At 71.0% G+C, this 115343-nt stretch carries 84 protein-coding genes and 14 pseudogenes (1 of these 98 only partly in view); 57 read left to right on the top strand and 41 right to left on the bottom strand.

Annotation, left to right across the window (positions count from 1 at the left end):
* On the bottom strand, window positions 1–1268 hold the 5' portion of the coding sequence (locus ACZ45Z_RS13645) for a cytochrome P450 family protein (RefSeq protein WP_468361093.1). 235 nt of this gene lie to the left of the window's left edge; 1268 of the gene's 1503 nt are visible here — the first part of the coding sequence; the start codon lies at window positions 1266–1268; its stop codon lies off the left edge, out of view.
* Between the two features lie 123 nt (window positions 1269–1391).
* On the opposite strand from ACZ45Z_RS13645, the gene ACZ45Z_RS13640 reads away from it, so the two are divergent.
* Both ACZ45Z_RS13640 and ACZ45Z_RS13635 read left to right on the top strand, forming a co-directional pair.
* Window positions 1392–2135: an NAD-dependent epimerase/dehydratase family protein gene (locus tag ACZ45Z_RS13640; protein WP_468361090.1), complete on the top strand. Its 744-nt coding sequence runs from the start codon at window positions 1392–1394 to the stop codon at window positions 2133–2135.
* A 119-nt stretch (window positions 2136–2254) separates the two neighbouring features.
* Window positions 2255–3478 (top strand): acyl-CoA dehydrogenase family protein, encoded by a 1224-nt coding sequence (locus tag ACZ45Z_RS13635; protein WP_468361087.1) that lies wholly within the window; start codon window positions 2255–2257, stop codon window positions 3476–3478.
* Window positions 3479–3551: 73 nt separating this feature from the next.
* Here ACZ45Z_RS13635 and ACZ45Z_RS13630 read toward each other — a convergent pair whose 3' ends face one another.
* On the bottom strand, window positions 3552–4502 hold the full coding sequence (locus ACZ45Z_RS13630; protein ID WP_468361084.1) for an aromatase/cyclase: 951 nt from the start codon (window positions 4500–4502) through the stop codon (window positions 3552–3554).
* Between the two features lie 177 nt (window positions 4503–4679).
* Entirely contained in the window at window positions 4680–6278 is a 1599-nt protein-coding gene (locus ACZ45Z_RS13625) for an FAD-binding oxidoreductase (protein WP_468361081.1), read from the bottom strand.
* A 350-nt stretch (window positions 6279–6628) separates the two neighbouring features.
* Here ACZ45Z_RS13625 and ACZ45Z_RS13620 point away from each other — a divergent pair, with 350 nt between their 5' ends.
* The 3 genes from ACZ45Z_RS13620 to ACZ45Z_RS13610 all read left to right on the top strand — a co-directional run bounded on the left by ACZ45Z_RS13620 (window position 6629) and on the right by ACZ45Z_RS13610 (window position 9170).
* On the top strand, window positions 6629–7618 hold the full coding sequence (locus ACZ45Z_RS13620; protein ID WP_468361078.1) for an ATP-binding cassette domain-containing protein: 990 nt from the start codon (window positions 6629–6631) through the stop codon (window positions 7616–7618).
* A 2-nt stretch (window positions 7619–7620) separates the two neighbouring features.
* Window positions 7621–8394: an ABC transporter permease gene (locus ACZ45Z_RS13615; RefSeq protein ID WP_468361075.1), complete on the top strand. Its 774-nt coding sequence runs from the start codon at window positions 7621–7623 to the stop codon at window positions 8392–8394.
* Between the two features lie 77 nt (window positions 8395–8471).
* Entirely contained in the window at window positions 8472–9170 is a 699-nt protein-coding gene (locus ACZ45Z_RS13610; protein WP_468361072.1) for a mycothiol-dependent nitroreductase Rv2466c family protein, read from the top strand.
* Window positions 9171–9223: 53 nt separating this feature from the next.
* Here the strand turns inward: ACZ45Z_RS13610 and ACZ45Z_RS13605 are convergent, their stop codons facing one another.
* Window positions 9224–10009 carry an SDR family NAD(P)-dependent oxidoreductase gene (locus ACZ45Z_RS13605; RefSeq protein WP_468361069.1) on the bottom strand — a complete coding sequence of 262 codons (786 nt, stop codon included), beginning with the start codon at window positions 10007–10009 and terminating at the stop codon, window positions 9224–9226.
* Window positions 10010–10207: 198 nt separating this feature from the next.
* Between ACZ45Z_RS13605 and ACZ45Z_RS13600 the strand changes: the two genes are divergently transcribed.
* The 7 genes from ACZ45Z_RS13600 to ACZ45Z_RS13570 all read left to right on the top strand — a co-directional run bounded on the left by ACZ45Z_RS13600 (window position 10208) and on the right by ACZ45Z_RS13570 (window position 17737).
* Window positions 10208–11026: an NAD(P)H-binding protein gene (locus ACZ45Z_RS13600; RefSeq protein WP_468361066.1), complete on the top strand. Its 819-nt coding sequence runs from the start codon at window positions 10208–10210 to the stop codon at window positions 11024–11026.
* A gap of 102 nt (window positions 11027–11128) precedes the next feature.
* On the top strand, window positions 11129–12313 hold the full coding sequence (locus ACZ45Z_RS13595; RefSeq protein ID WP_468361063.1) for a class I SAM-dependent methyltransferase: 1185 nt from the start codon (window positions 11129–11131) through the stop codon (window positions 12311–12313).
* Between the two features lie 29 nt (window positions 12314–12342).
* Window positions 12343–13566: a nucleotide disphospho-sugar-binding domain-containing protein gene (locus ACZ45Z_RS13590; protein WP_468361060.1), complete on the top strand. Its 1224-nt coding sequence runs from the start codon at window positions 12343–12345 to the stop codon at window positions 13564–13566.
* 76 nt (window positions 13567–13642) lie between these two features.
* A complete protein-coding gene (locus tag ACZ45Z_RS13585; protein ID WP_468361057.1) occupies window positions 13643–14437 on the top strand; it encodes an SDR family NAD(P)-dependent oxidoreductase in 795 nt (264 codons plus the stop codon).
* Window positions 14438–14515: 78 nt separating this feature from the next.
* Window positions 14516–15829 (top strand): activator-dependent family glycosyltransferase, encoded by a 1314-nt coding sequence (locus ACZ45Z_RS13580; protein WP_468361055.1) that lies wholly within the window; start codon window positions 14516–14518, stop codon window positions 15827–15829.
* Window positions 15830–15912: 83 nt separating this feature from the next.
* The gene (locus tag ACZ45Z_RS13575) at window positions 15913–16320 is read left to right on the top strand and encodes a MarR family winged helix-turn-helix transcriptional regulator (protein WP_468361052.1); all 408 of its coding nucleotides are present in this window, start codon (window positions 15913–15915) and stop codon (window positions 16318–16320) included.
* A gap of 115 nt (window positions 16321–16435) precedes the next feature.
* A complete protein-coding gene (locus ACZ45Z_RS13570; protein ID WP_468361049.1) occupies window positions 16436–17737 on the top strand; it encodes an activator-dependent family glycosyltransferase in 1302 nt (433 codons plus the stop codon).
* A gap of 34 nt (window positions 17738–17771) precedes the next feature.
* On the opposite strand, the gene rfbD is transcribed toward ACZ45Z_RS13570, so the two are convergent.
* Both rfbD and rfbB read right to left on the bottom strand, forming a co-directional pair.
* Complete coding sequence (gene rfbD / locus ACZ45Z_RS13565) at window positions 17772–18623, bottom strand: dTDP-4-dehydrorhamnose reductase (protein ID WP_468361047.1); 852 nt, start codon at window positions 18621–18623, stop codon at window positions 17772–17774.
* Window positions 18620–19615: a dTDP-glucose 4,6-dehydratase gene (gene rfbB, locus ACZ45Z_RS13560; protein ID WP_468361044.1), complete on the bottom strand. Its 996-nt coding sequence runs from the start codon at window positions 19613–19615 to the stop codon at window positions 18620–18622. The genes rfbD and rfbB overlap by 4 nt, the downstream gene beginning before the upstream one ends.
* Before the next feature lie 142 nt (window positions 19616–19757).
* Here rfbB and ACZ45Z_RS13555 point away from each other — a divergent pair, with 142 nt between their 5' ends.
* Window positions 19758–20084 (top strand): muconolactone Delta-isomerase family protein, encoded by a 327-nt coding sequence (locus tag ACZ45Z_RS13555; protein WP_468361041.1) that lies wholly within the window; start codon window positions 19758–19760, stop codon window positions 20082–20084.
* On the opposite strand, the gene ACZ45Z_RS13550 is transcribed toward ACZ45Z_RS13555, so the two are convergent.
* The 6 genes from ACZ45Z_RS13550 to ACZ45Z_RS13525 form a co-directional block, all read right to left on the bottom strand.
* Complete coding sequence (locus ACZ45Z_RS13550; protein WP_468361038.1) at window positions 20074–21042, bottom strand: SRPBCC family protein; 969 nt, start codon at window positions 21040–21042, stop codon at window positions 20074–20076. The two genes, ACZ45Z_RS13555 and ACZ45Z_RS13550, sit on opposite strands and share 11 nt — an antisense overlap.
* Entirely contained in the window at window positions 21039–22328 is a 1290-nt protein-coding gene (locus ACZ45Z_RS13545) for an activator-dependent family glycosyltransferase (RefSeq protein WP_468361035.1), read from the bottom strand. The genes ACZ45Z_RS13550 and ACZ45Z_RS13545 overlap by 4 nt, the downstream gene beginning before the upstream one ends.
* Window positions 22325–23485: a cytochrome P450 family protein gene (locus ACZ45Z_RS13540; RefSeq protein ID WP_468361032.1), complete on the bottom strand. Its 1161-nt coding sequence runs from the start codon at window positions 23483–23485 to the stop codon at window positions 22325–22327. Before ACZ45Z_RS13540 ends, ACZ45Z_RS13545 begins: the two co-directional genes overlap by 4 nt.
* An 11-nt stretch (window positions 23486–23496) precedes the next feature.
* Entirely contained in the window at window positions 23497–24306 is an 810-nt protein-coding gene (locus ACZ45Z_RS13535; protein ID WP_468361029.1) for a phytanoyl-CoA dioxygenase family protein, read from the bottom strand.
* A gap of 107 nt (window positions 24307–24413) precedes the next feature.
* The gene (locus ACZ45Z_RS13530) at window positions 24414–25562 is read right to left on the bottom strand and encodes a nucleotide disphospho-sugar-binding domain-containing protein (protein ID WP_468361026.1); all 1149 of its coding nucleotides are present in this window, start codon (window positions 25560–25562) and stop codon (window positions 24414–24416) included.
* An 85-nt stretch (window positions 25563–25647) separates the two neighbouring features.
* Complete coding sequence (locus ACZ45Z_RS13525) at window positions 25648–26376, bottom strand: class I SAM-dependent methyltransferase (RefSeq protein ID WP_468361023.1); 729 nt, start codon at window positions 26374–26376, stop codon at window positions 25648–25650.
* Between the two features lie 164 nt (window positions 26377–26540).
* Between ACZ45Z_RS13525 and ACZ45Z_RS13520 the strand changes: the two genes are divergently transcribed.
* Entirely contained in the window at window positions 26541–27680 is a 1140-nt protein-coding gene (locus tag ACZ45Z_RS13520; protein ID WP_468361020.1) for an aromatic ring-hydroxylating oxygenase subunit alpha, read from the top strand.
* Window positions 27681–28348: 668 nt separating this feature from the next.
* Here ACZ45Z_RS13520 and ACZ45Z_RS13515 read toward each other — a convergent pair.
* Window positions 28349–28507: pseudogene (locus tag ACZ45Z_RS13515) on the bottom strand (DUF255 domain-containing protein); the annotation flags it as partial.
* Window positions 28508–28750: 243 nt separating this feature from the next.
* Here ACZ45Z_RS13515 and ACZ45Z_RS13510 point away from each other — a divergent pair.
* Both ACZ45Z_RS13510 and ACZ45Z_RS13505 read left to right on the top strand, forming a co-directional pair.
* The gene (locus ACZ45Z_RS13510) at window positions 28751–29491 is read left to right on the top strand and encodes a group II intron maturase-specific domain-containing protein (protein ID WP_468361018.1); all 741 of its coding nucleotides are present in this window, start codon (window positions 28751–28753) and stop codon (window positions 29489–29491) included.
* Between the two features lie 153 nt (window positions 29492–29644).
* Window positions 29645–30211, top strand: a complete 567-nt coding sequence (locus ACZ45Z_RS13505; RefSeq protein WP_468361015.1) for an IS3 family transposase — start codon at window positions 29645–29647, stop codon at window positions 30209–30211.
* Here ACZ45Z_RS13505 and ACZ45Z_RS13500 read toward each other — a convergent pair.
* From ACZ45Z_RS13500 to ACZ45Z_RS13490, 3 genes and pseudogenes are all read right to left on the bottom strand, one after another.
* Window positions 30189–30440 carry an IS3 family transposase gene (locus ACZ45Z_RS13500; protein WP_468361012.1) on the bottom strand — a complete coding sequence of 84 codons (252 nt, stop codon included), beginning with the start codon at window positions 30438–30440 and terminating at the stop codon, window positions 30189–30191. The two genes, ACZ45Z_RS13505 and ACZ45Z_RS13500, sit on opposite strands and share 23 nt — an antisense overlap.
* Window positions 30441–30496: 56 nt before the next feature.
* Window positions 30497–30622, bottom strand: a pseudogene (locus ACZ45Z_RS13495) (hypothetical protein); the annotation flags it as partial.
* A gap of 265 nt (window positions 30623–30887) precedes the next feature.
* Complete coding sequence (locus tag ACZ45Z_RS13490; protein WP_468361009.1) at window positions 30888–31178, bottom strand: transposase; 291 nt, start codon at window positions 31176–31178, stop codon at window positions 30888–30890.
* Window positions 31179–32194: 1016 nt separating this feature from the next.
* Here ACZ45Z_RS13490 and ACZ45Z_RS13485 point away from each other — a divergent pair.
* Both ACZ45Z_RS13485 and ACZ45Z_RS13480 read left to right on the top strand, forming a co-directional pair.
* A pseudogene (locus tag ACZ45Z_RS13485) lies at window positions 32195–32800 on the top strand (reverse transcriptase/maturase family protein); the annotation flags it as partial.
* Between the two features lie 13 nt (window positions 32801–32813).
* A complete protein-coding gene (locus ACZ45Z_RS13480; RefSeq protein ID WP_468361626.1) occupies window positions 32814–33293 on the top strand; it encodes a group II intron maturase-specific domain-containing protein in 480 nt (159 codons plus the stop codon).
* A gap of 1044 nt (window positions 33294–34337) precedes the next feature.
* On the opposite strand, the gene ACZ45Z_RS13475 is transcribed toward ACZ45Z_RS13480, so the two are convergent.
* Together ACZ45Z_RS13475 and ACZ45Z_RS13470 are read right to left on the bottom strand one after the other, a co-directional pair.
* Window positions 34338–35552: a hypothetical protein gene (locus ACZ45Z_RS13475; RefSeq protein ID WP_468361006.1), complete on the bottom strand. Its 1215-nt coding sequence runs from the start codon at window positions 35550–35552 to the stop codon at window positions 34338–34340.
* On the bottom strand, window positions 35549–37750 hold the full coding sequence (locus ACZ45Z_RS13470; protein WP_468361003.1) for a sensor histidine kinase: 2202 nt from the start codon (window positions 37748–37750) through the stop codon (window positions 35549–35551). Before ACZ45Z_RS13470 ends, ACZ45Z_RS13475 begins: the two co-directional genes overlap by 4 nt.
* A gap of 528 nt (window positions 37751–38278) precedes the next feature.
* Between ACZ45Z_RS13470 and ACZ45Z_RS13465 the strand changes: the two genes are divergently transcribed.
* Window positions 38279–40255, top strand: a complete 1977-nt coding sequence (locus tag ACZ45Z_RS13465) for a DNA cytosine methyltransferase (RefSeq protein WP_468361000.1) — start codon at window positions 38279–38281, stop codon at window positions 40253–40255.
* Here the strand turns inward: ACZ45Z_RS13465 and ACZ45Z_RS13460 are convergent.
* Window positions 40183–40683 carry a very short patch repair endonuclease gene (locus ACZ45Z_RS13460; protein WP_468361623.1) on the bottom strand — a complete coding sequence of 167 codons (501 nt, stop codon included), beginning with the start codon at window positions 40681–40683 and terminating at the stop codon, window positions 40183–40185. The genes ACZ45Z_RS13465 and ACZ45Z_RS13460 overlap by 73 nt on opposite strands.
* 84 nt (window positions 40684–40767) lie before the next feature.
* Here ACZ45Z_RS13460 and ACZ45Z_RS13455 point away from each other — a divergent pair, with 84 nt between their 5' ends.
* The gene (locus ACZ45Z_RS13455) at window positions 40768–40956 is read left to right on the top strand and encodes an AbrB/MazE/SpoVT family DNA-binding domain-containing protein (RefSeq protein WP_030025835.1); all 189 of its coding nucleotides are present in this window, start codon (window positions 40768–40770) and stop codon (window positions 40954–40956) included.
* A 31-nt stretch (window positions 40957–40987) separates the two neighbouring features.
* Here the strand turns inward: ACZ45Z_RS13455 and ACZ45Z_RS13450 are convergent, their stop codons facing one another.
* The 5 genes and pseudogenes from ACZ45Z_RS13450 to ACZ45Z_RS13430 all read right to left on the bottom strand — a co-directional run.
* Window positions 40988–43006 (bottom strand): AIPR family protein, encoded by a 2019-nt coding sequence (locus ACZ45Z_RS13450; RefSeq protein WP_468360996.1) that lies wholly within the window; start codon window positions 43004–43006, stop codon window positions 40988–40990.
* A complete protein-coding gene (locus ACZ45Z_RS13445) occupies window positions 42999–44006 on the bottom strand; it encodes a PD-(D/E)XK motif protein (RefSeq protein ID WP_468360993.1) in 1008 nt (335 codons plus the stop codon). The genes ACZ45Z_RS13450 and ACZ45Z_RS13445 overlap by 8 nt, the downstream gene beginning before the upstream one ends.
* Complete coding sequence (locus ACZ45Z_RS13440) at window positions 44003–46792, bottom strand: Z1 domain-containing protein (protein ID WP_468360990.1); 2790 nt, start codon at window positions 46790–46792, stop codon at window positions 44003–44005. Before ACZ45Z_RS13440 ends, ACZ45Z_RS13445 begins: the two co-directional genes overlap by 4 nt.
* A 50-nt stretch (window positions 46793–46842) precedes the next feature.
* Window positions 46843–48318: an ATP-binding protein gene (locus ACZ45Z_RS13435; protein ID WP_468360987.1), complete on the bottom strand. Its 1476-nt coding sequence runs from the start codon at window positions 48316–48318 to the stop codon at window positions 46843–46845.
* A 224-nt stretch (window positions 48319–48542) separates the two neighbouring features.
* Window positions 48543–48863, bottom strand: a pseudogene (locus ACZ45Z_RS13430) (NUDIX hydrolase); the annotation flags it as partial.
* A 69-nt stretch (window positions 48864–48932) separates the two neighbouring features.
* Between ACZ45Z_RS13430 and ACZ45Z_RS13425 the strand changes: the two are divergent.
* Window positions 48933–49857: pseudogene (locus tag ACZ45Z_RS13425) on the top strand (DUF5655 domain-containing protein).
* 98 nt (window positions 49858–49955) lie between these two features.
* On the opposite strand, the pseudogene ACZ45Z_RS13420 reads toward ACZ45Z_RS13425, so the two are convergent.
* A pseudogene (locus tag ACZ45Z_RS13420) lies at window positions 49956–50706 on the bottom strand (DNA-methyltransferase).
* A gap of 636 nt (window positions 50707–51342) precedes the next feature.
* Here ACZ45Z_RS13420 and ACZ45Z_RS13415 point away from each other — a divergent pair.
* The 13 genes and pseudogenes from ACZ45Z_RS13415 (at window position 51343) to ACZ45Z_RS13355 (ending at window position 62599) form a co-directional block, all read left to right on the top strand.
* A pseudogene (locus tag ACZ45Z_RS13415) lies at window positions 51343–52470 on the top strand (C40 family peptidase).
* Between the two features lie 72 nt (window positions 52471–52542).
* The gene (locus ACZ45Z_RS13410) at window positions 52543–52851 is read left to right on the top strand and encodes a DUF6112 family protein (RefSeq protein WP_468360984.1); all 309 of its coding nucleotides are present in this window, start codon (window positions 52543–52545) and stop codon (window positions 52849–52851) included.
* Window positions 52851–53537, top strand: a complete 687-nt coding sequence (locus ACZ45Z_RS13405) for a hypothetical protein (protein WP_468360981.1) — start codon at window positions 52851–52853, stop codon at window positions 53535–53537. Before ACZ45Z_RS13410 ends, ACZ45Z_RS13405 begins: the two co-directional genes overlap by 1 nt.
* Before the next feature lie 31 nt (window positions 53538–53568).
* Window positions 53569–54938, top strand: a pseudogene (locus ACZ45Z_RS13400) (SCO6881 family protein).
* An 89-nt stretch (window positions 54939–55027) separates the two neighbouring features.
* Window positions 55028–56498, top strand: a pseudogene (locus ACZ45Z_RS13395) (SCO6880 family protein).
* A 43-nt stretch (window positions 56499–56541) separates the two neighbouring features.
* Window positions 56542–56996: pseudogene (locus ACZ45Z_RS13390) on the top strand (DUF6238 family protein).
* 19 nt (window positions 56997–57015) lie between these two features.
* Window positions 57016–58462 (top strand): annotated as a pseudogene (locus tag ACZ45Z_RS13385) (ATP-binding protein).
* A 103-nt stretch (window positions 58463–58565) separates the two neighbouring features.
* A complete protein-coding gene (locus tag ACZ45Z_RS13380; protein ID WP_468360978.1) occupies window positions 58566–58757 on the top strand; it encodes a hypothetical protein in 192 nt (63 codons plus the stop codon).
* Complete coding sequence (locus ACZ45Z_RS13375; RefSeq protein WP_468360975.1) at window positions 58750–59418, top strand: hypothetical protein; 669 nt, start codon at window positions 58750–58752, stop codon at window positions 59416–59418. The genes ACZ45Z_RS13380 and ACZ45Z_RS13375 overlap by 8 nt, the downstream gene beginning before the upstream one ends.
* Window positions 59419–60093, top strand: coding sequence for a hypothetical protein (locus ACZ45Z_RS13370; protein ID WP_468360972.1), 675 nt, complete (start codon window positions 59419–59421; stop codon window positions 60091–60093).
* Window positions 60072–61292: pseudogene (locus tag ACZ45Z_RS13365) on the top strand (type IV secretory system conjugative DNA transfer family protein); the annotation flags it as partial. The gene ACZ45Z_RS13370 and the pseudogene ACZ45Z_RS13365, both read left to right, overlap by 22 nt.
* A gap of 334 nt (window positions 61293–61626) precedes the next feature.
* Window positions 61627–61899 (top strand): annotated as a pseudogene (locus ACZ45Z_RS13360) (DnaB-like helicase N-terminal domain-containing protein); the annotation flags it as partial.
* Between the two features lie 409 nt (window positions 61900–62308).
* Window positions 62309–62599 (top strand): hypothetical protein, encoded by a 291-nt coding sequence (locus tag ACZ45Z_RS13355; protein ID WP_468361620.1) that lies wholly within the window; start codon window positions 62309–62311, stop codon window positions 62597–62599.
* Between the two features lie 719 nt (window positions 62600–63318).
* On the opposite strand, the gene ACZ45Z_RS13350 is transcribed toward ACZ45Z_RS13355, so the two are convergent.
* Together ACZ45Z_RS13350 and ACZ45Z_RS13345 are read right to left on the bottom strand one after the other, a co-directional pair.
* A complete protein-coding gene (locus ACZ45Z_RS13350) occupies window positions 63319–63450 on the bottom strand; it encodes a hypothetical protein (protein WP_468360969.1) in 132 nt (43 codons plus the stop codon).
* A 61-nt stretch (window positions 63451–63511) separates the two neighbouring features.
* Window positions 63512–64024 (bottom strand): hypothetical protein, encoded by a 513-nt coding sequence (locus tag ACZ45Z_RS13345; RefSeq protein WP_468360966.1) that lies wholly within the window; start codon window positions 64022–64024, stop codon window positions 63512–63514.
* Between the two features lie 767 nt (window positions 64025–64791).
* Here ACZ45Z_RS13345 and ACZ45Z_RS13340 point away from each other — a divergent pair.
* Window positions 64792–64902, top strand: a pseudogene (locus ACZ45Z_RS13340) (DNA-binding protein); the annotation flags it as partial.
* A gap of 109 nt (window positions 64903–65011) precedes the next feature.
* On the opposite strand, the gene ACZ45Z_RS13335 reads toward ACZ45Z_RS13340, so the two are convergent.
* The 4 genes from ACZ45Z_RS13335 to ACZ45Z_RS13320 form a co-directional block, all read right to left on the bottom strand.
* Window positions 65012–65311, bottom strand: coding sequence for a hypothetical protein (locus tag ACZ45Z_RS13335; protein WP_468360963.1), 300 nt, complete (start codon window positions 65309–65311; stop codon window positions 65012–65014).
* 232 nt (window positions 65312–65543) lie between these two features.
* A complete protein-coding gene (locus tag ACZ45Z_RS13330) occupies window positions 65544–66233 on the bottom strand; it encodes a phosphatase PAP2 family protein (RefSeq protein ID WP_468360960.1) in 690 nt (229 codons plus the stop codon).
* Window positions 66234–66256: 23 nt separating this feature from the next.
* A complete protein-coding gene (locus ACZ45Z_RS13325; RefSeq protein WP_468360957.1) occupies window positions 66257–66862 on the bottom strand; it encodes a phosphatase PAP2 family protein in 606 nt (201 codons plus the stop codon).
* Between the two features lie 312 nt (window positions 66863–67174).
* Entirely contained in the window at window positions 67175–67969 is a 795-nt protein-coding gene (locus ACZ45Z_RS13320) for a response regulator transcription factor (RefSeq protein WP_468360954.1), read from the bottom strand.
* 248 nt (window positions 67970–68217) lie between these two features.
* Between ACZ45Z_RS13320 and ACZ45Z_RS13315 the strand changes: the two genes are divergently transcribed.
* The 4 genes from ACZ45Z_RS13315 (at window position 68218) to dgt (ending at window position 71590) form a co-directional block, all read left to right on the top strand.
* Window positions 68218–68772, top strand: coding sequence for a GH25 family lysozyme (locus tag ACZ45Z_RS13315; protein ID WP_468360951.1), 555 nt, complete (start codon window positions 68218–68220; stop codon window positions 68770–68772).
* Between the two features lie 56 nt (window positions 68773–68828).
* Window positions 68829–69659: an ammonia-dependent NAD(+) synthetase gene (gene nadE / locus ACZ45Z_RS13310; RefSeq protein WP_468360948.1), complete on the top strand. Its 831-nt coding sequence runs from the start codon at window positions 68829–68831 to the stop codon at window positions 69657–69659.
* 211 nt (window positions 69660–69870) lie between these two features.
* Window positions 69871–70224, top strand: coding sequence for a hypothetical protein (locus ACZ45Z_RS13305; protein ID WP_468360945.1), 354 nt, complete (start codon window positions 69871–69873; stop codon window positions 70222–70224).
* A gap of 40 nt (window positions 70225–70264) precedes the next feature.
* On the top strand, window positions 70265–71590 hold the full coding sequence (dgt, locus tag ACZ45Z_RS13300; RefSeq protein ID WP_468360942.1) for a dGTP triphosphohydrolase: 1326 nt from the start codon (window positions 70265–70267) through the stop codon (window positions 71588–71590).
* Window positions 71591–71659: 69 nt separating this feature from the next.
* Here the strand turns inward: dgt and ACZ45Z_RS13295 are convergent, their stop codons facing one another.
* The 7 genes from ACZ45Z_RS13295 to ACZ45Z_RS13265 form a co-directional block, all read right to left on the bottom strand.
* Window positions 71660–72493 (bottom strand): cytochrome c biogenesis CcdA family protein, encoded by an 834-nt coding sequence (locus tag ACZ45Z_RS13295; RefSeq protein WP_468360939.1) that lies wholly within the window; start codon window positions 72491–72493, stop codon window positions 71660–71662.
* Complete coding sequence (locus tag ACZ45Z_RS13290; RefSeq protein ID WP_468360936.1) at window positions 72490–73254, bottom strand: DsbA family protein; 765 nt, start codon at window positions 73252–73254, stop codon at window positions 72490–72492. The genes ACZ45Z_RS13295 and ACZ45Z_RS13290 overlap by 4 nt, the downstream gene beginning before the upstream one ends.
* 62 nt (window positions 73255–73316) lie before the next feature.
* Window positions 73317–73703 (bottom strand): hypothetical protein, encoded by a 387-nt coding sequence (locus ACZ45Z_RS13285; protein ID WP_468360933.1) that lies wholly within the window; start codon window positions 73701–73703, stop codon window positions 73317–73319.
* Window positions 73704–73804: 101 nt separating this feature from the next.
* On the bottom strand, window positions 73805–74332 hold the full coding sequence (locus tag ACZ45Z_RS13280) for an ATP-binding protein (RefSeq protein ID WP_468360930.1): 528 nt from the start codon (window positions 74330–74332) through the stop codon (window positions 73805–73807).
* Between the two features lie 275 nt (window positions 74333–74607).
* The gene (locus tag ACZ45Z_RS13275; RefSeq protein WP_468360927.1) at window positions 74608–75375 is read right to left on the bottom strand and encodes an enoyl-CoA hydratase/isomerase family protein; all 768 of its coding nucleotides are present in this window, start codon (window positions 75373–75375) and stop codon (window positions 74608–74610) included.
* A 90-nt stretch (window positions 75376–75465) separates the two neighbouring features.
* The gene (locus tag ACZ45Z_RS13270; protein WP_468360924.1) at window positions 75466–76701 is read right to left on the bottom strand and encodes a L,D-transpeptidase; all 1236 of its coding nucleotides are present in this window, start codon (window positions 76699–76701) and stop codon (window positions 75466–75468) included.
* A 241-nt stretch (window positions 76702–76942) separates the two neighbouring features.
* Window positions 76943–78184 carry a L,D-transpeptidase gene (locus ACZ45Z_RS13265; protein ID WP_468360921.1) on the bottom strand — a complete coding sequence of 414 codons (1242 nt, stop codon included), beginning with the start codon at window positions 78182–78184 and terminating at the stop codon, window positions 76943–76945.
* 235 nt (window positions 78185–78419) lie between these two features.
* On the opposite strand from ACZ45Z_RS13265, the gene glgX reads away from it, so the two are divergent.
* The 3 genes from glgX (at window position 78420) to ACZ45Z_RS13250 (ending at window position 85474) form a co-directional block, all read left to right on the top strand.
* The gene (gene glgX / locus ACZ45Z_RS13260; RefSeq protein WP_468360918.1) at window positions 78420–80759 is read left to right on the top strand and encodes a glycogen debranching protein GlgX; all 2340 of its coding nucleotides are present in this window, start codon (window positions 78420–78422) and stop codon (window positions 80757–80759) included.
* A gap of 522 nt (window positions 80760–81281) precedes the next feature.
* Window positions 81282–83552, top strand: a complete 2271-nt coding sequence (locus ACZ45Z_RS13255) for a M4 family metallopeptidase (protein ID WP_468360916.1) — start codon at window positions 81282–81284, stop codon at window positions 83550–83552.
* Between the two features lie 290 nt (window positions 83553–83842).
* Window positions 83843–85474 carry a M4 family metallopeptidase gene (locus tag ACZ45Z_RS13250; RefSeq protein ID WP_468360914.1) on the top strand — a complete coding sequence of 544 codons (1632 nt, stop codon included), beginning with the start codon at window positions 83843–83845 and terminating at the stop codon, window positions 85472–85474.
* 99 nt (window positions 85475–85573) lie between these two features.
* Here ACZ45Z_RS13250 and glgP read toward each other — a convergent pair whose 3' ends face one another.
* Window positions 85574–88246, bottom strand: a complete 2673-nt coding sequence (glgP, locus tag ACZ45Z_RS13245) for an alpha-glucan family phosphorylase (RefSeq protein ID WP_468360911.1) — start codon at window positions 88244–88246, stop codon at window positions 85574–85576.
* A 529-nt stretch (window positions 88247–88775) separates the two neighbouring features.
* Here glgP and ACZ45Z_RS13240 point away from each other — a divergent pair.
* The 4 genes from ACZ45Z_RS13240 (at window position 88776) to glgB (ending at window position 96982) form a co-directional block, all read left to right on the top strand.
* Window positions 88776–90779 carry an alpha-1,4-glucan--maltose-1-phosphate maltosyltransferase gene (locus ACZ45Z_RS13240; protein ID WP_468360908.1) on the top strand — a complete coding sequence of 668 codons (2004 nt, stop codon included), beginning with the start codon at window positions 88776–88778 and terminating at the stop codon, window positions 90777–90779.
* A complete protein-coding gene (gene treS, locus ACZ45Z_RS13235) occupies window positions 90776–92494 on the top strand; it encodes a maltose alpha-D-glucosyltransferase (RefSeq protein ID WP_468360905.1) in 1719 nt (572 codons plus the stop codon). The genes ACZ45Z_RS13240 and treS overlap by 4 nt, the downstream gene beginning before the upstream one ends.
* Window positions 92495–92833: 339 nt before the next feature.
* Window positions 92834–94345, top strand: a complete 1512-nt coding sequence (locus ACZ45Z_RS13230; protein ID WP_468360903.1) for a maltokinase N-terminal cap-like domain-containing protein — start codon at window positions 92834–92836, stop codon at window positions 94343–94345.
* A 147-nt stretch (window positions 94346–94492) separates the two neighbouring features.
* Complete coding sequence (gene glgB / locus ACZ45Z_RS13225; RefSeq protein ID WP_468360900.1) at window positions 94493–96982, top strand: 1,4-alpha-glucan branching enzyme; 2490 nt, start codon at window positions 94493–94495, stop codon at window positions 96980–96982.
* A gap of 387 nt (window positions 96983–97369) precedes the next feature.
* Here glgB and ACZ45Z_RS13220 read toward each other — a convergent pair whose 3' ends face one another.
* On the bottom strand, window positions 97370–98773 hold the full coding sequence (locus ACZ45Z_RS13220) for a cation:dicarboxylate symporter family transporter (protein WP_468360897.1): 1404 nt from the start codon (window positions 98771–98773) through the stop codon (window positions 97370–97372).
* A gap of 171 nt (window positions 98774–98944) precedes the next feature.
* On the opposite strand from ACZ45Z_RS13220, the gene ACZ45Z_RS13215 reads away from it, so the two are divergent.
* From ACZ45Z_RS13215 to ACZ45Z_RS13180, 8 genes are all read left to right on the top strand, one after another.
* Entirely contained in the window at window positions 98945–100606 is a 1662-nt protein-coding gene (locus tag ACZ45Z_RS13215; protein ID WP_468360894.1) for a sensor histidine kinase, read from the top strand.
* 73 nt (window positions 100607–100679) lie between these two features.
* Window positions 100680–101369 carry a response regulator gene (locus ACZ45Z_RS13210; protein ID WP_468360891.1) on the top strand — a complete coding sequence of 230 codons (690 nt, stop codon included), beginning with the start codon at window positions 100680–100682 and terminating at the stop codon, window positions 101367–101369.
* A gap of 63 nt (window positions 101370–101432) precedes the next feature.
* On the top strand, window positions 101433–102791 hold the full coding sequence (locus tag ACZ45Z_RS13205; RefSeq protein ID WP_468360888.1) for an extracellular solute-binding protein: 1359 nt from the start codon (window positions 101433–101435) through the stop codon (window positions 102789–102791).
* Window positions 102788–103699 carry a carbohydrate ABC transporter permease gene (locus ACZ45Z_RS13200; RefSeq protein ID WP_468360885.1) on the top strand — a complete coding sequence of 304 codons (912 nt, stop codon included), beginning with the start codon at window positions 102788–102790 and terminating at the stop codon, window positions 103697–103699. Before ACZ45Z_RS13205 ends, ACZ45Z_RS13200 begins: the two co-directional genes overlap by 4 nt.
* Window positions 103699–104535 carry a carbohydrate ABC transporter permease gene (locus ACZ45Z_RS13195; RefSeq protein WP_468360882.1) on the top strand — a complete coding sequence of 279 codons (837 nt, stop codon included), beginning with the start codon at window positions 103699–103701 and terminating at the stop codon, window positions 104533–104535. The genes ACZ45Z_RS13200 and ACZ45Z_RS13195 overlap by 1 nt, the downstream gene beginning before the upstream one ends.
* Window positions 104536–104682: 147 nt before the next feature.
* On the top strand, window positions 104683–105387 hold the full coding sequence (locus tag ACZ45Z_RS13190; RefSeq protein WP_468360879.1) for a helix-turn-helix domain-containing protein: 705 nt from the start codon (window positions 104683–104685) through the stop codon (window positions 105385–105387).
* Window positions 105388–105573: 186 nt separating this feature from the next.
* Complete coding sequence (locus ACZ45Z_RS13185) at window positions 105574–106374, top strand: ABC transporter ATP-binding protein (RefSeq protein WP_468360876.1); 801 nt, start codon at window positions 105574–105576, stop codon at window positions 106372–106374.
* Between the two features lie 83 nt (window positions 106375–106457).
* A complete protein-coding gene (locus ACZ45Z_RS13180; RefSeq protein ID WP_468360873.1) occupies window positions 106458–109010 on the top strand; it encodes an ABC transporter permease in 2553 nt (850 codons plus the stop codon).
* Between the two features lie 81 nt (window positions 109011–109091).
* Here ACZ45Z_RS13180 and ACZ45Z_RS13175 read toward each other — a convergent pair whose 3' ends face one another.
* Window positions 109092–110117, bottom strand: coding sequence for an ATP-dependent 6-phosphofructokinase (locus ACZ45Z_RS13175; protein ID WP_468360870.1), 1026 nt, complete (start codon window positions 110115–110117; stop codon window positions 109092–109094).
* Between the two features lie 230 nt (window positions 110118–110347).
* Between ACZ45Z_RS13175 and pta the strand changes: the two genes are divergently transcribed.
* The 3 genes from pta (at window position 110348) to pyk (ending at window position 115186) form a co-directional block, all read left to right on the top strand.
* Window positions 110348–112441: a phosphate acetyltransferase gene (pta, locus tag ACZ45Z_RS13170; RefSeq protein WP_468360867.1), complete on the top strand. Its 2094-nt coding sequence runs from the start codon at window positions 110348–110350 to the stop codon at window positions 112439–112441.
* A gap of 44 nt (window positions 112442–112485) precedes the next feature.
* Entirely contained in the window at window positions 112486–113697 is a 1212-nt protein-coding gene (locus ACZ45Z_RS13165) for an acetate kinase (RefSeq protein WP_468360864.1), read from the top strand.
* Window positions 113698–113758: 61 nt separating this feature from the next.
* Window positions 113759–115186 (top strand): pyruvate kinase, encoded by a 1428-nt coding sequence (pyk, locus tag ACZ45Z_RS13160; protein ID WP_468360861.1) that lies wholly within the window; start codon window positions 113759–113761, stop codon window positions 115184–115186.
* The last annotated feature ends 157 nt before the right edge of the window (window positions 115187–115343 follow it).

The following is a 115343-nucleotide window of genomic DNA, read 5'->3' as shown; positions in this document are numbered from 1 at the left end:
TCTGGGTCGCGGTGATGCCGGGGGTCGCGCCGGGCCGCCTCGGTGAGCAGGACGACCTCCTCGCCCTCCGCCACCCGGGTCCCCGCGAGTTCAAGCTCCTCGCGGGCGTACAGCCGGTGCAGGCGGACGGGGGGCGTGTGGCGCAGGGTCTCGGCGACGGCGGCCGGGGCGAGGCCGGGGTCCTCGCGCAGGGCCCGCCACTGGTCGGGATGGTCCAGGAGGAGGGCGACGGCGTTTCCGGTCAGGGTGGTGGCGACGTCGACGCCGACCAGGGCCAGCAGGGCGCACACCGTGAGGACGTCCTCGGGCGCGGGCGTGCCGTCGGGGGTGGGGGTGGCGGAGAGACGGCGGGGGAGGCCGGAGCGGGCGCGGCGGCCTGCTCCCACGTCACGGCGGGCGCCGTGGGGGCGGGACGTACGGGACGCCGTGCGGGGAGAGCCCGACGCGCCGGACGTACCCGCTGCCCCGGACGTACTCGACGTGACGGGCGTGCCCGGTGAGCCGGATGTACTCGCCGTGACGAGCGTACCCGGTGGGTTGGGCGTGCCCGGTGCGCCGTCCGCGCCCGACGCGCCGGGCGTCTCCAGCGTCTCCGCAAGGAGGGCCAGGAGTTCCGGGAGTGCGGCGCGGTACCGGCGGGCCGTGTCCAGGCGCGGGGGGCAGAGCGTGGCGTCCAGGGCGCCGGCGAGTTGTCCGCTGAGCTCCGTGAACCGGGCGGCCCGGTGGGCCGGTACGCCGAGCAGGACGCGCCCGGCGTCCACCGTGGCGGGCCGGATCAGGTCGTCCATCAGGTCGAACCGCTCCCCCACCGACGCCGCCCGGTTCCGGTAGGCCCGGACGGCCGCCGCGTGCCGGCGGCGCAGGGCCTGTTCGCCGAGCACGGGCGCGGCCCATCCGCGCAGTCGCTCGTACTCCTCCCGGTCGAGGGCGGACGGAAGCCCGGCCAGCGGCAGTGCCTCCCGCAGGGCCGGCACGTCCCACGGAGCGGGTTCCCCGTCCGGTCCCCCGAGCGGGGCGCTTGTGTCGGGGGCCCGGGGCGTGAGGCGTCGGTCGGCCAGCGCGGCGGCGACCACCGCGTGGTCGGCCGTCACCCAGGCCTCGGCGCTGCTCCAGTACAGAGGGCCCCGCTCGCGGACGCGCCGGCCCAGTTCGGCCCGGTCGTCTCCGGCCGCACGCAGCAGCAGCGCGTACGGGTCGCCCTTCGTGCCCAAAATCCACTGGACGCCGCGCAGGGTCAGCAGGACGCGTCCCAGCGCGCTGTCGGTCATGCTCGCCACCATGGGCCGGAACGCTAGGCAGGCCGCCTCGACCCCCTCTCGACTTTCCCTGTCTCCGGGCGTCGAGCCGGGCACGAGGGCAGCGTGGCACCGGCCCCCTAGGGTGACGCGGTCATGGACATCATCGGCAAGGGTTTCATCGCCCGGCATCTGCGGCCGTTGCACGAGGCGCACCCCGGGGTGACGGTGCTGGCGGCAGGCGTTCCGCGCCAGCACCTGCCGGATTCCGAGCACGAGCGGGAGGCGGCGCTCGTCCGGGAGACGATCGCGCGCTGCCGGAGCCGGGGCGAACTGCTGGTCTTCTTCTCCACGGCCAGCATGTACGGCGGTCCCGGCTGCCGTGGCCGCGAGGACGACCCGATCGTCCCGGCCACCCGCTACGGCCGCCACAAGTTCGCCCTGGAGTCCACGATCCGGGAGTCCGGCGCGGCCCATCTCGTGCTGCGCCTCGCCTACGTGCTGGGGCCGAACGGGCCCGGTTTCCGGCTGGTGCCCGCCCTGGTGTCGCAGGTGCGCGCGGGGCGGGTGCGGGTGCATCCGGGGGCCCGGCGCGATCTGCTGCACGTCGCGGACTTCGTCGGGCTCGTCGACCGCCTGCTGGCCTCCGGGGTGCGCGACGAGACGGTGAACGTGGCCTCCGGGGACTGCGTGGACGTCCTCGACGTCGTCGCCCACCTCAAGCAGCGGCTCGGTCTCGATGCCGTGGAGGAGGTGATGGGCGAGGGCGAGAGCGCCTTCTCGCACTGTCCGTCGGTGGAGAAGCTGCGGGCCCTGGTACCGGAGCCGGCCGGTTCGGTGTTCGGGCCGGGATATCACCGGTTCGCCCTGGACCGTTATCTCCGCGAGACGGACGCATGACTGGTGGTGGACCCGGGGGACAGTGGCTTTCCAACGGTCGTCGAACCACGGTCGACATCATCGGAGCCGTCCCGATCGCACCGAGCGACCGGAGTCGAGTGAAGGAAGCGGGGAACGCGATGGCGACGCACGACAGGGACCGCGCGGTCACGGCGGATCTGCGCGACCCGAGGACCGCCTCGGGCCGCGCGCTGCTCACGCTGCTGACCGAGCACCTTCCCCGGATGCGGGAGGGGGCCCGCCAGGCGGACCGGGAGGGCGCCTTCCCGGTCGAGGTGTTCGAGGGGCTCCGCGCGCGCGGGGTGTTCGGGGCCACTGTGCCGGAGGAACTCGGCGGGCTCGGTGTCTCCTCGCTGCACGACGTCTGTCTGGCCCTGACGACCGTGGCCGAGGCGGACGCCTCGACCGCGCTCGCCCTGCACATGCAGCTCAGCCGGGGTCTGACGCTCACCCACGAGTGGCGGCACGGCGACGAGCGGGCGCGGGAGCTGGCCGAGCGGCTGCTGCGGGGGATGGGCTCGGGCGAGGCGGTGGTGTGCACCACGGTGAAGGACGCGGGCGGGGGCCGGGTGGTCACCCAGCTGCGGCCGGCGCCGGACGGCGGCTGGGTGCTGTCGGGCCGCAAGACGCTGGCGAGCATGGCACCGATCGCCACGGACTTCGTGGTCTCGGCACGCGTGGAGGTGGCGGGGGTGACGCGGTCGGCGGCCGCCGTACTGCCCCGGCGGACCCCGGGTCTGACCGTCCTGGACAACTGGGACGGCCTCGGCATGCGGGCCTCCGGCAGCGTGGACATCCTCCTGGAGAACTGCCCGGTCCGTCTGGAGGACGTGTTCCTGCGCGGGCCGCTCGGGGAGCGTGATGACGCGGCCCTGGCCGGGCAGACCGTCAGTTCGATCACCATGCTGGGGATCTACGTGGGGGTGGCCCAGGCCGCGCGGGACCACGTGGTGGCCGAGCTGACCCGGCGCGGCGGCGCGCCCGCGGCGGGGGCGCGCACGCTGCTGGCGGAGATCGAGGCCCGGTTGCACGCGCTCAGGACGACGGCGGCGGGCACGCTGACGGTGGCGGACCATCTGGCGTACGAGTTCGACGGCGATCCGCTGGAGCGCGGCCGGCGCATGATGTTCGACTTCCAGCGGGCCAAGCTGACTGTCAACCGGCTGGCGCCGGAGATCGTGGCGGACTGCGTGACGGTGATCGGCGGCGCCTCCTACTCGGGGTCGCATCCGCTGTCGCGTCTCTACCGGGACGTCAGGGCGGGCGCGTTCATGCACCCCTTCACCTATCCCGACGCGGTGGACTGGCTCTCGGAGGCGGCTCTGGGCGGCCCCAAGGACTGAGCCGGACCGGAACCGACGGAAGGGGAGGGCCGGGATCTCCGGCCCTCCCCTTCCTGTGTGCCCCGCGGGCGACCTAGGAGCGGTCCCCCCAGGCGTGGGCGGCCGCGTGCTCCATGGTGGTGGTGCTGTTGCGGCTGAGGGCGTTCCGTACGAAGGCGCGGGCGTCGGCGACGGTGGCGTCGGGGCCAAGGACCGCTGGGACGGCCTCCTCGTTGAGGACCACGGTGTGGACAGAGGTGATCCGCGCCCCGTCCGCGTCCTCCTCGAAGAGCCACCGCCCGATGTGCGCCGTCATCAGCGCGGGGGTGCGCAGCTGCTTGTAGACGATCCGCTCGTCCGGGAAGCAGACCCGCACGGAGCGGGTGGTGTGCGTGGATCCGTCCGGCGCCCGGGTCTCCATCTCCAGCGTCTGGACGCCGGGGACGTCCTCCTCCAAGACGGTGGCGGCGACGTGGGGCAGCCGCTCGGGCCAGAGGCGCGCCTCGTTGACGAAGGCATAGGCGTCCTTGAGGCCGCCGGGGATCTCGACCGTGTCCTCGAAGGTGAAGGTGAGGCCGTCGGCGTCCCCGGCCCGTTCGGACGCCGTGCGCAAGGCGTCAAGTTCGGCTCCGCTGTTGCGGTCGATCGCCCGCTCGAGCCATTCCACGTGCTCGGGGTCGTCGCCGACGGCCCGGAAGTCGTGGAGGAGGCGCACCCGGGTGCGGGTGTCGTCGATCGCCTCGACGATCCACTCCCCGCCCATGGCGGCCACCGGGGGCTGGGAGACCTCCTGCCGGAAGGAGACGCGGAGGCGGTCGTGGTCCAGTTCGCGGCGCGAGGTCCAGGTCTTGACCTCGCCGTTGGCGGTGGCCCAGATCCGGATGCGCTCCTCCGTGCCACTCCGTTCGACGTGTTCGACGTGCACGGTGGGCGGGAAGGTCTCCGGCCAACGGCCGACGTCGACGATCAGGTCGAAGACGCGGCGCGCCGGGGCGGCCACCGTGATCGTGTGCTCGGTGTGGTGGGTGGTTCGGGGGTGTGACATGGTCCTCCGTCCAGCTCGGCTCTGGGTCAGCTCTCATGGGTCCGCTCAGCTTCCGCGCCCGCTCTGGTCAGGGACTCGACGGCTGCTCGGCACCGGACGGCCGGCGGCGTGCCGGAGGTCCGCGAGCCTCTCGACGGCCGCGGGCCGCTCGGCAGCGTCGGGCCGCGCCGGCGGCCGTCAGCCGGGCGGGCGGACGGACAGGGCGTGGCGGAACAGGTCCAGGGGGTCCCATCGTTCCTTGACCCGGCGCAGCCGCTCGTCCTGGCCGCGGTGGTAGAGGGTCCTCCAGGGCACGCCCGAGGTGTTCAGCCGGGGGTCGGCGAGGTCGGTGTCCGGATAGTTGACGTACGCGCCGCTGTTGGCCTCGTTCGGCACCGGGACGCCGCCGGTGTCGACGTGGAGTTCCCGGTAGAGGCCGCGGACCCAGGCGAGTTGGCGCTCCGTCTGCTCCTCCTCGCCCCAGAGGGCCTCGTGCACGGCGCTGAAGAGGCAGTCACGGTGGGGCATGGCGGTGGCCTCGGCGGGGACATCGTTGACCCGTCCGCCGAGGAAGGTGAGGTAGACGGCGGCGGTGGCGAACTCCGGTCCGCCACGGTTCAGATGGTCGTGGAGGACGCCGATCTGCCGGTCGTCCCAGGGCTTGCGCAGCAGTGTGGACTTGGACTTGAACCGGGCTCCGCCGGGCCACTGCACGCCTCCGAGGACCGACTTCAGCCAGGGCGTGGTGGCCGTGGACGAGGTGGGCGGGGCCCCGGCCGCCCCGGTCAGTTCGGCGGCGAGGACGTCCAGGAGTTCGGCGGCGCGGGGGCGGGAGGCGTCGAGCGCGGCGTCCACCGTGATCTGCCCGTTCGCCCGGTGGCCGAGGGTGAGTCCGCTCGACAGCTCCCCGTAGGACGAGTCGGAGCCGACGTGCCGGTGGTGCCAGTCGCCGTGGGCGCGCAGGAGGCGGGTGAAGGCCGCGCGGTCCAGATCCTGCCACTGCCAGCCGAGGGAGAGCGAGCGCACGGCGCCGGGCGGCCGGGGCAAAAGGTCGCCCGGGCCTCCGGTCGCGCCGGGCGTCCGGAACAGGTAGCGGGTGACGACGCCGAAGTTGCCTCCTCCGCCGCCGGTGTGGGCCCACCACAGCTCGCGCTCGGCCCCGGTGGAGTCTCGAGTGGCCGTCACGAGGCGGGCCCGGCCGGACCGGTCGGTGACCACCACCTCGACCCCGTGGAGGTGGTCGACCACCAGACCGTACCGGCGCGAGAGCGCGCCGTAGCCGCCGCCGGCCACATGGCCGCCCACGCCGACCGTCGGGCAGCCGCCGCCGGGCAAGGTGACGCCCCATCCGAGGTAGAGCGTGCGGTAGACGCGTCCGAGTGTGGCGCCCGCCTCGACGGCGAAGACCCGTCGGTCCCGGTCGTACGTGACGGCCGTCATCTCGGAGACGTCGATCAGGACCCGGACGGCGGGGTCGTCGACGAAGTTCTCGAAGCAGTGCCCGCCGCTGCGGACCGCGACGCGCTTGCGGGCTCGGGCCGCTTCCTCCACCGCCCGGACCGCCTGCCCGGCCGAGCCGACCAGGTGCACCACGTCCGGGGAGCCGGTGAAGCGACCGTTGTACCCGCGCGTGGTGAGTTCGACGTACCGGGGGTCGTCCGGCTCAAGCACCACCGGTCCCAGGGCCTGAGGGCCTGTCACCCCGGGGGTGGAGGCGGCGGCGGAGCCGCCGAGGAGTGCGGTGCCCCCGGAGAGCGCCGAGAGCTCCAGCAACCGCCTGCGTGTGAGTCGCGCCAATGGGGACACCGACCTTCCCGTCCGGCCCGTGGCCGATTGCCTTGTCGGCGGCCAGCCTGGGCGCCCTCGCTGGCAGGACGGTGGAGTCGCGCTGGTACGGGCGGCGACGGCCGGGCCGGAACGGGCGGTTTCGCAAGGCGGCTCGACGAACCGGTCGAAGGCGGTGCGAAGGACCGTTCGAGACCGTCAGGGAAACTGACAAAGACGTCATTTACGCTTCTAAGCTCGAAGAAGTCAAGAGCCCAGAACATCTGGCTTTCCCTCACCCTGCCCCGGAACCGAGCCGGCCGGTCCGGGCGCGGGCCGTGAATCCCCTGACTCGTCCCCATGAACCCCGTATGGGAGGACCCATGATCCACACCCGCGGGCTCACCCGCAGCTTCCGGGCCAAAGGAGAGACCGTCGAGGCCGTGCGCGGCCTGGACCTCGACATCGAAGCCGGCTCCGTGGTCGCCTTCCTCGGCCCGAACGGCGCTGGGAAGACCACCAGCCTGCGGATGCTGACCACCCTGCTCCCGCCGACCTCGGGCACCGCCGTCGTCGCCGGGCACGACGTGCTGACCGACGCCTCCGGCGTCCGCCACCGCATCGGCTACCTCGGCCAGGGCAACAGCGCCGGCAGCAACTTCCGGGTCAGCGACGAGCTGATCACCCAGGGACGCGCGTACGGCCTGAGCCGCGCGGAGTCCCGCGCCCGGGCGGAGCGCCTGCTGACCGCGCTCGAACTGGAGGGACTCACCAAGCGGACGGTGGGCACCCTCTCGGGCGGCCAGCGCCGCCGCCTGGACATCGCCATGGCCCTGGTCCACGAGCCGGAACTCCTATTCCTGGACGAGCCCACCACCGGACTCGATCCACACAGCCGGGCCAACATCTGGGAGCACGTGCTGCGGCTGCACAAGGAGTTGGGCACCACGATCGTCTTCACCACCCACTACCTGGAGGAGGCCGACCTCTGGGCCCGCCGGGTGATGGTGGTCGACCACGGCCGGGTGATCGCCGACGACTCCCCCGAGAAGCTCAAGGCCGACCTGGCGGGCGACCGCATCACGCTGGGGAGCGCCGACCGCGCCGACGCCGAGCGGGCCGTCGAGCTCGCCCGCGCCCTGCCCACCGTCCACGAGGTCACCGCCGACGGCACCAAGGTGCGGGTGCGCACCCCGCACGGCGACACCCAACTCCCGGTCCTGCTGCGGAACCTGGAGGCGGTCGGGGTGCGGGCGCTCACCGCCCGGCTCACCCGCCCCACCCTCGACGACGTCTTCCTCAGCCTGACCGGCCGCACCCTGCGGGAGAGCGCCGACGCCACCGCCCCGACCACCACGCACGACGGAGCCTGAACATGAAGGTGCTCAACGACACCCGCACCGCGTTCGCCCGCGAGCTGGGGCCCGAGCTGCGCCAGCCGGCCGGCCTGCTCTTCACCATGCTGCAGCCCTTCCTCTTCCTCGCCCTCTTCGCTCCCCTGCTCTCGGGCATGAGCCCCGCGGACGGGGACACGGGCACGGGCTCCCCCTGGCAGTGGTTCGTGCCGGGCATGCTCGTCCTGCTGGCGCTCTCCGCCACCGCCGGGGCCGGGGCCTCCCTACTCAACGAGATGTCCTCAGGGGCCTTCGAGCGCATGCTCGTGACCCCGCTCAACCGGGCCGCGATGCTCGTCGGGCGGGCGCTCAAGGAGGTCGTGATCCTGCTGGCACAGGCCCTGTTGATCCTCGCCCTGCTGCTGCCGACCGACTTCCGGCTCCGGCCGCTCGGCGCCCTGGCGGGCCTGGCGCTGCTGACCGTCTTCGGGATCGGGATCGGCGCGCTCTCCTTCACCCTGGCGCTCCACTCCCGCAAGCAGCAGACCCTGTTCTACGGGGTGCAGCAGATGATCTTCTTCCCCCTGCTGCTGCTCTCCGGCGTCCTGCTGCCCATCACCCAGTCCTCGGCCCCCACCTGGCTGTACCTCCTGAGCCGGATCAACCCCGCGACCTATGTGGTCGAGGCCGAACGGGCCCTGTTCGACGGCCGGTTCGCCGAGATGAGCGTGCTGTACGGGGTCCTCGCGGCGACGGCCATCGCGGTACTGGGGGTCTTCGCAGGCATCCGGGGCATGCGCAACGCCTCCGCGTGACGCGCCGGCCGCCGCACCCGCCCGCCGCCACCGCCACCGGCCGACGTCCGACTCCATACGCGAAGGAGCACCGCACCATGACCGCCGAAGCTCTCCGGGCCGCCCCGCGTCCCGAACCCCGCACCGTGGACGTCTGGTTCGACCCCGCCTGCCCCTACACGTGGCTGACCGCCCGCTGGCTGCGGGAGGCCGCCACAGTCCGTCCGCTGGAGCCGCGCTGGCACCTGATGAGCCTGACCCTCCTCAACGAGGACCGGGACGACGATCCCGAGGACGACCCCGAGGGGTACCTGATGGTGCCCGTGCGGATCGGCACCGCCGTCCGGCACCACCACGGGCAGGAGGCCTTGGGCCGCTTCCACGCCTCGCTGTGGGCCGATCTCGACTCCCCCGGCGGGGGCGGCGGGAACGCCAGGAAGTGGATCAACGATCCGGCCCTGGCGCTGACCCACGCGGGCCTGCCGACGGAGCTGGCGGCGGCCGGCACGTCCACCGCCTACGACGAGGAGCTGCGGGCCTCGCACGTGGAGGCCGTACGGCTCCTGGGCCCGCGGCCCGGGACGCCGGTGGTGGCGGTCGGGGATCCGGCGGAGCCGCACCGTCCCCCGCTGGCCTTCTTCGGGCCGGTCGTCTCCCGCATACCGAAGGGGGAGGAGGCGGGGCGGCTGTGGGACGGGACGCTGCTGGTGGCCGGGACCCCCGGGTTCCACGAACTCAAGGGAAGGCCCGCCGACCCGGACCCGGACGTGACCGGATCGGACGTCGATCCGGCGTGACCGGGCCCGCGTCGGCGGGCGTTCGGACGGGACGCGCGGGAGCCCTCCCGGGGTCAGTAGTTGCCGAGGCCGCCGCAGACGTTGAGGGCTTGGGCGGTGATGGGCGCGGCCGTGTCGGTGATCAGGTAGCCGACCAGGCCCGCCACCTCCTCGGGGGTGGTGTAGCGGCCGAGCGGGATCTTCGCCTGGAACCGTTCGAGGACCGCGTCGGTCGTGGTGTCCCACGCCGCCGCGTACCCCGCGCGGACCCGCTCCGCCATGGGCGTCTCGACGTACCCGGGGCAGACGGCGTTGACCGTGATGCCGGTCTTGGCCAGTTCCAGGCCCAGGGCCTTGGTGAAGCCGACGACGCCGTGCTTGGAGGCCGAGTAGGGGGCGCCGAGCACGACGCCCTGCTTCCCGCCCGTGGAGGCGATGTTGACGATCCGTCCCCGGCCGTTCTCCAGCATGCCGCCGGTGGTCAGCGCGGCCCGGGCCACCCGGAACACGCTGTGGAGGTTGGTGTCGACGACGTCGAGCCAGAGCTCGTCCGTCAGCACGGCGGTGGTACCGCCCCCGTTGCGTCCCGCGTTGTTGACGAGGACGTCGACCGGGCCGTACCGGTCGACGGCGGCGCGCACGAAGGCGTCCACCTGCTCGGTGGAGCGGACGTCGCAGGTCTGCCCGTCGGCGTCCACGCCCTCCTCGCGCAGGAGTTTAACGGTCGCGGCAACGGCGTCGGGGTCCCGCGCGCAGAGGAAGATCCGCAGGCCGTCCCTGCCCAGCGAGCGGGCCACGGCGAGGCCGATCCCGCTGGTCGCCCCGGTTATGACGGCGACCTGTCCTTCGGTTCCGGTCATGGTCCCTCCCGGATCGTGACATCGGATGTGCGTACGCGGCCCGAGGGTGGCAACGGGCGCTCGACGGGCGGTGGACCGGCGGCGTTCACCACGCTTCGAACCGTTCGAGAGAACGGCCCGGAAATGTCGGCGGGTCCGGGACCGGGCCTGCCGGACACGAGAACCAAACACGAGACGACTGACGAAGGAGAAGAGACCATGACCGTTTTGGTGACGGGTGCCACGGGGAACGTGGGCCGGCACGTGGTGGCGGGACTGCTGGAGGCGGGCTTGCGGGTCCGCGCGATGACCCGCTCGCCCGAGCGGGCCTCGCTGCCGGAAGAGGTGGAGACGGTTCGCGGCGACCTCGGCGATCCGGCGAGCCTCGACGCGGCCCTCGCGGGCGTCGACCGGGCGTACCTCTTCCCGCTGCCCGGGACCGCGGAGGAGTTCACCGCGCGGGCGGCGAAGGCGGGGGCGCGGCGGATCGTCGTGCTCTCGTCGGTGGCGGCCGAGTACGCCGACGGGGACTACAGCGGCGACCACCACACGGCGGTGGAGCGGGCGGTGGAGGCCTCCGGCCTGGAGTGGACCCATCTGAGGCCCGGTGAGTTCATGTCCAACCTCCTCGCCTGGTGGGCCCCCTCGATCAGGGCCGAGGACGTGGTCCGCGCCCCCTTCGGCGCGACCCGCAGCACCCCCGTGCACGAGGCCGACGTCGCCGACGTGGCGGTGACGGCCCTCCTGGAGGACGGACACGCGGGGAAGGCGTACTCGTTCGCCGGTCCGGAGTCCCTGGCCAAGGCCGAGCAGGTACGCGTCCTGAGCGAGGTCCTCGGCCGCGAGATTCGCTTCGAGGAGCTGACCGTGGACGCCGCCCGCACCCTGTGGCTGGGGCAGGGCATGCCCGCCGAGGCGGTCGACTGGCTGCTCCAGGACCCGGTGGACGTGCCGGTGGGCCCGACCGCCGAACGGGTCACCGGGCGGCCCGCCCGCACCTTCGCGCAGTGGGTGGCCGACCACCGGGCGGACTTCTGACGGGCCGCGCCGCAGCGGTGTTCAGCGGCGGTTGAGCGGGTTTCCAGGCGGTCCGCCGACGGTGGTCGGGACCCTCTTCGCGGACCGATGGGAAACGCCCTCATGGTGGATGTCGCACAGAACGCCCTGATCCGACGACTGGTGCGGGCCGGAGCAGGCTCCGACGACGAGATCGACGCCGTGCTGAAGGACGCCGGTCTGACCGACGTGGCACGCGTCCTCGTCGAGGAGGTGCTGTTCCGCTGCCCGGAGCCGGTCAACACCGCGCGCGTCGACGTGGCCCTGGACGTCACCCACGGCGGGGAGCGGCACGCCGTCGTCCTGCGCATGGTGCGCGACGAACCGATCCGCGTGGTCGGGGACGACTCCGCGCGGGTGCGCTCCCGGGTGACCTTCACGGCGCCGGGGCTCGTCCGCCGGCTCTTCGGGCCGGCGGACTCCCCGCGGACCGGGGACTTCCACAACTCCTTCGTGCCGACGCCCGAGGACCCGGAGCGGGTGCGGGAGCTGCTGAGGGAGATGAACACGGTGCTGCGCGCGGCGGCCCAGGCCACCGCCACCCTGATGGCCGGCTGCACGGGCCGCTGCCCCGACCTGGGCGAACTCTCGATCCGGTACGGCTCTGACAAGTGGGCCAGTTTCCACTGGTACACGGCCCACTACGAGCGCCACTTCGCCCCGTACCGGGACCGGTCGGTACGGGTCCTGGAGATCGGCATCGGTGGGTTCGACGATGACCTCGGTGGCGGCTCGCTGAAGATGTGGAAGCGCTTTTTCCCCCGGGGCACCGTCCTCGGCCTGGACATCTACGACAAGACGGCGCTGACCGAGCCCCGGCTCACGGCGCTGGTCGGCGACCAGAACGATCCCGAGTACCTGACCGAACTGGCCAGGGAACACGGCCCGTTCGACATCGTCATCGACGACGGCAGCCATGTGAACGAGCACGTGCGCACCTCGTTCCGCGCCCTCTTCCCGTACGTGCGTCCCGGCGGTCTCTATGTGATCGAGGACCTCCAGACCGCCTACTTCACCGACTTCGGCGGCAGTACGGGCGGGGTCGCGGGTCCTGACACCTCGCTCGGGCTCGTCAAAACGCTGATTGACGACCTGCACCACCGGGAGCACCGCGAGCCCGCCGTCACCCGTCCCACCCCGACGCAGAGCACCGTCACGGCGGTGCACGCTTACCACAACATCGTCTTCGTGGAGAAGGGGACGAACGGGGAGGACACGTTGCCCTCGTGGATGGACGCGGACGTGTGGACCGCCCTCGGCGCCAAGTGAACCGCCGGGGAGAACGAAGGGGATCGAGCATGCGCGTTCTGTTCACCGTGTCGACGTGGCCCACCCAGTACGCGGCGATGGTGCCGCTGGGATGGGCGCTCCAAGCGGCCGGTCACGAGGTCCGGGTGCTGTGCGCCCCCTCGCAGGCCGCTGCGGTGGGCCGGGCCGGTCTGGTGCCCGTACCGGTCCTCGGGGGGATGGAGGAGGTCCTCCGGCTGCGGCTGCAGTACCACGCGGAAGCGGTGGACGGGGTCTGGCCGTACCCGTGGCTCCCTCCGCACCCGCTGACGGGCGAACGGCTCGACCGGCTCGACGCGTTCGACACCGGGCACTTCGAGCGGGAGGTCGCGCCGGAGCTGGACGCGTCGGCGGCCCGGAGCTTCGACGCGGCCGTGTCGTACGCCAGGGAGTGGTGGCCGGAGCTGGTCCTGCACGACCCGGGAAGCCTGGAAGGACTGCTGGCGGCCAAGGTCCTGGACGCTCCGTCGGCGCTCTGTCTCTGGGGTCCTGCGAGCCCGCACGACCCCGAGCACATGCGGATCGTCCCCACCGATCACAGCGGATCGTTCGCCCGGTACGGCCTGGGGATGTTCAACCTGGCCATGATCGAGCGGGTCGTGGACCCCAACCCGCCGTCCCTGAAAGTGCCGGTCGGGGCCGAGCGGCTGCCGGTCCGCTACGTCCCGTACAACGGGGCCGGGCCCGCCCCGGCGTGGACCGCGCGACCGCCGGAGGGCCCCAGGGTGTGCGTCACCTGGTCCACCGCCCTGTCCACCGTCTCCGGGCCCGACTCCTATCTGCTCCCCCGGATCGTCGCGGCCCTCGACGGACTGGACTGCGAGGTCGTGCTCACCGCGACCGCCCGGGACGTGGCCGCGCTCGGCCCAGTGCCGTCCTCCGTCCGTGTCGTGGAGAACCTGCCACTGGCCGCCCTGCTGCCGGGCTCCGCCGCCGTCGTCCACCACGGGGGCAGCGGCAGCACCCTGACGTCCCTGTGGGCAGGGGTGCCGCAGTTCATCGCGACGTTCGCGTCGGAGCAGCAGGTGACCGGGGAGCGGGTGGCCGCCACCGGGGCCGCGCTCCACGTCCCCGGGCACCTCGCGGACGAGGCGGCGATCCGGGCCGGTGTGGAGCGGCTGGTCGAGGACGACGCCCATCGGGCTGCGGCCGGGCGTCTCCGCGAGGAGGTCGCGGAGACGCCGACGCCGGCAGCGCTCGCCGCCACGCTGGAGGCCCTGGCGACCGGCGCCTAAGGGGCGAACCCCAGCAGCGGATCCCGGTGCGCGAAGGTCGAGGCGCATACGAGGTCCGCTGCCGATCCTGCGGGGCATGACCACGCGAACCGAAGGAACCGACAGTGAGGTCCGGCCCGGGGCCGGAGCCGCACGCGGGATCGTCATCACCGGCGGCGGCACCGGCATCGGCCGGGCCACGGCCCGCGCGTTCGCCGCGCGCGGGGACCGGGTGCTCGTCGTCGGACGCACCGGAGCCACGCTCGACGCGACCGCCGAGGGACACCCCGACATCCAGGGCCTCGTCGCCGACGTCACCGAGCCGGACGCCCCCAACCGGATCGTCGAGACGGCCCTGAGCGTCCTCGGCCGGGTCGACGTCCTGGTGAACAACGCGGCCGCGATGGGATACCGCCCGCTGGCCGCGCTGGACCGGGACGAGGCCGAACGGCAGCTCCACACCAACCTTCTGGCCCCGGTCCTGCTCACCCGGGCCGCACTGGAACCCCTGGCGGAACGGTCCGGCACGGTGGTGAACATCGGCTCGTCCGGCGCCCTGGGCCTGCGCTCCTGGCCCGACAACGGCCTGTACGGGGCCGCCAAGGCCGGGCTCGACTTCCTCACCCGCACCTGGGCCGTCGAGCTGGCCCCGCGCGGCGTCCGGGTGGTCGGAGTCGCCCCCGGGGTGACCGACATCAGCGCCGGTCCGGGGCCGGACGGTGGCGACCCCGCGTACACGGACTTCCTGAAGGGGATCGCCGCCCGGACGCCGAGCGGCCGGGTCGGCCACCCCGAGGAGATGGCCTGGTGGATCGTGCAGCTCACCCTGCCGGAGGCCGCCTACGCCAACGGGGCGGTGGTACCGGTGGACGGCGGACTCTCCCTGACGTGACCCCGACCGCTCCACCGTCCCGCCCGGCGACCCCGCCCCCGCGTCGACAGAGTCCGTACGTCCGAGAGAGGAGCGCCGATGCGCGTCCTGTTCCAGCCGTTCGCCGCAGCCACCCACGTGGCCGCTCAGGTCCCGCTCGCCTGGGCGCTGCGCGCGGCCGGTCACGAGGTGCGGGTCGCGACCCAGCCGGACGTCGTCGAGGACGTCACCCGGGCCGGCCTGACGGCGGTGCCGGTCGGCGAGCCCTTGCACATCGCGGCCAAGATGAACCCCGACGACGCGGACGTGGTGGCGGAGTTGCGCGACGACGCCTGGCTGCGGGTCCTCGATCCGGGTGAGATCCGCCCCGAGCGGCTGACGCCCGAGCACCTGCACGGGGTCTTCGCCGCCTGGACGCCGCTGGTCCACCGCAACACGGTGCCGGACCGGATGATCGACGACCTGGTCGCCTTCGCCCGGGACTGGCGGCCGGACCTGGTGGTCTGGGACACCATGACCTACGCGGGCCCGGTCGCCGCCCGCGCCAGCGGCGCCGCGCACGCCCGGCTGATGTTCGGGCTCGATCTGATCGGTCTGCTGCGCGAGCGGTACCGGGCCGCCCTCGACCGGCTGCCGCCGGAGCTGCGGGACGACCCGTTGGAGGAGTGGCTGGGGCACGTCCTGGAGCGCCACGGTCTGGAGGGTCCCGGCCGCGGCTTCGACGAGGAGCTGGTGGTCGGCCAGTGGACCCTCGACCCGGTGCCCACCTCCCTCGCCCTGCCGGTCTCGCTCCCCCGGGTTCCGGTGAGCTACGTGCCGTACAACGGCCCGGCGAGCGTGCCCGGCTGGCTGGACGAGACCGCCGGGCGGCGCCGGATCTGCCTCACCCTCGGCGTCTCCTTCCGGGAGGTGGTCGGCGAGGACCAGGTGTCGGTCGGCGAGCTGCTGGAGGCCGTGGCCGATCTGGACGTGGAGGTGGTGGCCACGCTCAACGCCGAGCAGCTCGACGCCCTCGGCCCGCTGCCGCCGAACGTCCGGGCGGTCGACTTCATCCCGCTGAACGAGCTGCTGCCGAGCTGCGCGGCGATCATCCATCACGGCGGAGCGGGCACCTTCCTGACCGCCCTGGCCCACGGGGTGCCGCAGGTTGTCGTCCCGGCCCGGATGTGGTGCAACACCCCGCGCGCGGAGCAGGCCCGGGCGGCCGGAGTGGCCCTGACGTGTCCGCCCGAGCGGCTCACGGCCGGCCGGTTGCGCGCGATGGTGACGCGGGTGCTTGAGAACCCGTCGTTCGCGCGCGCGGCGGCTCGGGTGCGCACCGAGATGCTCGGGACGCCGACGCCCGCCGGGATCGTCCCAGTCCTCGAACGACTGGTGACCGCCCACCGATCCCCGCACCCAACCGGCGCATGACATACGGTCGGAGCGAGAAGATTGCGGCCTTTGACGGTTGAGGTGACATCGCCTTGAGGACACACATCCCTTATCTCTTAGCCGTGGCGAGCAACGTCGCTACGCGCCGGGTGGACGAGCGGCTGGCAGCGTACGACCTGACGGTACGTCAGTACGGTTTGCTCATCCAGCTCTCGCTCGAACCCGAGCTGACCATGGCGGAGCTGGCCCGCCAGCTGGGCATCGCCCGGCAGTCGGTGCACCAGCTGGTCAACGAACTCGTCGAGGCCGGTCATGTACGCCGACGCCCGGGCGCCGACGACCGCTCGCGCCGGCTGGAGATCACCGACACCGCGCACTATCTGCTGCCCCGGATCGACGGGCCGCTGGAGCAGGTGGAGGCAGAGCTGCTCGGCGATCTCGCCCCGGGCGAGGCCGAGACCCTACGCGGCCTCCTGCAGCGCGTCCTGGCACACGCCACCGATGATGAGGCCTGGCTGCCCACCCGCTGACGACGACCCGACGCGTGACGACGCCCGGCGCGCACCGATGCCCGCACATGCCGGACCCTGCGCGTGCCAACGGGAGTCGAGGCCGTGTCGAGGTACGGTCCCTAGCCTCGCCGCCATGCGTGTGCTGTTCGTAACCCTGGCCGCCTCACCCCACTTCTTCGTCCAGGTGCCGCTGGCCTGGGCCCTGCGCACCGCCGGACACGAGGTGCGCGTCGCCAGTCAGCCCGACCTCATGGACACCATCACCGCCGCCGGGCTGCCCGCGACCCCGGTGGGTCCCCGGCTCGCCCAGGACGAGTCCGTCGAGGAGCTGCGGCGGCGGCAGGAGAAAGCCGCCGAGCGCCTGACGGAGCCGCCGGACGCCCAGGAACTGATGCGGATGGCGGAGGACCGGCCCGAGCGGCTGACCCCCGACTTCCTGGACGGGCTGTTCACGGTGATGACCTCGGCCATCTTCCAGAACTTCTCGGCCGAGGAGACCGTGGACGACCTGGTGGCGCTGACCCGGCGGTGGCGCCCCGACCTGGTGGTCTGGGACACCCTGATGATGGGCGGGGCGGTCGCCGCCCGCGCCTCCGGGGCGGCCCACGCACGCCTCCTCTACGGACTCGACCTGGTGGGCACGATGCGGGAGCGGCACCTGGCCTCACTCGCCGCACGGCCCCCGGAGCTGCGGGAGGACCCGCTCGCCGAGTGGCTCGGCTGGACGGCGGCCCGGTACGGCGGCGGGTTCACGGAGGATCTGGTGACCGGCCAGTGGACCGTCGACCCCACCCCCGCCTCGCTGCGCCCGCCCACCGGCCTGCCGTGGGTGCCCGTCCGTCACGTCCCCTACAACGGGCGGTCCGTGGTGCCGGAGTGGCTGCGCGAGCCGCTGGCCGGGCGCCGGGTCTGTCTCACCCTCGGGCTGTCCTTCCGCGAGGTGATGGGCGGCGACCAGGCCTCCGTGCCGGCCCTCCTGGAGGCGCTCGGCGAGCTGGACGCCGAGGTGGTGGCGACCCTCGACGCCGGGCAGCTGGCCGCGGTCGGGCGAGTTCCCGAGAACGTGCGGGTGGTGGACTTCGTGCCGCTGGACGCGCTGCTCCCGTTCTGTTCCGCGATCGTGCACCAGGGCGGCTTCGGCACCGCGCAGAACGCGCTGGCGCACGGCGTCCCCTCTGTCGTCGTCCCGAACGACCTGTGGGACATCCAACCCCGGGCGGAGCTGATCGAGCGGGCGGGCGCCGGACTGCGCCCGCCCGGGGCCGGTCCGCTGCGCCCGGCGGAGCTGCGCGAGCTGGTGACACGGGTGCTCGACGAGCCCTCGTACGCGAAGAACGCGGCCCGGCTGCGGGACGAGATCCGGGCCGCGCCCTCGCCCTCCGAACTGGTCCCGGTCCTGGAGGAACTGACCAAACGTCACCGATCGCGCGGCTGAGCCGGATCAAGCGCGCCGGATCAGCCGCGCGGGATCAGCCGATCCGGCCCATGGCTTCGGCCAGGGCCTCGCGCCAGTGCCGGGGCGCCGGGATGCCCGCCTCCTGCCACCGGTCGTGGCCGAGCACCGTGCACCGGGGCCGGGGCGCGCGGCCACCGAAGGCCGCGGCGGGCACCGGCCGTACCCGGTCGGGATCGGCGCCCACCAGATGGAAGACCTCGCGGGCCAGCTCGTACCAGCTGGCCCGGCCCGCGTTAGTGGCGTGGAAGACGCCACTGGCTTCCGGGGCGTGCCCGAGGGCGAGGAGGGAGCGCGCCACGTCGGCCGCCCAGGTCGGCTGCCCCACCAGATCGGCCACCACGTCCACCGGTCCGTGGCCCCGCGCCCGCTCGGTCATGGTGCGGACGAAGCTGCGTCCGTGCTCCCCGTGGAGCCAGGCGGTGCGGACCACGGCGCCCCGGTCCGGCAGGAGGCCGAGGACGGCCCGTTCGCCCGCCCGTTTGCTCCGTCCGTAGACGTTGCGGGGGGCGGTGGGATGGTTCTCGGGGTACGGGGAGTCGGCGTCGCCGGGGAAGACGTAGTCGGTGGAGAGGTGCAGCAGCCGGGCGCCGTGGCGGGCGCAGAGGGCCGCGAGGTGGCGGGGGCCGTCGCCGTTGACGCGGAAGGCCCGGTCTGCGTCGGTCTCGGCGACCTCCACGGCCGTGTAGGCGGCGCAGTTGACCACGAGGCCGGGGCGGTGCCGCGCGAAGGCGGCGGCGAGCGCGTCAGGGTCGATGACATCCAGGGCCCGCCGGTCCAGGCCGACCGCGTCCGTACCCTCGGCCGCCAGCGCCGCCGTCACCTCGTGGCCGAGGAGCCCTCCGGCGCCGGTGACCAGCCATCTCATCGCGCGGTCCGGCCCGCCGCGTCCAGCGGTTCGCGCAGGCGACGCTTGAGCGGTTCCCACCAGTCGCGGTTCCGCCGGTACCAGGCGACGGTGGCCGCGAGGCCGTCGGCGAAGACGTGCTGGGGCCGGTAGCCGAGCTCGGCGCGGGCCTTGCCGTCGTCGAGGGCGTAGCGCAGGTCGTGGCCCTTGCGGTCGGGCACCCGCAGGACGCGGTCCCGTCCGGCCTCGCAGGCGCCGAGGAGCAGCCCGGTCAGTTCGCGGTTGGTGAGTTCGGTGCCGCCGCCGAGGTGGTAGACCTCCCCGGCCCGGCCCCGGGTGCGGACCAGGTCGACGCCGGCGCAGTGGTCCTCGACGTGCACCCACTCGCGTACGTGGGTGCCCTCGCCGTAGAGCGGTACGTGCTCGCCGTCCAGCAGGTTCGTGACGAAGAGCGGGATCAGCTTCTCGGGGAACTGGCGCGGCCCGTAATTGTTGGAGCAGCGGGTGATCCGTACATCGAGCCCGTGCGTACGGTGTTGGGCCAGGGCGAGTAGGTCGGAGGCGGCCTTGGATGCCGCGTAGGGGGAGTTGGGGCTCAGCGGGCACTCCTCGGTCCAGGCCCCTTCGGGGATGGAGCCGTAGACCTCGTCGGTCGAGACGTGGACGAAGGGGCCGACGCCGTGGCGCACGGCCGCGTCGAGCAGCGTCTGGGTGCCCAGCACATTGGTGCGGACGAAGGGGTCCGCGCCGGAGATGGAGCGGTCCACGTGCGATTCGGCGGCGAAGTGAACCACCTGGTCGGCCGCGGCCATCAGGCGGTCGACCAGGACGGGGTCGCAGATGTCCCCGTGCACGAAGCGCAGTCGGGGGTGGGAGGTGTCGAGGTTGTCGATGGTGCTCGCGTAGGTCAGGCGGTCCAGCACGGTGACGTGGACGGCCGGATCCTCGGACAGCAGGGTGCGGACGTAGGCCGAGCCGATGAAGCCGGCCGCTCCGGTGACCAGGAGATTCACGGGACCGAGCCTGTCCGGCGCGGGTCGAACATCCGACGACGGTCCCTGGTCGCGGCCCGCGACCGGCTCCATCGGTCGTCGACCGGTCGGTGACCGGGGCGGCCGAGACTCGGGCCTCGAGATCCCGAACGCTGGAGGAACCATGGCGCTGTTCGCTGTCCTCGCCACCCAGTCCCCCACCGGAATCCCCGCCGACGAGTTCCGGCGGCGGCTGCCGGAGGGGTTCGCGTACGTCAAGGAACTGGTCGACAAGGGAGTCGTCCTGCACAACTGGATCCGCGTCGGCGCCTCGGGCGGCCTGCTGATCTACGAGGTGGACTCGCACGAGGAGCTGAACTCCTTGCTGTACGGGAACCCTCTGAGCCCGCACCTCCGCTTCGAGATCATCCCGCTGGCGGGGGTCGGCGGCTTCGACCCGGTGGCCTTCGACAACCAGGGCCGCGAAGCGGCGGGAGGCGTCAGCCGGTGACGAGCGCGCGGGCGAGACTCCGGTAGAAGGCGGTGACCCCCGGCTCCTTCGGGGAGAGGTGACCGCGCTCCGCGAAGCGGGAGCTCACCACCCGCTGCACGGCCTCCATGCCGAGCCGGTCCTCCCGGTTGACCACCGCGGCGCTCTCCTCGTTCTGCTCGCGGAGCGCGCCGCGGTCCTGGCCGTCGAGGGCGGAGGGGTGCATGACCACCCCGCCGCGGACCTCGATGCGGTCGATGGCCAGCGGGATCATGCTGATCCAGACGACGGAGTCGCCGAAGGCCGCCAGGCTGCTGCACGGGAAGACGGCGCAGTTGTACATGGTGGCCCGCTGTTCGGCGGAGAGCGGCAGCTCGGTGGCCGCTAGGGGTTCGCGGAACGGGCTGAGGAGCCGGGTCACCCAGGGCGACTCGGTGCGCACCTCCATGGCACCGCCCGGCGGGGTGATGAGCGCCACGGTGGTGGGGTGGAGTCCCATGGCGTGGTAGTTCTCGTGGGCGTTCTGGACCGCGATCTTCCAGTTGCACTGCCACTCCTCGGTCCAGCCGGCGATCCGCGTCATCTCCGGCAGCCGGTAGGCGTCGAGTTCCTCGCCGGTCCGCCGCAGGTGGGGCGCCAGCGGCTCGGCGTCCGAGTCGGGATTGACGAAGACGAACCCCCGCCACTCCTCCACGGCGGGCGCCGGGTGGTGCAGGCCCAGGGCCGACCGCGCGCGCAGCGCCCCGTCCTCGCCTCGAGACACGGTGACGGGCCGGCCGCCCGGCGCGACCGTCAAGGACGCCCCGGGCAGGGCCAGTTCGTCGGTGTGGGCCACCAGCAGCCAGGTCCGTCCGAAGACCCGCTCCCGCTCCGCCTCCCACAACTCGGGAGAGGTGAAGGCCGCCGGGGACAGGCTCACCTCGGGGGCGTCCGCTTCCAGGTACTCCGCCAGCTCCGCCACGAGATCCGTGAGCGTCATGCTCCTCGCCGTTCCTTTCCGTGCCGGGCCGTGAACCGTTCGATCTCGGCGACGGCCTCGTTGGGTGTCGGCATCTCCTCGATCTCCTGCCGCAGGCGTCGCGCGTGCGCCGCGAACGACGGCTCCGCTAGGACGCGCGCGACCTTCTCGCGGAAGCGGTCGGCGGTGAACTCGCGCAGCGGGAGGGACAGGAGGTTGCCCTGCTTCTCGTAGTCGACGCCCATGGACTCGGTGACCCACTCCCAGCCGGTGAGCAGGACCTGGGGGACGCCGTGGAACTCGGCGGTGGCCTTGGTCTGGTACCCGCCGTGGTGCACCACGGCCGCGCACGTCGGCAGCAGGTCGTGCATGGGTACGTGGTCCACCACCCGCACGGTGTCCGGGAGCGGCGGCAGATGGGCGCGCTGCCGCGCCGAGAGCGCGGCGACGACCTCCACGTCGAGCTCGCCGAGCGCGCCCAGCATGCCGATGAGGACCGTGTCGAGGTCCCAGAGCCCGTACCCGCTGTCGATGCTCACCCCCAGGGTCAGGCAGACCCGGGGCCGCAGAGGCGACTCGCGGAGCCAACGGGGCACGACCGCACGGCCGTTGTACGGGATGTAGCGGGCCGGGACGGTCGGGATGCCCAGGTCCTCGCGGAGGCTCGCCGGCCGGGTGTCGACGGTCCACTGGCCGGTGAGCAGGGACTCGTCGAACCGGGCCCCGGCGCCGAGGCGTTCGAGGGTCCAGTCCAGCCACTCCGCCGTGGGGTCCTCGCGGTGCTCGGGCTCCTGCTCGGCGGCGAGCCGCAGGAAGGTGCGCCGGGTGCCCAGTTGCATGGCCAGCTCGGGCCCGGAGACCAGACGGGCGTGGGCCGCGCCCACGGCGAGGGCGGCGACCGGGCCCGCCAGGCAGAGCGTCTCCCAGATGACGAGGTCGGGCCGCCAGTGCCGGGCGAGGGCGACCAGCTCGTCGATCATCGTGTCCGAGTTCAGGCGGGAGTTGAGGGCGGGGACGATGACGCTCTCGTAGCCGAGCTGCTCCTCCCAGGTCTCCTCGCGGTCCGGCTCCCGGTCCTGGTCGGCGGTGCCGAAGTGGGCGATGGCGTCCTGGTGGAACGCACCCAGCGACTCGTACCACGGAGGGCTCTCGATCGGGACGGCGGTGATCCCGGACCGGGTGACGGTCTCCACCACACCGGGGACGCAGGCGGCGCGCACCTCGTGGCCGGCGGTGCGCAGCGCCCACGCCAGCGGGGCTAGCAGCTGGAAGTGGCTGCCCTCCAGCGAGGTGAACAGAACCTTCATCGCGCTCCTCCTGTTCCCGCCTCGAGGGCGGCCGCCGCCAGGGACGCGGTCGCCCTCGGGGGAGCCGTCGAGGTGGTCGTCGTGGCCGCCCTGCGGTCAGCCGTCGTCGGGGTGGTCGTCTCGGCGGCTCCGCGGCCGGCGGTCGCAGTGGCCGCCGTTGTCAGGGCCGTCGGGGCGGTCGTGGCCCTGACCAGGGCACGGGCCGGGCCCCTGGTCAGCGGGGCTCTGGCGCGGCGCACCACGGGCGCGACGGGGCGCAGTCGGGCGTACCGGTCCGCGAGCGCGGCGAGGACGGCCTCGGCGAGGGCGTGGTGGAACGGGGCGGGCACGCGGTGGGCGGGAGCCGTCACCGCTCCCGGACCGCCGTCGGGCAGGATCGCGAGCCGCTCGCCCGCGGCGATCCGTGCGCCCGCCACCTCCAAGTCGGTATGGGCCACCAGGGGCACGACCCACCCGGGCGGCTCGTCGCTCAGGGCGGCCACGGCCGTCCGCCCGGCCTCGCGGGCCGAGAGCGGGAACCGCGCCCGCAGCGCGGTCCGGACGACGAGGTCGGCGCCGGTACGGGCGGCGACGACGACCGTCGCCGGGCCCGGCGCGTCGGGGGGAGCACCGTCGAGGAGGGACCGCAGCTCGTCGAGGCCCGTCCGCAGCCGCCGGGTGGTGGCGAGCCGCTGCGGGCAGACCACCGCGTCCTGGGCGGCGGCGCAGGCCACGAGGGCCTCGGCGAACCGGTCGCGGTCCGTCTCCGGGATCGCGCACACCTCGGCGAGGGCGCCCGCCGCGAGCGGCTCGGCCACGTCGGTGACCAGGTCGAACTCGGGCCCCGCCGCGTCGAGCAGCCGCGCGCAGAGGGAGCCGAGACCGTCCGGCACCCGCACGTCCGTCACGGCGGCCTCCCCCGGAAGGGCGGGCACGTGCCCGATGCCCGGGTGGGCGAGCAGCGCGGCCGCCGTGGCCAGGTCGGCGGTGACCCAGGATCCGGGCCCGGAGCGCCACAGCGGCCCGGCGGCCCGGACCCGCTCGCGCAGGGGCCCCGGGTCCTCGTCGATGTCGCAGAGCAGCGCGGCGAACGGGTCGCCCTTGAGCCGGTGCAGCCACAGCGTCCCGTGCTCGCGCTGCAACCGCTCCCCCAGCCGCGCCAGTTCCCCCGGCTCCATGGGCTCCACGGTCACGGGGTGGCGCCGGGACCGGCGACGATCAGCGGGAACAGGTCCCCGTCGACAGGCGCGCCGGGCGTCAGGTGAGCCACAGGATGGTCCTGGACGCCCGGCCGGTATGTGGCGTCGGAGTCCATGTAGACGGAGGCGAACGCCAGCCGGCGTTCCCCGTCGGTGTTGACCCCGGCCAGGTGTACGGTGCGGAAGTCGTGGAAGACCACGTCACCAGCGCGCATCGGAACGGCCACCCGGGGGCTGAACGGGAAGTCGGGCCAGATCTCCTCCATCGGCCGGTAGTCCTGGAACCCGGCCAGGTGGACCTGTCGGTGTTCGAGGGGCCTCCGGTGCGAGCCGGGGACGTAGATCAGGCAGCCCCGGTCGGCGGGCACGTCCACCAGGGGGACCCACGCCGTCAGGGTCCGGGTCAGACCGGCGAGCGGGAGGCCGGGCTCGTCGTCGTGGACCACGGTGGGCAGATGAACGTCGGGGTCCTTCTTGAGCACGTCGGTGCCGTAAAGCCGCAACGGTCCGCCGGCGAGGTGCTCGGCCACCCGGGTGACCACGGGGTGCAGGGCCAGCCCGCGCAGGCCGGGGTGCTTGCGCCAGGCGGCCTCGACGTAGTGGACCTGGGTCTCGTCCTCGGAGGCGCCCCAGATCTCCGGGCCGTCCTTGGCGAGGAGTTCCTCGGCGGCGGCCCGGAAACCGGCGACCTCCTCGGCGGAGAGCACCGCCCGGAGGTGGACGAATCCCTGGTCGTGGAAGCGGCGGAGGGTCTCCTGGGTCGGCAGGCCGCTCTCCGTCAGGTCGGAGGTTGTCAGCATGTGATCGTCTTTCCTCGTCGTGTGGGAGGCAGTGCGGATGGCCGTGCGGGACGGCGTGGTCGTGTGGGAAGCCGTGCGGGACGGCGTGGGGGTCCGCGGGAGCGCGGTCATCCGAGGGACGCGACGATCCCGTCGACCGTCTCGGCCGGGGTGGGCATCGCGAGGATCTCGTCCCGGACCCGGTGGGCGTTGTCGCGGAGGCGCTCGTCCTTGAGGAGCGTCCGGCACTCGGCGGCGCCGAGCGTGCCCGGCTCGGCCACGATCCCGATGCCCCTGGCGGGCAGCAGGTCCGCGCCCGTCTGCTGGTAGGAGCCGCGCGGGATGACGCACTGCGGGAGTCCGGCGGCGGCGGCCGTCAGCATGGTCCCGCTGCCGCCGTGGTGGATGATCGCGGCGCAGGTGTCGAGGAGCAGGTCGAGCGGGGCCCAGTCGACCAGCCGGACGTTGGGCGGTACGTCGGCCAGCAGGGCCGGGTCGCCGCCGCCGAGCGTGACCATGAACTCGGCGTCCACACCCCGGGCCGCATCCATGAGCGGCCCCAGGATCGCGAGGCCGCCCCACTGGGCCTCGATGGTGCCGAGGGTGACGGCGATGCGCGGCAGACGGGGGGTCCCCGCGAGCCAGCCGGGGAGCACGGCCCCGCCGTTGAAGGGCAGCGGGCGTACCGGCCGGGCCTCGGGGGTCCTGCGGTCCTCGGGAAGGAGGGCGGTGAGGCTCGGTGGGAGGGCGGTCAGAGGGACCGTCTCCGGGGGTTCGCCGGTGACGCCGTGCCGGGCCCAGTGGGGTTCCATCCCGGCCCGGAGCAGGGAACGGAGCCGGGCGCCGCTGTCGTACGACCCGAGCCGGGGTTCGATCAGGGGCACGCCGAGCGCGGCGGCAAGCAGCCGGCCGGTGCCCTGGAGGGGCGGGGCGACCACCAGGTCGGGGGACCATTCCCGGGCCGCCGCCAGGGCACCGTCCACCATGACCCCGGAGACCCGGGCGAAGAGCGTGGCCAGTTCGGCGTCCTCGGGGTCCTCGGCGAACATGGGGTGGTCGGCCGTGCTGTCGGCCCCAGGCTCCTGGGGCACGTAGACGGGCAGGTAGTCGAGGCCCGGGGTAACGTCCACGACGTCGAACCCCGCCTCGGCGGCGGCCAGGCTGAGCCCGCCGGTGGCGTACCGGACCCGGTGGCCGGCCGCGCGAAAGGCCTGGGCGAGGGGGACGGTCGGGAAGAGGTGGCCGAGGCCCGGAGAAGTCACGAACAGTACGCGCATGCTGCCCCCAGGCAGGTGTCGTCGGGTGGATTGCGGGGGTTCTCGGGGACCGGTCCCCCGGGGCCGGGCCCGGCGGGCCCGGACTTCACGAGGTCCGGTCCTGCGGGGCGGTTCCGAGGAAGAGGCCCCGGCCCGAGTGCGGACCGGGGACGTACTCGACGGCGAGCCCGGCGGCCCGGAACGCCGCCTCGTAGGCCGTACGGGCGAAGAGGGAGATGCGGTGGGTCTCGGTGAAGTGCCGGGCGCCCGCGTGGGCGTCAGCCACCACGTAGTGCACGTCCATCCGGCACGCCTCCCCGTCGCGCGCGGAGTGCGAGACCCGGGCGACGGTACGGCCCGCCACAGTGGTGACGTCCGCCGAGACGTGCCCGTCGAGGTACGTCTCGGGGAACCACCAGGGGTCGACGGCCACCACTCCCCCCGGTGTCACGTGCCGGGCGAAGGCAGCCAGGGTGGCGTGGAGTTCGGCCTTGGTGGTCGCGTAGCCGAGGGACCCGAACATACAGGTGACCACGTCGAACCGGGCGTCCAGGTCGAAGGCCCGCATGTCGCCGACGTGCACGGGGACGTCCGGCAGCGCCCGGCGCGCGGCGCGGACCATGGGCTCGGACAGTTCGAGGCCCGCGACGGCGTCGAAGAGCCCGGCGAAGTGGCGCAGGTGCGCGCCGGTGCCGCAGGCCACGTCGAGGAGGGAGCGCGCGTCGGGCTGTAGCCGGCGCACGCGCCGGGTCAGCTCGTGCGCCTCGGCCCCGTAGTCCTTGCCGCGGCTCTCGTGGATCAGGTCGTGGATCTCGGTGAGGTCAGCGCCGTACATGGACGGATCGTCGGAAGGGGCGCTGGAGAAATCGCCCAGGACGGGTGGAGACGGCGGCGACGGCGTGTCGATTGGGTGGCGACCGATTCACCAGGACGCGCGGTCACCCTCGGCCGGACCGGAACGAGACCCGGGACGAGAGCCGGAACGAGCGGAGGGCCGACGTGGACGTCGGGGAGATCGTGGCGGAGCTGGAGCGGTATCTGGGGCCGGACGCGGAGGAGTTGAGCCTGCCACCCGCTGCGTTCACCTCGCCCGGGCTGTGGGAGGTGGAGCGGGAGCGGGTGTTCGGACGTTCCTGGGTGCTGGTGGCGCACGCCGACGAGCTGGCGGAGACCGGGGCCTATGTGTCCCTGTCGGTCGCGGGCGAGCCGGTGGTGGTGGTCCGCGGCGAGGACGGGGCGCTGCGCGGGATGTCGCCGGTCTGCCGGCACCGGCTGATGCCGGTGGTGGAAGAGGGTTCGGGCCGTACGGACGTGTTCACCTGTCCGTACCACCTGTGGCGGTACGGGCTCGACGGCCGGCTCGTCGGAGCCACCCACATGAAGCGGAACCCGGCGTTCGATCCGTCGGCGTGTCATCTGCCGCGGTTCGCGGTGGAGGAGTGGCACGGATTCGTCTTCGTCAACCTCGACGCCTCGGCTGAGCCCCTGGGTCCCCATCTGCGGCGGATCGACGAGGACCTGGCCAACTACCGTCTGCCGGAGCTGACCCAGGTCGCGGGGTGGACGGAGGAGTGGCGCTGCAACTGGAAGGTCGCCGTCGAGAACGCCCACGAGAACTACCACGTCATGGGCTTCCACTCGGAGACCCTGCAGCCGACCACGCCCGGCGGCGCGGAGACGAGTGTCCGGGCGGACTCGCCGTGGGCCGACAGCATGCGGGTGCGGTACTCAGCCCCGCTGGAGCCCGTCGCCCTGGACCTCACCGAGGAGGAACGGGCCCATCTGTACGGCTTCTTCGTCTTCCCCTCGGGCAGCCTCGCCGCCTCCGGCGACATGGTCATCTGGCTCAGTCTCATCCCCTCGGCGATCGACCGCACCACGGTCCGGGGCGGGGTCCTGATGCCTGCCGCCATGATCGAGGGACAGGACCGGGAGACCGTACGGAAGGAGGCGGAGGCCTACGCCGCAGTGATCAACGGCGAGGACCGCCGGGGCCTGGAGGCGGTCCAGCGAGGCGCCGGGTCCCGCTTCGCCGAGCGGGGCCACCTCTCCCCCAAGGAGCCCGGGGTCCTCCTCTTCTACCGGTCCCTGGCCCGCGCCCTACTAAGCGAGGACGCCGACTGGCCCGGTGACCTCTGAGCCTGGATTCACGGCGTGAATGCTGATCGGGCTTGTTGCTTGGTTGTCGGATGGTTTTTCGGGTTTCTGGCAGGTCTGGTTGCTGGATGGCCGGTCCGGTGGCGGGTTCCCCGAGGTCCTTCGAGTCGTGGGCGGGCAGTTGATCCAGTGGGTTAGGAGCGCAGGCGGTGGCCGACGGCTGTCCAGGGGCCTCCAGGGCTTCCAGCCAGGGCCACCGATGGGGAAAGCGTCAGTCCTTCTGGCCCTTGCGGGGACGCCTTGCCGGCGTGAAAACGTGATCTTGGCGCCCGCTCGCCGACTCGGGTAACTCGTTCGGGCTGTGAGCCCGTAGGTCAGTCTGGTGCAGGGACTGTTGCGGGGCCTTGCCCTGCCGCCGTAGAGCACGCCGGTCAGATTTCGCCTTCCCCCGTGGCCCCTTGCGCGGGCGCCCCTTGTACGACGGCACAATGGAAAGGGGAACCCTTCCATGGCGGACGCGGAAGCTGAAGAGAGCGAGCAGGGCCCGGAGCTCGTGGAGCGGGTCGCGGCGATCGGTATCGCCAAGGCGTCCGGGGAGCGGGACGAGGGAAGCGGCATCCTGATGTGGGTGAAGGCGCACGATAGCCCTTCGCGCCATACCTGTATCGGCTGCGGTGGTGGGGCTACCTGGCTTTATGCATTCAACACTGGCACAAGTGGCAGCTCGCGTAGCCCACGCTCAACAGGATGGGCACGTCCCGTCGTCTGTCCTCGGCGAACGCCTCCGGCGACGAGGGCAACCAGTCGACCGGGTTGTCGGCGTGCTGCCGGAGGTAGGGAGACTGGGACTGGGCGAGTCGGTTGGCCATGCCCCCACACACGACAGCGGCGGCGTGGCACCCGCCGCCAAACCGACCGGGCATGGCTGGGTCATGAAGATGAACCCCGGATGGGCCGCCCTTCGGCTCAGGGGTCGAGCAGCGCCTCGATCGCGCGGCGTTCGCCCATGTCCCGGTACGCCTCAGCGTCCGCCACCGAGGAGGTGAGGTTCTCCCGAGATGCGAGGGAAGATGACGCCAGGTCAGGTGGGACTCATGAGAGGACTTGTGACCATGGCGGCTCCCAGAACGTACCCGCTGGAGTTGCGTGAGCGTGCGGTGCGGATGTATCGCGACTCCGACCCCAAGCCGCAGATCGAGCAGCTGGCTATCGAGCTTGGTGTGCATCCTGAGGCCCTGCGCGGCTGGATCCGCCAGGCTGAGCCGGACGCCGGCGAGCGCGACGACCGGCTCAGCACCGCCGAGCGTGAGGAACTCGCCCTGCGCGAGGAGATCGCAGAGGTCTTGTCCCCGATGGGTCTGCGCCTGTCGCCGGAAAAGACCCTGATCATCCATATCGAGGAAGGGCTGGATTTCCTCGGGTGGCACGTCCAGCGCCACCGCAAGAGAGGAACCAGTCAGCACTACGTCTATACCTACCCCGCCAAGAAGGCCGTTCGGGCTGTAAAGTGGAAGGTCAAGGCGCTATGCCGAGAGGTTGAAGTGAACCAACCGTTGGATGACCTGCTGCGCCGATTGAATATGGCGCTGCGGGGCTGGCGCGCTTGCTTCCGGCCCGGGGTGTCCTCCGCGACCTTCGCCTATCTGAGCCACTATGTGTGGCAGACGGTATGGCGATGGATGCGACGCAAACACCGCCAGTCCACCTGGAAGGAACTCCGCAACCGCTATTGCAGCGGCGGATGGTGGCCCGTCAGCGAAAACAGAGAGCTGTTCGATCCCGAGAAGGTAAGCACAACCCGTTACCGCTATCGGGGATCCGTTATCCCGGCACCCTCGCCTTCCACCGTATGAGAATATCCAACACGTAGCCTCTTTCGGGACTTGTGGAGAGCCCGGTGCATTGAGAGGTGCCCGCCGTGTTCGGGAAGCGGTCCGGGGAAACGGGCCGGTCGAAAGGCCGGAACCGCGCCCCGGGCCGACTTTCACCGACCCGACCCGGCCCAGGTGACCGCTCTCCTCGACGAGCACCCGCATCTGGGGGGCGAGCCTGTTCTCCGGGAACTGCACATCCCCTCCTCCACCTACTACCGCTGGCGTCGTGCCGAGAAGGAGCCGTGCAGGCGGCGCCGGCAGGATGTCGAGCTGACCGAGCAAATCCGGCAGGTCCACGCGGACTTCGGCGGGATCTACGGCTCGCCACGCGTCCATGCCGTCCTCAAGCGTGAGGGTGTCGCCGTGGGCCGCAAGCGGGTCGAGCGGTTGATGCGCGAGGGCGATCTCGCGGGCACCAGCCCACGCCGCAAGGGTCGTAGCTTCACCCGCCGCGACCCGAAGGCCACCCTCGCCCCGGACCTTGTGGGCCGCGACTTCACCGCGCCCGCGCCGAACCGGCCGTGGATCACCGACCTGACAATGATCCCCACCGGCGAGGGCCCACTGTGGCTGTCGGCGATCCGGGATGCGCTCTCGCGGCGAGTGGTGGCCTGGGAGACTTCCGCCCGCGCGGACGCCGAGCTCGTGTCAATCCCCTCGAACTGTGGAGTACTTCCTATGCAGCCAGTCCCACGGTGAGGCCCGCCCCGTACTCGTTCTCGTAGTCGATCGGGCTCTTGAACCCGCACACGCTTTGTAGCCGGCGGGTGTTGTAGAAGTCGGCGATCCAGGTAGCGACCCTGATCCGGGCCTCGGTGCGGGTACGGAAAGTGTGACGGTGGACGTACTCGACCTTGAGGACGCTGTTGAACGCTCCCCCAGCCTTCGGCCGGGAGGTACCCCCACGCTGACGGCGTTGTCGAAGCATGAGCCGACCCGGCCCATGGCCCGCGTCACTCCCAGTCGACGGCAGGCACGGGCGAACTTCCGCGAGCCGTACTCGCTACCGCGGTCCGAATGGAAGATCACACCGCGGACGTTACCGCCGAGGGTGGCCGCTGCCATGTTCAGCGCGGCCACGACCAGGTCCGCGTCGTGGTGGGCGCCCATCGCGTAGCCGAGCAGGCGCCGGGAGAGCAGGTCGCACGGAAGATCTTCGGTGATCCGTAGGTACCCCCGGACTCGGTGAAGATCTCCTTGATCTCACCGATCAGCCGCTGGCGCCGCAGTTCACGTCCGGTGGGTGGGCGATCGCGCCACTTGTAAAACCATGACTCGCTCACGCCGAGGGCGCGGCACGAGACGGTGTGCGGGATACCGTGCTCGGTCCTGTTGTCGCTGATCACCCCGGCCACGGCGGCCGGGTCCGCCGCAGCTACTTCACCCACAGGACCATGCAGCGTTTGAGGACATCTCGCTCCATCCCCAGTTCCTTGTTCTCCTTCTTCAACGCCGCGTTCTCCGCGGTCAGCCGGGCGATCAACGCATCCTTGTCCTCCGGCATGGCCTTCTCGGCCCGCTCCGCCCGCGAGACCCAGCTCGCCAGCGTCGCCTCGTTGATCCCCAGGTCCTCCGCGACCTCAGGGACCGTCTTCCCGGTCTCCATCACGATGCGTACCGCCCCCTCACGAAACTCTGCCGGGAACCTGCGACGCTTCTCCGCCATGACAACCAACATCCCCTGCTGTCACGGACTCCACGCTACGAGGGGGTGCGCCACGAGGCGCCGTGTGATCGAGCGGAGGTGAAAGGACTCCGCCGCCTGCCCGTCGTAGCGGGCAGGAGAAGCTGACGACAGCCTGACCTGGAGGAACGCCGGGTAGGGCGGCAAGCAGTCGTGAAGAAGTCGGGCCGGTTCAGTATCGCCGGATGGGCCGGGCCCGGTGAGCGAGACGGGAAGGTGTACGCGAGGAACCGGTGTTGTTACGCCTCTCGATAGCGTGCCAGCTCACCCAATCCGGTGAATACGGGCTGGTTGGCGGCGCGTATCCGACGGCTCCCCGCCCCACCAGGGCGGTGACTGTCGGTGAACTTCCGGGCCGGTTTCCCCTGCTGGGTCCGGGAGGCCACGACGAAGGTCTACGGCGTAGTCGTGGCGAGGCCGCAGGGGCATAGCCGGGCACCTCACCCGTCGATCGATCAGCGGTGAACGTGGGAACCGTCCATGTCCGCTCCCAGTCCGGGCCGCCGCCGGCGGTGCGGGATGGGATAGGCGCGTTGCCGGCCGAAGGGCGTGGACGGGGCGGAGCCGCCGTAGTACTCCTAGGCCGGGAGAGCCGGTCACACGGGGAAGTACGGCAGCGTGTCAGACAAGGAGGGAACTGCAATGTCCCAAGACGCCCCGGTGAATACCGGGGCCGGGACGGCCACCGGCTGGCGGCCGGGTATCCCGGACCGGAAGATGCAGTTCAAGTTGCACCAGTGGGCGCGGGCTGATGCCACGCGCCGATTCGATGACCTGTACAACCTGGTCTGCGACCCGGGGTACCTGATCGACGCCTGCCACAGGGTCGCGGGTAACACCGGGGCGAAGACGGCCGGCATCGACGGGCCTACTGCGGCCGCGATCGAGACCGGTCAGGGAGTGCAGCCGTTCCTGATGGAGATCAGGGCGAGCTCAAGGCGCAGACGTATCGTCCCGCGCCGGTGCGGCGGGTCCAGATCCCCAAGTCCAACGGGAAGATGCGTGATCTCGGCATTCCGACCGTCAAGGACCGGGTCGTGCAAGCCGCGCTCAAGGCGGTCCTGGAACCCGTCTTCGAGGCCGACTTTCTGCCGGTCTCCTACGGGTTCCGGCCCAACCGCCGGCCTCATGACGCGATCGCAGAGATCGTTTACCTGGCTCAACGGGGCTACGAAGTGGTTCTGGAGGCCGACATCGAGGCGTGTTTCGACAACATCGATCACGTCGCGCTGATGGACCGGCTGCGAGCCCGGATCTCCGACAAACGCGTCCTGGATCTGGTGAAGGCGTTCTTGAAGTCCGGGGTCATGCACCACGGCATCGCCAAGGACTCCCTCACCGGCACTCCTCAGGGCGGGATTCTCTCCCCGCTGCTTGCCAACATCGCGCTCGGCGCGCTGGACGAGTACTTCCACGCCCAGTGGCAGAGTCTGATGAGCGGCAAGTACCAGCGGGAGAAGCGCCGCAAGACGGGCACGGGGAACTGACGCCTGATCCGCTACGCGGACGACTTCGTCGTCCTGGTCAGCGGTCCGTCCCAGCGGGCCGAGGTCCTGCGCGAGCAGGTCGCCGAGGTCCTGGACCCGCTCGGACTGCGGCTCTCCGCCGAGAAGACCCGTGTGGTCCACATCGACGACGGCTTCGACTTTCTCGGCCACCACATCCGCCGCCAGCGGAAACGTGGCACGAACAAGCGATACGTCTACACCCGGCCCTCGAAGAAGGCCGTGCAGGCCATCAAGGACCGGGTCTCGAAGCGGACCTACAGAAACACCCCAGAACCAGAGTCTGGCCCAGCTCCTGACCGGACTGAACCGGACCCTGAGAGGGTGGGCGTACTACTTCCACCACGGCTCGGCGAAGCGGACCTTCAACACGGTCGACCACCACACGTGGCGCCGTCTTGCGATCTGGCTCCGCCGTAAACGCAGCATCCCCGGCAGCCAGTTGAAGAGATTCTGTGATCAGGGGTGGCGGTTCGCCGACGGCGAGATCGCGTTCCTCGGCGCATCCAGCGTCATGATCGAACGCTATCGCTACCGCGGAGCACGTATCCCGACTCCGTGGACCATCGACTCGGCAGCCGGAACCGGCTGACCGCAGGGCAAGACACGTGGAGAGCCGGATGCGTGGAGTACGCACGTCCGGTTCGGGTCGGCGGCTCGGGGAAACGGAACGACGGCAACCTCGTCACCGCGCCCCGAGCCGACCGCACAACCTCAGGAACCGTTCGGCTGCTCGGCGCAAGCCGCGCAACGCCCGCAGGCGCGCCCACGCTCGGCTTGCCGCCGCGTTCGGCGCGCCCCTTGTGTGCTGGTGCGGAACGACACACCACGTGCACCTCGACCACCCCGCCGAAACGCTCACCACCGTGCGGGAAATGGTCGCCCGCATCCAAGCCACACCCTGAAATGCCATCGATCCAATGAAGCTTCCCCACGACGACACTTCTTGCCAACACCCCACGTGGGAGCTATCTGATTGTGCTCGTTCCTCGCTGCCCTACCTGTCCACCCGAATGTGACTTCCCGAAGCCTGAAGTGTCGACCCCAGTTTCGAGAAAGCGTTGATCGCGCGATTGCCCGGATCGCACAACTCTCGTGACCCAGCACGACTGCGGCTGTAGGGCTGACCAGGGTGCCATCCGCACGGCCGCTGCACGCCTGGCCACCACCCGGCCACCACGTCGAACGCATCGGGCCAAAGCAAGCCGCCAGGATGTGGCAAAAGGACAGGTCAAAGCCATGAAGGGTCGCAACGGCCACCATCGGTCAGTTCAGACCTACGCATTACGAGCCCGCTAGTGATCATGCCGGGCTGTACCGCGTGATCGTGTCAGATCCCGTTTTCCCAGATCAGAGCACATGTCACGGTCCCGCTGCTCGCATCCCATGCTGCACCGTCCAAAGGCATCCGCGCTCCCCTTGCGCTCCCCTCGTCGCCACCGGTGACGCTCCAGTCCCGGACAGCGACCCCAACTCCCAACCTGCAGCCGGGTTGTCACCATCGGACAATGCGAGCAGGGGCTCGGCGCCATCGCTTCATTCGCTCGTGACGTTGTCCGCCTCGTGAGCGCGCTGCGCAACCCGAGCACGCACGTTCGGAGAGGACGGCTGACGTGCTGATCAACCAGCCCGGGAATCAGGGCTTCTTGGCGTCCTTCGTCGTGGTACGAGGGTTCGGTACCGAGTTCTGGTCCGCAGCCTTCTCCTTTCCGTCCAGTCCAAGGGACTGCTTGATGTTCTCGAAGTCGACGTCCGGGGTGCCGATCCTGGCCACCGTGTGCCCGTGCGAGGTCAGCATGGCCTCGGCGAACGGGCTGTCCAGCGTGGCGACGCGGGTCCACGAGCGGACCTCTGCCAACGGAACAGACTGAACGATCTCGAAGTCGACCAGAAGGTCCGGGATATCGAGGTACTTGGGCAAAATCCGGTAACGGGCGCTGTTGCCGCGGAACATCTCCAGAGCCGCGTTCCGCTCCTTCCCCTTGCCGGGGGATCCGGCTTTGACCCAACGAGCCATCAAGGGTGCTTCGCTCAACGGAACCGCCTTGGCGAGACGCACGTACTCGGCCTTGGCCGCACGATTGCCACCGGAGGGCAAGTCCTCGTAGAGGTCGCACGCAGGCGTGAGGACGACCCACCAGCCGTCCTGGGAGTCCCGCAGAACGTCTGCGGCGGTCACGTGCTTCGTGACCGGCGGCATCAAGTACATCCGGGCGGTCGACGCGTGTCCCATCACACGGTCCTGGGAGGAACCGAGTGCTGCTCCGAGGGCCTCGACCGCGTTCTCCTTCAGCCAGGCTGCCAGGCGGTGCACGAGGGCGGGGGCGATCTGGCTGCGGTCGACAGCCTCGAGCCGGTTCCAGTTCGTGGCGATCTCGTCCCGCAGGAATCCGCGCACGTGCTCGTCTACGAGGGCGGTGATGTGCCGGGTGAGGGCCGGGACACCGGACTCAAGGCCGTCCCGTATTGCGGTGACGGCGTCGTCCAGCCGGTTCTTCGGAACCACCTGGATGAGCGGTGGCTGCGCCAAGTCGCTCACCTGCTCCGCCAGGCCGGTGCAGAAGACGACCGGCACCCAACGGGTCTTGGCGATCCGGTCGTACAGTTCACGGCCCTGCAGGTTCGGGTGCGCGGGGGAGCCACCACGTGTCGCGTCCCTGACGTCCAGCACGACCAGATCGAACGCCTGGGATTCCAAAAGGCGTTCGGCTTTGTCGAAATCGTTCTCGACGTGGATGTCGAGCCTTCCGAGATCCGAGAGCTCCTCGACAAGCATCTCGGACAGTTCCTCCGCGATGTCCACCTCGTCCTCGACGATCAAGACCCGGTACACCGCGCCCCCGTCCGTCACCCAACTCTCCTTCTCAGTCTTGCCCTGAACGTGGCTCCGGCGAGGGGCCCTGGCGTCACCAGGGACAGGTCGCCGTCGTAGAAGTCCTTCACGACGCTGCCGGCGATGCTGAGGCCCAGCCCGATGCCGTCCTCCTTGTCGCTGAAGTACGTGTCGAAGATCATCTCTTGGATCTCCTCACGTACTCCGGGGCCGCTGTCGCTCACGTCGATGTCGACCTCGTCCTCGGGCGTCCGCCTCGTCTCGATGAGGATGGTGCGCTCCTTCCCCTCGGGCAGGGTGGAGAGCCAGTAGATCGAGTTCCCTACGAGGTTGTGGACCACCTGCGAGATGTCACCGGGGTCAGCCGTCACTGTCACGTCCTCGCCGCTGACGGTGACGCTGATGCCGTTCTTCTCCAGCGTGCCCTCGTGGACCGCGACGGCCTCGTCGATCACCGCTTGGAGGGACAGGGCGCGGGGGCGGCCTCGCCGCCGGCCGCTCAGCGGCTCGACGCGGGTGAAGAGCCGGTCCAGAGCCTGTTCCTGCACGGTGAGGTCGACGTGCATCTTCGTGAGAGCGGAGGCGAGCTGTTCGTCCTCGTCGCGCTTGCGGCCTGCCAGCTTGTTCAGCCGGCGGAGGACGTAGGCGATCCGGGTCAGCGCCGTTCGACCGTCGTGCAGTACGACGTCGACCAGCGCTCCGAGAGTCGCGAGGCGGGAGAACTGCGAGAGGACCTCTTGGACCTTCTCGACGCTCTCGTCAATCGTTTCCTGAGCCTCCTCCAGTGCGCGGCTCAACTCGGTGTCGTCCGGGTACTTCGCGTTGACGACGTCCCGGACGGGCGAGAGGGTGAAGTTCTGGAACAGGCCGTGGCGGTCGCTTCCAGCACCGGAGGGGGCATCCACCGTGATCGGACCCGACTCGCGGCCCTCTCTCCTCGGGCGGCGCAGCCCGTAGCGCCAGGTCTCGAGGCGACTCACGGCCTGGGTCAGGACGCCCTTCAGGTCCTCGTACTCGGGCGAGTCGATGAGCCCTTCCCGGTGCGACCGGTCCCGAAGCCCGGGGTTACCGTCCGCCGATATGTACACGAAGCCCGCGACCTGGTTGTTGGAGAACCGCATGGTGGGGTTGTTCACGCGGCGGAGGTCGAAGCCCAGCCAGTCGAAGTCGACCTCTCCGAAGGGCTGCACCCGGAAGCCGTCCCGGTAGAGGGCGACACCGCTGTTGTCTTTGATCAACTTACGGACCTCGGTGATGTTGCGGGCCCCGAGGTCGATGTTGAGCATCTCCTTGAGGGAGGCCGAGTCGAGGTCCCAGGTACGGAGGTCGAGCTTCAGGGGACCGCACTTGGGTGCCTTCCCGTGCGACGGGAAGAGGTACTGGTTCAGGGTCTCCGACTGCCCGGACGTGAGGTTGGTCATGGTCAGGTCGGCGAGACCGTTTTCGTCGATGGTCCCTATGAGGCGGTAGTGCGGATGCGCCAGAGCTTCGCTGGCCCCGACGAAACCGGTGTGGTGGTCCAACGGCCCAGCCGGAAGCGAGAGGTAGATCGCGAACTCCGGCTGGTCAGGTACGTCCAGCTCCGCAGGAGGAGGAGGGGGAAGGAGTCGGGACAGGGACCGCTTCAGGCTCTCCACCGACTCGGCCCCCCAGTCCTGCCGAAGCCCTTCGAGCCGGACGAGGGTGCCATGAGAGCCCGTCCATGCGGACTGTTTCTCGCTTGCACGGAAAGCACTTGTCACCTCGTCGAAGAGGCGTCGCGCTTGGCCGTTGTCTGCGAACACCTCGGGAGCGCCAACGTTCCACTGGACCGGTACCTGGTCGAGGTAGGCGTTCTCGGCGGCGAAGTCGCTCCAGTCGAGCCGGATGTTCACCTCGGAGCCGCCAGCCTTGCGGCTCTTGATCGCGGTCACGGCGCCGAGGCGGGCTGCGGAGAAGCGCCCGATTCCCTTTGCGCCAAGAACCCGTCGCCCGAACTGCTCACTGCGCGGGGCACGGTGCCGGAACGGCGTGGCAATCTCCATCCAGGTGTCCCGGACGGTCTCGGGGGACATACCGTGCCCGTCGTCCCACACCTCGATGGAACCGTAGCCCTCCTCCAACGGCCCGTTGAACCTGATCACAACCAGGCTCGCATCGGCGTCGTAGGCGTTCTTGACCAGCTCGGTGAGCGCCACCCGCTCGTTGCTGATCAGCTCCTCACCGAGTGTGCTCATCAGGCGCGCACGGGGACGTAGGAACGTCTGTGTGTTCTCGGAGTCCACGCTCGCCCCTCTGACTGCTTCGCACCCGCACCCCCGCCCGAGGAGTACCAGCTGTGATCTTAACGGCGGGGAGGGCTCTGGAAACGCTGCTCAGGAGATTTGGGCAGCACGTGTGCCGGGACGGGGGTTCACGGTGGTTACGACACCCGACGAAGGGCGCACAGCCCTGTGATCGAACGTGTCTTCTGGTTCAGGGGTTCGTTGAGACAGGTGACGTTCGTGGACGTATCGCAACCGGAACGGGGGAGTCCCGAGGAGTAGCCCAGGAGGTGTCCTCTAACATGGGGTGGCTCAAGAGTAGAACACTGCTTCAAGCCACCAATGGGACACGGTGAGTGAACAGCAGTGTTCACCAGGCAGGTCACCCGCGTGACAGACGAGGCTTTGCGGCGGCGTGGACCGGCCGGAAGCCTTGCCTCCGCAGCGTCGTGCGTGATCTCCTGGAGGTCATTCAGGTCGTCAGGTACGGAGGAGTTGGTCGTGGCGAAGGAGAAGGGGGCAAAAAGCACGTATGGCGTGCCCCTGGAGCGGAGCGACTACCTCAAACTGGACAAGCACAGGCACCACTGTGAGCCGGACGATTTCAGGAAATGGGTCCTGTCCGGTTTCGGAAAAGATAAGCGCCTGGCTGTCGACCTCTTCTCGGGCGCCGGCGGGCTGAGCCTGGGCCTTGAACGGGCCGGATGGACCACCGCTGCGGCCGTGGACTTCGACGAGCGGGCTCGCGAGACGCATGCAGCGAACTTTCCGGGAATGAGTCTCTGCGTCGACCTCGGGGATGACAGTCAGCGAGGCGAATTCGTTCAGCGGATCCTCGACTCTGGCGCCGAGATCGACATCGTCGCGGGAGGTCCTCCCTGCCAGCCGTTCAGTCGTGCCGGACGCAGCAAGATCCGGCACTTGGTCGAGTACCACAACCGTGACCCGCACGATCTCCGTAAGGAACTCTGGCGCGCCTACGTCGATGTGGTGGAGCGGCTCCTTCCACGCGCCGTCCTCATGGAGAACGTCCCCGACATGGGGCTCGGCGATGACTTCAGCGTGATCCGCATCATCGAGGCAAAGCTGGAGAGTCTTGGGTACGTGACCCAGGTCCGTCTCGTCGATGCGTGGAACTATCGCGTGCCGCAGCACAGGAAGCGTCTGATCCTCCTCGCACGGAGAGACGGTGGCGGCTTCGCGTGGGGCAAGCCGAAGAAACAGACCACCCTTCGGGATGCCATCGGCGACCTTCCTGCACTCAATCCGGAGCCTTTGAAAGCGGTAGGTGCCCGAGTCGGCGACTACGACGAGCAGCAGGAGCCGAAGCCCTCTTCCTTCGCCAAGGAGATGCGCAGAAGGGCGGACAAGGGTGTAATTCACGACCACATGACGCGGCGGGTTCGTAACGACGACTTCAGGATCTTCACGGTCATGGATTCCAAAACCCTCTACTCCGAGCTTGAAGAGAAACTGGAAGAGGACGAGAAGGACTTCCAGAGGTACGACGCGGAGCAATTCACCGACAAGTACAAGAAGCTGGACTGGAAGGAATTGAGCCGCACCATCACCGCGCACATCGCCAAGGACGGTTACTGGTACATCCATCCTGAAGAGGCGCGGACGCTGACCGTGCGTGAAGCCGCGAGGATCCAGACCTTCCCGGACCGCTTTCGGTTCGCGGGTACGCGGAGCGACGCCTTCCGCCAGATTGGCAACGCGGTTCCCCCGCTGTTGGGCGAAGCCGCGGCCAGGGTTCTCCTGCCGCAAGATGTTCCCGCCGGGGACGAGGCCGCGGACAAGTGGCCGAAGGTACGTGAGGAACTGACCCACTGGGCCAAGGAGCAGCGTGCGGGCAAGCAGTGGTACCAGTTCCCCGGTGGCCGGAAGATGAAGCCGCTCGGGGCTCTCGTCATGGCGGTGCTCTCAGGAAGCAAGCTGCACCCGAAGCAGCTCTCCGACGTGATGGACGAGGTCGCTGGGCACAGGGAACTGACGCAGGACGTCTATCTCGCCCTCGTGAACGCGGCGCCGACAACAGCACTCCGCAAGCGTCTGGAGGACAGGCTCAGTCCGGTCGTCGACAAGCCCGAGGTCTGGGTGAACGCGGATTCGATTCTTGATCACAGCAAGGTGATGGGGCTCAAGCCGGCTGAGCTCGCGTTGTTCAGGCTGCTGGCCGGCGGCGACATAATGCTGGTCGGCCAGAGTGCGTTGCGGGTGGCTGCGAGGGTTCAGCAGAACGAATCGCACCTGACCAACCGACTGACCGAGGGCCGGCTCAACCTCATCAAGCTTCTCGGCGCTGGCCGTGACGCACCGGTGCGTATGGCCGCCATCAGGTTTATCGGCGAGAACCTGTGTCGTGACAAGCAGCCCGTCTGTGGAAGCTGCCCGCTGAGCGACTACTGCCCGACCCGTCCGCTGGAGGACGAGGGAGCCGAAGCCACCTTGGATGTTGCGGTAACCACAGGCTGACAGGGCCCTCCCGGGAGAACAGGGACGCTGGGGTGGGCGGCATCGGCGACGCGCTGGGCGGCCCGCCCGGCGTCAGCCCTGACCTCACACTCCCAGATGCGCACCACGGTCCATCCGGCGTCTGTCGCCGCTTGGGTGTTCCTAGCGTCCCTCTCCATATTGGCCGTGATCTTGGCCTCCCAGCGCGAGGCGTTCGGCCCGCGGAAGTGCCGTGTGCCGTGGGAGGGGCAGCCGTGCCAGAAGCAGCCGTCGACGAAGACCGCGACGGAGTGCCGGGGCAGTACGAAGTCGGCCGTGCAGCGAGGAGCGACCTTACGGTGCAGTCGAAAGCGGAGCCCGAGGGCGTGGACTGCGCTCCTGAGAGTCTTTTCCGGTTCGGTGTCCCGTATGCGGCGGCCTCGGAGCTGTGCACTCCAGGGCGTGCTCACCCATCCTTCGTGTGTGCTCACAAAGCCATGCTTTCACCTTGGGCGGCCGCGCCGTGGGGGTGCTCCGGATGGCAGACTGCCTAGATGATCCGAGAACCCGCAGAACTCGACGTCGACGAGGCAGGCCGTGTGGAGCTCCCCCTCGGGATCCTCGCCGAAGCAGGCATCAGCCCGGGTACCAAGCTGCTCGTGTTCAGTGACGGGGACGGGCGCATCGTGCTGAGGCGTGCAGAAGACGCGATCAACGACCTGTTGGGCGAGGGAACCCTGTAGCGGCAGCCCCGGCTGTCCGGGACTGCCGCTATCACGCAGTCCCGTGGTCGAGGCCGACGGGCACGGGGTGGAATCCATGCCGCAGGGCCTCTTCGTAGACCTCCATCACCTGCCTGGCCTGGGCCCCGGTGACCCGTCGCCCCTGGGACAGACGCTGCGCGACACGGTCGGCGAGCTGCCTGTCCACGGCGCGCAGGACCCGGCCTTCGCGGGCCCAGTCCGCGAGAGCCTGCCACTCCTCGCTGGGGATGTCCTCGACGGCGGCTTCGGCCTCGTCGGACTCGGTGCTCTCGGGGGAGGCGATCTCGAAGGGCTCGGCCGTGAGCTCGGCGGCCAGCGCGTCGGGGAGCGTCCACGGGATGCGGGACACCTCGTCCCAGCAGTCGGGCTTCTTCGCCCACTCCGACACGTGCCGGTCGCTGGAGATCACCGTCTCCATGATCAAGGGGCAGAGTTCGTCGAGGGCGTCCCTCAGGGCGTCCGTGGTGCCCTGCTCGCTCCAGATCCTGTCGAGGTCGATCCGCTTCTTGGCTGCCAGCGAGAGCCGGGCGACCGTGTAGGTCGTGATCAGCCGTTTGTGGCTGCCGGCCGAGTGTGTCCGGGCGATCCGGTCGGCAGCCTGGAAGAGGAGGGCGGTGGCTATGGCGCGCTTGCAGTACTGCACGTCCACGACGGGATCGGACTCCTCGATCCGCTCCATGAAGTGGGCGAAGTTCTTCTGGGCGCCGCGGCTCACCCAGTACGGGAGCTGCTCCCAGGAGTGCACGAAGGTGGCCAGGTCGGACTTGCTGAATCTCTGCCGCGTCGGCGTGATCAGCTTGAACTTGCGCTGGGCCGCGCGAGTCTCGTACTCGGCGGACTTGTCGGTGTACTGGCCCCGTGCCCGCTCGTAGAACCATCGCGTCTCCTGGCCGCTGCCGTCGGCAGCAGGAGCCCACAGGCTGCGGGAGACACGCTCGAAGGCGACGTGGAACTCGTGGTTCGAACTGAAGTCGACCAGTGTCACCTTGTTCTGGGTGTTGGAGTACTGCGAGATCTTCGGAACGATCTCGGACAGGTACGCAGGATCGACGATCGTGAGCTTCATCTGCACGTGGACCCCGTCCAGGTCCCGCTTGTCACGGGTCAGGACGTGGTGCAGCGAGGCGGTGGTCTGGCCGCCGTTGACGATCTGGAGGCCGGTCATGCTCCTGATGGCGACGGGGCTTCCGGCTTCGTCAGTCTCGAAGTCCACGTCCGAGGCGGTGGCGGTCACACCGTTGTTGTAGGCGAGGAACTTGCCCGGGGCGTTCAGCAGGGTGTCGCGGATGCCCTTGTTCACGGCACCGCGGGTCTGGAGGAAGGACCGGACGTTGAGTTCGAGCAGCCGGGTCCGGTGCTCCTTGTACAGGTCAGCCAGCTGCCGACCGGGAATCACGGCCAGGACGACCGAGTAGTTCGGCTCGTCACTGTGAGCCGCCAGGCAGGGAAGGGGGCGCTCGAAGACGACCTTGATGGGCTCGCCGATGCTCCCGGAGGTCTCGTGCCTGTGGAGCCGCGCGAGGTCCCAGAGCTCGTAGGTGACGGGGATTCCCTCGAACTCCGTGGGCTCTGGGGCACTCGTCGTGCTGACCCGGTTGCTGAGGAGGAAGAGGCGGATCTTCGGAACGTTCGACAACGCCTTCTCCACACCGACGCACATGTCGTGCACGTCGGTGTTGTCCTCCTGGTTGGGGCGGATGGCCCCGTGCTTGCCCAGGAACGCGAACAGCCTGCGGAAGAGCCTGTCGGACTCGGCCTTGGTCAGCTTGCTGCTCGACGGGGTCAGGTTGAAGTCCGTGGTGTAGAGGTCGAGGCTGGACCCGTCCTCGGGCAGGCCGTAGCCGTAGATCTCCAGTCCCCGGGAGGAGTGGTACGCGAGTGCCGCGTCGGTGACGACACCGGCTTCCTCGAGGATCTCGAGTACGTGCTGGGTGAACGTGTTCGGGATCGAGCCGCCCTCGGCGTCCGCCAGCGCCTGGATGTCGGTAACCAGCGCGCGGGAGTACTCGTGGAGGTCGTGCTCAGCCATGGGTTCCTCGGATCAGGTCGACCAGTGCTTCGGCGGTCACGCTGTGGGTGGCCAGGGCCGACACATCGATGGTGTAGGTGCAGTTGCCGACCCCGGGCGGCAGTTCGGCCTCGACGATCCGGGGGAAACCCTCCCCGACCGTCCAGAACTCGCTGCGCCGCAGGGTGTAGCGATCGTGGTCGTAGAGATCCCGTTGGTTCGGCAGGTAGCCGGCCTGGACCAGCAGGCTCTCGAAGCGCTGAGAGGCGGACGGTGAGGTCAGACGGGCCCGTATCTCGTCCACCAAGGCGTTCAGACTCCTGCCGAGCCCCCGCTGCCGGTCGTCGAGGACGAGGTGGGCCAGTGCGAGGGGCGTCGAGTCGGCCGTGTCCAGCTGCCGCTCGCTCGCGATCTGGACCGTCCGGGGGGAGCGGGCCGTGGTCGCCTTCACCTCGACCGCGGCACCGGGCAGCTGGAAGTCCTGGTTCGTCTGCCTCGGTCCGGTCCAAGAGCTGACGGCGGTGTGCTGGTCGAAAGCCGGCAGCACGTACTCGAGGAGGAAGTGGAGCTCGCCGAAGAGGCCGCACCGGGCCTGTCGGGACAGGCCCTCGCGCGACACGGAGCGCAGCAGCTGCTGCCACCGGACGTAGCGGCGAACCACGGCCTCCGCCGCCGTCTCGGTGGTCGGTGCGTCCCGCACCACCTCTGCGATGTCGGAGACGAGCGGGGTGAACACCTCCGTGAGTTCGTCGTCAGTGAGCATGACCTGGAGCTCGTAGTGGTTGCCGGACACCGACGACAGATTCAGCTGCAGGCCACGGGTGGCCGGCAGTTCGTGGATCTCCTGACGTACGGTGTCGGCGGTCCTGGCGTCCGTGCCGAGCAGCAGCATCCGCCGAAGGGCGGGGTGCGTCACCGACACCTGGATGTCGTGCGGGGAGTCGGGGTGGAGCCGCCGGGTGGACCTGCCCGGGGTCTGCTGGTGGGCCTCCAGCTCCTGCCACACACTCTCGTCGATCACTCTTCGTCCTCGAAGTCGTCGAACTCCATGTCCTGCTTGAACCAGATGTCGTTCACCACGTACTCGGTCTTCAACTGGTGGCGGGAGAACGGGAAGCTGATGGCAAATCCGACCAACGGAGCGGCCGGCCCGGGGTTCCCCGACGACTTGGCCACCTCGGCAGGGCTGAGGGGATACAGCAGAAGCAACGGCTGGTCAGGGCGGCGTTGGTGACGCAGAGGCCGACCGCGGGGGGTGTCCGGATCGAGCGGGTCGCCCTTCCTGTTGAGCTTCCCCTTCGCCGCCTTCTTCGTGTCCTTCAGCGCACGGTCGTACTGTTCCTTGGTCAGGTCACAGAGCTCGTCGGCGGGGCTGAGCACGCGCTTGATCGTGTAGCGGCCGGGGACGACCTCCGAGGACTTGGAGTGGCTGCGCGTAATGAGGCCGACGGAATGACCTGCGAACTCGGCCGCCGCTCCCTCGGGCAGTCGGCTGGCGAGGCGGATCGACCAGTTGCCCAGCTCGCCCTGCTTGGCGCACTGGCGTACGTACTCCGCGATGAAGGCCGGCCGCACCCGCTGGGCCTGCCGGTCGGTGAGGTAGGAGTCGAGGAAACCCTCGGTGACGTCTGAGGCTGCGACGCCACTCCAGGTGATGCTCCCGCTTCGCTCGTCCACCTTCCCGGCGGAGAGCGCATCGAGGCGCGCGACGAACGACTCGAGGAGCTCGTGGTTGTTGCGAACCACCTTCTCGGAGAGGTCGAAGATGGTCGTCTCGGGAAGCTCACCGGAGTAGCTGAGGCGGACGCGCGTGCCCTGCCTCATCTTGTTGGAGGCCGTGATGCCGAGGCCGAGCGACGAGGTCCTGACCTTGAGACCGTACTCGCTGGGGGTGAGTCCCACCGCAGCCATCTCCTCGACGTCGCGCCGGAGTTCGTCGGTGGCCGCGGTGATCTCCGCGTACTGGCGCTGCAGCGTACGTGTCGTGTACAGCCGGCACAGGTCCTCGTAGCGGGGACGGTAGCCGAACCAGCGACCCATCTGTAGCAGGGTGTCGTAGGTCTTGGAGGCACGCAGGTAGTAGCTGACCGACAGCCCTTCGAGGGTCAGACCGCGGGAGAGCTTCTCGCCGCCTACGGCGATGACCGACAGGCCGGTCTCCCGGCGCTCGTAGTACTGGAGGGCGTCCTTCGCCGCTCCGTTGACGGCCATGACGGTGATCTTCGCGAGGGCGGGGTGGAGATGGGGTTCCACGTCCTCCCAGTCAAGCCTGTCCCCGGTCATGTCCTCGGTGCAGGGGACGAAGTCGTCCTCCCAGAGCTGCCGCAGCTCTTCCTCGAGTTCTTCGCGGGCACTGCTGAACCGGTCCTTGAGAACGTCGAAGAGTAGACGCACGTGGGCGTCGATCTGGTCGCGGACCTGCTGCTGTACGGCGGTGAAGCGGGTCACGTGCACCAGCATGGAGTTGTGCACGGCGACCTGCCCGCGCGCTCGGCGTGCTGCGCAGGTCAGGACGAAGGACCGGAGGGCGCGCTGCAGAGATTCGGGCAGGAAGTCGGGAACCTGGTGGTAGGACTTGTGCTTGTCCGGCACCCAGAGGTCTGTGTCCTTGATATGCCTTATGAGCGGCAGTGGCTCGATGTCCTCCTCGTCGCCGTCGGTCTGCAGACCGAAGACCCGCTCGGGACCGAGGTAGTTGGACGGCGCCCGCAGGGTGCGGATGAAGCTCTCCGGGAAGAGGTCGGGGCCCAGCTCGTCGTGGTCCGTGTCGGGATTGATGTAGATGTTCGCGAAGGGGGTCGCGGTGTAGCCGACGTAGGACGCCTTCGTGAAGCTGTTGACCAACCGCCTGATGGCCTTGTTGATCGCCGACGGGTTGGTGTCGGGGTCCTTGGAGGTGTTCACCCCGGCGTTGTCGGCCTCGTCGTCGATTACGAACAAGGGGAGGTCGGGTACGACCATCCGGCTGGTCTCCGGGTCCTTTACGCCGTGGTTGTCGATCACCCAGTCCCGAAGGTTGTCGATGATCCGACGGTTCTTCTTGACCACGAGGACCACCGGGACGCTGCCCACCGGCACGTTCGCGGAGACCGCCGTCTTCCGGGCGAAGTCCCCTTTTTCGTGACTGGTGGTGAGCGACGCAGCCTTCAGACGCTTGCCGTGCGACATCGCGCCGACACCGATATGACGATGCGCGTCATCGTCCGAACGGAACTGATACTGGGTATCGAACCCGAGGAGCCCCTCGTCGATACGGAGCTGGGTCTGGCTGCGCAGGTCGTTGTGGATCCCGGCGAACACCACGATGAGCCGGTAGCCCGCGTCGGCTGCCTTCGCGGCGAGCCCGATGAACTGCCCTGTCTTGCCAGACTGGACCTGTCCGATCACGAGCCCGGTCCGGCGCCAGGCGCCTTCCCGCTGAGGGTCTTCCAGCTCACCGAGAACGTCGTCGGTGCTCTGGTCGAGTCGGCGCACGACCTGCGTCGGAAGCTTGGAGACGCTCAGGAGGTAGCGCCGGTAGCGGTCCCAGAAGTCCCACTTCCGGTCGGCCTTCGCATCGGCGAGCCAGGGCACGTGGCCCTCGTCGTTCTTCATCGCGGAGGAATCAGCCTGGAACACGGAGGCCCGGGCCTCGAGCACTTTCCGCACCTGGTCCCGCTCCACGGTGATGCCCTGAGCAGCGAGGATGCTGACCGCGGTGTTCACGGCGAAGTCGACTTCGGCCGGCGTTGCCTGACGGTCGCCAGGCAGGAGCAGCACCGCGGTCTGCTCGGCCTTCTCGAGACTGTCTTCGGGGGCGGTGCTCACAGCGACCTCCAGCGGCCGGGTCAGTTCGGGGTGGGGGACTATCAGGTGGGTCAGGAGTTCCAGAAACCTTGTTGCTCGTCGAAGGGAGACATGGAGCTGAGTACTCCCCGGGCGTCCTCAGGGGAGCGGCCCTGGCCCAAGAGCGCTTCGTACAATTGGCGGGCGATGTCGACGGTCTCCGGAGCGGCCGGCCCTGGACCGCCGAAGGGTTCGGGGTCGTCGACCGTGTCGGTCTCGTGGAGCATCCGGAGGGCCGTGACCGGGACCGTCTCCTCAAGGAGGCGGATCAACGAGTGGACGATGTCCGGGTGGCCGCCCTGGCCGTCCATCGCTGCCTTCACCAAGGGGTGTTTTCTGTTGATACGCAGAACAATCCGGCCGTCGTGACGCTTCACGTTCCAGGCGAACTTCAGGGGGTCACCGTGCGCCCGCGACACCACCTGACCACGCTGTCGTGCGGAACGGGAAGCCGCTTCGCGGGTGTACCTGGCGATCCTCTCCAGGTGACGACGCAAGGAGACGGGGGGAACCACGCTCGCCTTGCGCACGTCCACGCCCCAGTCGGCGTCGGCTTCCGCAGGGATGTCCACGGCGATCCGCGCGAGGTTGTACTTCTCCTCGCGCCGCAGGCCGCGGATCCCCAGCCAGTCACCGGCCAGGATCAAGCGGTCACGCCGGTAGACGTAGAACCCCTGCTGCCCCAGCCATCCCTTCTGCCCGGCAGCCGACTCGTAGTCAGCCTCCGAGAGCCGTTGTGCTGTCGGGAGGACGAAGGGCTCCACACGCACCGACTCCGATCCCAGCGGCAGAGGCTCCCAGGGGATCCGCTGTACCGACGGGTGCGTGGACAGGAACGGGTCCCACGGGGAGAGGTCGGAGCCGCGCACCCGGATCCGGCACCGGGCAGGACGCTGCAAGAAACGGGCGAAGACCATCGAGAGGTGGGATTCGGTGCGCTCCGCCTCCGCATAGAACTGGGCCTGCGTCTTTTCGTCGTCGCTGGTCACGGCGGTGTTGTGGTAGCCGGAGAGCTGCTCCCACAGGACGACGGTCCCATGCTGCATGCTTCCCGCGATTCGACGCAGGAGGGTGGTGGTCGTGTCGCCGGGGTCACGGAGGAGCCGCCACTCCTTGTAGTGCTCCACGACGCCGAGGTCCCATGTCCGAACGTGCCAAATTCCGTCCCTGGCCGTGGCTACGGTGAGCTTGCGGCACTGGGAGAAGGAGGCGGACTTCAGCCCTACACCGAAACGGCCGAGATCCGTGGCACTCCGCTCGGCGGACGGACCGCGGGCCGCCACCGTCATGGCGGTCACCAGGTCGGGCTCCGTCATCCCCCGGCCGTCGTCAGTCACGGCGATCCAGGAGCTGTGTCCGTCCCACGTGAAGTCGACGTCGATGTTCTTGGCCTCTGCCGAGACACTGTTGTCCACGAGGTCTGCGACTGCGGCGGGAAGCGAGTAGCCGAGCGAACTGAGCGACGCCACCATGCCAGCAGGGTCGGGAGCGGCGACGTCGAAGTCCATCTTCACGCTCCGTACCCGGTCAGTCCTGTGCGGTCAGTTCGTCTGTGTGCTCCGCAGAGCGGCATGTGGCAGGACTTCTCGAGACCCGTGCGGTGAGTGTGCTGCAACTCGTCCCACGCCAGCCGAAATCCCCCCGTTCGGAGCATGGTACCGAAAGGGGCTTGTCTGGCGTAGGTGATCTCTGTGGAGGGCTGTCCCCCACGTTCGCAGGGCACGCACGTAAAGGCCCTGGCCGTGGTGTCCACGAACTCCTCGCGAATGGCATCTGCCTCGCCCAGCGGACCCGAGCGTGCTTGCGGGGTTCGTGGTTTTCGGGTTCGCCGGTCTATTCACGGGAGGCGACGGTGAGGAAGCCGTTGGGTGCTTCGACTCCCAAGCGCGTAGATGATGTGGGCGGCCTTCAGGCTCCGCCTTCACGGTCAGGCCGGCCCTCTCGCAACTCGCACAGCGGTTTCGCTGATCGGTTCGCCAGGTTCGCTCTTGCCTGCGAGGAGGCCCCACCCACCGACAGCAACGAGAAGCCCCCGACAACGCATCACGTCCAGTTACTCACCGGAATACCCGCAGGTCGGTTTCGATTGCTCCTCCTGTAGTGATCACGGAGGGGGACGCTGGTGAGCGAACTGAAGCTGTTCCGGCTCGACGCCGCCGGCCGGGACGTCGAGCTGCGCGGTTCGACGGTGGCGCTGGAGGTCGAGCTGCAGCGCCGGATCGAGTCCGGCATGGAGGCCATGCTCGGCATCCGCTTCCTCGCGTCCGAGTACCCGACGGGGCCGTGGCACCGTGGCCGTATCGACTCGCTCGGCCTGGACGAGAACGGCACGCCTGCGCTGATCGAATACAAGAAGGGCCCCGATACCGGTGTCCTGTCGCAGGCTGTCCTACCTGTCGTGGTTGGACTCCGCCCGTCACGAGTTCGAGGCGCTGGTCAAGGAGAAGCTGGGGTCCGAGGCCGCCGAGTCGATCGACTGGCGGAACCCGCGGACGGTCTGCATCGCGGCCAGCTTCTCGCACCACGACCGGGTCGCGGTAAAGCGCCTACACGAGCGGGTCGACCTGGTGCGCTACCGCGTCTTCGACGGCGGGCTGCTGAGCCTGCTGCTGATCGAGGCCGCATCTGGGTCGCCCAGCCCCGCTCCGGCTCGGCGGCAAAGCCGGCAGAGGGAGGTCGCGGCCGGTGCCGGCGTCGGTTCGATCCAGGCGACCCCGGGTGCGGCTCCGGCGTGCTTGCAGGACCTGTACGCCGAGCTGGACGAGGCCCTCACCGCCTGGGGCGAGGTCGAGGTGGCTCAGCTTCGGCACTACATCGCCTACCGCCGGATGGTGAACGTCGCCTCCGTCATCTTCCGCCCGAAGCACGAGGCGATCCTGGTCTACCTCAGGGTCGACCCGGACACGGTCGAGCTGGAGGAGGGCTTCTCCCGCGACATGCGGGACATCGGCCACCTCGGGACGGGCGACCTGGAGGTGCGGATCGCGTCGGCGGCCGACCTGGAGAAGGCGGGCCCGCTGATCCGGCGGGCGTTCGAGGCGGCCTGACGTAACGGGAAGGGCGGCTGATACATCGGATTCTCGATGTACCAGCCGCCCTCTTGTGTCTGCGGTTCGTCGGCCTCGGTCTGGTTGGTCTCATGGTGTCACGCCTCCGGTCCGGCCAGGACGAAATCGTCCCGGGTTAGCTCCACCTGGAGCCTTCGCTCGGCGATGTCGGCGTAGTGCTCCGAGAGTTCGACGCCGACGAACTTGCGGCCCCTCGCGCAGGGCGGCGACGCCGGTTGTGCCGGAGCCGGTGAAGGGGTCGAGGACCGTTCCGCCCGGCGGGCAGATCCTCACCAGCTCCTGCATCACCTCCACGGGCTTCTGCGTGATGTGCACGCGTTCCTTCCGGGGCTGGCTCGCGGTGTAGAGGCCGGGCAGGTACACGGGGTTCCGGTCGGGGTCGACCGGGCCCTTGGTTCCCCAGACGATGTATTCGCAGGACTGCTTGAGTCGGCCCTTCTGCGGTCGGGAGACCAGCTTGTGCCACGAGGCGATGCCGCGCCAGGTCCAGCCGGCGGCCTGGAGCGCGTCGGTCGTGGTGGGCAGTTGCCTCCAGTCGGTGAAGACGAGCGCGGCGCCCGACTCGGCGGTGGCCCGGTAGGACTCGGTGAGCAGGAGGGTGAGCCAGAAGTCGTACGAGCGCTGGTCGCGGTTCTCGCCGGGGAAGTTGGCGAGGTCGTGCTCAGCGTCGCCCGAGGTGTACTTCGCGCGGGCACTGCGGCCGGTTCGTTCGCCGCTGGTTCGGCCACCGCTGTTGTAGGGCGGGTCCGTGATCACGGCATCGACGCTGTTGTCGGGGATGCTGGCGAGCGCGGTCAGCGCGTCGCCTCGGTGCAGGGTGTACGGCATGGTGCGGTTCTCTCTTTCCGCGAGGACGGTCGTGCGGGATTCCGCGTTCCCGGAATACCGCGCACGTCGGCTTGATTCGCTCCCGGAAGCCACAGAAGCAGCCGCCTGAGGAGAGCGATGGGCTGGAGAGTAACCACCATTCCCGGCCGCACCTAATGACGCTCTGTCGCCACATCACGGGCCCCGACTGCCAGACGAGGCGTCGTTTGGTGCGGCCGGAATTCGTCTCTACAGTCTCGCCGTGTTCGACGGACGGGGCCCTGCTCCCGCCCTGTTGAGCTGTGCTGATGCGTGTCACCTCGTCCAGGTGGCGGCACGGCAGCACTCACGAAACGACCTGATATTTCGGCGAGGGATTCTCCGTGTGGCGTGTGAGATTAAGAGCGCGGCTGACTGCCGCTCTCCAGTAACGGTCTTCCCATGGGTCGGGAGTTAGCCGCTCCCGACCCATGGAATCTCTATTCCCTGATCTCAGGTGTTGCAAATTCCCGACCGGTGCGGTGCCGGTGACCTTTTCGACGAGAACGCTGGTGCCGCGCTGCCTACGAGTAAGGAGCTGCTGATGCAGCATGCCCAGGCACGCCCTTCCCCGACGTCCGACTCCTGCGACCTCCGCTCGGCGGACGGCCCGCGGCCGTGAAGGCGGGCGCGGCAATAGTCGGGTCCGTGGCTCTGGGCCCACTGCTGCTGATTGCCCCGCTCGCGATGGCTCTGGCTGGCGCGAGCAGCGCCTAGGCCGCCTGTGCGAGCGGCGATGCACAGGCTGTGGATACTGCGGCGGTCGCCAAGCAGGTGGAGTCGATCCTCAAAGGCGGCGGCAAGGCCACGGTGTCGGTCCCGGGGCTGGACGATCCCGCAGAGCAGATCCCGAACGCCAAGACGATCCAGGCCACCGGCGTCGCCATGAAGGTGCCGGCGCGAGGACAGGTCGTGGCCCTCGCCACGGCCCTGCAGGAGTCGGGGCTGCGGAATCTGGACTACGGCGACCGGGATTCGCTCGGCCTGTTCCAGCAGCGCCCAAGCCAGGGCTGGGGAACGGCCCAGCAGGTCCGCGATCCCGTGCACGCCTCGACGAGGTTCTACGAGGCTCTACTCAAGGTCCCAGGCTGGCAGTCCATGACCGTCACGCAGGCGGCACAGGCGGTCCAGAAGAGCGGCTTTCCTGACGCCTACGCCAAGTGGGAGCCGCTGGGCACGGCTCTGCAGAAGGCCATCGCCACGTCGCTGTCGGAGGAGTCGAGTTCCGACGGAGGCGACGAGGGCGAGCAGACGGATGCGGCTCCCGGCGGGTGCGGCACCGGTGAGGGCGGGGCCAAGTTCGGTCCGATCCCAGCAGGCTCCGTCCCCAAGGACTACAAGATCCCGGCTGATGCGCCCAAGGCGGTCCGCACCGCCATCCGCTGGGGTCTCGGTCAGCTCGGCACTCCGTATCAGTGGGGTGGCACGTGTACCGATCCGCGCGGCCAGGACCCGATGGACCGCTGCGACTGCTCGTCCCTGATGCAGATGTCGTACAAGGCCGGGGGCGTCTCGATCTCCCGGACCACGTACACGCAGGTCAAGGAGGGCAAGGCGGTCAGCGTCGATGCCCTCAAGCCGGGCGATCTCCTCTTCACTCGCGGCACGGCCCAAGTCCCGGAACGGGTAGGGATGTTCATTGGCGACGGCCTGATTCTGCATGCTCCGCGTACCGGTGACGTGGTCAAGATCTCGACCCTCGCCGACTGGCGGCCGGACGTGCTCGCCGCCCGCCGGATCGTCTGACCGGTCCCCCTCTCCCCCTCTCACTCCTCCCCTTCCGGGCCTTCGCGCGCCCATATTCGTAATGGAGTTCCAATGAAGCTCATTCAGCACGCCCAGATGCCGGCGTACAACCCTGGCGTCACACCGAGCGAGGGCGGCCTGCCCGGCCTCGACGTCCTCAAGAAGGTCATGGGCAGCATCAACCTCTTCGGCATCATCGCCACGGTCGGCGCCGTCGCCATCTCCGCCATCGTCTGGGCCTGGGGCCACCACAGCGGAGGCCACCAGGCCGAGGCCAACGGCAAGAAGGGCACGGTCGTCGCCGCTGGCTGCGCCCTCCTGCTCGGCGCGGCCAACGGCGTCGTCGCGTTCTTCTCGGCGATGGGGACGCAGGGTCACTGATGTCGAAGAATCGTTTCCCTTCCGCCAGGGGGCGGAGGCACGGAGCCCCGTCCTCGGTTCTGCGCCGCGCCTCGATCGGCGGCATCGTCCTCGCTGTCCTGCTGGCCGTCGCCGGTCTGGTCGCGTACGTCACCCGTGCAGAGAGCCCGGCCACGCCGAAGGCCACCCCCGCGCCGGCGCCCTTTTCGACGTCGCCCTCCCCGGCCGCCACCACGCACGCCGGGGTGGCGGTGGTCGCGCCGCCCAGGACGACGGATCCGATCGAGTTCGCCAAGGCCGCCACCAAGGTCCTGTGGACGTACGACACCCGGTCGTTCTCGCAGACCGAGCACCTGGCCGGTCTCAAGCAGTGGATGACCAGCGAGAAGAAGTACGCGGACTGGAAGTCGGTCTCGGACCAGGTGCCCAGCCCGGTGTTGTGGTCGCGGATGCACGACAACGGGCAACACGCCGGTGCCACGGTCGGCGAGGGCCACTTCCCGCAGGCATTCAAGACCGCCCTGGCCCAGGACCCCGGCGCGATCACCGAGGCGTACGTCTACGCCGTCACGGTCACCGGCAAGCAGTCCATCGCCTGGAAGGGCTCCGGTGCCGGAGCCGAGTCCCGCTCGACGACCCTCGCCGTCCAGTGCCGACCGGACCGCGACTGCGCCCTCGTCGGCGTCCTGCCGAACGTCGCGCCGTGATCGCCCTCAACCTGTGTAAGGAGGTACCCTCATGGGGGCTTGCGACCTTCCTCTGATGAGTACGGTCTGCGACACCGTAGGCGGTGTCGTCGGCGCGACCGGCGAAGCCGACACGGACGGCATCGGCGCCTGGATCGCCAAGTCGATGGGCGAGATGGTCCAGGCCGCAGCTGACCTGGCCTCGAAGGCCGTCGACAAGACCACCGCCATCGATCTCAACGCCGAGTGGTTCAGGAGCAACTACGAGCTGATCCTGCCCATCGGCCTCATCCTCACCGTCGGCACGTTCTGCCTCCAGCTCACCCGCGCCGCCTGGCGCCGGGACGAACGCGCCCTCGCTCAGGCGGTATACGGAACAGTGGCCGGCGTCCTGTTCGCGTTTGCCGCGATCGCCTGCACCACCGTCGCGATCACTGTGGTCGACGCGCTCAGCGCCGGCCTGTTCAAGGCCACCAACAGCTCCGTGGACGACGCGGTACGCCGCATCATCAAGGTCAACGAGTTGGGGGCGATGTACGGCCTGGGCTGGGGCGTCCCCGCCATCGTCGCGCTCGGCTGCGCGGTGGGCGCCTTCCTCTACTGGGCGGTGATGGTCGCCCGCAAGGTCGGCATCCTGGTCCTGGTCACCCTGGCCGTGTTCGCCGGGGCCGGCGGCGGCTGGGAGGTCGCGCGGCGCTGGCGGCGTGGCTGGATCGAGGCGACCAGCACCAGATCGTCTCCAAGCTCCTGATGACGATCGTGTTCCTGCTGGGTGTCTCCGCCATGGGCAAGACGGACGCGAGCGACGGGCTGAGCGCCCTGTTGGACGCGATCGCGGGCATCGTCGTGATGGTCCTGGTGCTGCTCTGCCCCTACGCCACGTACAAGTTCGTGCACTGGGCGGCCGACGGCGGCGGCCACGACGATCTGCACCGCACCGGTGTCGCCGGCATGGCGGTCGCCGCGGGTGCGGCGAAGACCGCGGGGCAGCTCGCGGTCCAGGCCGGCACGGGAATGCGGGCTCCGCAGGGGCCGGCGAAGGTGCCAGGCCAGGGCTCCGGTGGCGTCGCCTCCGGGATCGATCCGACGGGCGGATCCGGTGGTGAGGCCAAGCCGAAGCAGACCCACTTCCGCTTCGGTGAGGATCCGAGTGCGACCGGCGACAAGGGCCGGGCGCTGATCCGCCGTCCTCCCACGGACGGCGACCGCGGAGTCCTGCTCATCCAGCGCCCCGGTGGGGGCCAGGCATCTGACTCGGCGCCAGCGGTCTCCGGACCTACGCCACAGGGCGCCTCGGTCTCGGCGCCGCAGGTCACGCACCTGGACCCGCCGGCACCGCGGCGCAGCGGTCCTCCTCCGCAGGGTGGCGCCACCCCGCAGCGGTGGATCTATCCCGGGCCAGCGGACCGCTCGGGCTCGTAGCCCGGAGCTGACGGGGTGGGCTGAGGCCCGCCCGGCTCACCCCGTCTTCCTCTTCTTCTTTCTCCTCATGTTCCAAGGACGGCTTCGCCATGCTCTCTGACGCTTCTCACCCCGACGGTCCGGCCACCGTCAAGTTCCCTCACCGCTCGCGGCGGGGCGTGCTGCTCGGCCTGTCGGCCCCTCATCTGATCGCCGTCGCGGTCTGCGGTCTGCTCCTGCTCGGGGTGCTGCTCACCTCCGGTGTGACCGGAGCGCTCCAGCTCGTACCGCTGTGGGCCGTCGTCCTCGCGGCGGTCTTCATCCGCCACCGCGGACGGGCGCTCGCCGACTGGGCGCCGATCGCGATCCGATACGCGCTCCGGCGCTTCCGGGGGCAGCTGGTCTGGCTCGCCCGGCCGTCCACCCGGCCACGGCGGAAGGGTCTGCTCCACCTGCCCGGCACGGCCGCGTCCCTGCGGGTGGTGTCCTCATCGGACGGCCGCCTCGGCGCGGTGCACGATCCGCACCACGGCACCCTCACGGCCGTGGTGAAGGTGTCCTCCCGCGCCTTCGCCCTGCTCGACCCGGCCGCGCAGGCGGGCAACGTCTCCGGCTGGGGCCGCACGCTGGCCGCGCTCTCGCGCAGCGGGCACATCGCCCGCGTCCAGGTACTGGAGCGCACTGTCCCCGACTCCGGCAACGCGCTCAACCGCTACTGGCAGGAGCACGGCAACACCCCAGGCCCCGCTCGCCGGTCCGATCTACGGCGACCTGCTGGCCGCCGCCGGCCCCGCCGCCGCCCCGCACGAGGCGTACGTCGCCCTCGCCCTCGACCTCAAGGCCGCCCGCCGCCTGATCAACCAGGCTGGCGGCGGACTCACCAGAGCCTTCGCCGTACTGGCCCAGCTCGCCTCCACCTTCGACCAGTCCGCCCGTACCTCCGGGCTCACACCGTATGGCTGGCTGCCCGCGCGCGAGATCGCCGCCGTGATCCGTACCGCCTACGACCCCAAGGCGTCGGCCGCCCTCGACCGGTGGTCCGACTCGGGCCGTCCGCAGGCCGACCCCGCTGCCGGCGGGCCGGTCGTCCTAGTCGAGAAGGCCGACCGTATCCAGACCGACTCGGCCCACCACGCCACGTTCTGGATCGAGAACTGGCCGCGCATCGAGACCAGCCCCGGGTTCCTCCACCAGCTCCTGTTCACCACCGGCGTGCGCCGCACCCTCTCGCTGACCTACGAGCCCAAGGAACTGGACGCCGCCCTGAAGGACGTCCAGCGCAAGAAAGCCACCGTGATCGCGGACGCCGCCGAGCCGGCACGCAAGGGCCAGGTCGACTCCGAGGAGGACTCGGTCGAGTACGCCAACATCAAGCAGCGCGAGCGCCAGCTCATCGCCGGACACGCCGACGTCGCCCTCACCGGCCTGCTCACCGTGAGCGCGGACACCCGCGAGGAGCTCAACGCCGCCTGCGCCGCCGTCGAGACCGCGGCCGTCGCCGCCCTCATCGACCCGCGCCTGCTGACCTGGCAGCAGGCCGAAGCCTTCACCAACGCCGCTCTGCCGCTCGCCCGCCCGTAGCGCAGCCCAGAACCACCGACCGCGCTCTACCGAAGGGCACCCCATGCCGACCGAGCCCCTGCCAGAACTGGCTTCGGACTTCGTCCCGTTCGCCACCGCCGCGCTCGACTTCCACCGGGCCATCAACATGCCCGTCGCCCCGCTCGCCGCCAGGCGCACCGAACTGGACTCCCTGCACGCCCACCTGGTCGCCCTGTACGGCTGCTGGATGCGCACGCCGCGCGGACCGCCCCGGTGGCCGGCGTCGAGGGCGATCACCTGAGGGCCTGCCGTGTCCGGCTGTGGCAGGCAGCCGAGCACCTCCACGCCGCCTATCACGCGGCCTCGCAGCGAGTCACCGGCCGCCTCCCCACGCGGGAGGCGTGCCGGGCCCGCCTTCCCGAGGGCGCACCCGACCTCACCGTGTGCCAGCGCCACCTGGCCACCGCCGCTCGTGTCCGCCGCTACCACACCCCGGCCGACCTGCGCGACCCGTTCACCGGCCTCACCCGCCACTGACCACCGGAGCACCACCGCCATGCCCAACCGAACCACCCGCGTGAGCGCCAGTCCGCTGTTCGTCCCCCGCAAGACCGACCGCCGCCCGGCCCGAAACCCGCCACACCGCGACCGGCATCGATCCCGAACTGCGCGCCACCTACCCGGCCGCCGGCCGACCGGGTCCCGCCTCCGCCCGCGGCGGCCGTCTCAAGCTCCCCGCCCACCGGATGACCACCGCCACCGCGTCCGGCGCCTACCCCTTCCTCGCCGAGGGCGGCCTGGGCGCCCAGGGCATCTACGTGGGCCGCGACGTGCACGCGGAGGCCGCCTTCACCTACGACCCGTTCGCGCTGTACGGGCGGCTCGACGGCTTCACGAACCCGAACATCCTGCTCGCCGGGATCATCGGCATGGGCAAGTCCGCCCTGGCCAAATCCCTCGCCGTACGCGCCGTGGCCTTCGGCTACCGCATCTACGTGCCCTGCGACCCCAAGGGCGAGTGGGCCGTTGTCGCCTTGGCGCTGGGCGGGCAGACCATCGCCCTGGGTCCCGACCTTCCCGGCCGGCTGAATCCGCTGGACGCCCCTGCCAGGCCGTACGGCGTCAGCGACGACGACTGGGCGGGCGAGGTCCGCAAGCGGCGCCTGCTTCTCCTCGGCTCGCTCGCGAAGACGGTCCTGCGGCGCGACCTGCACCCGATGGAGCACACCGCCCTGGACGTGGCACTCGCCCAGGCCGTCGTACGCGCCGAAGCGGCCGGTACCACCCCGCTGCTCGGTGACGTGGCGTACGTACTCAGCTCGCCCGAGCGACTCGACATCGCGCTCGGTGACCTGTCCGGACGCCTCGGACGGGCGGCCGAGGACCTGGCCCACGCACTGCGGCGTCTGGTGCACGGCGACCTGGCCGGCATGTTCGACGCACCGAGCACCGTCGCGTTCGATCCGGCCGCACCGATGCTCTCCATCGACCTTTTCCGGCTCGGCGGCGCCGGCGACGACACGGCGCTCGTCCTGGCGATGACCTGTGCCTCAGCGTGGATGGAGTCCGCGCTCGCCGACCCCACCGGCGGACGGCGCTGGGTGATCTACGACGAGGCATGGCGCGTGATGCGGCACGTCGCCCTGCTGGAGCGCATGCAGAGCCAGTGGAAGCTCAGCCGAGGGCTCGGCGTCGCCAACATGATGGTCATCCACCGCCTCAGCGACCTGCTCACCGCGGGCGACGCCGGCTCCCGGGGCCGCGCGCTCGCCGAGGGCCTGCTCACCGACTGCTCCACCCGGATCATCTACCGCCAGGAAGCCGACCAACTCGGCTCCGCAGCCGCCTTGCTGGGCCTCACCGGCGTCGAGACCCAGGCCGTCTCCGCCCTCACCAAGGGGCGCGGCCTGTGGAAGGTCGCGGGCCGGTCGTTCATTACTCAGCATCTGCTCCACCCGCACGAGCGCGAGCTGTTCGACACGGACGCCCGGATGCATACCTGAGCCGTCCGCTCCCGTTCACGCCCCGGGGGAGCCGGCCCGCGCCGCCCCGGCTCCCCCTCGCCCGTCGTCACATCACGCCCTCCGCACAGGAAGTCGCCCCGCCATGCACCTGAAGCGCACGATCCGTCGCGGCCTGCGCCGCCTCGTCCAGCTCTTCGCCGACGCCGCCCGCGCCCAAACCGCACACGGCCATGCCTCCGCAACCCTCAGCCCGTGCGATCCCGTGGACGCGACACGGCGAGGGACCGACCGGCGCCCTGACGCGCACGACGAGGGCGAGACCCGCCATGGTTGAGCTGGCATGGATCACGCTGGGCAAGCACCCGCAGCTCGGCCTCACCGCCGCCACCATCCACGACGACTTCGGCTCCGCGAACCGGCTGCTGCTCGATGCCGGATTCTCCACCGGGCATCCCGACTTCACCTATGTCCTCGGCGACAGCCGTCGGGACGAGGTCCGGGCGACGCTTCAGCAGCTCTACAGCGCTGTGGCCAGCCACTACGTCGCCATCGACGACGCCTCGCTCGACGGTCCCATGCCCACCAACCCGGCGCCGCCCCGTGGTTCAGAGCCCGCGCACCCTCCGACCCCGTCACCGCGCCGGCCGGACTCGCGGGCCGATCTCGCGGAGTTCGCCGAGGAACTGTCGGGCCGGCTCCCCGGCTCCTGGTCTGCCGCCGTCCATGAACACACTGCGGAGGAAGGCCAGATCCCGCTCAGCGAGCGGGTCTGGGATTACGGCCACGTGAGCTGGGCCCTCTCCGAATTCACCCCACATCGAAGCGCCGTACTCACCAGTGACTCTGGCATCGAGCTCCTGGTCACCGATCGCCCCCTGCGCAAGCACGAGTTCCTGGTCGCCGCGTTCGAGCCACGAGGTAGCGGGTTCGACACGACCACCAGGACACCTAACGGCATCGTCGTGAGTACCGACCCGGTGCGAGCGGCCTCCTGAGTGACAACCCGCCTGCTGCCTCGGTACCAGGAGGCCGTCCGCGAGACCCGGCTCAGCCAAGTCGCCAAGTCGGTGGCTGCCGGCCAGCGCGTTCTGGCCGAATGGGACGCGGTCTCGGACAGCCTGTGCGATGCCGATCACTGGCCGCTCGACGAGCGGTACGGCCTGCGCCAACAGGTACGGGACGCGGAAATGTGGGCGCAGTTCGCTCCCTTCCTCGAGCACGGTCCCACCCTGGTCGCGCACGCCGAGGAAAAGCTTCCTCTCCTTGATCCCGCGGAGCGTGCGGCCGGGCGCTGGCCGTACCGGCTTCGTGCCTTGCGCGAGGCACTGGACGGCGGCGCCCGGGTGCAGGCCGAGTTCCAAGTGATCGCCGAGGCGCTCCTGCCCGACCATCCTCGCTCCAAGGCGGTGTTCGCGGACGCCGTGGCCATGCGCAACGCCGGGGGCTGGCACTACTCCCTGACCTGGATGGACAACGCCGGCGTCCTCGTCGACATCGCGCGCGCCGACAAGGCGCCGCCCGCGCCACCGACCCGACCGCTCCGTGCGCAGCCGGTCCGGTCGACACGCGCCGAGGCTGCCCTTTCCTGGCCCCCACAGGCCGCTCGCCAGATCACCGCGGCGATCGAGAAGAACGCCGGTCCGCCGGCTCCCCGCTTCTTTTACTGCTGACCTCCAACAAGGCGGCCCGCGACGCCTACACCGCCACGCTCGCGGCCCGCGCCGAAGCCGGCACGGTGTGGACGCTCGGTCCGCAGCAGATCGCCCACGCGCCCCGAACGATGTGGTTGGACATCCTCGCGGACGCCCGCGATCTCGCCGGAGCCCGCCGTCTGGCCGGGCACTTCGTGACCGCCTCCGTGGACGAGTCGAACGCGGGCGACTTCTGGTCCACCGCCGCCGCGAACACGGTCACCGCGCTGTTCCTCGCCGCCGCCCGCGACCGGCGGCCGATCACCGACGTCCTGGCCTGGCTCGCCTCGCCGGCCGACCGCTCCCCCATCGACCTGCTCCAGGACGCCGGACTCGACGCGGTCGCCGCCCAGCTCCAGGGCACCGTGGCCGGCGCCGTCGAGACCCGCGACGGCATCTTCGAGACCGCGCGGCAGTACGCGAGCTGCCTGCTCGACCCGGCCATCGCCGCCTGGGTCACGCCGCCCAGCGGCCTCGGCAAGATCCGCGAGTTCAAGCCGGAGGCGTTCGCCACCAGCAAGGACACCCTGTTCCTGCTGTCGAAGGACGGCGGCGGCTCCGCCTCGGCGATCACCACCGCCGCTGCCGACGCGGTGATGCGCGCGGCCGTCATCCAGGCCGAGCGCGACGGCGGGCGGCTCGACGCCCCGCTGCTCGCGATCCTCGACGAGGCCGCCAACGTGTGCAAGATCGCCGACCTGCCGGACCTGTACTCGCACCTCGGCTCCCGCGGCGTCATCCCGATCACGGTCCTACAGTCCTACCGCCAGGGCGTCCGGGTCTGGGGCGAGGCAGGGATCTACGCCCTGTGGTCCGCCGCGACGATCAAACTCGTCGGCTCGGGCATCGACGACGCCGACTTCGCGGACAAACTCAGCCGCCTGGTGGGCGATCACGACGTCCGTACGGTCTCGGTCTCCACCAGCGAGTCGGGCAAGTCCACATCGGTCTCCATGCGCCAGGAGCGCGTGCTGCCGGCGGATGCGATCCGCGCCCTGCGCAAGGGTTCCGCCCTGCTGCTGGCCACCGGCATCCGCCCCGCGCTCCTCGACCTCAAGCCCTGGTACCGGGAGCCGGACGCCGACCGGCTCGGCGCCGCGTCCGCCACGGCGACCGCGGCGATCACCGAGCGCGCGCTGGCCAAGAGCCGGCGCCGAGACGACTTCGGTCCGGCCGCACGACCCCGGTGCTGCCAGGTGCCCGGCTGGCGAGACGCAACGGTGCACGCCCCCAACGTCGCGTCCCTGGGCCTTCGCCCCCATCTCCTTGAGGTACTCCCATGTCCCACCCAGCCCCGTCCTGGGCTTCGATCCGCCGGTCCGAGCGCCTCGCCGGCACACCCGTCGTACGGCGCGGCGCCGGCTGGTGGCTTGTGTCCACGTCCGGCTCTCTGCTCGCCTCAGACCCCGCGTTCACCGGTGAACTGGACCGCTTCGCCGCCGACCTAGCCGCGGCCGACCGTGCAGTCGCCGAGATCCGCGCCCAGGGCAAGCCCCCGCGCAAGGCACGGCCGTGACCCCGCTCGTCCACGCCGAGCAGGCCGTGCTGGGCGCGATCTTCCTAGAGCCCGGCCAACTCGACAGGCTCTCGCCCTGGCTGCGCCCGGAACACTTCTCCCGCCCCGCGCACACGGCGATCTACGCCGCGATGCTCCAGCTCAAGACCGACGGTCACCCGGCGGCAGCCACAACGGCCGGCTTCCCCGTCCCGCTGGCCTGGGTGACAGACACGCTGCGGGAGGCGAGCCCACGGACCCGCGGGCTCACCGCCTCGTATCTGCACTCCCTCGCGTCGGCGTGCCCGCGCCCCGACCACGCCCCGGTGTACGGGCGGATGGTCCTGGAGGGGGCCATCCACCGCAGCGTGGCCCAGCACGCCGCGCGCCTCCACCAGGCCGCGCTCGCCGACGGCCGGGCTGGCACGGTGGAGGAGACGCTGCACCACGCCCAGGTCCTGACCGACGTACTCGCCGACCTGGCGCGCGGCTGGGGCACCGAGGCACGTCCCGTGCAGCCGCCCACCCCGTACGCACCCCAGGCCGAGCGCCCGCAGCCGGTGGGCGAGCAGGTCCTCGCCGACGAGGCGTTCCTCCTCGGCTGCCTCACCGCCCGCCCCGAGCAGCTGCTCGGCCTGGTGCGGTGGCTCCGCCCCGGCGGACTTCGCCGACCCGGGCCATCAGCAGCTCTACCGCGCGCTGGGGGCCCTGCACCATCGCGGCGAACCCATCGACCATCTGACCGTGCTGTGGGAGACCCGGCGTCGCGGCACCCTCGCAGACGGGACGCTCGACACCGAGCGGGTGATGCGGATCTGCGATCCGGGGAGCGCGAACGCGAGGCATCCACCGGGACGTCGCCTATGCACGGTCGCCGCGCCCAGGCGGCCCCGTTCCCGATCCCCGCACGGGAGCGCCGGTCCGGCACACGCAGGTTCGCCGGACCCCGCGCCTTCCGCGGCTCCGCCGCGAGCACGCCGCCGCTCATGACGCCCAGCACGTGCTCAGGGACGGAGAGGGTTCGTTGGGCCTTGCCTCGCGGGCTGCTGCTGGCGGTCTGCCCCTCGCTGACGACCACCTTGCCCTCCGCCAACAGCGGGAACGGCTGGCTGGCACAGTACGCCTTGAGATTGGCCAGCTCAGGGCCGGCCCTGCCGCCGCGCGCCCGCGCGAGGTCTTTGGTCTCGGCGTACGCCTGCATGGTGGCCAGCGTGGCGGCCAGACGGTTCCGCCAGTGCGGAGCCTTCTGGTGATGCTCCAGCTTCTTCGTCTCGTCCAGGTCTGCGGTAATGACGAGCGACGAGCAGTGCCACTGAGCTTGTTCAAGCACGCCACGGAGAGTGGGGGCGTCCAGCCGTGCTCTCAACGCCTCCGCCTCTCCTGGGGGTTGCTCGTCGTTCTGGCGGGTCTGCAGCCGAGCAATAGCGGCGTCACGGGCGCGCAGGGCCGCGTCCCGTTCCTTCGTCGCGGTGTCCAGCAACTCGGCGAACGTGTCTCGGTCCTTCTCCGCTGCCTCAAGCTGCGCCTGAAGTTCGGAGACCTAAGGCGGCGGCGGAAGGCTCGCTGCTGTTCGTACCAGATCGGGGATCAAGGAGTTGAGCTTCCGGCGCTTTGTCGAGCATCTGGGTACAGGCCCGCAACTGGGCCTCGACCTCGCGGCGCCGGTCTCGCTCCATCTCAGCAAGCCGCTTGTACTTGGCTGCTTCCTTCTAGTAGAGCTCGACGAGCTGCTTGCCCTGCTTGCCCGATTCGTCGATCGCTGTCAATAGACGATCCAACTCGGCGTGAGTTTCTTCAGAGCGGGCCTTGTCTGCCGCAGGGCCGAACGGACTGATGGACATCGACCTGACGCCCCCCTCATCTCATAAGTGAAGACGAGGATAGGGGTGGAGCGAGCCGACGCTATCCATCTACCTGGTGGCCAAGGCCGCGGGCCAGCGCGGCATGCCAACGCATGACCGGCAGGGTGCCGACGTCGACCTTCCCCTGGTCGTGGTCCTCTCCGCAGGGGCAGATGCTCCAGCCGTCGCCCTCGATGCGGTCGGCCACGGCGTCCACCAGTTCGGCCAGTTCGTCGAGCACCCCCACCGCGACGTCGGCGGCTCCGTCGTCGTGCTGCTTCACCAAGGCGGCGCCGATCTCGGTAGCGAGGTCCAGAAGGTGGGCCGCCGCTGACCCGTCGTCGTTGATGCCGGCGTACTTGCCGGCCTGCGATGCGGCCATGACCAGGTGGCCCAGCGACTCGACGGAGACGCTGACCGTGCCGTCGTCGATCCTTACCGGCCGCATCGCATGCGGGCCGACAGACGCTCCCCGGTTGCCTTCGGTCGCCGCCTTCATGATGATCTCGGCGACGGCTTCGGGGGTCACCAGGTGGACGGCTTCCTCGTGGTCCATGCCCACCTGCTGAGCCATGACCCCAACGAGGTGGTCCGCGACGCCCCGCACCGACGTCGCCTCTACCTCGACCCCATGGGGTCAGCAGCACGGCGCTCGACTGCGTCACGAGCGTCTTGAACGCGAGGGTGTCCTTTGGGTCTGTCACAGTGCCCAGCGTAGAAGCAGGGGTTGGAGCGTTTCCACAAAACCGGCGTGATCTCCGAGGAGCCGCGCCGATCCGATCAGCAGCGCCGCCGCGCTGCCCGCCGCGCACCCCTCCGCACACGCGCTGCGCTCATGCGCTCCCCTCGCGCACCCCTTGGATTCGGTGGCACGAAGCGAGGGGGAGTAACGACCTCTGCGGCACCCCGGGCAAAGCACAAGCCCCAGGTCACGGCGAGTGAGTCCTGGGGCTTCTACAGAGCCGCCTTCGGGATTCGAACCCGAGACCTACGCATTACGAGTACGCCGGTTCATCGGCTCGGGCGAATGCTCGCCTGGACGTCAACATTGTTCTTGGTTCCGCCCTGCGCAACGGATGTCGAGCGCCCCTGGATACCTTGTAGGTAAGCGTCCACAAGAAGTCCCCGAAAAGTCCCGGTGCCACGCGAGCCGCTTTTAGCACGCCAAAACACCAGGTCAACTCCATGAACAAAAGAAGCCGACATGAGCGTCAAGTACAAGGAGACGGCGCGGGGCGGGCTCGCGGTGAACATCATCGAGTGCTGAGGTTGTAGGTCGAAGGCCCTGATCAGCGTGTTCGTGACTTTCGGCGCTGTCAGGGCCGGATCGGCGATCCCCCAATCGTGGCCGCCACCGCGCTGGCCTCGCCCTCCCCTGTGACCGTCCTGACCTCGGACCCCGAGGACCTCCTCATGCTGTGCGGACCCGGCGTCCGCATGGTCGAGGTCTGACCGGCACGCAGGGGTGGTCGCCCTCGCCGACCCCGGCTTCGAGGGTCGGGACGACAGAAGCGGCGCTGTCGTACGGACCCGCGACCTGGAACGGCTCGCCGGGCGCCCGCTATTTGCCTATCTCCCAGGCGAACGGCGGGAGTTCGCGGGCGCGGGAGTAGATCTCCAGGGCGTGGGGCGCCGGTACGAACGGGTGGACGCGGGCGCCTTCGAGGCCGGCCAGGAGGCGGGCGCAGTGGTGGAGGCAGCCCGCCGCCTCCCTGCCGTGGCGGTCGACGATGGTGGCGGCGTCGGGCGGGCCCTCGCACGGGGTGGGGTCCTTGGGGGCGGCGGCCGGGCAGCGGCCGGGCGCGGCCGGCGCCACCGGTGCGCGGGTCGGGGCCGGCAGGTGGGTGGGTGGGTTCTCCATCGGTGCTCCCCCTGGGTGGTGCGTGCGCTCAGGGAAGGGCTGCTCGGTGGGGGAGGCGTCCATGCCCTCTTGGGGAAGACGTCGCGCCTCCTTGGGGAAGACGTCGAGCGCTCTTGGGGAAGACGTGGGGAAGGCGTGGGGAGACCTGGGGGACCCGGGGCGATCGTCATCGATGCGTGGGCTGCCGGGCCGGCCGAGAGGGGCGCTCGCCGAACCGGCGGGGCGGGGCCGCTCAGTGTCGCTCCGGTGCCGGCGAGGGCGGCGGGCCGGGGTGGCGGAAGGCGAAGGGCTCGGCGAGGAGGGCCAGGGTCAGGCAGGTGGCGGCCAGGAGCCAGCCGCCGAGGACGTCGGCGGGCCAGTGGACGCCGAGGTAGACACGGGTGGCGCCGGCCGCGAGGGCCCACAGGGCGAGCGCCGCGCACCACAGGCGGGCCGTGCAGGGCCGGGCGCGGTGGCTGATGCCCCAGGCCAGCACCCCGGCCGCGAGGACGGCGTTGGTCGCGTGGCCGGAGGGAAAGGCGTGGTCGACGGCGCGGGCGGTCCAGTCGGCAATCGGGGGCCGGGGGCGGGCGAGGAGTTCCATCAGGCCGTAGCGGAGCGCCTGGCCGACCGTCAGGACGACCACGGCGCAGGCCACCGTGCGGAGCCGGCCGAGCGTGCCGCGGCCCGCGAGCAGTCCGGCGAGTACGGCCATGAGGTAGGGGACGGGCCCGGCGGCGGTCACCGTCAGCGCCCGGGCCAGGGAGCTCAGTGGCTCACCGCGGTGCGCCGTCGCCCAGTCGTGAGCGGCGCTCTCGGGCGCGAGCGGCGCTCCGTGGCGTACGGCCAGGACCAGCGCCAGGGCGGTGAAGAGGCCCGCGCACACCGCCGCCACGGCCAGGACCGGGCCGGGCCTGCGGGCGCCCGGGGAAGGGTGGGGCATCGGGGACTCCCTGACCGGCCGCGTCACCTCGCGGCCACCAAAGGCCGCAGGCGCGTGCCGCGCAGGTGCTCCACGGCGGGTTCCGCGAGCCGGGTGAGCAGGGTCAGCGGCCAGGCGACGAGTACGCCGATGGCCAGGCCGATGACGACGTCGTGCGGATAGTGGGCGCCGACCCAGACCCGCGAGGCGGCCATCAGGAGCGCGGTCGGCACGGCGAGCAGGCCCAGTCGCCGGCCGCCCAGGAGGAGGGCGACGGCGGCGGCCGCGGCGATGGCCGAGTGGTTGCTCGGGAACGCCCAGTCGGCGGGCCCCGGACACGTCTCGACGGTGACCGTGCGCAGCGTCCGGCAGGGCCGCTGTTCGTGGACGAGGCCCTTGACCATGACGTTGGCGAGGTAGGCGGCGGCCACGATCAGGGGGGCGGCCAGCGCCCTCGCCATCTCCCCGGTGCCCGCGTATCGCGCCCGCCACCAGCCGATCAGCATCAGCACGGCGAAGAGGAACAGCCCGTAGTCGGTCCAGTAGGACAGGACGGTGTTGAGCGGGCGCGGGGCGCGCTGCGCGAGTTCGGTGATCCAGGTGTAGAGGCCGCCGTCGACCTGGGCTGCGTCGAAGGCGAGGTGCGTCACGGGGTTCTCCTTGGCGGGTGGCCGCACGGTGTGCCGGCTCCATGGTGCCGTCCCCGCGCGGCGGCCGGGCGGCCGTACGGCCCGGGCAAGAGCTCTCACCCGCGTCCGCGGCGGCCGGGCGATGTCGGTGGGCGCCTTCATCATGGGTTTCGGCAGCGCCGTGCGGACGGCCCGACCGGCCACAGTCACGCAGATGGTCCACACGACTGTAGACGAATATGGACGAATGACGGCAGGGGGCCGTTCCGGACCGGAGTCGACGCCCCGCGCCGCGCTTCCGGCCCCGGCGGCGTGCCGCGGCTCGGGGGCGCGTCAGTCCTCGCGCAGGACGTAGCCGACGCCACGCACCGTGTGCAGGAGTGGCCGGCTGCCCGGCAGGTCGACCTTGCGGCGCAGATAGCCCACGTACACCGCGAGGTTCTTCGAGCCGGGGCCGAAGTCGTAGCCCCAGATCCGGTCGTAGAGGGTGGAGTGGTCCAGGACGATCCCGGCGTTGCGGGCGAGCAGTTCCAGAAGCTGGAACTCGGTGCGGGTCAGCTCCAGTTCGCGGCTGCCGCGCCAGGCGCGCCGGGAGCGGGCGTCGATCCGCAGATCGGCGACCTCGACGACGGCGCTGTCCGCCGCCTCGGCCCCGTCCGCCACCTCCGGCCCGTCCGTCACACCGGCCTCGCGCCCGCCGTCGGGACCGCGCCCGCCCCGGGCGCCTTCCGCCGCGCCCGGCCCCGCCGGCTCCCCCGGCCGCGCCGCCCGTCGCAGCAGCGCCCGCAGCCGGGCGAAGACCTCCTCGACCTCGAACGGCTTGACGACGTAGTCATCGGCACCGGCGTCCAGCCCGGCGATGCGGTCCGCCGTACCGGCCCGGGCGGTCAGCATGAGGATCGGGGTGGGGTCCTGTTCGGCCCGCAGCGCCCGGCACACCTGGAGTCCGTCGATCCCCGGCATCATCACGTCCAGCAGGATCACGTCCGGCCGCTCGCGGTGCGCGGCGTCGAGCGCCTGTATGCCGTCGGCGACGGCCGTGACCCGGTATCCCTCCCAGGCCAGGGCGCGCTGAAGTGCGGTACGGATGGGGCGGTCGTCCTCGGCGAGCAGTACGGCGTAGGTCACCCGGCAAGTCTGCCAAGCCGCTCCGGAGCGCGACCGGGCGGTCGCGGAACCGACGTCCTCCCCCGTCCCCCGAGCCCCTCACACCCCACCCGCCACCCGACGGGCCCCGCCTCCCTCGCGTCACCAACTCCCCTTATGGGTAAGGAACTTACGGGCAGCGATCTGGCGTCTCCGGTCGTGGGCGTGCTGAACTGCTGGAAGACGGACGACGCCCCCACGTCGCAGGGCCGATCGGCAGGAGGCCGCTCATGCTGCATGGTGTCGATGTCAGTTCGTACAACACCTCGTACTCGACCGCCGGGCTGGACTTCGTCTTCGTCAAGGCCACCGAGGGTCGGTCCTACATCAATCCGCATCAGTCCGCGCAGGCGGCCAAGGCCCGTAAGGCGGGCTGTGTCGTCGGTTTCTATCATTTCCTGTGGCCGGGGAACATCGCGGCCCAGGCGAGGTATTTCGTCGAGAAATGCGCGTCCATCCAGGGCGACATTCTGGCCGCCGACTGGGAGCGCACCGGCGAGGGCACGTACGCCAGCAACGCGCAGAAGGACCAGTTTCTGCGGGAGGTGAAGAAACTGCGGCCCACGCACCGCGTGATGCTCTATTGCAACAGGGATTTCTGGCTCCACCACGACACCACCTCCTACGCCGCCGACGGGCTGTGGATCGCCGACTACGTCTCCGCCGGGCACCCGCGGATCAAGGCGAAGTGGCGCATCCACCAGTACACCGACCGGCCGCTGGACAAGGACGTGGCGGACTTCCCGAGCAAGGCCGCCCTCAAGAAGTGGGCGCACCCGTCATAAGGTTGGCTGCCAGCAGACGGATAAGCACACGGACAGCGTGACGAAGAGGAGCAGCCGTGACCGACCCGGCGTCCATGGCCCTGCAGCAGGAGATCGCCCGGGATCTCCAGGTGTCCGCGTCCTTCGACGCCGAGCGGGAGATCGAGCGCCGGGTGGCCTTCCTCGCGGAGCGGCTGACCACCACGGGCCTGCGCGCCCTGGTCCTCGGCATCAGCGGGGGCGTCGACTCCACGACCACGGGCCGGCTGTGCCAGCTCGCCGTGGAGCGGGCGCGGGCCGCCGGCCACGAGGCGACGTTCTTCGCCATGCGGCTGCCGTACGGCGTCCAGGCGGACGAGAAGGACGCGCAGCGGGCGCTGGAGTTCATCCGCGCCGACCGGGAACTGACCGTCGACATCGCGCCGGCCAGTGACGCGGCGCTGCGGGCCGCGGTGGACGCCGGGGTCGTCTTCCGTGACGCCCATCACCAGGACTTCGTGCAGGGCAACATCAAGGCCCGCCAGCGGATGATCGCGCAGTACGCGGTCGCGGGCGCCCATGACGGCCTCGTCGTGGGCACCGACCACGCGGCGGAGGCGGTGTCCGGCTTCTTCACGAAGTTCGGGGACGGCGCGGCCGACCTGGTGCCGCTGACCGGGCTGACCAAGCGCCGGGTGCGCGCCGTGGCGGCGGCCCTGGGCGCCCCGGCCGAGCTGGTGACGAAGGTCCCGACGGCCGATCTGGAGACCCTCGACCCGGGCAAGCCCGACGAGGACGCGCTGGGCGTCAGCTACGACCAGATCGACGACTTCCTGGAGGGGAAGCCGGTCCACGACACCGCCTTCCAGGCCATCGTGCGCCGCTACCGCCTCACCGAGCACAAGCGCGTCCTGCCGATCGCTCCCTGATCCAGGAGCCCCCGCCCGCCCTCGTGCGTCCCCGCCCCGCGGGCCCCACCACGTACGACCGCGCCCTCACGTACCTGTCATGCGCCGGTAAGGGGTCGGTCACCGCCGGGGTGCTAAATCGTGGGCGGGAGGGGGCATGCATGCGGCCATGGGAAGCCGCGAAGTGCGATCGCAAGATCAACTGTCAGTGGGGCCGCATACGCTCCGAGGCATGGGTTACGCAGACCTGCGCGAACTCCAGACCGCGCTGACCACCGCCTCCGACATTGCCTCCGCCCTCCAGACCGCGCCGACCCGGCGGGACGCCGACCAGCTCGTCGACGTCCTCCGGCAGGCGCTGACCGCCGCCAGCTCGCTGGCGGACACCGGCCCGACCGGCTGCGCCCTGCACCCGCACGGCGCGGTCGACCCCTTGTACGGCGACCCGGAGGATCCGCTGCCGGCGGGCTACGGCAAATGCCTGCTGTGCAACGACCGCCGGCGCCGGGCCGACGCCCACCATCCGCACCCCCATCCCCGGCCCCGGCCCCGCCCGCACCCGCTCCGCCGCCGGCTGAGCGCCTGACCGCGCCTGGCGCCGGGCCCGGCGGGACTACCATCCGCCCATGCGACCTGCCAGATACAGCGACGAGGACCTAGAGCAGCACTCCCTGCGGCGCCGGGTGGCCGACGACGGGCAGCGGTCGGGCTTCGAGCACGACGTCGACCGGATCCTGTATTCGACGCAGTGGCGGGCGCTGGCCGGCAAGAGCCAGGTGGTGGCGAGCGCTGAGCTGGGCGCGTACCACACCCGGCTGACGCATTCGATGAAGGTGGCCCAGCTCGGGCGGCGGATGGCGGAGCGGCTGGAGCGCCGCTACGGCGGCCCCAATCCGGCCCTGGTCGAGGCGGCCTGCATGGCGCACGACATCGGCCATCCGCCGTTCGGGCACGCCGGCGAGCTGGCCCTGCGCGACACCATGGACGAGCTGCGCTTCGCCGACGGTTCGCTGGACAGCTTCGAGGGCAACGCCCAGACGCTGCGGGTGCTCACCTTCCTGGCCGCCCACAAATACCCGGGCCACCGGGGCCTGCACCTGACCCGGGCCTGCCTGGACGCCGCCACCAAGTACCCGTGGGAGCGGACACCGGCCGACCAGGATCCGGCGCGGCATGTGAAGTGGGGGGTGTACGTCGCCGACCGGGAGGCGTTCGCGTGGGTGCGGGCCGGCCGCGCTGACACCGCCGTACCGGTCGAGGAGCAGGTCATGGACTGGGCGGACGACGTCACCTACGCCTGCCATGACGTCGAGGACTTCTACCGCACGGGGCTGATCCCACTGGCCGCGCTGTTCCCGCCGGACGGTTCGGCGGGTGCCGACACCGAACGGGAGATGGGCCGCTTCCTGGACTATGTGCAGGCCAAGCGGGCGCGGGCGGGCGCGGCGTTCGACCGGGCGGAGGCGCTGGTGCTGATGGCGGACATCGGCAAGCGGCTGGCGGTGCACGCCCCGTACAGCGGCAGCCACGAGGACGCGGTGGCGGTCAACCGGCGCACCGCCGACCTGATCTCGTACTTCACGCGCGGCATCGAGCTGGAGGTGGGTGGTGCGGCGGCGATCCGGTACGGCGCGCGCCTGGTGATCCCGGCGGAGCGCCGCGCGGCCTGCGATCTGCTGAAGGAGCTGGTGTGGTGCTACGTCATCGACCGGCCGGCGCTCGCCACCCAGCAGCACGGCAAGCGGCGGGTGGTCGGCGAGCTGCTGCGCTGGAGTCATGACGCGCCCGAGCTGCTGCCGCCGGACCGGGCCGAGGAGCTCGCGCTGCACGGTGACCGGCTGCGGGCGGCGGCCGACCATGTGGCGTCGCTCACCGAGGACCAGGCGCTGGCCCTGCACCGGCGGCTGTCCGGCGCGGGGCTGGGGTCGGTCAACGACAACGTGTGGCTCTGAGGCCGGCGCGGCCGGCGCCCGGCGGAAAGCGCCCGCCCGAAGAGATTCCGGCGGGCGCTTTCCGGCGGATTATCGCTCCCGCGTTTTCTTCTCCGGCCGCAGCGCGAAACGGCCCAGCACGACGGCGACGGCGAGTGCGGCCAGCGCGATCAGCACGAGATCCGGCACGCCGTTCCCGATGCGCGCCACCCATTGCTCGGCATGGAATTCGGCGTCCGCGTCGAGAATTCCCGGCAGCGCGCTCGTTCCGTTGAAAAGCAGGAAAAGCACGCCGATGGCGACGAAGAAAAGACCGGACACCGCGGAGGTGGTGTGCGCGCGCAGGGGGCCGACGGTGAATTCGCGGCCGCGCAGCCAGCCCCGGCTGCCGAGCCGGCAGCGGTCCCACAGCAGAGCCAGGACGAACAGCGGCAGCGCCATGCCCAACGCGTAGACGGCGAGCATCGAGGCGCCGTACACCGGTGAGCCGCTGACCGCCGTCACGGTCAGCACCGCGCCGAGGATCGGTCCCGCGCAGAAGCCCGCGAGGCCGTAGACGCAGCCGAGGAGGAAGGTGGAGAGCGCCGAGCGGGGCGTGATCCGGCCGGCGGCGGCCTGGGCGCGCCGGGAGGCGAAGCCGAGGCCGAGGATCTGCGCGAGGCCCATCGCGATGACCACCCAGCCGCCGGCGGTGATCAGCAGCTCGCGGTGGCCGTTGAACAGCCGGCTGACCGCCGTGCTCGCCGCGCCGAGCGGGACGAGCGTGGTGGCCAGGCCCAGGTAGAACACCGTGGTGCGGGCCAGCAGCCGGCCGGGGTGGGCGAGGGAGTACGCGAAGAACGCGGGCAGCAGCAGGGCGCTGCACGGGCTGAGCAGTGCCAGGGCGCCGCCGAGGAACGCCGCGAGGTAGCCGATGTCGGTCACTTGGCGGCCTTTCCGGTGCGCGCGGCCGCGGTCTTGGCCGCGTCCTGGACGGCCCGCGCGAAGACCTCGGTGGGCTGGGCGCCGGCCACCGGGCGGCCGTTGACCAGGAAGGAGGGGGTGGACTGCACGCCGAGCCGGTAGCCCTCGTCCTGGTCCTTCTTCACCGCCCGCCCGGCGGCGGCGCTGTTGAGGTCGGTGCGGAAGGTGTCGAGGTCCGGCACGCCGCTGTCGCGGGCGAGTTCGACGAGCTTGTCCTCGGCCAGCGCGCCGCCCTTGCGGGTCTTGGCGTACAGCGCGTCGTGGAGCTGCCAGAACCTGCCCTGCCGGCCCGCCGCCCAGGAGGCGCGGGCGGCCCGCTCGGAGTCGGCGCCGAAGAGGGGGAAGTTGCGGAACTCGATGCGCAGCGTGCCCGCGTCGACGTACTTCTCGATCAGTTCGGGCTGGGTCTCGCGCGTGAAGCGGCCGCAGAACGAGCACTGGTAGTCGGCGTATTCGACGAGGACCACCGGGGCGTCCTTCCGGCCGACGGCGAGCGGGTCGCCGGCCAGGCGGCGGTTGGTCCGCTCGGCCAGGTCGTCGTACAGCTTCTCCTGGGCGTCGTCCCGCGGGGCGGCGGCCGAGGCGGCTCGGGGGCCGCCGGTGGCGCGGTCGTCCTCGACGGCCTTGCCGACGGCGACGGCCAGCGCGATCAGGGCCACGACGAGGGCCAGGACGGCGCCTATCGCGGCGAGTTTGCGGGCGGGGGAGGCGGAAGCGGGCATGCGGAAGCTCCAGTCGTACGGAAGGAAGGGCAGGGCCGGTGCGTGCGGGGCGGTTCGGCGGCCTAGATCCGCAGTACGGGCTGGAGTGGGGTGGGGTCGGCGGCGGGCGCGCGGCCCGTCGGGGGCCGGGCGAGGGCCCCTTGGACGGCCGGGTCGGCGGCCAGGGGGGCGGGTCCGGTGGCGGTGGGGGCGAGCGGCTCGCCGCGGTGCGGGGCAGGCAGCGGGGCCGACTCCTGCGGGCTCGGCGCGTGCCGGCCCGAGCAGCGCTTCGGCGCCTCGGCCAGGGCGATCTGGTGGGTGGCGGCGGCGAGCGGGTGCGCGGTGGCGGCGGTCGCCGCCCGGCTCGCGGGCCTCGCCTGGTCGCCGCCGGTCCGGCACAGCAGCGGGCCGAAGGTGACGGCAAGGAGGAGCAGCAGGGTCAAAGGGGCCGAGCGGCGCACGTGACGCATGTCCCTCCTCCCGGTGCCTGGCGCGAGCGTGAGCGTCCCATCCTACGGACCGCCCGCCCGCGCCCTGCCCGGGCGGGCTCCGCCGGCTCGCGCGGCCGCCGTCAGCGGTCGGCGATCCGCATCTCGAACCAGGTCGTCTTGCCGCGCGGCAGCAGATCGACGCCCCAGCGGTCGGAGAGCTTGTCGACGAGGAACAGGCCGCGGCCGCTGGTGTCCATCTCCTGGACGGGCATCAGGCACGGCAGCCCCCGCGACGGGTCGCGCACCTCGACGCGGATCCAGCCGCGGCGGCGCAGGACGCGCAGCCCGAAGGTGCGCGCGCCGGTGTGCCGTACGGCGTTGCCGACGAGTTCGGAGACCAGCAGCACGGCGTGTTCGGCGAGCTGGGGCGTCAGGGACCACTGGGCGAGGACGACGGCGGCGGTCAGCCGGCGGGCGGTGCCGGCGGACTGCGGCCGGGAGGGCAGCCGGACCTCGTCGAGGCTGAAGTCGCCGACCGGATCGGGCGGCCCGGAGACCGCGGCGCGGGGCGGCGGCACCGCCCGCGCGTCCGTGCCGGGGGTGGCCCGGCGTGCGGCGGCCGTGCCGCTCCACGGCCGCGGCTGCTCCATTCCTTCGAGGCCCGCCATGTCGTCCATCATGGCCGTAACCAGGCACCCCCGGGGGTGGAACCAACGGAATCCACTGTCCGGAATCGTCGGTTCCCGCCCCCTGCCACACCCGGGCCGAGGGTGGTCGGGGTTCCCTCCCCACCCCTGTGACCTGCGGTGACTTCGAGCGCGCGGCGGCGCGTCGGGCATCGCGGAAAAGGTTGCCTTAAGGTGCCATTAAGTTTTCGGCAATTCGCCCACACGAGGCATCGCTGACCGGCCAATCCTCAGGCGCCCCGGCAACACCTCGCGTATCAGAGGAACTTGGCCTTGCCCGGCCCTTCCTCGATGAAACTGCGCATGCCGCGCTCGCGGTCCTCGGTCGCGAACAGCCCCGCGAACCAGTTGCGTTCGATGGTCAGGCCGGTGTCGATGTCCGTCTCCAGGCCCGCGTCGACGGATTCCTTCGCGGCCCGCAGCGCCAGCGCCGGTCCGGTCGCCAGCCGCGCCGCCCACCCGTGCGCCTGCTCGTAGACCTCGGCGGCCGGCACCACCCGGTCGACCAGCCCGAGGGTGAGCGCCTCCGGGGCCTTCACCTGGCGGCCGGTGAAGATGAGGTCCTTGGCCTTGGCCGGGCCCACCAGCCGGGCCAGCCGCTGGGTGCCGCCGGCGCCGGGGATCAGGCCCAGCAGGATTTCGGGCTGGCCGAGCTTGGCGTCGTCGGCCGCGATGCGGAAGTCGGCGCACAGGGCCAACTCGCAGCCGCCGCCCAGCGCGTAGCCGTTGATCGCGGCGACCACCGGCTTGGGGATGCGGGCCACGGCGGTGAACGCGTCCTGCAGGGCCTTGGAGCGCACGATCATGGCGGGGTGGTCCATGGCCCGCATTTCCTTGATGTCCGCGCCGGCCGCGAACACCTTCTCGCCGCCCCAGATCACGACGGCGCGCACGTCGTCGCGGCGGGTGGCCTCCTCGGCCAGCTCGCGCAGCCGGTCCTGGGTGGCGATGTCCAGCGCGTTCATCGGGGGGCGGTCCAGGCGGATGGTGCCGACGCCCTCGGCGACCTCGAGATTCACAGTCATGCGCCGAAGGTTAGTACGCGTTAACGGCGCGGGGCCCGGTGCGCTCGGTCACAGTGCGCCGGGCCCGGCCCGCCCCCTCCCGCGGTGCGTCTACCGACCGGCCTTCCACCGCTCCCAGGACAGGTTCCAGTCGCTGAAGCCGTTGTCCGGCTGGATCGTCTCGTCGTGCGAGTTCTTGACGATCACCACATCGCCGACGACGGAGTTGGCGAAGAACCAGGCCGCCGGGGTGTCCGGGTCCCCGCCGCCGCGCTGGTCGAACAGGCCCACGCAGCCGTGGCTGGCGTTGCGCGAACCGAACGTCGCCCGGCCCGACCAGTAGTTGCCGTGGATGAAGGTGCCGGAATTGCTCAGCCGCATCGCGTGCGGCACGTCCTTGATGTCGTACTCGCCGCCGAAGCCGACGGTGTCGCCGTTCATCCGCGTCACGACGTGCTTCTCGCTGATCACCATCTGGCCGTTGTACGTCTCGGTGCCGGGTGCGCCGGCGGTGATCTGGATGGTCTTGATCTTCTTGCCGTCGCGGACCACGGTCATCGTCCTGGCCTCGGCGTCCACGGTGCTCACCTGGCCGCGCCCGACGGTGAAGGAGATCTCCTTGGACTGGGTGCCGTAGACCCCCGGCCGCCCCTCGACGCCGTCCAGGTCGAGCTTGAGGGTGACCTTGGTGCCCGCCGCCCAGTATTTCTCGGGGCGGAAGTCGAGCCGGTCGTTGCCGAACCAGTGGCTCTCGATCGGGACCGACGGCTTCGCGGTGACCTCGATGGCGTCCTCGACGGCCTTCATGTCGGTGATGCCGCGGGTGAAGCGGAGCGAGACGGGCATGCCGACGCCGACGCGCTGGCCGTTCTCCGGGGTGTACTGGCCGATGAAGGTGTTCTTGGGGACGAGGGTGGTGAACGCGGAGTGCTCGGCCGCCTCCCGGCCCCGGCCGTCGACGGCGACGGCGTCGACGGTGTACTTCGTCGAGGCGCCGAGGTGTCCGGTGGGCTGCCACCGGGCGCCGTCCCCGGATATCTTCCCGTCGACCTCGTTGCCCTTGCCGTCCTTGACCTTGACGGACTTCAACCTGCCCTTCTGGGCGGTGACCTTCAACGCGCCGCTGGTGGCGACGTCGTCCGCGCCGTCCTTCGGCGCTATCGTCACGGCGGCCCGGGAGGCGCCCCGGTCCGCCCCCGTCCTGCCCGACGGCGACCTCTCGTCGGCGTCACCGCCGCACGCGGTCACCAGCAGCAGCATGGAACCCAGCAGCAACGCGAGCGACCCCCCGCCTTTGCGCGACCAACGCCGGCTGACCGGCTCCCCCGATATCGGCTGCACCTTCACGACTGGCCCCTTTTCCCCTCACACACGGCCCGCGATTCCCCGCGCGCGGATGCCCGGCAGCCGCGCGCTCGCCGTTAGATAACCACACCGCGGCGAGTCGTGAACTCCCCGCCCATGTCACCGTTTAGTCCCAAGTGCGAGGGTGGTGCGGGAGCGTACGGGCGGTGACGGAGTGGCGGTGCCCCTCGCCCCTTCGGCGCCTCGACCCGGCGCGCCGACCGCCCGGTCCGGGGCGCGAGGGTCAGCGCAGCGCGCTCCCGGCGCGCCACCTCTCCCACGGCATGTTCCAGCCGCCCAGACCGTTGTCGGGCGCGATCACACGGTCCGGGGAGTTCCGCACCTCCACGATGTCGCCGATCATCGACTGCCGGAACAGCCAGCCGGCCGGGGTGTCCGGGCCGCCGCCCTTGATGTCCTTCAGCCCCACGCAGCCGTGGCTGGTGTTGGCGCCCCCGAAGATCTCCGCCCGCGCCCAGTAGTTGCCGTGCACGAAGGTCCCGGACCGGGTGAGGCGCATCGCGTGCGGCACGTCGGGGATGTCGTACTCGCCGCCGAAGCCGACGGTGTCGCCGTCCATCCGCGTCACCGGGTGCCGCTCCAGGATCACCATCTTGCCGTTGTAGGTGGGGTTGCCGGCGTTGCCCGCGGTGATCGGCAGGGTCGCCAGGACCCGGCCGGCGCGGCGTACCGTCATGGTGTGCCGCGCGGCGTCGACGACGCTCACCTGGTCGCGGCCGACCCGGTAGTGGAGGGTCTTGCGCTGCGTGCCGTACGCGCCGGGCCCGGCCTTCACGTCGCGCAGCCGCAGGTCCACGGTGATCCTCGTGCCCGGCCGCCAGCGCTCGCGGGGCCGGAAGTCCAGCCGCCGGGCGCCGAACCAGTGGGCGGCGATCTCGACGGCGGGCTCGGCGGTGACCGTGATGGCGCGTTCGACGGCCGCCCGGTCGGCGATCGTGCGGTTGAAGTCCAGAGAAACGATCATGCCGGTGCCGACGGTGGTGTGGTTCTCCGGCGTGAAGAAGCCGATGAAGCGGTGCGCGGGCACGTGGGTGGTGAAGGTGGTGTGGCGGGCCGAGCGGCGGCCCGCGCCGTCCAGCGCGACCGCGTCGACGGTGTACTTGGCGCCGAGGGCGAGCGGGCCGGAGGCCGGGCGCCAGGTCATCCCGTCCCGGGAGAGGCGGCCGGCCACCACCTCCTTCCCGGAGTCCCCGGCCCGCCGGACCTCGACCCGCTCCAGCCGCCCGTCCGGCACCCGCACCTCGAACCGCCCGGTGGGGCGTACGTCGCGCGCGCCGTTGTGGGGGATCACCCGGATCGCCTCCTCCGGGGAGCGCGGCTTGCCCCCGATGAACACATCGCGGGACCCGCAGCCGGCCGCCGCGACCGCCGTCGCGAGGACGGCCACCACCACGAGGACGGTACGGGGGCCGGGCGCCCGGTCCGTCACTCGGTTCTTCGCTCGGCGCTGCTCATGGACGGTCATGCACCGAATTGTCACTGATGAACCGTCAACAAAGGGGTATGTCGGGATCGGTATGTCCCGCGCGGGGCAAAGCTCGGCCGACCGGGCCGGAAACGTGAGGCGACGCCCGGTTGAGGGAAGAACAACACCGAGGGCGGAGACACACGCACGGCCGGGACTCCCCCAGCTCATGCTGGAAGGTCCCCCCTGCACGGGCCGCCGCCCGACCGAGCCATGAGCCGCAGGAGGCCGGCACGTGTCGAGCGCACCCGAGCAGGAGGCAGTACAGGACGGACCGGAGGAGGGACCGGGCGGGAGCGGCGGGCCGGGCGCGCGGCGCGGGCCGCTGCCGGGCGCGGGGCCCGCCCCGGCGCTCGTCCCGCCCGCCGCCGTCCGCCCCGGCAGCCCGACGCCCCTCGGGGCCCGTCACCGCACCGGACCCGACGGCGTCACGGGCACCAACTTCGCCCTGTGGGCGGGCGGCGCCGAGGCCGTGGAGGTGTGTCTTTTCGACGACGAGGAGCGTGAGAGCCGCCATCCCCTCACCGAGCTGACGCACGAGATCTGGCACGGTTTCCTGCCCGGCGTGCGCCCGGGGCAGCGGTACGGCTACCGGGTGCACGGCCGGTGGGACCCGTGGACCGGCGCCCGCTGGAACCCGGCGAAGCTGCTCCTGGACCCGTACGCGCGGGCCGTCGACGGCGACTTCGGCGACCTGCCGGCGGGCGCGGCGGGGGTGGGGCCGCCCGCGCTGCCCGCGCAGCTCTACGGACACGTGCGCGACTGGCCGCAGCAGCACATCGCCGACACCGTGCGCGACGACCAGGACTCGGCGCCGTACGTCCCCAAGGGCGTGGTGGTCGGCGACGACACCGGCGGCGACGCGGACGACGAATGGCGCGACGACCGCCGGCCCAAGACGCCCTGGCCCGATTCGGTGCTCTACGAGCTGCACGTGCGCGGCTTCACCATGCGCCACCCCGGCATCCCCGAACGCCTTCGCGGCACCTACGCGGGCCTGGCGCATCCCGCGGCCCTGGAGCACCTCACCCGGCTCGGGGTCACCGCCGTCGAGCTGCTGCCCGTCCACCAGTTCGCGCACGAGGACCACCTGGTGCGCCGGGGGCTGCGCAACTACTGGGGCTACAACTCCATCGGCTACTTCGCGCCACACGCCGGGTACGCCGCCACGGGCACCCGCGGGCAGCAGGTCGGCGAGTTCAAACGCATGGTGCGCGCGCTGCACGACGCCGGTATCGAGGTGATCCTCGACGTCGTCTACAACCACACCGCGGAAGCCGGCGAACTCGGCCCCACCCTCTCCCTGCGCGGCATCGACAACCGGGGCTACTACCGCCTCCAGGACGACCCGCGCCGCTACGCCGACTACACCGGCTGCGGCAACACCCTGCACGTCGTCCAGCCCAACGTGCTGCGTCTGATCACCGATTCGCTGCGCTACTGGGTCATCGAGATGGGCGTCGACGGCTTCCGCTTCGACCTGGCGGCGGCGCTGGCCCGTTCCATGCACGACGTCGACATGCTCTCCCCCTTCCTCGCCGTCATCGCCCAGGACCCGGTGCTGCGCCGCGTCAAGCTGATCGCCGAGCCCTGGGACGTGGGCTCGGGCGGTTATCAGGTCGGCGCCTTCCCACCCCTGTGGACGGAGTGGAACGACCGCTACCGCGACACCGTCCGCGACTTCTGGCGCGGCGCCCAGGCCGATGTGCGCGACCTCGGCTACCGCCTCTCCGGATCGAGCGACCTCTACGCCTGGGGCGGCCGCCGCCCCTACGCCTCGGTCAACTTCATCACCGCCCACGACGGTTTCACCCTGCGCGACCTGGTCACCTACGAACACAAGCGCAACGACGACAACGGCGAGGACAACCGCGACGGCACCCACGACAACCGGGCCTGGAACTGCGGCGCCGAGGGCGAGTGCGACGACGCGTCCGTCAACGCCCTGCGCCGCCGCCAGTTGCGCAACCTCCTGACCACCCTCCTGCTGTCCACCGGCGTGCCGATGCTGGTCGCGGGCGACGAGATGGGCCGCACCCAGCGCGGCAACAACAACGCCTACTGCCAGGACAACGCCCTCAGCTGGCTGGACTGGTCGCTCCTGGACGACCCCGGGTGGCGTTCCCTGGCCGACCTCGCCGCCCGCCTGATCGCCCTGCGCCGCGCCCATCCCGTCCTGCGCCGACGCGCCTTCTTCTCCGGCCGCCCGCAGGGCCAGGGCGGCCTGCGCGACCTGGCCTGGTTCACCCCCGGCGGCACGGAGATGACCGAACCGGACTGGTACGCCCCCGGGGCCACCCTCGGCATGTACCTCTCCGGCAACGACATCTCCCAGCGCGACGCGCAGGGCCTGCGCGTCGTCGACGACAGCTTCCTCGTCGTCCTCCACGCCCACCACGAGCCGCTGCCCTTCACCCTCCCCGGCCCGCCCTGGGCCCGGGAGTACGTCCTCCTGGTCGACACCTCACAGGACGAACAGCCGTGGGCGGCGGACACGGAGACGGTCCACCCGGCGGGCGGCACGCTGACCGTTCCGGGGCGGTCGGTGCTGCTGTTCCGGGCGGTGCCGGGGTGACGGCCTGAGGTCGGACACCGGACCGGGGGCGGGTGGCCACCGCCCGGACGGTTCGCCAGGTCCGGCGACCGGCGCCGGCGCGCGTGGTGTCGGCGTACCGGCACGCCGTGATATCGGGCGGGGCGACGACGCCGCCGGACCCGGGCGCCGCAGCCCTCGACGGCATCCCGAAGCCCCCGGCTCGGGCTGGCTTCGGCCCCCTCACGGCCCCCGCGCGGCCCCCAAACCCCCGCGCCCGTCCGTTTTCCGGACACGGATTTCGCGCAACGGACGGTTTCCGGCCAATTAGTTGAGGAGATCCTGACAATCCCGGGGCGGTAGTGGGACTCTTCCCGGCAGCCGCCACACGGATCCCCACAGCACCACGTCCGGTGGCCGCCCGTTCCCCGTTCCACCCGTTCCACCTGCACGTCTTCCCCCCACACGCTCCATGAGTTCTGCCTCGATCTGCCCGGACGGCCCTTCGCCGCCCCGGTCCCCCTCGGCCGCACCGTCATGTCGGCCACCGCAGAAGGAGTCAGTGTGAGACGCACCCCCCATAACCGCGCCGTCGCGACCGGCGCACTGGTCGCCGTCACGGCGATGCTGGCAGTCGGCGTACAGGCCGGCACCGGCACGGCGGCCACCCCGCGCCCGGGCACCGCGCACGCCAAGCCCGACCCCGGCGCACTTCCGGCGAAGCTTTCCCCGTCCCAGCGTGCGGAGCTGATACGGGAAGCCGGCGCCACCACCGCCGAGACCGCGCGGCGGCTCAAGCTCGGCGCGAAGGAGCAACTGGTCGTCAAGGACGTCTCCAAGGACGTCGACGGCACCACGCACACCCGCTACGAGCGGACCTACGCGGGACTGCCGGTCCTCGGCGGTGACCTCGTCGTGCACGAGAGCAAGGCCGGCGCGCTCCGGGGCGTCACCAAGGCCATCCGCTCGCAGCTCAAGGTCGCGGGCACCACCGCGAAGATCAAGCCGGCCGCCGCCGAGGCGAAGGCCGTCAAGTCGGCGCAGGCCCAGGGGTCGAAGAAGACCGAGGCCGCCAAGGACCCCCGCAAGGTGGTCTGGGTCGCCGACGGCAAGCCGGTGCTCGCGTACGAGACGGTGGTCGGCGGGCTCCAGCACGACGGCACGCCCAACGAGCTGCACGTCATCACGGACGCCACGACCGGCGCCAAGATCTTCGAGTACCAGGGGATCGAGAACGGCACCGGCAACAGCCAGTACAGCGGCAAGGTCACGCTGGGCACCGCGCCCTCGTACACGCTGACCGACACCGGCCGCGGCAACCACAAGACGTACAACCTCAACCACGGTTCGTCCGGCACCGGGACGCTGTTCTCCGACCCGGACGACGTGTGGGGCGACGGCACCCCGCAAAACGCCCAGACCGCCGGCGTGGACGCCCACTACGGCGCCGCGCTGACCTGGGACTACTACAAGAACGTGCACGGCCGCAACGGCATCCGGGGCGACGGCGTCGGCGCCTACACCCGGGTGCACTACGGCAACAACTACGTCAACGCCTTCTGGGACGACGGCTGCTTCTGCATGACGTACGGCGACGGCGACGGCAACGTCAAGCCGCTGACGTCCATCGACGTCGCGGCGCACGAGATGACGCACGGTGTCACCGCCGCCACCGCCGACCTCACCTACAGCGGTGAGTCCGGCGGCCTCAACGAGGGCACCAGCGACATCTTCGCGGCCGCCGTGGAGTTCAACGCCAACAACCCCCAGGACGTGGGCGACTACCTCGTCGGCGAGAAGATCGACATCCGGGGCAACGGCACGCCGCTGCGGTACATGGACAAGCCGAGCAAGGACGGCTCGTCCAAGGACTACTGGTACTCCGGTATCGGCAACGTCGACGTCCACTACTCCTCGGGCGTCGCCAACCACTTCTTCTACCTGCTGTCCGAGGGCAGCGGCGCCAAGGACATCAACGGCGTCCACTACGACAGCCCGACCTACGACAACCTGCCCGTCCCGGGCATCGGCCGGGCCAACGCCGAGAAGGTGTGGTTCAAGGCGCTCAGCCAGTACATGAGCGCCAACACCAACTACGCGGCGGCGCGCACCGCGACGCTGAGCGCGGCCGCCGACCTCTTCGGCCAGGGCAGCGCGACGTACAACACGGTCGCCAACACCTGGGCGGCGGTCAACGTCGGCTCCCGCGTCCCGGACTCCGGCGCGGTCACCGTCACCAACCCGGGCAACCAGACCAGCACGGTGAACCAGGCGGCGAGCCTCCAGATCAAGGCGACCAGCGGCACCGCCGGCGCGCTGACCTACGCGGCGACCGGTCTGCCCGCCGGGCTGTCGATCAACGCGAGCACCGGTCTGATCTCCGGTACGCCGACGGCGACCGGGACCACGAGCGTCACGGTCACGGTCACCGACGCGGCGAAGAAGACCGGCACCACCACCTTCAGTTGGACGGTCAACCCGGCCGGCGGCGGCAACGTCTTCGAGAACGCCGACGACGTGCGCATCCCGGACGCGGGCGCGGCGGTCACCTCGCCGATCACCGTCAGCCGCAGCGGCAACGCGCCCAGCGGTCTGCAGGTGACGGTCGACATCGTGCACACCTACCGCGGTGACCTGGTCGTGGACCTCGTCGCCCCGGACGGCACGGCCTACCGGCTGAAGAACGCGAACGCGTCGGACTCGGCGGCCGACGTCAAGGCGACGTACACCGTCAACGCCTCATCCAAGGCGGCGAGCGGCACCTGGAAGCTGCGGGTCCAGGACGTCTACAGCGTGGACACCGGCTACATCAACGGCTGGAAGCTCACCTTCTGACCACCCCGGGCCACCCGGGCGTCACCTCCGTGTGACAGTGGCGGTCGAGAGCCCGCCGCTGTCCCACAACAGCCGTAGTCAGTAAGGAAGTTGGGCGTCGCTCCCGGAACCCGGGGGGCGGCGCCCCTCTCCGTTATATGAACAGCGATCTTCGCTCTACGGACGATTTTCGGCCAACCTGTGAACACCCTCCTGACATGCACGCGTTCGAAATGGCACTCTTCCTCGAACGCACGTCACACCCGCATCGCTTTGCACCCCCACCGTTTGGCAAAGTTGAAGGAGCACGCGTGACCCCCCACATATCCCGTAAGACCCGTGTCACCGGTACCGCCCTCGCCGCCGCGGCCCTCCTGGCCGCCGGCATCACCGCGGGCACCGCGGGCGCCTCCCCCACACAGGCCACCCCGCAGGGCGGTTCGCCGCTCAAGCTCAGCGCCTCGCACCGCGCCGAACTGCTGCGCGACGCGAGCGCCACCAAGGCGCAGACCGCGAAGGAACTGGGCCTCGGCGCGCAGGAGAAGCTCGTCGTCAAGGACGTCATCAAGGACGCCGACGGCACCACGCACACCCGCTACGACCGCACCTACGCCGGCCTGCCGGTCCTCGGCGGCGACCTGATCGTGCACACCGCCAAGGGCGGCGCCGTCAAGAGCACCACCAAGGCGACCGACACGTCGGTCAAGGTGGCCTCCACCACCGCGAAGATCGCGCCGCAGGCCGCCGCCAAGTCCGCGCAGGGCACCGCGGCGAAGAGCATCAGCGCGAAGAAGGCCGACGCGCCGGCGCCCCGCAAGGTCGTCTGGGCCGCCTCCGGCAAGCCCGTACTGGCGTACGACACCGTTGTCAGCGGCGTCCAGAAGGACGGCACGCCCAGCAGACTGCACGTCATCACCGACGCCAACAGCGGCAAGAAGCTGTTCCAGTACGACGAGATCCACACCGGCAAGGGCGAGAGCGAGTACAGCGGCAGCGTCGAGCTGGGCACCTCCAAGGAGGGCAGCGGCTTCACGCTGACCGACGGCGGCCGCGGCGGTCACAAGACCAGCAACCTGGAGAACGGCGAGTCCGGCGACGGCAAGGCGTTCACCGACGAGGACGACGCCTGGGGCACCGGCAAGCCCGACGACCCGCAGACCGCGGCCGTCGACGCCCACTACGGCGCCGGTGTGACCTGGGACTACTACAAGAACGTCCACGGCCGCAGCGGCATCAAGGGCGACGGCAAGGGCGCCTCCTCGCGGGTCCACTACGGCGACAGCTACGTCAACGCCTTCTGGGACGACAGCTGCTTCTGCATGACCTACGGCGACGGCCAGGGCAACAAGGCCCCGCTGACCGCCCTCGACGTCGCCGCCCACGAGATGTCGCACGGTGTCACCTCCGCCACCGCCAACCTCACCTACAGCGGTGAGTCCGGCGGTCTGAACGAGGCCACCTCGGACATCTTCGGTACCTCGGCCGAGTTCTACGCCAAGAACGAGAAGGACCCGGGCGACTACCTCATCGGCGAGAAGATCGACATCAACGGCGACGGCACCCCGCTGCGCTACATGGACAAGCCCTCCAAGGACGGCCAGTCGCAGGACAACTGGGACTCCAACACCGGGGGCCTGGACCCGCACTACTCCTCGGGCGTCGCCAACCACTTCTTCTACCTGCTGTCCGAGGGCAGCGGCGCCAAGGAGATCGGTGGCGTGAAGTACGACAGCCCGACGGCGGACGGCTCCAAGGTCGAGGGCATCGGCCGGGACAAGGCCGAGAAGATCTGGTTCAAGGCCCTGACCGAGTACATGACGTCGAACACCGACTACAAGGCCGCCCGTGAGGCGACCGTCAAGGCCGCCACCGACCTCTACGGCGCGGGTGGCGCCGAGGTCAAGGGCGTCGAGGCCGCCTGGACGGGCGTCGCCGTCAAGTAACGGCAGCGCGCACCGGCGCCTGAACACAGCCGATCGCCCCGGGGTCCGCCGCCCCGGGGCGATCGTCGTGCGCCCGGCCGCCGCGCGGCCGGCGCCGGCTCAGCGCAGCAGCACCCCCGGCACCTGCCGGGCGGTCGCCTCCGCCGCCTCGGCGGGGACGGCGACCAGGCCGGGCTCCGCCCCGGTGGCCAGCAGCCGGTGGGCGGGCAGGACGCGGACGGTGTAGCCGAAGGAGCCCGTACGGTCCAGCGCCAGCGGGCCCTCGTAGAGGTGACTTCCCGTCAGGTCCGGTCCGGCGGTCGGCTTCAGCGGTACGGCCGTGGGGTCGGTGATCCGGTCGGAGCCGTCGACCCGGCCGGCGACCACCTGCACCTCGACGTCGTCGGGGGACAGATCCCCGAGCGAGACCCGCACCCGCAGGTCGAGCGCGGTGCCCAGCTCCCCGCTGCCGCCCGCCGGCCCCGTCGGCGGACAGGTCGTCTCCACGTGGTCCACGGACACCCGGGGCCAGGCCGCGCGCACCCGGGCCTTGAAGGCGGCCAGTTCAGCGGCCGCGTCGGGGGTCATGGCACGGTGGGCGTGCGCGGCCGGGGTGTAGAGCCGGTCGACGTATTCGCGCACCATGCGCACGGCGAGCACCTTGGGTCCCAGGGTCGCCAGGGTCCGCCGGACCATCTCCACCCAGCGGCGCGGGATGCCGGCGTCACCGCGGTCGTAGAAGCGCGGCGCGACCTGCTGTTCGAGCAGGGTGTAGAGGGCGTTCGCCTCCAGCTCGTCGCGCCGGTCCTCGTCCGTGGCCGCCCCGTCGGCGGTCGGGATGACCCAGCCGAAGTCCGGCTCGTACCACTCGTCCCACCAGCCGTCGCGCACCGACAGGTTCAGCGCGCCGTTCAACGCTGCCTTCATTCCCGAGGTGCCGCAGGCCTCCAGCGGCCGCAGCGGGTTGTTCAGCCACACGTCGCAGCCGGGATAGAGCTTCTGCGCCATCGCCATGCCGTAGTCGGGCAGGAAGACCAGGCGGTGGCGGACCCGCGCGTCGTCGGCGAAGCGCACCAGCTCCTGGATGAGCCGTTTGCCGCCCTCGTCGGCGGGGTGGGCCTTGCCCGCGACGACGATCTGCACCGGCCGCTCGGGGTGCAGCAGCAGGTCCCGCAGCCGGTCGCGGTCGCGCAGCATGAGGGTGAGGCGTTTGTAGGAGGGCACCCGGCGGGCGAACCCGATCGTCAGGACGTCGGGCGAGAGCACCTGGTCGATCCAGCCCAGTTCCGCGCTGCCCGCGCCGCGGTGCCGCCAGGAGGCGCGCAGCCGCTCGCGGACCTCGGCCACCAGTTGTTCGCGCAGGGTGCGGCGCAGTTCCCAGATGGCGGCGTCGGGGATGCGGGAGACGGCGTCCCAGCGCTGCGAGCCGCCGACCGACAGCGCGTCCTCCGCCCGGCCGGCGCCGAGCTGGCGGGCGCCGAGCCGCAGGACCTCGGGCGCCACCCACGTCGGGGCGTGCACCCCGTTGGTGACGGAGGTGATCGGCACGTCCTCGGCGTCGAAACCCGGCCACAGACCGGCGAACATCTGCCGGCTGACGCGCCCGTGCAGGGTGGAGACGCCGTTGGCGCGCTGGGCCAGCCGCAGTCCCATCACGGCCATGTTGAAGAGCTTGGGCTCCCCGCCGGGATAGGACTCGGTGCCCAGCGCCAGCACCCGGTCGCAGTCGATGCCGGGCAGTTCGCCGTCGTCACCGAAGTGGCGGGCGACCAGTTGCCGGTCGAAGCGGTCGATGCCGGCCGGGACGGGGGTGTGGGTGGTGAAGACCGTGCCGGCCCGTACGGATTCCAGGGCCGCGCCGAACTCCAGCCCGTCCGCGGACAGTTCGCGGATGCGCTCCAGGCCGAGGAAGCCGGCGTGGCCCTCGTTGGTGTGGAAGACCTCGGGGGCCGGGTGGCCGGTGAGCCGGCAGTACGCGCGCACCGCCCGTACGCCGCCGATGCCCAGCAGCATCTCCTGGAGCAGCCGGTGCTCGCTGCCGCCGCCGTAGAGCCGGTCGGTGACCTCGCGCTCGCCGGAGCCGTTGCCCTCGACGTCGGAGTCGAGCAGCAGCAGCGGAATCCGGCCGACCTGGGCCTGCCAGACGGCGGCGCGCAGCCGGCGGCCGCCGGGGAGGGCGAGGGCGATGTGGGCGGGCGTGCCGTCGGCCTCCCGCAGCATGGTCAGGGGCAGCTCGTTGGGGTCGAGGACGGGGTAGTGCTCCTGCTGCCAGCCCTCGCGGGAGAGGGACTGCCGGAAGTAGCCGTGGCGGTAGAGGAGGCCGACGCCGATCAGGGGTACGCCCAGGTCACTGGCGGCCTTGAGGTGGTCTCCGGCGAGGATGCCGAGGCCGCCGGAGTATTGGGGCAGGGCGGCCGTGATGCCGAACTCGGGGGAGAAATAGGCGATCGCGGCGGGCCGGTCACCCGCGCGGCCGGGTTCCTGGCCGCGTTCGCCGGCGCTCTGGTACCAGCGGCGGCCGTCGAGATAGTCGTGCAGATCGTCGGCGGCCGCGGTCAGGCGGCGCAGGAAGCGGCGGTCTCCCGCCAGCTCCGTCAGCCGTTCGGCGGACACCGCGGCGAGCAGTCGGACGGGGTCGGCGCCCGCCCGCCGCCAGCCGTCGGGGTCGACGACCTGGAAGAGTTCTCGGGTCTCCGGGTGCCATGACCAGCGCAGATTGCGCGCGAGGTCACTGAGGGGTCGTAGGGGCTCGGGAAGGACGGGACGCACGGTGAAACGACGAATGGCCTTCACTCCTCGACGGTAACGGTGGGGCGGCCCTTCAACCACCACACCGCTCCGGCGTGGCCGTTCGTACCGGCGCGTCCGCCGATATGGCCGATTCCACCCCCTGATGCGCTCTTGTACGGACTCGCTCCTGGCGGCAGGCTGCGGGGTGCGCCGCGGGCCCCGGCGCGGCACCGGACATCCGCGTACCGCAACTCCGCTTTTTTTCCACCGAGTTGAGGAGGCGAGCGTCGAGCGTGTCACCAGCGCGTCTCCCGCCCGTGAGGTGTCGCCGACCGGCCGGCCGACGCGCGGCGGACCCGGGTTACGTACCAGTAGTTCACGTTCCACCGGATTTCCCGGCCGCCGTCCGAGGGAAGGCTCTACGGGTACGCCGTTCCTCGCACACCTTCCGCTCGCACCGGCCGGGCCCGCCGCACCGCCGCCAACCGAGTGAAAGCGGACAGGAGCGCCCCTGCCCGGACCCCGTACCCCTGCCATGGAACGGATACAAAGGACGGAACCCTGCAAAGCATTACAAGCCTCAGGTGAGCCCATGATCGGTCGCATCCCTGTTCTGGACATCCGCCCGCAGATCGATTGCGGCCGCCGCCCGGCGAAGGCGGTGGTGGGCGAGACCTTCGAAGTCTCGGCCACCGTCTTCCGAGAAGGCCATGACGCGGTCGCCGCGAACGTGGTGCTGCGCAATCCCGCGGGCCGCTGCGGCCCCTGGACGCCGATGCGCGAGCCGCAGTCCGGCACCGACCGGTGGGTCGCCCAGGTCAGCGCGGATGTCGAGGGCCGCTGGACGTTCACCGTCGAGGCGTGGTCGGACCCGGTCACCACCTGGCGGCGGCATGCCGCGATCAAGATCCCGGCGGGGATCGACACCGAACTGGTGCTCGCCGAGGGCGCCGAACTCCATGAGCGGGCGGCCGCGGAGGTGCCCAAGAGCGACGGCCGCGAGGCGGTGCTCGGCGCCGTCGACGCGCTGCGCGACACCACCCTGCCCGGCGCCACCCGCCTGGCCATGGCCCTGGCCCCCGAGGTCACCCAGGCGCTGGACCGCAATCCCCTGCGTGAGCTGCTGACCACCTCGCGCCCGCTGCCGCTGGTCGTCCAGCGCCGCCGCGCCCTGTACGGCTCCTGGTACGAATTCTTCCCGCGCTCCGAGGGGGCGACCACCGCGCCGGACGGCACTCCGGTCAGCGGCACGCTGCGCACCGCCGCCGAGCGGCTGCCCGCCATCGCCGCGATGGGCTTCGACGTCGTCTATCTCCCGCCCATCCACCCCATCGGCACCTCTTTCCGCAAGGGCCCCAACAACTCCTTGTCCGCCGGTCCGGACGACGTCGGCTCCCCCTGGGCCATCGGATCGGCCGCCGGCGGCCATGACGCGCTCCACCCGAACCTGGGCACCTTCGAGGACTTCGCACACTTCGTCAGCACCGCCCGTGACCTGCGGATGGAGGTGGCCCTGGACTTCGCCCTGCAGTGCTCCCCCGACCACCCCTGGGTCCAGCGCCACCCCGAGTGGTTCCACCACCGCGCGGACGGCTCCATCGCCTACGCCGAGAACCCGCCGAAGAAGTACCAGGACATCTACCCCATCGACTTCGACGCCGATTTCCGCGGGCTGGTCCGCGAGACGAAGCGGGTGCTGCGCTTCTGGATGGCGAAGGGCGTGCGCATCTTCCGGGTCGACAACCCGCACACCAAGCCGGTCCAGTTCTGGGAGAAGGTGATCGGCGACCTGGGCCGCACCGATCCCGACGTGCTCTTCCTGGCCGAGGCGTTCACCCGTCCGGCGATGCTGCACACCCTCGCCCAGGTTGGCTTCCACCAGTCGTACACCTATTTCACCTGGCGTAACACCAAGCAGGAGCTGACCGACTACCTCACCGAGCTCTCCGGTGACAGCGCCGCCTACCTGCGGCCGAACTTCTTCGTCAACACCCCCGACATCCTGCACGCCTACCTCCAGCAGGGCGGCCGGACCGCGTTCGAGATCCGCGCCGTGCTGGCCGCCACCCTCTCTCCGACGTGGGGCGTCTACGCCGGATACGAGCTGTGCGAGTCGACTCCCGCCCACCCCGGCAGCGAGGAGTACCTGGACTCGGAGAAGTACCAGCTAAGGCCCCGCGACTGGGAAGCCGCGGCCCGTGAGGGGCGCACCATCGCGCCGCTCCTCACCACGCTCAACCGCATCCGCCGGCGGCACCCCGCACTACAGCAACTGCGCTCCCTGCACTTCCACCACGTCGACAACGACGCCGTCATCGCCTTCTCCAAGCGCGTGGGCGAGGGCGCCGGAGCCGACACGGTACTCACGGTGGTCAACCTCGACCCGCACCACACCCACGAGGCGACGGTGTCGTTGGACATGCCGGAACTCGGCCTCGGCCGGCACGAGTCCTTCCCGGTGCGCGACGAGCTCACCGGCGACACCTACCACTGGGGCAGGGACAACTATGTGCGCCTTGAGCCGGGCCGCTCTCACGCGCCCGCTCATGTGCTGTCGCTGCGACCGTCCTCACCGATCGGAGGGTCACCCAATTGATCGTCAACGAGCCCGTCCCCGACAAGTTCGAGGACACCCCGGCCAAGGACCGCGATCCCGACTGGTTCAAACGAGCCGTCTTCTACGAAGTCCTGGTGCGCTCGTTCCAGGACAGCAACGGCGACGGCGTCGGCGACCTCAAGGGCATCACGGCCAAACTCGACTATCTGCAATGGCTGGGGGTGGACTGCCTGTGGCTGCCGCCCTTCTTCAAATCCCCGCTGCGCGACGGCGGCTACGACGTCTCCGACTACACCTCGGTGCTCCCGGAATTCGGTGACCTCGCCGACTTCGTGGAATTCGTCGACGCCGCCCACCAGCGCGGCATGCGCGTCATCATCGACATGGTGATGAACCACACCAGCGATCAGCACCCGTGGTTCCAGGAGTCGCGCGCGGACCCGCAGGGGCAGTACGGCGACTACTACGTCTGGGCGGACGACGACAAGCAGTACGCCGACGCCCGGATCATCTTCGTCGACACCGAGGCGTCCAACTGGACCTTCGATCCGGTGCGCAAGCAGTACTACTGGCACCGCTTCTTCTCCCACCAGCCGGATCTCAACTACGAGAACCCGGCCGTACAGGAGGAGATGATCTCCGCCCTGCGGTTCTGGCTCGACCTGGGCATCGACGGCTTCCGGCTGGACGCGGTGCCCTACCTCTACGCCGAGGAGGGCACCAACTGCGAGAACCTGCCCGCCTCGCACGCCTTCCTCAAGCGGGTCCGCGCCGAGATCGACGCGCACTATCCGGACACGGTGCTGCTGGCCGAGGCCAATCAGTGGCCGGAGGACGTCGTCGACTACTTCGGGGACTACGGCGTCGGCGGCGACGAATGCCACATGGCGTTCCACTTCCCGGTCATGCCGCGGATCTTCATGGCCGTCCGCCGCGAATCGCGCTACCCGGTCTCGGAAATCCTCGCCAAGACGCCCGCCATCCCCTCGGGCTGCCAGTGGGGCATCTTCCTGCGCAACCACGACGAGCTGACCCTCGAAATGGTCACGGACGAAGAACGCGACTACATGTACGCGGAATACGCCAAGGATCCGCGGATGCGCGCCAATATCGGCATCCGCCGGCGGCTCGCCCCGCTGCTGGACAACGACCGCAACCAGATCGAGCTCTTCACCGCCCTGCTGCTGTCGCTGCCCGGTTCGCCGATTCTGTATTACGGCGACGAGATCGGCATGGGCGACAACATCTGGCTCGGCGACCGCGACGCGGTGCGCACCCCGATGCAGTGGACGCCGGACCGCAACGCCGGCTTCTCCTCCTGCGATCCCGGCCGGCTGTTCCTGCCGACCATCATGGATCCGGTCTACGGCTACCAGGTCACCAACGTCGAGGCGGCGATGAGTTCGCCGTCGTCCCTGCTGCACTGGACCCGTCGGATGATCGAGATCCGTAAGCAGAACCCCGCTTTCGGACTCGGCAGTTACACCGAACTGCCGTCCACCAACCCGGCGGTTCTGGCCTTCTTGCGGGAGGCCCCGACGGGCGGCGGGGGCGACGACGACCTGGTGCTGTGCGTCCACAACTTCTCGCGCTTCGCCCAGCCCACGGAGCTGGACCTCCAGTCGTTCAGCGGCCGCCATCCGGTGGAACTCATCGGCGGCGTCCGCTTCCCGCCGATCGGCGAACTGCCCTATCTGCTGACCCTCGCCGGCCACGGGTTCTACTGGTTCCGCCTGCGCCCCAATCCCGCCTAGAGCAGGTCCCCACCAGGAACCCGACCGGGCGCGGGTTCCCAGAAATCCGCCCGTACGCGGCCGGACGGCGCGTACGGGCGTTTTTTGACCTTTCGCTCGGGCACTCTCCCTCTACTACCGCACGGGCCGGGTGGGCCATCGTCGGTCCCTCCGACCGGAGGGACCGTCATACGGCGGGGCGACAGACACCGGGAACTTCTCCGCCGTAGGGACGATCCTCGCCCGGCACTCCTGACGGACTCCGTCTGGGGGACCCCGCCCACCGCCGCTCAGTCAAGGCCGCATTCCGGGACAATTTGCCCTAACCTGTCGTTGTGCCCGGGGAAAGGACGCGACGCCATGTCGGACACCGCCTCGACCCGTGCCACCCGAAACACCCCTGACCGCCCGCTCGTCTGCGCACCCGATCTGCTGTCCTCGCTGGCACCCCTGCTCGCCGAATGGGTGCCACGACAACGCTGGTTCGCCGGAAAGGGACGGCTGGTCACCGGCTTCACGCTGCTCTCGGCGACGGAGCTGCTGCCGTGCACCGCCGACGGCACCGCGCCGGGCCTGCTCCAACTGCTCGTCCGCGCGCAACAGCACGCGCCGGCCGGCCACACCCCCGCCGTCGGCGACTGCTACCAACTCCTGCTCGGGGTGCACCCCGCCCTGCCGCCGCAACTGGCGCCCGCCGCGATCGGCCGCCCCGGCGGCGGCCCGCTGCGCGGCCGCACCATCTACGACGCGCTGCTGGACAACCGGCTGTGCGGTCTGCTGCTGGAGCGGCTGCGGGTGCCCGGCCGGATCGGGGGGCTGCGCTTTCACCGGGAGCCGGACTGCGACATCCCCTCCGGGCTGCCGGCCCGGCCCATCGCCGTCGAGCAGTCCAACTCCTCGATCGTCTATGGAGATACGTTCATCCTGAAGGTCTTCCGGCGGATCGCGCCCGGCGTCAACCCCGATCTGGAACTCCCGCGCGCCCTGGCCGACGCCAAATGCGCGCGGGTGCCGGCGCCCGCCGCGTGGTTCGAGACGGCGGCCGCGGACGACGGCGGCGAGGCCACCACGCTCGGCGTCCTCCAGCCGTTCCTCCAGGGCTCGGCGGACGGCTGGCAGCTCGCGCTCAACGCGCTGGCCGTGCGCGCCGACTTCACCGGCTCCGCACGGGCACTGGGCCACGCCACCGCCGAGGTGCACACCGCGCTCGCCCAGACGCTGCCGACCACCGAACTGCGCCGCCCGGAGCTGGAGGTGATCGCCGCCGAGATGAACGAGCGGCTGGACGCCACCGCCCGCGCGGTGCCCGTGCTCCAGCCCTACCGCGCGCGGCTGCGGACCGCCTTCGACGCGCTCGCCGCCGTCGGCCACGACGGCCGGAGCTGGGCCGCGCAGCGCATCCACGGCGATCTGCACCTGGGCCAGACCCTGCGCTCCGCCGCGGAGGGCCGCTGGTCGCTGATCGACTTCGAGGGGGAGCCGGCCCGGCCGCTGGCCGAACGGCGCCGGCCGCAGCCGGCGGTGCGCGACGTCGCGGCGATGCTGCGCTCCTTCGACTACGCGGCGCGCAGCGGCCCGGCCGGCGGCGACCCCTGGGCGCTGGAGTGGGCGCGCCGCACCCGCGACGCCTACTGCCTGGGATACGCCGAGGCGGGCGGCCTCGACCCGCGCTCCGCGCCCGAGCTGATGCGTGCCTACGAGACCGACAAGGCCGTTTACGAGGTGTTGTACGAGGCCCGGCACCGGCCCGACTGGCTGTCCGTCCCGATGGCCGCCGTCCGGCGGCTGGCGGCGGGCGCGCAGCGGACGGGCCGGACCGGAGGGGGCGCGGAAGGGGAGGGGGAGCGGGCCGGGGGCGACGAGCCGGGGTGAGGGGAGCCGAGGCCGACCGCCGGCCGACCGCACGCCGCCCCGGTCCCTCGCGCCGGTCCGCCGCGCCGAGACCGCCACACCGCCGGCCCGTCCGCCGGCACAACCCGCCGACATCCGACCGTTGATCCGCCCGAGGAGGCTCCTCACGTGACCGCCCGTCCGTCCCGCCGTACGAATCCCCGCTCCGTGCCCGCCAAGGCCCCCGCATCCCGGCCGCCGGCCGAGAAGCCCGCCACCGGGGCGGAGCCGGCCGCGGCCGCCGGGCCCGGCGCCGCCGAGACCGCCGCGGCGACCGGGGCCCCCGCCACCGGCGGGAGTGCCGCCGCCGGACGCCCGGCGGCTCCGCGCCCGCCCGCGCCCCGCACCGCGGACACCGCACCGGCGACCGCGCCGGGCACCGCCCGGCGGGCGGACCCGCCGCCGGTGGAGCCGCGCCCCGCCGGCGCCCCGGGCGTCCCCCCGCTCGGTGCGGAGGACCGCGGCCGGCTGCTCGCCGGAGCCCACCACGACCCGCACGGGATGCTCGGCGCGCACCTGGTGCCCGAGGGCGTGGTCATCCGCGTCCTGCGCCCGTTCGCCCGGCGCGTCACCGTCCTGACCGAGGGCGCGCGCACTCCGCTGCACGCCGAGGGCGACGGGCTGTTCGCCGCGCTGCTGCCGCTCGGTGAGATCCCGCGGTACGAGCTGGAGATCGTCTACGCCGACACCACCCTGACGGTGCGCGACCCCTACTCCTTCCTGCCGGCGCTCGGTGAACTGGATCTGTACCTGCTCGGCGAGGGCCGGCACGAGCAGTTGTGGCACGCGCTCGGCGCCCGGCCGATGGACCACCAGGGGGTGACCGGCACCCGCTTCACGGTCTGGGCGCCCAACGCCCAGGGCGTCCGGGTCGTCGGCGACTTCAACTACTGGGACGGCACCGGCCATCCGATGCGCTCGCTGGGCTCCTCCGGCGTCTGGGAGCTGTTCCTGCCGGACATCGGCGAGGGCGAGCTGTACAAATTCGAGATCACCCGGCCGGACGGCTCGCACACCGTGCGCGCCGACCCGATGGCGCGCCGGACGGAGTGCCCGCCGGCCACCGCCTCGATCGTGACCGAGTCGCACCACCGGTGGCAGGACGACGGCTGGATGGCGCGGCGCAGTGAACGTCCCGTGCACCAGGCGCCGTTCTCCGTCTACGAGGTGCACCTCGCCTCCTGGCGCCCGGGCCTGACCTACCGCGAGTTGGCGGTCCAACTCCCGGAGTACGTCAAGGAGATGGGCTTCACGCACGTCGAGCTGATGCCGGTCGCCGAGCATCCCTTCGGCGGCTCGTGGGGCTATCAGGTGACCGGTTTCTACGCGCCGACCGCCCGGCTGGGCACCCCGGACGACTTCAAGTACCTCGTCGACGCGCTGCACCGGGCCGGCATCGGCGTGCTGATGGACTGGGTGCCGGCGCACTTCCCGCGCGACGACTGGGCGCTGGCGGAGTTCGACGGGCGCCCGCTGTACGAGCACGGCGATCCCTCGCGGGCCGCGCATCCGGACTGGGGCACCCTGGAATTCGATTACGGCCGCACCGAGGTGCGCAACTTCCTCGTCGCCAACGCGGTCTACTGGTGCGAGGAGTTCCACATCGACGGGCTGCGTGTGGACGCCGTCGCCTCGATGCTCTACCTCGACTACTCCCGCGAGGACGGCGACTGGTCGCCGAACATCAACGGCGGCCGGGAGAACCTCGACGCGGTGGCCTTCCTCCAGGAAATGAACGCGACGGTCTACCGCCGCTGCCCCGGCGTCGTGACCATCGCCGAGGAGTCGACGGCCTGGAACGGCGTCACCCGCGCCACGCATCACGTCGGACCGGACGGCTTCGGGGGCCTGGGCTTCGGCCTGAAGTGGAACATGGGCTGGATGCACGACTCCTTGGTCTATGTGTCGAAGGAGCCGGTGCACCGCAAGTACCACCACGGCGAGATGACCTTCTCGATGATCTACGCCTACTCCGAGAACTACGTGCTGCCGATCTCCCACGACGAGGTGGTGCACGGCAAGCGCGCGCTGGTGTCGAAGATGCCCGGTGACTGGTGGCAGCAGCGCGCCAACCACCGGGCCTACCTCGGCTATATGTGGGCCCACCCCGGCAAGCAACTGCTGTTCATGGGGCAGGAGTTCGCGCAGGGCGCGGAGTGGTCGGAGAGCCACGGTCCGGACTGGTGGCTGCTGGACCCGGCGTACGACGCCGAGCCGGACCACCGGGGCGTGCGCGATCTGGTCCGCGATCTGAACCGGGAGTACACCGCCACTCCCGCGCTGTGGGAGCGCGACACCGATCCGGCCGGCTTCTCCTGGATCGACGGCGGCGCGAGCGAGGACAACGTCTTCTCCTTCCTCCGCTTCGCCGCCGACGGCTCTCCCCTGATCGCGGTCACCAACTTCTCCCCCGTCGTCCGCCACGCCTACCGGCTCGGCGTCCCCGACCACATCCCCGCCTGGCGCGAGGTCCTCAACACCGACGCGCCGCGCTACGGCGGCAGCGGTGTCACCAACCCCGAGCCCCTCAAGGCGGAACCGGTGTCCGCGCACGGCCGCGCCGCCTCCATCGCGCCGGTGCTTCCCCCGCTGGCGACGCTCTGGCTGCGACCGGCCTGAGCGGTCCGCCCGTAGGGCTCAAGGCCCGTGAACGCAAGGCCCGTACACCTCATGGCCCGTAGGGCTCAAGGGCGGTGGCTGTCCTCCCCGGCCGCCATCGCCCGGCCCCCGGCCGCCCCCATCCCCCGCACCAACGCATCCCCCGGTGTCCGCATTTACCACCCCTCATTCGGGCCGCGCACGGCCTGTCAGCGGCGGCTTTTCCGCCGCTGAGAACATGCTCCCAGGGGGCACTGACAATCGGCCGGTGACGATCGATCAGCAGGGGAAACAGCAGGTCAGATGGCGTGGAGGGGGGCCGTCCGGAGGGGTGGCGGGATGACGGAGGAGCGGGCGCCGCGCGGCGCCCGCCCCCCGTCTTCGCGCCGTCTTTCCGCGCGCCGGATCTCAGACGCCCGCGGACTCCTTCGGGCTATCCTCGCGCGGCTCGGTGGCCTGCGCGCCGGGCGCCTCGCCGTGCGCGTCGTCGGTGAGGGTCTCCTCGTCGAACGGCGCCCGGCCGGCCAGCACCTCGGCGACCCGCGCCTTGTCGACCTCCTTGGTCCAGGTGCCGACCAGGACCGTGGCCACCGCGTTGCCCGCGAAGTTGGTCATCGCCCGCGCCTCGCTCATGAAGCGGTCGATGCCGACGATCAGGCCGACGCCGTCGACCAGTTCCGGACGGTGCGACTGGAGGCCGCCGGCCAGCGTCGCCAGGCCCGCGCCGGTCACCCCCGCCGCGCCCTTCGACGCGATGATCATGAAGACCAGCAGCGAGATCTGCTGCCCGAGCGCGAGCGGCCGGCCCATCGCCTCGGCCACGAACAGCGAGGACATCGTCAGGTAGATGGCGGTGCCGTCGAGGTTGAAGCTGTAGCCGGTGGGGACGGTGATGCCCACCACCGGCTTGCTGACGCCCAGGTGCTCCATCTTCGCGATCAGCCGGGGCAGCGCCGACTCCGAGGAGGAGGTGGACAGGATCAGCAGGAACTCCCGCGCCAGGTACTTCAGCAGCAGGAAGATGTTCACGCCCGCCACCAGCCGCAGCAGCGCGCCGAGCACGACCAGCACGAACAGCAGGCAGGTGACATAGAAGCCGACCATGATGACGGCCAGGGACCTCAGCGCGCCCAGACCGGTCTCGCCGACCACCGCCGCGATGGCGCCGAAGGCACCCACCGGAGCCACCCACATGATCATCGACAGCACCCGGAAGACCAGCTTCTGGAGGTGCCCCACACCGCGCAGCACGGGCTCGCCCGCCGTGCCCAGCGCCTGGAGGGCGAAGCCGACCAGCAGCGCCACCAGCAGCGTCTGGAGCACCTCGCCCTTGGTGAAGGCGGAGACCAGCGTGGTCGGGATCATGCCGAGCAGGAACTCGGGCAGGCTCTTGGCGTCGCCCCCGGTCTGGGCGTGGCCCGCGTGCCGCACGCTGTCGGTCAGATGCAGGCCCGAGCCGGGGTCCAGGAGGTTGCCCACGACCAGGCCGATGGCCAGCGCGACGGTGGACATCACCATGAAGTAGCCGAGCGCCAGGCCGCCCACCGCCCCGACCTTGGCGGCCTTACGCACCGATCCGACGCCCAGCACGATGGTGCAGAAGATGATCGGCGAGATCATCATCTTGATGAGGTTCACGAACCCGGTGCCGAGCGGTTTGAGTGCCACGGCGACACCGGGGGCGGCGAAGCCCACGATGATGCCGAGCACCACCGCGCCGATCACGGCGAGATAGAGAAAGGGGGTCCGGTCGCGCTTCTTGGGGGCGGTTGCCTCGGTGGTCCCCCCGGACGGCGGGGTCTGTGCAGCCACGGCTGCCTCCTCGGTATACGGTTCTGCGCTGCTGATCTGCGGCTGTGCGGCTCCGTTTGTTCCACGGCCGGGACGCACGACAGGTCCCGGCGACTATGCACGCCCGTGTGGCGCCCGTCACCCTTGCGTGCATTTCGTTCACGATAAAAGTGACCGTGCAGACTGTTACGCATGAGCCTGACCCGAAACCGGCCGTCCCCGCGGCTGCGCGGCCCCCGCAGCCTGGCCGGGCAGCTCTTCGCGATGCAGGTCGTGCTGGTGGCGGCGGTGGTCGTGGGCTGCGCCGTCTTCGCGTATCTCAGCGCGGGCCGGCAGGCGGAGGAGACCGCGCGGCGGCAGGCGACCGCGGCGGCCACCGCCGTCGCCGACTCCCCCGCCGTGGTGGCGGCGGCCCGCGCGAAGGACCCCACGGCCGCGCTCCAGCCGTACGCCGAGCGGCTGCGCCGGGACGCGGGGGTCGACTTCGTGGTGGTGATGGCCCCGGACGGGACGCGCTGGACGCACCCTCAGCCGTCCGCGATCGGCGGGAAGTATCTCGGGCACATCGGTCCCGCGCTGCGCGGGCGGATCTTCCCCGAGACGCATCTGGGGGTGCTGGGGCCGTCCGTGCGGGTCGTCGCGCCGGTCCGTGACCCGCTGCGCGGCGGCCGGATCACGGCGCTGGTCAGCTCCGGCATCACCATCGAGACGATCAGCGCGCAGTTGCGCGACCAGGTGCTGGCGCTGGCCGGCGTCGCGGCGGCGGCGCTGGCGCTCGGCGGCGCCGGGACGTACGTCGTCAACGCCCGGCTGCGGCGGCACACCCACGGCATGAACGCCGCCGAGCTGAGCCGGATGCACGACTACCACCAGGCCGCGCTGCACGCCGTACGCGAGGGGCTGCTGATGCTCGACGGGCAGCGGCGGGTCGCCCTGATCAACGACGGCGGCCGGGAGCTGCTCGGGCTGCCGGGCGACGCGGTGGGACGGCTGGTGACCGAGCTGGGGCTGCCGGAGCCGCTGACCGAGGCACTGGGGTCGCCCGGCCCGCGCGTCGACGAGCTGCATCTGACGGCCGAGCGGGTCCTCGTCGTCAACTCCGCCCCGATTTCCGGCGGGGAGCGCCGCGGCAGCGTCGTCACGTTGCGCGATCACACCGAACTCCAGGCGCTGTCCGGTGAGTTGGATTCGGTACGGGGCTTCACCGAGGCGCTGCGCTCGCAGGCCCATGAGGCCGCCAACCGGCTGCACACCGTTGTCTCGCTGATCGAACTGGGCCGCGCCGAGGAGGCCGTGGACTTCGCGACGGCCGAGCTGGAACTGGCCCAGGCGCTGACGGACCGGGTCGTCGGCGCGGTCGCCGAGCCGGTGCTCGCCGCGCTGCTGCTCGGCAAGGCCGCGCAGGCCAACGAGCGCGGCGTCGAGCTGGCCCTGACCCCCGACAGCCGGATCGACGACCGGCTGATCCCGCCCGGACTGCCGCCCCGCGACCTGGTGACGGTGCTGGGCAACCTCCTGGACAACGCCATCGACGCGGCCGCGCCGCCTCAGGCACCGGGGGTCACCGACCCGCCCCGGGTGCGGGTCACCGCCCGCGCGGACGGCGGTGAGCTGCTGCTGTGCGTGGCCGACAACGGCCCCGGGGTGGCCGCGGACGACGCGGTGGCGATCTTCCGGCGCGGCTGGAGCACCAAACCGTCCGCCGACCGGGCCGCCCCGGGCCGCGGCCTGGGCCTGGCGCTGGCCCAGCAGGCCGTACGGCGTCATCGCGGCACGATCGCCCTGGACGGGGCGCCGGGGGGCGGCGCGCGGTTCACCGTACGGCTGCCGCTGGGCGCGGGGGTGTCCGCATGAGCGGCGCGGGTGGGCGTCCGGCCGGTTCCGGTGGGGGTCCGGCCGGTTCCGGTGGGCGTCCGGCCGAGAGAGGATGTGGCCGGTGACCCCCTCCGCCATCCGGGTCCTCGTCGTCGAGGACGATCCGGTCGCCGCCGACGCGCACGCCCTCTACGTCGGGCGGGTGCCCGGTTTCACCGTCTCGGCCGTCGTGCACTCCGGCGCGGACGCCCGCCGCCATCTCGACCAGCACGGCGTCGACCTGCTGCTGCTCGACCTCTATCTGCCCGACGGGCACGGGCTGAAGCTGGTGCGGACGCTGCGCGCGGCCGGCCACGGCGCCGACATCATCGCCGTCACCTCGGCCCGCGACCTGGCGATGGTGCGCGAGGGCGTCTCGCTGGGCGTCGTGCAGTACGTCCTGAAGCCGTTCACCTTCTCCACGCTGCGCGACCGGCTGATCCGCTACGCCGAGTTCCGCGCGACCGCCGGTGAGGCCAGCGGGCAGGACGAGGTGGACCGGGCCATCGCCGCCCTGCGCGCGCCCCGGCCCGCCGCGCCGCCCAAAGGGCTGACCGCGGCGACGCTGCGGGCGGTGACCGAGGTGCTGCGCGCCGCCGGGGGCGGGCTGACGGCCACCGAGACGGCCGCCGAGGTCGGCATCTCTCGGATCACCGCGCGCCGCTATCTGGAGCATCTGGTCCACAGCGGCCGGGCCGTGCGGGCGCCGCAGTACGGCCAGGTGGGGCGTCCGGAACTGCGCTACCGCTGGTCGGGCCATTGACCCACCGTGATCGGTGACTTACTTTCAGCGGGCAGCCCACCGCGGCTAGTTGGAGGTCGTGCCGTGCGCCCCACCGCCCCGCTGATGCTCCTCACCGCCGCCGTCCTGGCCGCGGGCACGCTCACCGCCTGCGGCGGCTCCGGTGGCGAGCGGAACACCGTCAGGGTCGCCTTCATCAAGGACACCAACAACAAGGTCACGGTCCGGGACGACTACGTCCGCCTCGTGGCCGAGAGGTTCGAGAAGGCCAACCCGGGCAAGAAGGTCAGGCTCATCCCGATCCAGGCGTCCGAGAACGACTACTACGCCAAGATCCAGCAGATGATGCGCTCCCCGAAGACCGCACCCGACGTGGTCTACGAGGACACCTTCCTGATCAACTCCGACATCAAGGCGGGACTGCTGCGCCCGCTGGACGCCTACCTCGGCCGGTGGCCGGACTGGGCGCGGTTCGAGGCGACCGCGAAGTCCGCGGCGCGGGCGCAGGACGGCAGGACCTACGGCGTCCCGGACGGCACGGACACCCGCGGCCTGTGGTTCAACAAGAAGTTCTTCCACAAGGCCGGTCTGCCGCTCGACTGGCGGCCCAGGACCTGGGACGACGTGCTGGGCGCGGCGCGGGCGATCAAACGGAAGGTCCCCGGCGTCATCCCGCTGAACGTCCTCACCGGCAAGGGCGCGGGCGAGGCGGCGGTGATGCAGGGCTTCGAGATGCTGCTGTACGGCACCGGCGCGCACCCGCTCTACGACCCGGCCGCGAAGAAGTGGGTCACCGGCAGCAAGGGCTTCCGCGACAGCCTGCGCTTCATCGACACCGTCTACAAGGAGAAGCTGGGGCCGGAGGTTCCGGACGCGCTCAGTCCCAACATCCAGACCAACGTCATGGCCGAGCTGCTGCCCGAGGAGAAGCTCGCCATCGCCCTGGACGGCTCCTGGCTGGGCCAGCAGTGGCAGAAGACAGGCGGACGCCCCTGGCCGGAGTGGTCCTCGACGCTGGGGCAGGCGCCCTTCCCGACCCAGCACGGCGCGGCGCCGGGCAGGGTCAGCCTCGCCGGCGGCTGGACCTGGTCCATCCCGCGGCAGTCCCAACGGCCGGATCTGGCCTGGAAGTTGATCGAGACGCTGCAGACCCGGCAGAACGCCCTGGAATGGTGCGTGCGCGGTGCGCAGATCGCCGTCCGTAAGGACGTCGCCCGCGATCCGCGCTATCTGAAGTCGGTGCCGGGCATCGGCTTCTTCACGGGGCTGGTCGAGGTCAGCCGGTACCGGCCCGCGCTGCCCGCCTATCCCCAGGTCTCCTCGGCGATCGGTGAGGCGATGGAGGCCGTCACCGCCGGGGACGCCTCGCCGGAGCGGGCGGCGGCGGACTACGACGAGCGGCTGAGGTCCCTCGTGGACGGCCAGGTCGTCGCCAAGCCATGACCCGCGTCGCCACGGGCCCCGCACACCGGCCGCGCGGGCGGGGCACCGCCGTCCGCACCGGCCTGGCGCGCTGGTCGCCGCTGGTCCCGGCCACCGTCCTGCTGCTGCTCTTCCTCGCCGGCCCGCTCGGCTACTGCCTCTACCTGGCCTTCACCGACACCCAGCTCACCGGTCAGGAGGCCGCGTCGTTCGTGGGGCTGGCCAACTTCCGGCGCGCCTTCGCCGACGCCGCCTTCCGGCACGCGGTGGTGCTGACGCTGGTGTTCACCGTGCTGTCCTCGCTCGTGGGCCAGAACTCCCTCGGTCTGGCGCTGGCCGCCCTGATGCGGCGCGCCTCGCGGCCCGTACGCACGGTGACCGGCGCGGTGGTGATCACCGCCTGGGTGCTGCCGGAGATCGTCGCGGGCTTCTTGCTCTACACCTTCTTCGAGCGGCGCGGCACCCTCAACGCCGTCCTGGCGTGGCTGCATCTGCCCGCACAGGACTGGCTGTTCAGCCTGCCGATCCTGGCGGTGTCGTTCGCCAACGTCTGGCGCGGCACCGCCTTCTCGATGCTCCTCTACTCCGCGGCGCTCTCCGGCGTTCCCCGGGAGATCACCGAGTCCGCGGCGGTCGACGGCGCGGGCGGGCTGAAACGGCTGTGGCACATCACGCTGCCGATGATCCGCCGGTCCGTCGGCACCAATCTGATGCTCAACACCCTCCAGACGCTGTCCGTCTTCGGGCTGATCTGGGCGATGACCCGCGGCGGTCCCGGCAACCGCAGCCAGACGCTGCCGGTGTTCATGTACGACCAGGCGTTCATGAAGTCGCTGATCGGCTACGGCACCGCGGTGGCGCTGCTGCTTTTGGTGGTGGGCGCGCTGTTCGGAGGGCTGTATCTGCGCCTGATGCGCGAGGAGGTGTGATGCGCCCGGTCCCCGGCCGCCGCGCCCGCCGGCGGCTGGCCGCCGACGCGGCGCTGCTGACCCTGGCGGCGGCGTTCGCCGTCCCGCTGGTGTGGCTGGTGCTGGCCTCGGTGAACGCCGAGGCGACGCTGCGGGTGCGGCTGCCCGCGCCGCCGACGACCGCGAACTTCTCGGCGGTCTGGACCGACGGGATCACCTTCACGCCGATGCTCAACAGCCTGCTGCTGTGCGGCGGGGGGACCTTGGTGACGGTGGCGTGCGCGGCGCCGGCCGCCTATCCGCTCTCCCGCTTCCGGGCCCGCTTCAGCCGCCCGTACCTGCTGACGATCCTGTTCTCGACCTGTCTGCCAATCACCGCGCTCATGGTCCCGGTCTACGGGTTGTTCGTGCGGGTCGATCTGATCGACACCCCGCACGGCACGATGCTCTTCCTGGCCGCCACCCAACTGCCCTTCGCCATCTGGCTGATGAAGAACTTCATGGACGGGGTGCCCAGGGTTTTGGAGGAGGCGGCCTGGACGGACGGCGCTTCCTGGGGGCAGACTCTGCTGCGGGTGATCCTGCCGCTGATGGGGCCCGGTTTCGCCGTGGTGACGATCTACACCTTCGTCATGATGTGGGGGAATTTCTTCGTTCCGTTCATGCTGCTGCTCTCCCCGGAGCGGCTGCCCGCGTCCGTCAGCGTCTTCACGTTCTTCGGCAACCACGGCGCCGTCGCGTTCGGCGAGCTCGCCGCGTTCTCGATCCTGTACTCGACCCCGGTGATCCTTCTGTACCTGCTGATCGCCAGGCGGCTGGGCGGCGGTTTCGCGCTCGGCGGGGCGGTGAAGGGTTGAACGGCGGTCGACTGGGCAGCCTGAGGTTCCGGGCCCCGGACCGGGATTTCCGGCAACCGCGGCAAAACCGGCCCGTCCGTAGGTTCCTACGACATTCAGACTTGGGCGTACGCACCATAGGTGTATGAGCGACTCGTCACTTACCGTATGCCGGTGAACACGCACGCCGGGGAGTCGCACAGGCCCCCATTCGACGCCGAGGCCGCCCGACGGCTCCGCGAGGCCCTCGGCATGACCCACGCCCATGTCGCCTACGGCATCTGGGCCGCCTACGGCATCCGCCTCTCCCCCTCGACGGTGGCGTCGTGGGAACTGGGCGAGAGCGCTCCCACCGAAGCGGAGCTGACCGCCCTGGCCGGTGCCCTGTGGTGCGCGCCCGCCGAACTCCTCGGCGCGCCCGGCACGCTGCGCGAATACCGCCTCGCGCTCGGTCTCGCCCCCGCCGAGCTGGCCATGAGCATCGGGATGGACCCCGCGGCGTACGAGCGGCTGGAGGCCGGCGGCCGCTGGAGCGGCAACGACCGGCAGGCCGCGGCGCTCGCCGAGGCACTGCGCCTGCCGATGCCCGCGCTGGTCCGCTTCACCGGCCAGGACGCCAAGCTCACCGAGTTGCTCACCAGCGCCGCGACCACCCGCTGGCAGGCGTACGTGCGGCCGGTCGGCAAGCTCGTCCCGCTGCCCAAGGAGCACCTCCAGGACATCCTCCAGGGGCTGCACGGCGACTATCAGGCGACGATGACCGCGACCCTGAACTGGGGCGGCGGCGAGAGCGCCGACGTGTCCGGCAAGGCCGGGCAGGTCTTCCTGGACACCATCCTGGAGGAGTTCTGGCGGCGGGCCGGGCAGCGCTGAGCCCGGCCGGACCCTGAGGACCGCCGTCGGTCACAGGTCGGACGGGCGTCCGTCCAGAGGATGACGGCGCGGCCCCGGTTGCGACTTCCGGCCGGTGCGGTTTCGGTCCTTGCGGCTGAGGACGGGCTGACCTGCGCGTTCGAGAATGGGAACGTCACCACGTCCGTCCCTCTCCAGGAGTCCCCCGTGTCCCACGCGGCAGCCTTTGAAGGTTTCCCCGGTTCCCCCGCCCCCGCCCGAGCCACCGCGGCCGTCGCCGCGCGCGCCACGGACCTGAGCAAGGTCTACGGCCAGGGGGAGACCCGCGTGGTCGCGCTGGACTCCGTCTCGGTGGAGTTCGGCAAGGCCCGGTTCACCGCCATCATGGGCCCGTCCGGCTCCGGCAAGTCGACGCTGATGCACTGCATGGCCGGGCTGGACTCGATCTCGTCGGGCTCCGCGCGGATCGGCGACACCGAGCTGGCGTCGCTCCAGGACAAGCAGCTCACCCGGCTGCGCCGCGACAAGGTCGGCTTCGTCTTCCAGGCGTTCAACCTCCTGCCGACGCTGACCGCGCTGGAGAACATCACGCTGCCCATGGACATAGCGGGCCGCAAGCCCGACCGGCAGTGGCTGAACACCGTCATCGAGACCGTCGGCCTGTCCGGCCGGCTCGCCCACCGTCCCGCGCAGCTCTCCGGCGGCCAGCAGCAGCGGGTCGCGGTCGCACGGGCGCTGGCCGCCCAGCCGGAGATCATCTTCGCGGACGAGCCGACCGGCAACCTCGACTCCCGCTCCGGCGCGGAGGTCCTGGGCTTCCTGCGCGAATCGGTGCGGGCGATGGACCAGACCGTGGTGATGGTCACCCACGACCCGGTCGCCGCGAGCTACGCGGACCGGGTGGTCTTCCTCGCGGACGGCCGGATCGTCGAGGAGCTGCACGAGCCGACCCCCGACGCCGTCCTGGACCGGATGCGGCTGTTCGACTCCAAGGGCCGTACGAGCTGACGCCGGGCCCCGGCCCTCGCGCGCGACGCCCGCCGCCCCCTTCCGCCTCTCCCGCCCCGGACTCCAGGACTGACACCACCACCATGCTGCGAACCGCCCTGCGCAATGTCCTCGCGCACAAAGCCCGCCTGATGATGACCGCGCTCGCGGTCCTCCTCGGCGTCGCCTTCGTCTCCGGCACCCTCATCTTCAGCGACACCGTCGGCGAGGCGGTCAGATCCGCCTCCGCCAAGAACCTCAAGGACGTGGCCGTCTCCGTCGAGGCCCTCTCCGACGACGAGGGCCCGGCGGCCGAGGAGGACGGCAAGCGGGCCACCGCCCTCGACGACGAGCTGGCGGACCGCATCCGCGCGCTGCCGGGCGTCGCGTCCGTACGCTCCGACGTCACCGGCCAGGCGACCCTGGCCGGCACCGACGACCAGCCGATCGGCAACGGCTGGCAGAACCGCGCCGCCAACTACCAGCCGGGCAAGGACGGCACGGACAGCCGCTACCCGCTGGTGCGCGGCCGCGGCCCGGCCGGCCCCGGTGAGATCGCGCTGGCCGAGACCACCGCGCGGGCCGCCGGCTACTCCCTCGGTGACACCGTGCGGTTCGCCATCGACGGTCCGGTGCTGAAGAAGAAACTGGTCGGCATCGTCGCGACCGACGACCCGCAGGTCACCGCGGGCGGCAGCCTCGCGCTGTTCGACACCGCGACCGCGCAGAAGCTGTATCTGCACCCCGGCCAGTTCGACGAGCTGGTCGTGGCCGCCGCACCGGGCACCGACCAGCGGGCGCTGACCGCGAAGGTGCGCGAGGTGCTGCCCAAGGGCCGTGCCCACGCCGTCAGCGGCCAGGAACTCGCGGCCGAGCAGAGCCGCATGATCGCCATGCAGAACAGCGCGCTGAGCAAGACCCTGCTGACCTTCGCCGGTATCGCCCTGTTCGTCGGCGTCTTCATCATCGCCAACACCTTCACCATGCTCATCTCCCAGCGCAGCCGCGAGATCGCGCTGCTGCGCGCGGTCGGCGCCTCGCGCCGCCAGGTGGTCCGCTCGGTGCTGGCGGAGGCCGGACTGCTGGGGCTGATCTCCTCCGTCGTCGGCTTCGCGCTGGGCACGGGCATCGCGGTGGGACTGCGGGCCGTGCTGGACGCGAACGGCGCCGGTTTCCCCGACGGGCCCCTCGTCATCAGCCCGGCCGCGGTGCTCTCCGCGCTGGGGGTGGGCGTCGTGGTGACCGTTCTCGCGGCGTGGCTGCCGTCCCGCAAGGCGGCCAGGATCGCCCCCGTGGAGGCGCTCAACTCCGCCGAGGCGCCGCCCGCGCCGCGCGGCCTGGTCCTGCGCAACTCCCTCGGCGCGGTCGTCACCGGCACCGGCGTGGCCGTCATGCTCTGGGTCTCCACCCTGACGTCCGGTGACGATCTGCCGATCGCCATGGCGGGCTCGATGCTGACCCTGGTCGGCGTGATCATCCTCGCCCCGCTGCTGTCCCGGCCGCTGGTCGCGCTGGCCGGCCGGCTCACCACCCGGCTGTTCGGCGTCAGCGGCAAGCTGGCCCAGCAGAACGCGCTGCGCAATCCGCGCCGTACCGCGGCCACCGCCTCGGCCCTGATGATCGGCCTCACCCTTATCACCGGCATGACGGTCGTCGGGCACTCCGCGCAGGTGGCCATGGACAAGATGGCCGCCACCGGCCTGACGGCCGACTACCAGGTCAAGACGTCCACCTACGTCGGGCTGGACCCGAAGCTGTCCGAGAAGGTCGCGAAGGTGCCGGGCGTCGAGGCGGTGGCCCCCTTGCGCGGGGCGGGTTTCCAGACCGGCGGCGGCTTCGGCTACGTACGCGGCACCGACCTCGCGCAGATCGACAAGGTCACCCGGCTCACCTTCCGCGAAGGCTCGCTGGCCGGCGTCCGGGCCGGCGGTGTGGCGGTTTCCCGGACCGGGGCCAAGGAGCACGGCTGGCACGCCGGCGACGTGGTGAGCGTGGAGTTCGACGAGAAGAAGACGACGAAGCTGAAGATCGCCGCCGTCTACGAGGACAACCCGGTGCTGGGTGAGTCGTTCGCCTCCACCCGGCTGGTGGACCCGCACCTGAACCGGATCAAGAACGACGAACTCCTGGTCAAGGCGGCAGACGGCGGCTCCGAGGCGCTGGTCAAGGACATCCGGCACGCCCTCGGCGACAGCCCGCTGCTGAAGATCCAGAACCACGACGATCTGCGCAAGGAGAACGCCGGGCAGATCGACACCATCCTGAACATGGTCTACGGGCTGCTGGGCATGGCCGTCGTCATCGCGGTCGTCGGCGTCGTCAACACCCTGGCCATGTCGGTGTTCGAGCGGACCCGGGAGATAGGGATGCTGCGGGCCATCGGGCTCTCGCGCGGCGGGATCAAGCAGATGGTCCGGCTGGAGTCGGTGGTCCTCTCGCTCTTCGGCGCGGTGCTCGGCATCGGCGTCGGCGTCTTCCTGGCCTGGGCCGGCGGCAGCATGGTCGGCTCGTCGTTCCCGGCGTACGAGATGGTGCTGCCGTGGGGCCGGCTCGGCCTGTTCACGCTGATCGCGCTGGTCGTGGGGGTGCTGGCCGCGCTGTGGCCGGCCCGCCGGGCCGCCCGGCTGAACATGCTGGAGGCCATCGGCGCGCAGTGACGGCGCATGACAACGGCGGCGCGCCTTCCCCCACCCGGGGGAGGGCGCGCCGCCGTCGACGTACGCGGGAGCGGAGCCGGGCTAGAAGACCGACTCGGCCTCGTCCATGCGGTCCGCGGGCACCGTCTTGAGTTCGGTGACCGCCTCGGCCAGCGGCACCATCGTGATGTCGGTGCCGCGCAGCGCGGTCATCTTGCCGAAGTCGCCGCGGTGCGCGGCCTCGACGGCGTGCCAGCCGAAGCGGGTGGCGAGCACCCGGTCGTAGGCGGTGGGGGTGCCGCCGCGCTGGACGTGGCCGAGGATGACCGGGCGGGCCTCCTTGCCCAGGCGCTTCTCCAGCTCGGTGGCGAGGTGGTTGCCGATGCCGGTGAAGCGCTCGTGGCCGAACTGGTCGATCGCGCCCTTTTTGTAGTCCATGGTCTCCGCGGCCGGGTGCGCGCCCTCGGCGACGCAGACCACCGCGAACTTCTTGCCGCGGGCGAACCGCTCCTCGACCATCTTGACCAGGTCGTTGACGTCGAAGGGGCGCTCGGGCAGGCAGATGCCGTGGGCGCCGCCGGCCATCCCCGACTCCAGCGCGATCCATCCCGCGTGCCGGCCCATGACCTCGACGACCATCACGCGCTGGTGCGACTCGGCGGTGGTCTTGAGGCGGTCGATTGCCTCGGTGGCGACGCCGACAGCGGTGTCGAAGCCGAAGGTGCGGTCGGTGGAGGAGATGTCGTTGTCGATGGTCTTCGGGACGCCGACGACCGGCATCCCGGCGTCGGAGAGCATCCGGGCCGCGGTGAGCGTGCCCTCGCCGCCGATCGGGATGAGGACGTCGATGCCGTAGTCCTTGGAAAGGTCCTTGGCGCTCTCGCACGCCTCGCGGAGCCGGTCGCGCTCCAGGCGGGTGGAGCCGAGGATGGTGCCGCCGCGGGCGAGGATGCCGCTGACCGCGTCGAGGTCGAGCTTGCGGAAGCGGCCGTCGAGCAGGCCGCGGAAACCGTCCTCGAAGCCGATGACCTCGTCGTCGTGGCCGGTGAGGGCGCGGTGGACAACAGACCGGATCACAGCGTTCAGGCCGGGGCAGTCGCCGCCTGCGGTGAGGACTCCGATACGCATCGTGCTGTGTCTCCTGTGCTCGCTGTCGGTTCGTGAGAGCCGGTCCGATTGTTTCACGGGCGGACCGGCCCGGCCCTCACGCGAGGGGGACCCCTACTGTCTCCTCACAGGCTGTTCAGGGGAAACTGGGAGAGCGGCCTATCCACAAGCGCGGGTATTGTCAAGAGGGGCAAGCCCACCATAAAGGGTAATTTGACCGTGCGAGCAACGGAATGGATCGGAGAGCACGCGTGACGCGCAGCGTGTACGTGACCGGGATCGACCGCGGCGACGGCCGCCAGGTCATCGAGCTGGGAGTCATGGAGCTCCTGACCCGCCATGTCGACCGGGTGGGGGTCTTCCGCCCGCTGGTCCACGACGGACCCGACCGCCTGTTCGATCTGCTGCGGGCGCGTTACCGCCTCACCCAGACCGCCGAGACCGTATACGGCATCGGGTACGAGGAAGCCGGCACCCTCCAGGCCGAACGCGGCACCGACGAGCTGGTCTCCCGGCTCGTCGAGCGCTTTCACCGCGTCGCCCGGGAGTACGAATACGTCCTGGTGCTCGGCTCCGACTACGCCGCCACCAACCTGCCGGCCGAACTGAACCTCAACGCCCGGCTCGCCAACGAGTTCGGCGCCTCGGTGATCGCCGTGGTGGGCGGCCAGGGCCAGGAAGCGGAAACGGTCCGCGCCGAGGCCCGCAACGCCTACCGCGCCTACCACTCGCTGGGCTGCGATGTCGTCGCCATGGTCGTCAACCGCGTCGACCCCCAGACCCGCGAGGCCATCGCCGAGCGGCTCTCCGCCCGCCTGCCCGTGCCCTGCTACGTGCTGCCCGAAGACGGCTCGCTCTCCGCCCCGACCGTCGGGCAGATCGTGCACACCCTCGGCGCCGAGGTGCTGCTCGGCGACACCTCCGGACTCGCCAGGGACGCCCGGGACTTCGTCTTCGGCGGCGCGATGCTGCCGAGGTTCCTCAAGGCGCTGACGCCCGGCTGCCTCGTCGTCACCCCCGGGGACCGGGCCGATCTGGTCATCGGCTCGCTCGCCGCGCACAGCGCCGGCGCCCCGCCCATCGCGGGCGTACTGCTGACCCTCGACGAGCGGCCCGGCCCGGACATCATGGCGCTGGCCGGCCGGCTCGCGCCCGGTACGCCGGTCGTCTCGGTGCCCGGCGGGTCCTTCCCCACCGCCGGCGAGCTGTTCGCCATCGAGGGCAAGCTCAACGCCGCCTCGCCGCGCAAGGCGGAGACCGCCCTGGGCCTGTTCGAGCGGCATGTGGACACCACGGAGCTGACGAACCGTATCTCCGTCGCCCGTTCCGGCCGCGTCACGCCGATGATGTTCGAACACGAGCTGATCGAGCGCTCCCGCTCCGGCCGCCGCCGCGTCGTCCTGCCCGAGGGCACCGAGGAACGCGTCCTGCGCGCCGCGGACGTGCTGCTGCGCCGCGACGTGTGCGAGCTGACCCTGCTGGGCGAGGAGGAGGCGATCCGCAAGCGCGCCGCGGACCTCGCCATCGACCTGTCCGGGGCGCAGATCATCGACCCGCAGACCTCGCCGCTGCGCGAGCGGTTCGCCGAGCAGTACGCGCAACTGCGGGCGCACAAGGGCGTCAGCCAGGAGCTGGCCTACGACATCGTCGCCGACGTCTCCTACTTCGGCACGCTGATGGTCCAGGAGGGCCTGGCCGACGGCATGGTCTCCGGCGCGGTGCACTCCACCGCGGCCACCATCCGGCCCGCCTTCGAGATCATCAAGACCCGGCCGGGCGCCCAGATCGTGTCGTCGGTGTTCTTCATGTGCCTGGCCGACCGCGTCCTGGTCTACGGCGACTGCGCGGTCAACCCCGACCCGAACGCCGAGCAGTTGGCCGACATCGCCATCCAGTCGGCCACCACCGCCGCCCGGTTCGGCGTCGAGCCGCGGATCGCGATGCTGTCGTACTCCACCGGCACCTCCGGCTCCGGCGCGGACGTCGACAAGGTCCGCAAGGCCACCGAGCTGGTCCGCGAGCGGCGCCCCGACCTGCTGGTCGAGGGCCCGATCCAGTACGACGCGGCGGTGGACGCGGCGGTCGCCGAGACCAAGCTGCCCGGCTCCGACGTCGCCGGCAAGGCCACCGTGCTGATCTTCCCGGACCTCAACACCGGCAACAACACCTACAAGGCGGTGCAGCGTTCGGCGGGCGCGGTCGCCGTCGGCCCGGTCCTGCAGGGCCTGCGCAAGCCGGTCAACGACCTCTCGCGCGGCGCGCTGGTCCAGGACATCGTCAACACCGTCGCCATCACCGCCATCCAGGCGCAGGGCGACCGCCCCGGCGCCGGCCCCACCGGCTGACCCGCCCGCCCCCGTCCCTCCCCCACCCCACCGGAAAGCGCTTCATGACTGCCAACCCCACCCGCGTCCTCGTCCTGAACTCCGGCTCGTCGTCGGTGAAATACCAGCTCCTCGACATGGCCGACGACGCCCGCTTGGCCGCCGGCCTGGTCGAGCGGATCGGCGAGGACACCTCGCGCCTGGTGCACACCCCGCTGGCCGCCGGCGGGGACCGGCGCGAGAGCGAGGGCCCGATCGCCGATCACGAGGCGGCGCTGAAGGCCGTCGCCGCGGAGCTGGCCGCCGACGGGCTGGGGCTGGACTCCCCCGAGCTGGCCGCGATCGGCCACCGCGTCGTGCACGGCGGGTTGAGGTTCACCGCCCCGACCGTGATCGACGACGAGGTGCTGACGGAGATCGAGCGGCTGGTGCCGGTCGCGCCGCTGCACAACCCGGCGAACATCACCGGCATCAAGACCGCCCGGGCGCTGCGCCCGGACCTGCCGCAGGTCGCGGTCTTCGACACCGCCTTCCACACCACGATGCCGGAGCACGCGGCCCGCTACGCCCTGGACACCGAGACCGCCGACGCGCACCGGATCCGCCGCTACGGCTTCCACGGCACCTCGCACGCCTACGTCTCGCGCCGCACGGCCGCGCTGCTGGGCAAGGACCCCGCCGAGGTCAACGTCATCGTGCTGCACCTGGGCAACGGCGCGTCCGCGTCGGCGGTGGCCGGCGGCCGCTGTGTGGACACCTCCATGGGGCTGACGCCTTTGGAGGGCCTGGTGATGGGTACCCGCTCCGGTGACATCGATCCCGCGGTGACCTTCCACCTCATGCGGGTGGCCGGGATGTCGGCGGACGAGATCGACGAGCTGCTCAACAAGAAGAGCGGCCTGCTCGGGCTGTGCGGCGACAACGACATGCGCGAGATCCGCCGCCGGATCGAGGAGGGTGACGAGCGGGCCCAGCTCGCCTTCGACATCTACATCCACCGGCTGAAGAAGTACATCGGCGCCTACAGCGCGGTGCTCGGCCGGGTCGACGCGGTGGCGTTCACCGCGGGCGTCGGCGAGAACGCCGCCCCGGTGCGCGCCGCGGCCGTCGCGGGCCTGGAGGAGCTGGGCATGGCCGTGGACGCCTCCCTGAATGACGTACGGTCCGGCGAGGCCCGGCTGATCTCCCCCGAGTACGCCCGCGTCGCGGTCGCCGTTGTCCCCACCGACGAAGAGCTGGAGATCGCTCAGCAGACATATGCCCTGGTCAGCGGCTAGGGCTTGGTGTTTCTGCCACCTGAAATATTCCGCTCCGAAACAAACCGATAGGATTCCGCCCATGCGCCGTTCCAAAATCGTCTGCACCCTGGGCCCCGCCGTCGACTCCTACGACCAGCTGAAGACGCTGCTCGAGGCCGGCATGAACGTGGCCCGTTTCAACATGAGCCACGGGACCCACTCGGAGCACGAGGAGCGGTACCACCGCGTCCGCAAGGCCTCCGAGGAGACCGGCCGCGCCCTCGGCGTGCTCGCCGACCTCCAGGGCCCCAAGATCCGCCTGGAGACCTTCGCCGACGGCCCCGTGGAGCTGGTGCGCGGTGACGAGTTCGTCATCACCACCGACGACGTGCCCGGCGACAAGACCATCTGCGGCACCACTTACAAGGGTCTGCCCGGTGACGTCTCCAAGGGCGACCCGATCCTGATCAACGACGGCAACGTGGCACTCCAGGTCGTCGAGGTCGACGGCGCGAACGTGCGCACCATCGTCATCGAGGGCGGCGTCATCTCCGACCACAAGGGCATCAACCTGCCCGGCGCGGCGGTGAACGTCCCGGCCCTGTCCGAGAAGGACATCGACGACCTGAAGTTCGCCCTGAACCTGGGCTGCGACATGGTCGCGCTGTCCTTCGTCCGCGACGCCAAGGACGTCCAGGACGTGCACCGCGTCATGGACGAGGTGGGCCGCCGGGTCCCGGTCATCGCCAAGGTCGAGAAGCCGCAGGCGGTCGCCAACATGCAGGAGGTCGTGATGGCCTTCGACGCCGTCATGGTCGCCCGTGGTGACCTGGCGGTGGAGTACCCGCTGGAGAAGGTCCCGATGGTGCAGAAGCGCCTGGTGGAGCTGTGCCGCCGGAACGCCAAGCCGGTGATCGTCGCGACCCAGATGATGGAGTCGATGATCACCAACTCGCGGCCGACCCGCGCCGAGGCGTCCGACGTCGCCAACGCCATCCTCGACGGCGCCGACGCGGTCATGCTCTCCGCCGAGTCCTCGGTCGGCGCCTACCCGATCGAGACCGTCAAGACGATGTCGAAGATCGTCGAGGCCGCGGAGGAAGAGCTGCTGTCCAAGGGCCTCCAGCCGCTGGTACCCGGCAAGAAGCCGCGTACGCAGGGCGGTGCGGTGGCCCGCGCGGCCTGCGAGATGGCCGACTTCCTCAACGGCAAGGCGCTGGTGGCGTTCACCAAGTCCGGTGACACCGCCCGCCGCCTCTCGCGCTACCGCACCGTGCAGCCGATCCTGGCCTTCACCACCGACCCGGCCACCCGCTCGCAGCTCGCGCTGAGCTGGGGCGTGGAGACCTATGTGGTGCCGCACGTCGACAACACCGACGCGATGGTCGACCTGGTGGACGCCGAGCTGCTCAAGCTCCAGCGCTACAACAAGGGCGACACCATGATCATCACCGCCGGCTCGCCCCCCGGCGTCCCCGGCACCACGAACATGGTCCGGGTGCACCACCTGGGCAACGAGCGCCCCTGACGCGCCCGTAGACGTAAAACGGCGGTGGGGGGGGGGGGGGGGGGGGGGGGGGGGGGGGGGGGGGTGGTGGGGGTTGGGGGGGGGGGGGGGGGGGGGGGGGGGGGGGGGGCGGGGTTTTGGGGTTGGGATTCGTGGAGGGAGGGAGTGGGAGAAAGAG

The sequence above is a fragment of the Streptomyces sp. NPDC031210 genome (assembly GCF_055570395.1).
Note: the sequence above shows the minus strand (reverse complement) of the source record. Positions and strands in the feature narration are given on the sequence as shown.

Bases quoted from the DNA above. Each gene is read 5' to 3' on its own strand.
- ACZ45Z_RS13640 (WP_468361090.1), top strand. From the start codon at position 1,392: ATGGACATCATCGGCAAGGGTTTCATCGCCCGGCATCTGCGGCCGTTG.
- ACZ45Z_RS13635 (WP_468361087.1), top strand. From the start codon at position 2,255: ATGGCGACGCACGACAGGGACCGCGCGGTCACGGCGGATCTGCGCGAC.
- ACZ45Z_RS13630 (WP_468361084.1), bottom strand. From the start codon at position 4,502: ATGTCACACCCCCGAACCACCCACCACACCGAGCACACGATCACGGTG.
- ACZ45Z_RS13620 (WP_468361078.1), top strand. From the start codon at position 6,629: ATGATCCACACCCGCGGGCTCACCCGCAGCTTCCGGGCCAAAGGAGAG.
- ACZ45Z_RS13615 (WP_468361075.1), top strand. From the start codon at position 7,621: ATGAAGGTGCTCAACGACACCCGCACCGCGTTCGCCCGCGAGCTGGGG.
- ACZ45Z_RS13610 (WP_468361072.1), top strand. From the start codon at position 8,472: ATGACCGCCGAAGCTCTCCGGGCCGCCCCGCGTCCCGAACCCCGCACC.
- ACZ45Z_RS13605 (WP_468361069.1), bottom strand. From the start codon at position 10,009: ATGACCGGAACCGAAGGACAGGTCGCCGTCATAACCGGGGCGACCAGC.
- ACZ45Z_RS13600 (WP_468361066.1), top strand. From the start codon at position 10,208: ATGACCGTTTTGGTGACGGGTGCCACGGGGAACGTGGGCCGGCACGTG.
- ACZ45Z_RS13595 (WP_468361063.1), top strand. From the start codon at position 11,129: ATGGTGGATGTCGCACAGAACGCCCTGATCCGACGACTGGTGCGGGCC.
- ACZ45Z_RS13590 (WP_468361060.1), top strand. From the start codon at position 12,343: ATGCGCGTTCTGTTCACCGTGTCGACGTGGCCCACCCAGTACGCGGCG.
- ACZ45Z_RS13585 (WP_468361057.1), top strand. From the start codon at position 13,643: ATGACCACGCGAACCGAAGGAACCGACAGTGAGGTCCGGCCCGGGGCC.
- ACZ45Z_RS13580 (WP_468361055.1), top strand. From the start codon at position 14,516: ATGCGCGTCCTGTTCCAGCCGTTCGCCGCAGCCACCCACGTGGCCGCT.
- ACZ45Z_RS13570 (WP_468361049.1), top strand. From the start codon at position 16,436: ATGCGTGTGCTGTTCGTAACCCTGGCCGCCTCACCCCACTTCTTCGTC.
- rfbD (WP_468361047.1), bottom strand. From the start codon at position 18,623: ATGAGATGGCTGGTCACCGGCGCCGGAGGGCTCCTCGGCCACGAGGTG.
- ACZ45Z_RS13555 (WP_468361041.1), top strand. From the start codon at position 19,758: ATGGCGCTGTTCGCTGTCCTCGCCACCCAGTCCCCCACCGGAATCCCC.
- ACZ45Z_RS13550 (WP_468361038.1), bottom strand. From the start codon at position 21,042: ATGACGCTCACGGATCTCGTGGCGGAGCTGGCGGAGTACCTGGAAGCG.
- ACZ45Z_RS13545 (WP_468361035.1), bottom strand. From the start codon at position 22,328: ATGAAGGTTCTGTTCACCTCGCTGGAGGGCAGCCACTTCCAGCTGCTA.
- ACZ45Z_RS13540 (WP_468361032.1), bottom strand. From the start codon at position 23,485: ATGGAGCCGGGGGAACTGGCGCGGCTGGGGGAGCGGTTGCAGCGCGAG.
- ACZ45Z_RS13535 (WP_468361029.1), bottom strand. From the start codon at position 24,306: ATGCTGACAACCTCCGACCTGACGGAGAGCGGCCTGCCGACCCAGGAG.
- ACZ45Z_RS13530 (WP_468361026.1), bottom strand. From the start codon at position 25,562: ATGCGCGTACTGTTCGTGACTTCTCCGGGCCTCGGCCACCTCTTCCCG.
- ACZ45Z_RS13525 (WP_468361023.1), bottom strand. From the start codon at position 26,376: ATGTACGGCGCTGACCTCACCGAGATCCACGACCTGATCCACGAGAGC.
- ACZ45Z_RS13510 (WP_468361018.1), top strand. From the start codon at position 28,751: ATGGCGGCTCCCAGAACGTACCCGCTGGAGTTGCGTGAGCGTGCGGTG.
- ACZ45Z_RS13500 (WP_468361012.1), bottom strand. From the start codon at position 30,440: ATGCTTCGACAACGCCGTCAGCGTGGGGGTACCTCCCGGCCGAAGGCT.
- ACZ45Z_RS13490 (WP_468361009.1), bottom strand. From the start codon at position 31,178: ATGGCGGAGAAGCGTCGCAGGTTCCCGGCAGAGTTTCGTGAGGGGGCG.
- ACZ45Z_RS13470 (WP_468361003.1), bottom strand. From the start codon at position 37,750: ATGAGCACACTCGGTGAGGAGCTGATCAGCAACGAGCGGGTGGCGCTC.
- ACZ45Z_RS13455 (WP_030025835.1), top strand. From the start codon at position 40,768: ATGATCCGAGAACCCGCAGAACTCGACGTCGACGAGGCAGGCCGTGTG.
- ACZ45Z_RS13450 (WP_468360996.1), bottom strand. From the start codon at position 43,006: ATGGCTGAGCACGACCTCCACGAGTACTCCCGCGCGCTGGTTACCGAC.
- ACZ45Z_RS13435 (WP_468360987.1), bottom strand. From the start codon at position 48,318: ATGGACTTCGACGTCGCCGCTCCCGACCCTGCTGGCATGGTGGCGTCG.
- ACZ45Z_RS13410 (WP_468360984.1), top strand. From the start codon at position 52,543: ATGAAGCTCATTCAGCACGCCCAGATGCCGGCGTACAACCCTGGCGTC.
- ACZ45Z_RS13405 (WP_468360981.1), top strand. From the start codon at position 52,851: ATGTCGAAGAATCGTTTCCCTTCCGCCAGGGGGCGGAGGCACGGAGCC.
- ACZ45Z_RS13380 (WP_468360978.1), top strand. From the start codon at position 58,566: ATGCACCTGAAGCGCACGATCCGTCGCGGCCTGCGCCGCCTCGTCCAG.
- ACZ45Z_RS13375 (WP_468360975.1), top strand. From the start codon at position 58,750: ATGGTTGAGCTGGCATGGATCACGCTGGGCAAGCACCCGCAGCTCGGC.
- ACZ45Z_RS13350 (WP_468360969.1), bottom strand. From the start codon at position 63,450: ATGTCCATCAGTCCGTTCGGCCCTGCGGCAGACAAGGCCCGCTCTGAA.
- ACZ45Z_RS13345 (WP_468360966.1), bottom strand. From the start codon at position 64,024: ATGGCTCAGCAGGTGGGCATGGACCACGAGGAAGCCGTCCACCTGGTG.
- ACZ45Z_RS13335 (WP_468360963.1), bottom strand. From the start codon at position 65,311: ATGGAGAACCCACCCACCCACCTGCCGGCCCCGACCCGCGCACCGGTG.
- ACZ45Z_RS13330 (WP_468360960.1), bottom strand. From the start codon at position 66,233: ATGCCCCACCCTTCCCCGGGCGCCCGCAGGCCCGGCCCGGTCCTGGCC.
- ACZ45Z_RS13315 (WP_468360951.1), top strand. From the start codon at position 68,218: ATGCTGCATGGTGTCGATGTCAGTTCGTACAACACCTCGTACTCGACC.
- ACZ45Z_RS13305 (WP_468360945.1), top strand. From the start codon at position 69,871: ATGGGTTACGCAGACCTGCGCGAACTCCAGACCGCGCTGACCACCGCC.
- dgt (WP_468360942.1), top strand. From the start codon at position 70,265: ATGCGACCTGCCAGATACAGCGACGAGGACCTAGAGCAGCACTCCCTG.
- ACZ45Z_RS13290 (WP_468360936.1), bottom strand. From the start codon at position 73,254: ATGCCCGCTTCCGCCTCCCCCGCCCGCAAACTCGCCGCGATAGGCGCC.
- ACZ45Z_RS13285 (WP_468360933.1), bottom strand. From the start codon at position 73,703: ATGCGTCACGTGCGCCGCTCGGCCCCTTTGACCCTGCTGCTCCTCCTT.
- ACZ45Z_RS13280 (WP_468360930.1), bottom strand. From the start codon at position 74,332: ATGGCGGGCCTCGAAGGAATGGAGCAGCCGCGGCCGTGGAGCGGCACG.
- ACZ45Z_RS13275 (WP_468360927.1), bottom strand. From the start codon at position 75,375: ATGACTGTGAATCTCGAGGTCGCCGAGGGCGTCGGCACCATCCGCCTG.
- ACZ45Z_RS13265 (WP_468360921.1), bottom strand. From the start codon at position 78,184: ATGACCGTCCATGAGCAGCGCCGAGCGAAGAACCGAGTGACGGACCGG.
- ACZ45Z_RS13240 (WP_468360908.1), top strand. From the start codon at position 88,776: ATGATCGGTCGCATCCCTGTTCTGGACATCCGCCCGCAGATCGATTGC.
- ACZ45Z_RS13230 (WP_468360903.1), top strand. From the start codon at position 92,834: ATGTCGGACACCGCCTCGACCCGTGCCACCCGAAACACCCCTGACCGC.
- ACZ45Z_RS13215 (WP_468360894.1), top strand. From the start codon at position 98,945: ATGAGCCTGACCCGAAACCGGCCGTCCCCGCGGCTGCGCGGCCCCCGC.
- ACZ45Z_RS13210 (WP_468360891.1), top strand. From the start codon at position 100,680: ATGTGGCCGGTGACCCCCTCCGCCATCCGGGTCCTCGTCGTCGAGGAC.
- ACZ45Z_RS13200 (WP_468360885.1), top strand. From the start codon at position 102,788: ATGACCCGCGTCGCCACGGGCCCCGCACACCGGCCGCGCGGGCGGGGC.
- ACZ45Z_RS13195 (WP_468360882.1), top strand. From the start codon at position 103,699: ATGCGCCCGGTCCCCGGCCGCCGCGCCCGCCGGCGGCTGGCCGCCGAC.
- ACZ45Z_RS13190 (WP_468360879.1), top strand. From the start codon at position 104,683: ATGCCGGTGAACACGCACGCCGGGGAGTCGCACAGGCCCCCATTCGAC.
- ACZ45Z_RS13180 (WP_468360873.1), top strand. From the start codon at position 106,458: ATGCTGCGAACCGCCCTGCGCAATGTCCTCGCGCACAAAGCCCGCCTG.
- ACZ45Z_RS13175 (WP_468360870.1), bottom strand. From the start codon at position 110,117: ATGCGTATCGGAGTCCTCACCGCAGGCGGCGACTGCCCCGGCCTGAAC.
- ACZ45Z_RS13165 (WP_468360864.1), top strand. From the start codon at position 112,486: ATGACTGCCAACCCCACCCGCGTCCTCGTCCTGAACTCCGGCTCGTCG.
- pyk (WP_468360861.1), top strand. From the start codon at position 113,759: ATGCGCCGTTCCAAAATCGTCTGCACCCTGGGCCCCGCCGTCGACTCC.